Genomic DNA, 113,221 nt, shown 5'->3' on the forward strand with positions numbered 1-113,221 from the left:
TGATTGGGCTGCTGTTGGTTGGTCATGTCGATCTCCTGATGAACGTGCGGTGGATGGAGCAGCGTCTGCGCTGTTTCGCCCTATGGAGGGCTGGCGGACACTGCAAGTTCAGAGTACGCCTTGCCCGGACATGCAGCTGTAGTCCGCCGGGCCGCACCGACGTAGTGCCATCTGGTCAGAACAGCTGTTCGAAGTTGAAACAATTGATGCCTCTGAGCGCAGATAGGCGTACAGTGAATGGGTCATTTGCCCAAGCAGGGGAGTCCTGCAGCAAAGGGGGACAAAATGACAAATCCAGACAGAACAGGAATCAAAGTCTTCCAGTACCTGCAACGCTTGCAGGAAGAGTTCAGGCAATTGCAGGTCTTGGAGCCTTTGGTAGGATCTTTACAGCATGATCGGATGAAAATAGTTGAGCGAGAGCTCTCTGAGTTGAAAGCAGAGCAGCCAGTACCAGCGTTGTAAATCGAAATTGCGAACCAAGCCGCCCACATGGGCGGCTTTTTCAATGTCGGCGTGCAGCTCGCAGCGTTCTGCATTGAGTGCGGGCGGATTCCTTCACCTATCCTTCAGTGGGCTTCTTGCTGCCCAATGGGCGTCCATCCGTGCCCCTGGCGTCGGTGTTTTCGAGCCCACGCTTGACATCCTTGAATGCCTGCTGGACTTCCGGATGCGGATCCTTGCGGGTCGCGCCGATCGATTGGTCGCGCTCATGGGGAAGTTTTGCAGACGAACCGGGGTTGGATGGTGTCTGCTGCGAGGTTGTATCGACTTCAACTTCTGGCGTGGTTGTGCCTTTGACTGGTTTTCGAGTCATGGAGCCTCCTCAAAAGAACCATTAGGCCGGGGCCCGAGCGCAGGGGGCGTAGGTCTATCGCTCAGTTGCTTGGCTGGATATCTCGATGAATCGCTACTCCACACGCCATCCTGCATGGGGGCTCCTACAGTGCAGCGAACCTGATGAGGAAAAAAATTCGCTGGTACCGGCTTGTTTTCTGGAGCACCAGGCAGGCTTGCACAGAGATCTTCTGGAGGATTTCCTACCTGAAACCGCCTCTGGAGCACCTATAAACAAGGTTTCGAAAGGGAGTTCCATGGAAAGAAAGCTGCCTTCTTCGCGTCGCTCCACGTCTTGCGCTGCAACATGCATTCTCACGGGAGGCGTCGCTATCGTCGCCGGATGGTACTTTGCGCAGCGTGTTTCGGTACCGGACGATGTGCTTCCGGTCGAGGATTTTGACCTTGAGCGCTATCTGGGACACTGGTATGAGATAGCCCGGATCGACTACTTCTTTGAACAAGGGCTCACATCATGCACTGCAGACTACCGTCTTGGCGCTGATGGCTCGCTGCGTGTGTTTAACCAGGGGTTTGATCCCGAGAAGGGCGTCTGGAAGTCTGCAAAGGCCGTAGCCCAATTCATCGGGGCACCAACGGATGGTTCGTTGAAGGTCTCGTTCTTTCGTCCGTTCTACTCCGGATACTACGTGGTGCATGTGGACGACGACTATCAGCACGCGGTTGTCGTCGGAGATGGATGCAGGTACTGCTGGGTGTTGTCACGCACACCGGAAATGGACGACAAGCTCTATACAGGCCTGCTTTCAGTGGCTGCGGCCAATGGAGTGGACATCAGCCGCATGCACCGGGTTCCCCATGGTGCCTTGCTTGACGATGGCCGCTGAACAGGCCGGCCATTCAGTCTGAGAGCCAGACACACCCAGGTATTCCCCTGACGCCGAAAGGCGCGGTTTGTTTCAAGAGCCCAGCTCTCTGAGTGAGAGGTGCAGTGCCGGTAGGAGGTGTTTGCCGCTTGCGCATCGTCAAGGTGCAGGGCTGCCCATACGCAGCGCGCTCGGCGACATTGACTGGGATCAAGAGGCAGCAGGTTCAAGCCTCATGGCTGATGGGGCCTGGAGGGCCTTTTCTTGAATCGCTATTCCAAAATATAATAGCGATTGCCGAATGGTTCGCTGCCGGCCTCATGCAAAGACGGATTCTGTTGCAGGGGGCGGCGGGATCTCGGCCTTCCGCTGAGGTTTCGTCGTTGAACCCTACAAGCAACTTCCCATGCCGGAGATGCCATGCCCATGCGCGCAGAATCGCTGCCCACAGATTTCCACCTGGTGGATATTGCGCCCCAGTTGCTGGCCTTGCAGCGCACGCTCGACTGGGGCGGTGCGGCACGCGCTTGCGCGCTCTCCCGCGTGGGGCTGCAGGAGTCGATTGCGCGCGCAGAGGCGGAATATGGGCAGAAACTGGTGGTTTGGGGAGACCCATTTGCAGGGTTCACCGAGCCGGGTCTCCAGGTGCTGGAATGGGCCCGCAGCCTGACCGATTCCGTCGAAGAGCTCAAGCAGGTTTTTGCGGCATCCAGAAAAAGAGCGGCGCTGGCCGCGCTGATGGGGCGCAGATCCATTTCGCCCAAGCGCCTGGGTGAACCTGGGCCTTCGCAGGAGGACATGGATCTGATGATTGAAGCGGCGCTCTGCGCCCCCGACCATGGCAGCCTGCATCCATGGCGCGTGCTCACGTTCGAGCCGAATCAGCGCCAGGCATTGGCCAGTCTGTTCATGGAGGAGAAGCTGCGCCGCGACCCGCTCGCCTCCCGGGCCGACCTTGACCGCGCCATGGAGCACGCAACGCGCAGCCCCGTTCTGCTCGCCTTCGTCGTGTCGCTGCACGAGCGCAGGAATGTTCCCTTTCGTGAGCAATGGCTTGCCGCCGGCGCCGCAATCGGCAACTTTCTCAACGCGGCGCACCAGTTGGGCTTTGGCGGCATTTTGCTCAGTGGTGATCGCTGCTTTGACCCCACGCTCAAGGCGGCCCTGGGTGTCGGGCCCCATGAGTTTCTTGCTGGATTCATCAGCCTGGGGAGCATCGCTGCAGCGCCTCCGGCTCGCCGCAAGCCGCAGGCGCAGAGCATGCGCAGCCAGTGGGCGCCTGTTTTTCCCGGTCCGTCCTGCGCTTCGGCCTAGGTGGGCTGCACGCCCGCGTCCTGCAGCAGTTGTTTCCAGATCGGTAGCTCCCGCTTCCAGTCGGCTTGGTATTTCTGCGGGCTGTCGTCGGTCAGTGGCACAAAGCCAGCCATCAGCACACGGGCGTTGACCTCGCGGGTCTGCAATGTCTTTCGAATCTGTGCGCCCAACTGGTCTACCACGGCCGCCGGTGTGCCGCCAGTGGCCGCCACCCCCAGCCAGCCCGAGACGGTGAACGCATCCTGCTGGTGGCCCAGCTCGGCAAAGGTGGGAACGTCGGGCAGGGCAGGCACACGGGTGCGGCCGGTGAAGGCGATGGCACGCAGCTTGCCGCTGTCGATATGCTGCTTGAGCGAGAGGATGCTGCCGATGCCGATCATCAACTGGCCGCCCACGAGGTCCTGCACCATGGGGGCCTCGCCCTTGTAGGCGATGTGGGTCATGTCCGAATCCGTGACCTTGCTCAAGGTGGCCAGCGCCAGATGGCCTTGCGAGCCGATGCCGTAGCTGCCGTAGGTGAGCTGGCCCTTGTTGGCCTTGGCGTGGGCCATCAGTTCCGGCAGGCTGCGTGCGGCCAGCTTGCTGTTGACCACGAGCACGATCGGTGCCCAGCAGATGCGTACCACCGGCACCAGGTCCTTTTGCGGGTCATAGGACAGTTTCTTGAACATGAACTGGTTGGACAGCATGGTGCTGGTGGTGCCCAGGGTCAAGGTATGGCCGTCGGGCGCCGCCTTGGCGACGGCGTCGCATGCGAGCAGGCCTGCGGCGCCCGGGCGGTTGTCCACGATGGATGGCTGGCCTATCTGCTGTCCCAGCTTGTCGCAGACGGCGCGGGCGAGGACATCGGTGGCGCCCCCTGCGGCAAAAGGCACGATGACACGCACAGGCTTGGTGGGGAACGCTGGTTTGTCACCCGAGGCCAGGGTCCAGCTGGTGGCGCCTGCAGCGGAGGCAGCCGTTGCCAGGCGAAGCAGTTGGCGGCGGCTCAGGGAGGGGAATGGTTGGCCGGATTCAGTCTTCAAAATGTCTCCTCATTGCACGGTAACAGGTCAGGGGAGGCGCTGGAGAGTGAATGCCAGCCGCTGCTTCGGCCAGTGCAGCTCGCCCAGGATCCTGAGACCAGTGTAGAGGCTGGTCCGGCAGGCTGCTTTTGGGGTAAACCTGAGGGCACGGTGTTGTGGAACGAGCGGCCCTGACGAAACACAATGGCATTGATTGCTATCAAAATAATAGCTATATGCGTATGCTGCATTGGCGCATGCGTCAGGAAATGGTTGAAATGCCGTTGAAATGCCTTGCGGGCACCGCACGGGTGTCGACAGGGGCAGGGCATGGGCGCGATGAGAGCGGCAAGAACGGGCTGCGGCCACTGCAGTGCAAAACAGAAAAGGGCTCCTGCAGGAGCCCTTGTTGTGGTGGCGATACCAATTTTGCTTACTTGGCAGCCTGGTCGGTGATGAAGCCGATTTTCTTGATGTTGCTGCGCTGGGCAGCGGCCATGGCCTGCGCCACCTTTTCGTAGAGCACATCGCGCGCACCACGGATGTGCAGCTCGGGCTGCGGTTCCTTGGTGGCTTCTGCCTGCAGCTTCTGCTCCAGCTCGGCGTCGGTGACGGCCTGGCCATTCCAGTTGTAGCTGCCGTCCGAGAGGATGGCCAGCTGGATGGTTTCGGGCTTGGTCTCCTCCTGCACATTCTCGGCGCGCGGCAGGTCCACGTTCACCGAGTGCTTCATCACCGGCACGGTGATGATGAAGATGATCAGCAGCACCAGCATGACGTCGACCAGCGGCGTCATGTTGATCTCGTTCATTACCTCATCGGATTCGTCTTGGGTTCCGAAGGCCATGTTCAGGCCCCTTTCTTCAGCGGCGTCACCACGGCACGGGCGCTGCCACCTTCCACATTGAGGCGTGCACCGGTCACAAAGAAGGCGTGCAGGTCATGGGCAAAGCTGTTCAAGCGGTTGAGCACCGACTTGTTGCCGCGCACCAGCGCGTTGTAGCCCAGCACGGCGGGGATGGCGACTGCCAGGCCCAGGGCCGTCATGATCAGTGCTTCACCGATGGGGCCGGCCACCTTGTCGATCGACGCCTGTCCCGACAGACCGATGGCGACCAGCGCGTGGTAAATGCCCCAGACGGTACCAAACAGGCCGATGAAGGGAGCGGTGGAGCCGACGGAGGCCAGCACGGCCAGGCCCGATTGCGCACGGGCGGTGAACTCGTCGATGCCGTTGCGCAGGCAGCGCGTCACCCAGTCGCTGATGTCGAGCGAGTCATGCAGGTGCTCGGCCGTCTTGCGGTGGTGGGAGGTGGCTTCACGGCCTTCCAGGGCCAGTTGGCGGAAGGGGTTGTCGGTTTGGGCGCCCAGCTTGTCCAGGCCAGCGGCGAAGTCGGCGCTGTGCCAGAAGTCCTGGGCGCTGCGGGCGTACTTCTTGAAGCGCACGATGTCCAGCGCCTTGATGATGATCACGATCCAAGAGGCGAGCGACATGCTGACCAGAATCAAGGCGACTGCCTTGGTCACGAAATCTCCCTGGGCCCAGACGTGGGCGATGCCGAATTGCGAGTCCATAGCTTTTCCTGTTTCCGAAATATTTAATTGAGTTCCCACTTCATGGGCACATTGACCCACATGGGTTGAGGGGTTCCGTTGGACGTGCCGGGCTTGAAGCGCCACTTGCGGATGCCATCGAGTGCAGCCTGGTCCAGGCGGTCATAGCCGCTGGATTTCTTCAGCTGAATGTCGAGCACCCTGCCTTCTTCGTCGATGTGGACGCGCACGATGGTCGTCCCCGTCTCGCCCATGCGCTTGCTGATGCTCGGGTAAGGCGGCAGCGGATTGCTCAGGTAGGCGGCATTGACATCGGGCAGGCGGATCACCGGCTGGGCAGGCGGCGCGGGAGGCGCCGGCGGCGGAGACGGTGGGGTCGGCGGCGCGGGCGGCGTCGGCGCTTCGATGGGCGGCGCTGGCGGCTGCGGCTCTGCACTGCCCTTGACGGCGTTGGGCGCTGGCGTCGGGTCCTTGATCGCCTGCGGCTTGGGCATGGGCTTGGGCGCTGGCGTGGGTTTGGGCTGTGGTTTGGGTGCTGGTGCGGGAGGAGGCGGCTTGGGCGCAGGCGGTGGAGGCGGGGCCACCACGGGCATGGGCTCAGGCGCGATCAGCTGCACCACCACGGGTTCAGGCTTGGGCAGTTCGACGGCAGCGCTTTTGAGTAAGCCCGCCTGCAAGGCCCACAGGCCGGCAACGTGTGCTGCCAGCACCGATCCCGCGACCACGATGTTACGCCCCGTATTCTTGGGGGGGCTGGTAGGGTCTGAAGGATGCATAAGGCGATAAAAAGTGCTGCGGGCAGAGTGCCGCAGCACGGCAAATCAATGGCGGTTTACTTCTGAAAGACCCACCAGATGGAGGCAGCGACCAGGATCAGGCTGCCTGTGACAGCGGCGAGGAGTTCCATGCTTTGCTTTCCGTAATGGCTTTGGCAAGCTGGACCGGCTGTGTCATCGCTTCGTTACGCAAAGCGGCAACCGGGCGCGACGCGCTGCACTGTTCGACCACATCGCGGGCGCAGCCTTCGCAGCAACCGCATTGCAGTCCAACACCCAGTTCGAACTGGATTTCATCAAACGACATGCCTGCATGCGCGTGGCGTGCAATCTCTCGATCCGAGACCCGACGGCAAACACAAACGATCATGGTGTGATGAACAGCGTGGTGGCTGGCTAGTGATAAATGTTGGGTGAATTATAAATAAGAATTTGTCGCATTCGCAATAATCACATGAAAGCGATAGGGATGCTGTGTTGCGATAATGCGCATTGGCTATGACCTTTTCTGGATGAAATTGATGTCAATCCCAATCAGGATATGCGCTATTTGCTCCTTATTTTGAAGTGAAAAAGTCCTGCTTTGCTAGCTGCGCCAGTCCCCAGCCAGCAGGGCAGGGCCGATATCGGCGATGCTGCGGCAGCCGGTGAGCGCCATGACGGCCTCCAGCTCATCGCGCAGCAACCGGATGACATGGGCTACACCGGCTGCACCGGCGGTGGCCAGCCCATACACCAGGGGGCGGCCCACCAGCACGGCCGATGCGCCCAGCGCGAGGGCCTTGAAGACATCGGTACCGCGCCGGATGCCGCCATCCACCAGCACGGGAACAGCGCCGCCCACGGCAGCCACCACGCCGGGCAGCAAGCGGGCGGTGGCAGGCATGGTGTCCAGGGTGCGACCGCCATGGTTGCTGCAGATGATGCCGTTGGCCCCCAGTTCCACGGCTTGCTGCGCATCCAGCGGATGGGTGATGCCTTTGAGCAGAATCGGCAAAGTCGTCTGATTGCGAAGCCAGGCAATGTCATCCCAGGTGGGGGCATGGCGCAGCAGGTCGTCAAACAAGGGGCTGTCGGCAGGGGTGAGCTGTACCGACTCGGCAGCAGGCAGACCCTCCATGTTGACGGGGCCAATGCCTGCGGGCAGCCTGAACTGGGCACGCCGCTCGCGGTCGCGCACGCCGCTGGTCGGGGCATCTACCGTCACCACCAGGGCCTGGTAGCCCGCCGCTTCTGCGCGGCGCAGCAGGTCGATGTTGAAAGCGCGGTCATGCTGCAGGTAGAGCTGAAACCACAGCGGGCCATGGGCCGCGTCCTGCAGGTAGCTGTCGGCAATGGCATCCAGCGGCTGGCTGGCCTGGGTGCTGACGACCATCCCCGCACCCATGGCGGCGCAGGCATAGGCCATGCCGATTTCACCCGATTCCTGCGCCAGACACTGAAAGGCCATGGGAGCTGCCAGCAAGGGGTGTGCCAGGCGCTGGCCTAGCAGTTGCATCTGTGTATTGCCGTGGGCCAGCGGGCGCAGCACGCGGGGCGCGAGCTCGATCTGCTGCCAGGCGCTGGCATTGGCGCGCAGGGTGATTTCATCGCCTGCACCGCCGCTGAAGTAGGCCCAGGCATTGGCATCCATGCGCGCCTGTGCATGGCGTTCGTAATCGGCCAGGTTGATGGTGCCCGGTGGAATGGGAAGCAGGGTGGGCGTGGGGGCGGTCATGTCCTGAAAGCTTCAGTTTGCTATGAATAAAGTAGCTAATCGCGCTTTATACATCTGCCCAAAGGCGCAAAAGATTGTGGTAGGTGCCTGTGAGGCCGATGATGGACGGGTTCTGTTCACCCACTTGCTGGCGCAGGCGCAAAAGCTGCATGTCCATGTCAAACAGCATTTGGCGCTGCTCGGTGGAGCGCACCATGCTTTCCACCCAGAAGAAACTCGCCAGACGTGTGCCGCGCGTCACCGGCATGACCTGGTGCACGGTGCTGCCGGGGTAGAGGATCATGTCGCCAGCGGCCAGCTTGATCTTTTTTTCACCAAAATGCTCGCGCATCACCAGCTCGCCGCCTTCGTATTCGGTGGGTTCGCTGAAAAACAGGGTGCACGAGATGTCGCTGCGCACCCACTGCTGCGTGGCCCTGGAATGCAGCACCGCGCCATCGACGTGCTCGCCATAGAAGTTGCTGGCGCCGCTGTAGCGGTTGAACAGCGGGTTGAAGATGCGCTTGGGCAGGGCCGCAGAGAAGAACAACGGGTCTCGCTTGAGCGCTGCAAGCACCAGATCCTGCAGCTCGCGCGAGGCATCGCTGTCCTGCGCAAGCTGCTGGTTGTGCTTTTGGTGCACGGCCTGCGCTCCGGCGCTGGTGGCGCCATCGCTCCAGTGAGGGCTGTGGTCCAGCAGTGCGCGGGCGCGGTTCAATTCATCTGGGGTCAGCAGCTTGGGGACGTGAAGAAACATGGCAGAAATCGATGGGCAATCCGGCGATGAAAAAAGGGCGTGCGCTGGATGCGCACGCCCTCAGGCCTTGGAGACTGGCTGACTTTAGAAGCGGTGCTTCAGAGTCATCTGTACGGCGCGCGCAGCACCTGGCTGGTAGAAGCCACGGTACAGCGTATCAGCATACAGCTTGTCGGTCAGGTTGGTGACGTTGAGCTTGAGCGAAGTCTTCTGGTCGAAAGTGTATTCGGCCATGGCGTCGATCGTGGTGAAGCCCGATGCCTGCACCTGACGGGCGCCTTCCGGGCTTTGCGCGCTGCGATAGGTCAGGCCGGTACCAATGCGCAGCTTGGGCAGAACCTGGTAGGTGGTCCACACGCTGCCGCTGTGCTTGGGGGTCAGGCCTGGGCGGTCGCCTTCCACCTGGGCGCCGCCACCATTGGCAGCCAACACCACATTGCTCTTGTCGATCTTGGCACGGGGAATCCAGGTGTGGTTCCACATCACTTCCCACTGAGGTGTGATGCGGCCGGCGAAGTTGAATTCCACGCCTGCAGCGTGGCGCTTGCCAGACAGCAGCTCTTGCGTGGCGGTGGTGTCCGGGTCGGTGTTGCGCTCGTTGTACTTCTCGCTGTAGAACAGGGCAACGCCGGCCAGTGCCTTGCGATCGAACAGCTCCCACTTGCCGCCGATTTCGAAGTTGCGGCTCTTTTCCGGGTCGGTGTTGGCGGTACGGCTGGTTCCGTTGCTGATGTTGACGGCGTACTGGTAGGTATCGCCCGAGGTGTTGTACGAGGTGCCGTACGACATGTAGTAGCTGCTCAGCTCATCGGGCTGGAAGATCAGGCCGATGCGGGGGCTCCACAGGCCGTCGCTACGCTCGCTCGACAGGCTGCCGTCCGCATTGCGGTACGAAGCCTTGAAGTGGTCATAGCGCAGGCCACCGACCAGCTTGACGGTGTTGGTCAGCGACATGGTGTCCTGGGCATACAGCCCCAGGTTGCGGGCCTTGAAGGTGTTGAAGGGAATCGGGCCACGGTTGTCGGGTACCCAGTCGCCATTGTTGGGCGTGCCCACGCTGGTGTTGGGGCGCGTGCCAGGGTTTGACGCGTTGCTGTTGCGGTCGGCATCGTCGTTGTAGAAGTCGAAGCCGGTGATGATGTCGTGCTTCATGCCACCGAGCTTGATGCTGTTGGTGTAGTCGCTCTGCAGCTGGGTCATCGTGCTTTCGCCGATGCGGCCCTTCGAGCCACGGGTCAGCTGGGTGCTGTCGGTGATATCGCTCACCACGGTAGGACGCGGGTTGGCAAAGCCGATGGTCGAGGCCAGCAGGTCACGCTCGTACTTGCCGTGACGCACGCGGGTCTTGAGCTCGCCGCCGTCGTCAAAACGGTGGATGTGGCCCAGGGTCAGGTACTTGGCCGAGGTGTTCAGGTGGTCACCGTTGAGGCCGTAGAAGTTCTTGGCAGGCAGGGTTGGAATGATCTTGCCATCAGCCGTCAGCCAGGGGTGGTTGTAGCTGGGACGGCCCTTGATGTCCAGATAGTAGGCGCCGATCGAGAATTCGTCGCGGGTGCCGATGCCCCACGAGAAGGTGGGCGCAATGCCGCGCTTCTTCTGGAAGGCACCATAGTTGTAATCGTTGTTGATCATGGCGTTCAAACGCAGGGCTGCGTTCTCGCCAGTCACAAAGTTGAAGTCGCCGGTCGCGCGATGGAACTGGCCGGTGCCGAAGGTGTAGCTGACTTCCTTCTGGTCGATCAGCAGGGGCGACTTGTTGACCTGGTTGACCACGCCGCCGGTCGAGCCCTTGCCAAACAGCATCGAGGCAGAGCCCTTGAGCACTTCCACGCGGTCGAGGTTGAAGGTGTCGCGCTCGTAGAGAGGGGCATCCTTCATGCCGTCCACATAGATGTCGCCAGCCTGACCCAGCGAGAAGCCGCGCAGGCGCACATCTTCTTCACCGGTTTCGCCCGCCTGGAAGGTCACGCCGGCGGTGGTACGCAGCACGTCGCGGAAGTCATCCTGGTTGCGGTCGGTCATCAGCTTTTCGGTGAACACCGTTACCGATTGCGGAATGTCCTTGATGTCCTGGTTGCCTTTGCCGACCGTGGTCTTCTTGACCATGATCGTGTCCTTGCTCTGCACTTCGGCTGCATCCTTGACCGTCACCGTGCCCAGCGTGGTCTCCGGGGTTGCGGCTGGGGCTGCAGGGGCGGGCTGCGTCTGGGCCCAGCTGCTGACGGAGGCGGCCAGCATCAGTGCGCCCAGAGGCAGTATGGCTTTGTCAGCCACGTTGGACACTGGTGCTGCAGAGGCACACACAGCGAGGCTCGCCTGGTGTGCGCGCTGGCGGTTTTGGCGTTTCTTGGACAAGTTTTTCTCCTAAGGCAGGATGTTATGAAGCTCTCAAACGGGAATGCCAGCGTCCCAAAAAGACGCTGGCATGACAGATGTTGGCTGGCAGAGGGAAAAGGCGAAGGCGGCGCCATCAGTACGCAGCGCAGACCCTCGCGCTCTTCTTCACTCGCTCGGATCGTAATGCTACGCCAAATGAGTCTGATTCTTATTTTGAATTTTGCACAAAAGCAACAAAAAACCTGAAAATCTTCACAATTGTGCGCTGCGGAATGGAGCTTTCGAGGGGAGTGTGCGCAAGTTGCGCTGCCCATATGTAACCGGAACCGGGTGGCCGCAGACCGAAACAGCAGCCGCGAAGCAGGGTGCAATGGTGGAGAAGGGCCAGGTGATGAGGTGAAGCGGGGTTGCATGGCCGGGGAACCGCTTTGCCGGAATCAGGAGATCCGCCCGAAAGAGAGCGTCTTTGTGCACGCATAAAAAAACCAGCACGCATGAAGCGGCTGGTTCTTTGGCAGTGCCTGCCTTGTGCGGCAGGCCTGCGGGGCCGGTAACTGGTACAGGACTTACTTGACGTGCTTGCCGATCAGGCCAGCCATTTCGAACATCGAAACCTGTGGCTTGCCAAATACCTTCTTGAGCTTGTCGTCGGCATTGATCATGCGCTTGTTGCTGGCATCTTGCAGGTTGTGCGCCTTGATGTAGACCCACAGCTTGCTGATGATTTCGGTGCGTGGCAGTGGAGCGGTGCCCACCACGGCGCCCAATTCAGCGCTGGGAGTCAGCGGCTTCATGAAAGCAGCATTAGGGGTGCGCTTCTTGGCAGGAGCAGCAGTCTTTGCAGCGGTCTTGGATGCAGTTGCCATGTGTTGGTTTCCTTGTATCAATATCTTTGTCTGCCAGACAGAGATTCCCTCCGCTGGTTACAGCCATGCTAACGGTAAAAAAAGGGCTTTCCAAGGGAGGGGAGCAATTTTTTGCCTCGAAATGTTGCTTCTTTCAGGCCCGCTGACCTTTGTTGATGGATTACAACTATCAATCAAAAACAGTTTTTATTTGATTTCAATAAAGAATTGCGTCTTTTTCGCATCTCTTCTGTAATACCGGCTGCTGGCGAGGAAAACCTTGCGAGGTAACAACACCTGCCGACTCGTGGGGTCATGCCTGGGGCATTTGGAGCCGCTAACACAACTACAACTCTTGATACGTCGTTGCTTTGCCGGGGGCGCTTCGTCTCAACCGCAAATCTACGATTTGCTTGGTTGTGTGAGTGGCGCTTGCTGCAAAATGCCCTGCCGAGGTCTGAACGCGGTCTGGCGCGGTCCATGCACATTCCATTTGCCGGGGTGTGTGCAAAGGAGGCTCAGGCCGGGCTGCGTTCGCGCCCGGGCAACGGAGCCGTGGCCAACACGAGGCTCGACACCGCTATCGCGAACGCCAGAAGCTGCAGGCCCGTGAGCGTTTCGCCGAGAAACACCACGCCTACCAGCGCCGTGGAGACCGGCAGCATGACGGTGAACACCGCGCTTTGCGACGCAGGCACCGCCTGCAGGCCCGTCATCCATAGCCACACGGTGAACACGCAGGCCGCCAGCGCATAGCCCAGCAGCAGCAGCCAAAGCGGTGCAGCCACGCTGCCGAAGTCGAAGTGCCAGGCCAGGTACAGGCCAAATGGCATGGTCAGTACAAAGCCCCACAGGTTGATGAGCGCGGCAATGCGCTTGGGGCTCAGGCTGGCCGTGAGTTTCTTGCCGATGACCGCGTAGCTGGCTTCACAGAACACGGCGGCAATCAGCAGCAACTGACCGATCCAGCTGTGCTGGGCGGCCTCACCCTGCGCGGGTGCGTGTGCAGGTTTGGCAAAGGCAAACAAGGCAATGCCCAGAACAGCCAGGCCGATGGCGCACAGCACGCGGCCGGTGATGTGCTCCTTGAGCAACAGCCAGCTGAAAAGCGCAATGGCCGCCGGAATGGCCGCCATGGTCACGCTCGCCGCCACGGCGCCTGTCATCGACACCCCGGTGATCATGCAGATGGTGAAGAGAAAGTTGCCGAAGAAGGATTCCAGGAACAGCAGGCCGCGCTCTCGGCCCGACAGCCGTGGCTCGCCCGCAGGGCGCCGCAGCCAGCCTGCCATGGCCACGACACCGATGCCAAACCGCAGCCAGGCCAGCAGCAGCACCGGCAGTACGGCTGCCAGTGGCTTGGAGAGCGCGACATAGGCGCCTACCAGCGACATGCTCAGTGCCAGGTAGGTATAGGCCAGCGGTTTGCTGATATTGCTCATAAATCAATAGCTGAAAGAAATAGTGCGACAGCCGCTGGAGGCTCGTTCTGCGGGTGTGCAGGGGTGGCTGTCACCGACCTGCCATGGGGCCGGGCGATCATCATGCCAGAGCCATCCGTGGCAGATGCGCCGCGCAGGCGACCAGCGCGGCGTGCGTGGCAATGAAGAGGCGATGCGCTGCGGATGGATGCCTGTCGTTGGCGCCCGGTTGCTATCGAAATTGCTGCGCAGCAGCATGATTTTTCAGCAATGAAAATGGCTTTTTGCATTATGAAATTTCAAAATGCTGCATTGCGCAAAAATTTCTCAATACGAGAAATTGAATTTCATAATGTGGTTTTAAATATGTAATTTTATGATTTTAAATGATTTAATTTTAGTCTTATATAAGACATAAGACAAAAAATAGTGGATGATCGGGCGTACAGTTAAAGCCACGGACAGCACAGCGGTCCTCCGGTTCTTCCCACAGTTTTCGACTACCACCTTTTTTTGATAGGAGTTCCCCATGTCTCAGAAACTGAACCAACAACTCAGCCGCGAACAGCAAATTGCCGCCCTGGAAAAGGACTGGGCACAAAATCCTCGCTGGAAGGGCGTCAAGCGTGGTTACAGCGCAGCCGACGTGGTGCGCCTGCGCGGCAGCCTGCAGCCAGAGTACACCCTGGCCCAGCGCGGCGCCGATGTGCTGTGGGAAAAGATCAATGGCGGCGCCAAGAAGGGCTACGTCAACGCCTTTGGTGCCATCTCTGCCGGCCAGGCCATGCAGCAGGCCAAGGCTGGGCTGGAAGCGGTGTACCTGTCGGGCTGGCAGGTGGCTGCCGACGGCAATAGTTCTGAAACCATGTACCCCGACCAGTCGCTGTATGCCTACGATTCGGTGCCGACGATGGTGCGCCGCATCAACAACACCTTCAAGCGCGCCGATGAAATCCAGTGGGGCAAGGGCGTCAATCCTGGCGACAAGGAATTCATCGACTACTTCCTGCCCATCGTGGCCGATGCGGAAGCTGGTTTTGGCGGCGTGCTCAACGCTTTCGAGCTGATGAAGAACATGATTGCCGCAGGTGCTGCAGGCGTTCACTTTGAAGACCAGCTGGCTGCCGTCAAGAAGTGCGGCCACATGGGTGGCAAGGTGCTGGTGCCGACCCGCGAAGCCTGCGAAAAGCTGATCGCCGCACGTTTTGCCGCCGATGTGATGGGCGTGCCTACCATCATCCTGGCACGCACCGATGCGGAAGCCGCCAACCTGATCACCAGCAACCACGATGCGAATGACCAGGCTTTCCTGACCGGCGAGCGTACGCAAGAGGGCTTCTACCGTGTCAAGAACGGCCTGGAGCAATCCATCAGCCGCGGTGTGGCTTACGCGCCATACGCCGATCTGGTGTGGTGCGAAACGGGTGTGCCTGATATCGGCTTTGCCCGCGAGTTTGCCCAGGCCGTGCATGCAGCTGCACCCGGCAAGCTGCTGTCGTACAACTGCTCGCCTTCGTTCAACTGGAAGAAGAACCTCAACGACAGCCAGATCGCATCCTTCCAGGAAGACCTGTCTGCGCTGGGCTACAAGTTTCAGTTCATCACGCTGGCCGGTATTCACAGCAACTGGTACAACACCTTCAAGTTTGCCCACGAGTACGCTCGCGGCGAAGGCATGAAGCACTACGTGGAAATGATCCAGGAACCCGAATTCGCCGCTCGCGACAAGGGCTACACCTTTGTGTCGCACCAGCAGGAAGTGGGCGCCGGTTACTTCGACGACGTGACCACCGTCATCCAGGGCGGCAGCTCCAGCGTGAAGGCGCTGACGGGCTCGACCGAGGAAGAGCAATTCCACTGATCTGCGGGTCTGCAAGACACACCGGGGATTGGTCTCCCCGGTGGGCAAAAGAGAGAAAGGCGGTCTGCGGACCGCCTTTTTCATGGGCCTTTAGGGTCTGCGCGGGCAATCACGCCCAGGCGCCAGCGAATGTGGACGCCAGGCGTCAACCTGTATAGCGCTTCAGAATGACTGTGGCATTGACGCCGCCAAAACCAAAGCCGTTGAGCATGGCGTGCTCAATGCGTTGCCGCCGAGCCTCGCCCCGGATCAGGTCCATGCCCTCTGTCAGCGGGTCCGGGTTTTCGAGGTTGAGCACGGGCGGTGCGACCTGGTCGCGCAGCGCCAGTACCGTGAAGATGGCCGCCGCGCCGCCCGCCGCGCCCAGCATGTGGCCCAGGGCAGATTTGGTGGCGGTGATGGAGGGGCCTGCCGCAGCGTCCGCGCTTGCACTTGAACCAGCTTCTGCACCGCCACCAAATACTTCGCGGATGGCCGCTAGCTCGCCCCTGTCGCCTACGGGCGTGGAGGTAGCGTGGGCGTTGAGATGCTGAATGTCACCGGGCTGCAGGCGCGCATTGCGCAAGGCGTTGCGCATGGAGCGCGCGGCGCCCGCGCCATCTTCCGGCCCGGAGGTGATGTGGTAGGCGTCTGCCGACGTGCCGTATCCCACGACTTCGGCCAGCGGCGTGGCTCCGCGCGCTAGTGCATGCTCCAGCGATTCCAGCACCAGAAGGCCCGCGCCTTCGGCCATGACAAAGCCGTCCCGTGCCTGATCGAAAGGACGCGATGCGCGCGCCGGGTCATCGTTGAAGTGGGTGGCCACCGCCTTGGCCGCAGCAAAGCTGCCCAGGGCCACGCGGTCAATGGTGGCTTCGCTGCCGCCGCACAGGGCCATGTCGGCTTCGTCGTTGCGAATGAGGCGTGCCGCGTCTCCAATCGCCTGGATGCTGGCCGCGCAGGCGGTGACCGGCGCGCCGAGCGGGCCCTTGAGCTGGTGCCGGATCGACACCTGGCCTGCTGCCAGATTGGCCAGAAAGGCAGGCACCGTGAAAGGCGAGAGGCGCTGCGGGCCCTTGGTGTCTGTGGTGCGCACTGCTTCTGCAATGGTGCCAAAGCCGCCCACGCCAGAGCCGATGATGGTTGCCGCGCGCTCCTGCTGGTCGGCACCGCCCTGCGTCCAGCGCGCATGCGCCAGCGCTTGGTCTGCCGCGCCCAGGGCAAAGGCGATGAAGCGGTCCATGCGGCGCAACTCCTTGGCGGAGATGACGGCCTCGGCATTCCAGCCGGCCTGGGGGTCTTCGTCCAGGCCGGGAACCCGTCCGGCAATGGCGACCCCCGTGCCTTCTCCCACCTCGCTGGCGAGGGCGCGCACGCCCGACTGGCCTGCCAGCAGCCGCTGCCATGCCATCTCCACATTGCACCCCAGAGGGGAGACCAGGCCCAGGCCTGTGATGACCACCCGTCGATTCATATCGCACCTTTCGTCTGCAGTGGCCAAGGCCTGTTTTGCAGTATTGATGATGATCGTCATCATACTGAGTTTTGATGATGGTTATCATCTAACGTATGAAAGTCAGCAAAGCCCAGGCCGCCGAAAATCGCGAAGGAATCGTGGACGCCGCAGCGCGCCTGTACCGACAGAAGGGTCTGGATGGCGTGGGCGTGGCCGAGATCACGCGCGACGCGGGGCTGACGCATGGCGGCCTGTACCGGCACTTCGAATCCAAGGACGCCCTGGCACGCGAGGCCTGCCTGCGCGCCTTTGACTGGACGATCACACCGCTCGATGGCCTGGCCGCGGCTGGTGCAGGGGATGCGGATGCGGCATCTACCGCCAGGCTGCACGCGCTGGTGCAGGGCTATCTTTCTGCAGACCACCGCGATCACCCCGGCGAGGGCTGTCCCGCTGCGGCGTTGGCTGCCGATGCCGCGCGCGCCGGGCCGGAAATGTCGGAAGTGTTTGCCCAGGGGGTGGAGCGCAATATCGCGCGCTTCATGGAAGTGTTGCCGGGCGAGGATACGGCCGCTCGCCGCACCCAGACCATTGTCACGCTCAGCAGCATGGTGGGCGCCCTGGTGCTGGCGCGCGCCACGGCAGCGGGCAACCCGCAACTGTCGGAAGAGATACTGGCCACCTTGCGCGGACACCTGACAGCGCCTACCGATGCGCCGGGATCAACTGCGGAGGGCGGATCTGGCTCGGGGCAGTCGGTACATGCAAAAAAAAGCTGATACGCATCAGCCAATTGCTGTAGATGCAATCGCTGTGGGGCATGCGCTGCCCCGTCGATAATCACTTCTTTTCCCTTTTTGAGTTTTCGCGAGCATGTCCGGCACCTCTGAAAAAACCGTCTCCATCGTTCACTGGCCCGCCAGGACCCTGGTCAACCCTGTCATCGGCAAACCCAGCCGCCCGATCAGCGGCGATACCGAGTACCAGACCATGCATGTGTTTGAAGGGCTGGGCGGCAAGGTGAGCTCCGGCACCTGGCAGTCGACCGCTGGCACCTTCCGCTCCAACATCGTCGGCTACATCGAGTTTTGCTACATCGTCGAAGGCGCATGCCGCCTGGTAGACCCGGACGGCACGGTGCATGCGTTTGGCGTGGGTGACCATTTCATCATGCCCGAAGGCTGGACGGGCCACTGGGAGGTGGATGAGTTTGTGAAGAAGGTCTACATGGTGGCCGAGACCTGACTCTGCAGACGCTTGATGAAAATGGCTTGCAGCGCTTGTTTAGAAAGCGCTATTTGCTATCGATTTTGTAGCTAAAGGCCATGCGAATGTCGCCGTGCCATTGCCGCAGGCGGCTCGGATCGCAGACCCATGCTTACTTCAGGCCCAGCCGGCCCAGCTTTTTGATCAGCCCCACGCGCGAGATGCCCAGGCGCCGCGCCGCTTCGGACTGGTTGCCGCCAGCCTGCGTCATGGCATCGCGCAGCATGCGGGTCTCCAACTCCAGCATGGCTGCATCGAGCGCGCCGTGACCATCGGAGGCAGTGCCCTGGGTGCCTGCTGCGTCGGCGCCGGGGGATTCGGGCAGGTGGGTGGTGTCGCCGTTGGCAAATTTCAGCAGCTCGGCATCTACGAGGGCGCTGCCCGGGGTGATCAGCGCGCCAGCGGATTCCACCACCGCGCGCAGCTGGCGCACATTGCCCGGCCAGTCACGCGACTGCAGCCACTGCATGGCGTCGGCGGACAGGCGCGCCTGCGGTGCCACATTCTTCAGAAAACGTGCTGCCAGAACGGGAACATCTGCCGCACGCTCGGCCAGAGATGGCGTACGCAGCACCATGCCTTTCAAGCGGTAGAACAGGTCTTCGCGGAAGGTGCCAGCCTGCACCATGGCTTCCAGATCGCGGTGGGTGGCAGCAATCACGCGCACTTCGGCGCGGCGTAGTTCGCGTCCGCCCACCGGCAGAAAGCTGCCTTCCTGCAAGAAGCGCAGCAGCTTGACCTGCATGGGGGCGGGCATTTCTCCCACTTCATCAAGAAACAGGGTGCCGCCGTGTGCAGTCTCCAGCAGGCCGGGCTGGTCGCGGTGGGCTCCCGTAAAGCTGCCCTTGAGGTGGCCAAAGAGTTCGCTCTCCAGCAGTTCGGCCGACAGCGCGCCGCAGTGGATCACGGCAAACGGCCCCTCGGCGCGCGGGCTGCATTGGTGCAGGGCGCGCGCCACCAGCTCCTTGCCGGTACCCGTGGGGCCCAGCACGATCAGGTTGACCGAGGTGGCACCCACGCGCTGCACCAGCGTGCGCAACTGCTGCATGGCTGCTGTCTGGCCGATCAGCCCCATCTCGCCCGGGTCCTGCCCCTGCTGGGCACTGCGCAGGGCGCGCACCTGCTCGTCGAGCCGGGCCTTGTGCATGGCGCGCGTCAGCACGAGGCGCAGCACATCGGGGTCGATGGGCTTGGTCAGGAAATCCCAGACGCCGCGCTCCACCGCCTGCAGTGCGATGTCGCGCTCGCCATGGCCGCTCAGCACCACAACGACCGATTGCGCAAAGTGCGGAATCAGCGACAGCCCGGCCTGCGGGTCCATGCTGGGCGGCATGGCCAGATCGAGCAGCACCACATGCGGCCGGTCGCCCGCAAAGGCCTGCAGCGCGCTGTCCACATCGCCCGCCACCGACACGCGGTAGCCCAGCTGGCGCAGAAAGCTCGCGCCCAGGCGCTGGTAGGCAGGCTCGTCGTCCACCAGCAGCACGTGGCCGGATAACGAGGGTGTGGATGGGGCGGCAGAAGTCATGGTGCAAGCAGGCCGGAGGCCGAAGAATCAGTGGGCGCAATCCGTGGAAAGCGCAGTGTGAAGCAGGTTCGCCATGGCGCGCGCTCGGTCACGGAGGCCGCGCCGCCATGCGCGGCCATGATGCGTGCCGCAATGGCCAGGCCCAGGCCGGTGCCACCGGGGCTGCGTGAGGCAAAGGGCTCGAAGAGGCGTTCGCGCAGATCGGCAGGAATGCCCGGGCCGTCGTCGCATACATGCACCAGCACCGCATCGGGCAGCAGTTCGGTATCCACCAGCACCCGCCGCTCGCCCGCCGCCGTGCAGGCGTTGGAGAGCAGGTTGCCCAGTGCCTGGTCGAACCGGGCAGGGTCGATGGTGGCCATGCGTGGCTCCTGCAGCGCGGCGCCCAGCTCTACCTCGGGGCGATGGCGCACCTGGGCCTGGATGCGGGCGTGCAAGTCGGTTGCCACCGGTGCAATCTGCCAGGGCTTGGCGTAGTCGAGCAGATCGCTGGTCAGGTGCGAGATGCGGGCAATCTGCTCGCCCACTTCCTGCCGGGTTTCGGCCGGGGCCATCGCCACGGCCATGGCGATGATGTTGAGCGGGTTGCGCACATCGTGGGCCACCGTGGCCGCCAGCGAGCCCAGTTCTGCCAGGCGCGCCTGCAACTGGCGCTCGCGCTCGCGCTGCTGGGCCAGTTCGGCCAGCTCGACCTGCGCTGCCGCATCGGCCAGAGCATCGCCAAACAGCGCAGCCAGATGGCGCTGGCCGGGCGGCGCTTCTTCAAAACCCAGCAAGTGCGTCTGCCAGTCGCCCTGAGGGCCCTTGTGGCACAGCAGGCCCGGCTGGCTGTGGTCGGTGGTGGCGGGCGGCGCGCCATCGGCCTGTACCTGCATCTGCAGCGGCGTGCCCATGCGGGTGGACAGCAGGGTGGCGGCAACCGCCTCCAGTGCTGCCATGGATTCGGCTTGCCCCATGGCACTGCGCCACTGGCGCAGATCGCCCGCAGAGGGTGTGCCGCCCGGGTACACCAGGCGCGAGGCGAACCGCCACACCGGACCGCTGAGGATGAAGCATGCGGTTGCCACGGCGGCGGCGTTGAGCCATTTCGATTCGACAGGCAGCAGCACCGTGAGCGACACCACCGCCAGCCCCAGCACGATGAAGATGGCAGACGCCAGCGCGCGCCGTGCCCAGACGTTGACGACAAACACCCGGTAGCGCAGCACGCCATACACCAGCAGCAGCGGAAACACCGGCATGGTCAGCACCGGCCAGGGATAGTGCTCGATACCGAGTGCCGCAAAGGCAAAGCCGGAAATGGCCAGAAGCCCCCAGGCACACGAGATGGCAATCGAGGCGAACTGCTTGCGGCGCAGCGGCGAGGGCGCATGCAGCCAGCCCCAGCCCAGCACCAGCAGGCCCGCAGTGGCGAGGATGCCCCAGGCCAGGCTGTGAACCCAGCCCACTGCATTGGGCACCACCACCCATTGAAAGCCGGTGAACGGCGGAAAGTGGACGAAGTCGCCCGGTGAACGCACAAGCGACAACAGCGCCACCAGCATCGCCATGGCATAACCCGCGCGCACCCAGTGCCGGTGCAATGGCGCGCCGCAGAAGATCACGCAGAAGTGAAAGAAGGCGGCAGAGGTGAAGGTGAGCGAAGACAGCAGCGCCATGGCGGCCGGCACGCTGCCCAGGCCTGCCCAGTTGGGCAATTCGTTGCCAACGATCCACGTCGCCACACCCAGGAGGAACACCACCAGCAACCGGGCACCTGCCACCTGTTTGGCCCACAGCAGCAGAACGCTGCCAAGGGCCAGGATTTCGAGCAGGGTGAGCAGCAGGGCAAGGTGGATGGCCATGGCAGGACTGTATACGGCGTTGACGCCTCCGGCAACGGTGTTGTATCTGGCGTTTACAGGTAAGAGAAAAATTTCAATAAAATCAACATTATTTTGAATGGCATGGATGCTGCATTGGTGTAGGTATGAGCACCTTGCATTCCCCCCATCCGAACATCCATCCGGCCCATGCCGATGCGTTGGATATCAGCGCGCTGGTCGGGCCCGCTGCCTGGCAGCAGCTCTCCCCCGCCATCCATCGCCGTTTTGCCAGCCAGCATGCGCCAGTGGCCTATGCCGGGCACATGGAGCTGCGCACATCGCGTATCGGCCGGTTGTTTGCGTGGGCTGCGCAACTGTTGGGCAGCCCGCTGGCTGGCAGCCGCGCTGGCCTGGTGCCGACGCAGGTGCAGGTGGCAAGCGACGGGCGGGGTGGCGTGGTGTGGTCGCGCCAGTTGGGCGAGTGCGGCAGTGCGGGCAGCCAAGCCGTGCGATCGACCAAGCGCCTGGGGCCCGGTGGCCAGCTCGAAGAGTGCACCGAAGGCGGCCTGTCGATGGCGCTGGAGGTGTGTGTGGAGCAGGGCGCTCTGGTGTTTTACAGCCGCCGCTACTTCTGGCTGCTGGGCCGGTGGCGGCTGCCGGTGCCAGCGCTGCTGACGCCCGGTGTGTGCCGTGTCGAGCACCGCGACGAAGGCCCAGGGTGCTTTCGCTTCACGCTTGAGATGACGCACCCGCTGTGGGGCCGCACCTTCTACCAAACCGGCGTTTTTTCCGATCCTCTGGAGTCCTGAGATGACTATCGTTTTTGTGTTGCTCACCGTGCAGTCGCTGCTGGGCGCGTTTGACAACTTCTGGCACCACGAGCGCGAAGCGCGCCTGCCGCAGCGCACATCGGCGCGCTACGAACTGCGCCTGCACGCCGCGCGTGAAGCCATCTACGGCCTGCTGTTTGCCAGCTTTGCATGGCTGCAGTGGCGCGGATGGTGGGTGCTGCTGCCTGCGGGCCTGCTGGTGGCCGAGATGTTCATCACCATTGCCGATTTTCTGGAAGAAGACCGGAGCCGCAAGCTGCCGCCGCTCGAGCGCGCGCTGCACACGGTGCTGGCGGTGAGCTATGGCCTGCTGGTGGGGCTGGTGGGGCCGCTGTTCTGGCAGGCGGCGCAACTGCCTGCGGGTGTTTCGGTGGTGACGCATGGCGGGTGGACAGCGATGTTCAGCGTGGCATCGGTCTGCGTGCTGGCCTGGAGCGTGCGCAATGCATTGGCTGTGCGCAAGCTGGGTGCGGCCGTGCAGCAGACCGGCCCGGTCCCTCGCGCCCAGGGCGCTGCCCTGCAAGGGCTTGGGCAGCAGACGGTGCTGGTGACCGGTGGTACCGGCTTTGTCGGCCAGGCGCTGGTGCAGCGCCTGCTGCGCGAAGGCCGCCGGGTGCTGGTGCTGAGCCGTGACCCCTTGCAGGCGCGCGCAGCGCTGGGTGAGGGCGTGTGGGTGGTGGACAGGCTGGACGACATTCCCTGCGAAACCCGCATCGACGCCGTGGTGCACCTGGCGGGAACAGGCATCCTGGGTGCGCCTTGGACGGCCGCCCGCCGCCGCCTGCTGCTGCAAAGCCGCCTGCAGGTGATGGCGCAATTGCAGAATCTGATGGCACGCCTGTCCCACAAGCCCGAGGTGCTGGTCTGTGCATCGGCCGTGGGTTACTACGGCGTGCCGCTGGATGCTGCGCCGCTGGACGAGGCTGCGCCACCGCAGCCGGGGCGCTTTCAATCCGATCTGTGCAGACTGGTCGAAGCCGCTGCCTTGCGCAGCAGCGCGCTGGGGGTACGCGTGGTCTGCCTGCGCCCCGGCATTGTTCTGGGCCAGGGCGATGGGGCCTTTCCTGCGCTGGCGTTTGCAGCCCGCTGCGGGCTGGGCGCCGTGCTGGGCGGCGGCCTGCAGCCCATGCCCTGGATCCACCTGGACGATGCCGTGGGTCTGGTCTGCCATGCTTTGGCGGAGCCCGCGCTGCATGGCCCGCTGAACGCTGTGGCCCCGCAGGCCGTCACGCAGGGGCAATTTGCCCGTCGCCTCTCGGCTGTGGTGGAGCGCCCCCTGTGGCTGCGGGTGCCCGGCTGGCCACTGCGCCTGCTGCTGGGCGAGATGTCGGAGTTGCTGCTTTGTGGCCAGAATGTGGTGCCAGCGCAGGCCCTGCGCAGTGGCTACCGCTTTCGGTATGCCAGCCTGGCCGCGGCGCTGGCCCAACTGATAGGCAGGCCATCGGCTTGAGGGCCCCCATCAGGCCATTGGGCCATCGGGCCTTTGGGGCGCGATGTGGCGTGGCGATCACGTGGACCCGTTTCTGGTTGCTGCCGTATCAGGCTGCGATGGATTCGGGGCTGGTCATGAAGCCGGTGGTGGCGTGGCGGCTACCGTCGTCAAGCACCAGTTCACGCTCGGGCCAGCGCATGGCAGCCAGTTTGAAGTCGTCTTCGGGCCGCGTGCCTGCGAGGCGCGCCGTCCAGCGTGCGCCGACGGAGAAATCAACGCAGAACACATTGTGGCGCAGGCCATGCCATGACGTGGGGGCGATGTCTGCAAACAGATCCTGGTCGCCCTTGCCCAGCACGGCACGGTCGACCGGCGTGATGCGGCGCCAGTAGTGGCCTATCAGCACGGGGGTGGCATCGGCATAGCGGTCCCACCATGCCACGCGCTCCACAAAGCGCCATTTGCCACCGGCAAAGAAGGGTTCGGTGCCACGGCGCTCCACGCCACAGGTCAGCACCTTGAGCGGGTTGTACTGCGATTTGTTCAGTTCGCTGTCGGCATGGGCGGGCATGAAAGGGGGCTGGTGCGCGCCATCTTCCAGGCTGTAAGGCCAGGCGGCACTTTCGGCAGCGGAGCGGGCCGGAATGCCCTGGGCGCGGGCATGGACGGCTGCGCCTTCCTCCAGCCGGTCGTAGTCGTCTGCCACCTCGCCGGTCGGCAACTGGCGGGCCTGGGTGATTTTCTCGTCCATCCACGCGGCATGCACGATGCGGATATCGTCGCGCTCCAGCGCCAGGGGGAGCTGGCGCAGGAACGGGAACATGGCCTGCGGAAAGTCACGGTCTGCGCGCTGGTAGGGGGCGTACTTGCGGTTGTCGGCCTCAATGCGCTCGTCAAAGAACCAGCCCGAGCCATCCTTGGCGTCGTCGCGCAGCAGGTTGATCTCGTGGTTGCCCAGCACGGCGTAGGCATGGCCTGCCTCGACCCAGCGGCGCACCAGGGCGAGTACTCCGGGGCTGTCCGGGCCGCGGTCGCAGAAATCCCCGACGAACACCAGCTTGCGGCCTGCCGGATGGCGGCCGTCGTCGTCATAGCCCAGATGCCTGACCAGCTGCTCCAGTGCCTGGCGCTCGCCATGCACATCACCGATCACATCCAACGGGCCGGGGGGCAGTGTATGTACCAGGCTCATCGTCGCTGTTCCATCAACAGTGCAGCGCGAATTCATGCATGTCATGCATGCGCTGCGGCGTATTACAAACGGATGACCCATTGTGCCCGATTATGTTGCGCTGCACCAGAGAGGGTGCACGCAAGCCGTTGCAGGACAAAAGCAGGCCTTGGCGCTTTACCTGTAAGCGCTATCAGCTATCAATTTTGATAGCCTTGTTTTGCCCGACACATCTAGGCGACAGTGCGCCGATAGCAAACAAAGCTGAACGGCAATCCGCTGGCGCTGGTGTGCGCTTCGCGCGAGGCTTGCTGCCACTCGGCGCCCAGGCTGGGCGCATAGGCGTCACCGGCAAAATCCTGGGCGATTTCGGTCACCCACACCTCGTCGGCCAGGGGCAGCGCCTGGGCATAGATCTGCGCGCCACCGATCACCCAGGCCGGTTTGCCGATGGCACGGGCTGCATCCAGCGCCTGGGCGACATCACCCGCGACGGTGACATGCGCGGATGCCGGGTCTGGCTGCCAGTCTGCCTGGCGCGTCACCACCACATTGTGGCGGCCGGGCAAGGGGCGAAAACGCGGTGGGAGCGAATCCCAGGTCTTGCGGCCCATGATGACGGTGCCGCCGGTGGTCTTCTGCTTGAAGAAGGCCATGTCCTCTGGCAGATGCCAGGGCAATTGGTTGTTGATGCCGATCACGCCATTGGCGGCACGGGCGTAGATGAGGTGGATATGCGGTGTGGTCATGCAGAAGGGCCCAGCCAGCGGGCGATCTGGCGCCGGCAGGCCTGGTAGAGAGGACGTTCGATGGAGTGATGGTACAGCGCGGCAAAGGCGACCAACAGCAGCAGCACGGCCACCGCTGCGCCTGCGCGGGGCAGGGCCTGCCAGCCCAGCGCCTGCAGCGCGCGGCTCGCCAGCAACAGCACCAGGGGATGCAGCAGGTAGATGGCAAAGGAGTAGTCGCCCAGGCGACCCAGCCCGTGCTGCAGCGATTGGAGGCGAGGGCTGTGAGGCACGGGGGCCAAGAGGGCTGCACCGACAAGTGCCACGGCGGCTGAACCTGCCCACAGGGCGCGTTCGGGCCAATGGAAGAAGCCGCTCATTCCGGGCGCGTGCGGGCTGTGGAACCAGGCCACATAGACGGCCATGCCGGCCAGCACAGCTGCCGCCAGCAACCACCAGTCCCAGTGCTGGCGCGGAAAGCGCCGCACCAGCAGGTAAAGAAAATACCCGGCAAAAAACTCCAGCACCAGCGGCGCTGCGTAAAACCACACGAGCAGCGTGGCACGATCAAACGCGCCGGGGGCATACCGGCCCGTGAACCAGAAATGGAGCACCAGAGTCGCGATGCCGCCTGCCAGGGCCGCCATGGCACGCTGGCGCCACGGCGGGGCCAGCAACAGGCTGGCAGCGACCAGCAGGTAGAAATACAGCTCGTATACCAGCGTCCAGATCACATTGCTGATATGTAGCGAGAAATTGCTGGGGTAGAGCAGGGCCGATGACAGCAGGTTGACATTGGCTGGCAGGCTGCCGATTGCGACAAGTGCCAGCAGGCTGATGCCCATTACCGGCCACCAGCCCGTGTAGATGCGGCCAAAGCGCGTCAGCGCAAACTGGCTGGCGGCACGGATGCCGGGCGCGCTGCGTGCCGTGCCCAGCGCCATGATCACGCCGCTGATGACAAAGAAGATATCCACCCCGGCATAGCCACCCGCTGCAATGGCCTGGAACCATGAGGGCGCATGGGGAAACCAGCCCCACAGCTGCGCATGGTAGACCGCAACCCACATGGCCGCCGCAAAGCGCAGCATTTGGATGGACTGGATCATGGTGGGGCGAGGGCAGTTCGGCGGGGGGAATGAAAGTGCACGATGATAGCGTTTTGATGGAGTTTTGATAGCGGCATGCGCGCTGTGGGTGTGCGCTGACAGCCTGAAACACATGAAAAAGGCCTGCAAGGCAGGCCGATTCATGGGGTGCGAGGCAGCATTGGCTGCGGCAACCGCTGTTAAGGCATTGCCGCCATCACTCCCATCATTTCTTCGCCGCCCAGCTTCTTGCCATTGGCCTTGACTTCGCCACCGGCGTACTCGATCAGTGCGCTCATCTGGTTATCCTTTTCCTGCAGCACGCCCGCTTGCATCAGGGTGTCGATGCGCAGCTTCACATCGTCCTGCACCAGCGTGGCCAGTTGCTGCACGTCGTAGTCCTCATCGCCTTCATTGTCGGCAATCAGGGCATCGCGCACCCTGCTGCTCATCAGCGACTCCAGCACGGGCTTGGGCATGTTCAGCTTGGCGTGGGCCTTGATGTCGGTGGCCGGGTTCAGCCCCTTGGTGGCGTCGCCCTGGTAGGACACGCCAGCCGACAGTTCGGCTGCGCCTTCATCCGAACGCCAGGCAAGGCGCTTGATTTCCAGCTCCGGCTTGCGCGCCAGCAACTGCTGCAGGCCGCCCATCATCAATGCCTGCAGCGCCTGCGGATTGCCCTGTGCTTGCTGCGATTGCTTGGTGAACTGGTTGAGCCAGGCAGCATCGAGGTTGCGCAAGGCCAAGTCCACAGCAATGTCGTTGATCTTCTTGCCCGGAATCGTCACCAGCTTGACGGCGGTATTGACGCCGGTGTTGACCACATCACCCTCTTGCCTGGTGTCGATGTCCATGGTCAGGCCATCGATCTGCACGGGTTCGCCGCCATTCTTGGGCTCGGTGTTCAGGCTGTCGAGCTTCCAGTTCACGCTGCCCACCATGAATTCCTGCCCCTGGGGCTGGAACAGGTCAAAGCGCATGCTGTTGCCCTTGAGCAGCATCTTGGCAGGGCCGCTGCTGTCGCCTTCTTCATCGTCCACCGGCGATGCGGTCGAGTCCAGTTGCAGGCTGGGCATGGTGGCCGTGCCCTTCATGCCCTTGAGGTCGGCAGACATTTCAAAATCTGCCGTCAGCCCTGCAAAGCTGACCTTGTCCTTGTCGAACTGGCCGGTCACGGCGGGCGAGCTCATCTGGTGCTTTGACGTGTGGGTCCAGCCGACCTGGGTGTTCCACTCCAGGGGCGACTTGTCCTTGTACAGGCTCAGCAGCTCGGGGGGCGCATCGTCATTCCAGGCAAAGCGCGAGGCGATCTCTGCGGCGTGGCCACGTGGCCAGGGGCCGTGCGAGATGTCGTGGCTGGCGGTGAAGCTCAGTTGTTCCTCGCCGGTATTTACCGTCCACAGGGTCTTGGCGGTAGAGGTGAACAGGCCGCGCTCATAGCTTTGCACCTGCACCGTCAGCGGCGGCTTGCTCCACTCCTTGGCGGTCGACTCAAACCCCTCCTGTACCTTGCCGCCCATCACGTAGCTGGTGGCAACGCTGCCCGCCAACAGCACAGCCACAGCGGCTGCAATCCCGATTCCAAGCTTTTTCATGTGTTTTCCACTGGTGTCGCACGCCTGCGTTGTTGTGTGAGTTCTATTGCGGCGCAGCAATTGATGAAGCGGGAATTGTATGCGGTGGAGGTCTGCGTGCGAGGTGTTTTTGTTTGACCTCGCGATACGACAACAAACGGGGGGATCGGGCAGTCAGGGAATGAAAAAGGGCTGCCATAGATGGCAGCCCTCCGAGGCAGACAAGGCGTGATTCCGAATCACTTGCCCCAGGAATCCTTCAGTCCGGTGATCTTGTTGAACACCGGCTTGCCGGCTGTGTGGTCCTTGCGGTCTGCCACAAAGTAGCCAAAGCGTTCGAACTGGTACTTGTCATCGGCCTGGGCCGACTTCAGCGACGGTTCGACATAGGCAGTGACTACCTTCAGGCTGTCGGGGTTGAGCAGGGCGAGGTAATCCTTGCCGCCGGCATCGGGTTGGGGATCGGTGAAGAGCCGGTCGTAGAGGCGCACTTCGGCCTCAATGCCGTCCTGCACGCCCACCCAGGTGATGGCCGCCTTGACCTTGACGCTGTCGGCGCCGGGCGTGCCGCTCTTGGTATCAGGCACCACGGTGGCCAGCACCTTGCTCACGTTGCCGTCGGCATCCTTCTCGCAGCCCGTGCACTCGATCACATAGCCGCCCTTGAGGCGAACCTTGTTGCCGGGGAACAGGCGCTTGTAGCCCTTGGGAGGCACTTCGGCGAAATCCTCGCGCTCGATCCAGACTTCGCGGCCCAGTGTGAAATGGCGCTCGGGCACGGTTTCACTTTCGGCGTGGTGGGGCAGGGCCGGCAGCGTGCATTGCTCCAGATGGTCTGCGCTGCCAAATACCTCGGCCCAGTTGGTCAGCTCCAGCTTGACGGGGTCCAGCACCACCATCGCGCGGTGGGCCTTGTTCTCCAGGTCTTCGCGCAGGCAACCATCCAGCGTGCCGTAGTCGATCCAGGCGTAATCCTTGGTCACGCCGATGCGCTCGCAGAAATTGCGGATGGATGCTGGCGTGTAACCCCTGCGGCGCAGGCCGACGACGGTAGGCATGCGGGGGTCGTCCCAGCCGGTCACGAAGTGGTTGTCCACCAGGTGCTTGAGCTTGCGCTTGCTGGTGATCACATAGGTGAGGTTCAGGCGCGAGAACTCATACTGGCGCGGCTGCGGCGCGTCGATCAGGCCGCCCGTGCGCAGGTTGTCGAGCAACCAGTCATAGAACGGGCGCTGGTCCTCGAACTCCAGCGTGCAGATGGAGTGGGTGATGTGCTCGTACGCATCCTCGATGGGGTGCGCGAAGGTGTACATCGGGTAGATGCACCATTGGTTGCCGGTGTTGTGGTGCTCGGCATGGCGCACGCGGTAGATGGCCGGGTCGCGCAGGTTGATGTTGGGCGCGGCCATGTCGATCTTGGCGCGCAGCACGGCGGCGCCGTCCGCCAGCTTGCCGTCCTTCATGTCGGCAAAACGCTGCAGGTTCTCGGCCACCGAACGGTCGCGGAACGGGCTGTTCACGCCGGGACGGGTGAAGTCGCCCCGATTGGCCTTCATCTCGTCGGCAGACTGCTCGTCCACATAGGCCAGGCCCTGCTCGATCAGGTAGACCGCGCAGCGGTGCATGAAGTCGAAGTAGTTGCTGGCGAAATACAGGTTCTCGTGGCCGTCCGGGTCCTTCCAGTCAAAGCCCAGCCATTTGACGGCGTCGATGATGCCGTCCACGTATTCCTGGTCTTCCTTTTCGGGATTGGTGTCGTCAAAGCGCAGGTGGCACACGCCGCCGAAGTCGCGCGCCAGACCGAAGTTCAGGCAGATGGACTTGGCATGGCCCACGTGCAGATAGCCGTTGGGCTCGGGCGGAAAGCGGGTGCGCAGCCTGGCCTCGTCCACCTGGCCCTGCTGGTGGTGCTGGGCGTCGCCGGGCGAACCACCCCAGTGGCGGCTGGCGTAGGTGCCTTTGTCCAGGTCGGACTCGATAATGTGTCGCAGAAAATTGGTGGGTTTGACCACTTCGTCACTACCACTGTGCGAAGCGCTCGAGACAGGTGCATTCATAAGGGGTTATTCTAAGGGACTACCCTGGTGTTTACGATTGGCAACACGATATCCTGTCTTGAAACCACAATTTGCAATCGCTTTGGTATCTTTTGAGGGTTGGCGTACGTTAAGGTTGTGATGACAATCTTTCAAGGTCACCCTCGCAAGGAGAAACAAATGACCAATTCAACGCTGAAACAGTGCTCTCGCTGGGCTGCCGCCGCAGCATTGGCGGGCTTGGGCCTGGTGTCCGGCGCCGCACATGCCAGCCGCGTTTCTTGGTCGGTGGGCATCAATGTGCCTGCGCCCGTGTATGTGGCGCCGGCCCCTGTGTACATGCCGCCACAACCTGTGTATGTGGCGCCGCAACCCGTCTATGTTGCACCGCCGCCACCGGCTGTGGTGTATCGCCCGGCACCGGTCTACCGTCCCGCACCCGTGTACTACGGTCCGCCTCCTGGCCACCGTCGCCACCACCACCGCCACTGGGATCGCGACCGCGATTACTACCGCTACTGATCCCGCCCCTATCCGCGCCTGTGCTGCGCGGGTATGCACCAGCCCCGGCCTGCCGGGGCTTTTTGTTGGCCCTCCTGTCGCCTCCAGCAATGAAGACGGCTGCTTTTGCTCTGATAATCGATAGCAAAGACTGCTTGTGGAGCCTTCATGAAAACCGTCTTCGTACTCAATGGACCCAACCTGAACCTGCTGGGGCTGCGCGAGCCTGCCATCTATGGCGCGCATACCCTGCAGGACGTGGAGCGGCTATGCGAGCAGGCGGCCACGCGCAACCATCTGGCCCTGCGCTTTCACCAGAGCAACCACGAGGGCGCGCTGATCGACTGGCTGCATGAAGCCGGTCAGATGAAGCGCGACGGCCAACTCGCCGGTGTGGTGCTCAATGCAGCCGCCTACACCCACACCAGCGTGGCGCTGATGGATGCGATCAAAGGGGCCGATCTGCCGGTGATCGAGCTTCACATCAGCAATGTGCATGCGCGTGAGGCTTTTCGCCACCATTCCTACATCGCCCCGGTGGCCAAGGCAGTGATCTGCGGCCTGGGCGTGCAGGGCTATAGCATTGCCATCGATGCCGTGGCGCAGGTGCTGCTGGCGCAGCCTGCCTGAAAGCGGCCCATGGTGGACCATGCGCCAACGTCGGCAGAGCCTATACCTGCTGCCATGCCCTCTGAGATGCCTGCGGATTACACAGCCTTGCTGGCGCGCGCAACCCGCCTGACCACGCCTTGTGGCGACGGCGAGATGGTGTGGCACACATGGGGCGCGCGCCAGCCGGGCGCCTTGCCGCTGGTGATGCTGCATGGCGGCAGCGGCAGCTGGATGCACTGGATTCGCAATATTGACGCGCTGGTGGCTGCGGGCCACCAGGTCTGGCTGCCCGATCTGCCGGGTTTTGGCGATTCTGCCGCGCCCCCTGCCGGTTTTGATGCGGATGCCATGGTCGAGCCCCTGTACCAAGGCATGCAGCAGCTGGGCCTGCTGCCCTGCAAGCTGATCGGGTTCAGCTTTGGCGGCATGACCGCCGGCATGCTGGCGGCGGCCCATCCCGATGCGGCCGAACGTCTGGTGGTGGTGGGCGCGCCCGCCATGGGCGTAGTGCCGCAGAAACAGTTTGTGCTGCGTGGCTGGCGCCATCTGCCCGATGCGACCGAGCAGCGCGAGGTGCACCGCTACAACCTGGGTGCCTTGATGCTGTGGGACGCCGCCCGTATTGACGAAGAGGCCCTGGCCCTGCACCAGAACAATGTGCAGCGCGACCGCCTGCCGCGCAGGCGCCTGGCCAATACCGATATCCTGGCGCAGTCGCTGCCGCAGATTGCGGCTCCGGTGGCTGCCATCTACGGCGCGCACGATGCGCTCTACAAAACCTATATGGGTGCGCTGGGCGACAAGTTTCGGGCGGTCACGCCACAGCTGCTGGATTTTGTGCTCGTGCCCGACAGCGGCCATTGGGTGCAATACGAGCAGCCCCGCGCATTCATGGCGGCCCTGCTGCCGCTGCTTTCCTCAACTATTGATGTAAATAATGCCTCTGGCGCTTGATAGTAAAGCGCTGGCAGCTATCAAAATATGAGTCCAACCAAGTTCACCCCCGTCATTGCCATCCATGGCGGCGCAGGCACCATCACCCGTGCGTCGATCACGCCCGTGCAGCAGCAGGCGTATCGCAATGCATTGCGCGATGTTCTGCTGGGCGCGCAGCGCAAACTGGCAGAAGGCGCGCCAGCAGAGGCTGTGGCGGTGGAAGCCGTGCGCCTGCTGGAGGAATGCCCGCTGTTCAATGCCGGGCGTGGAGCGGTGTTCACTGCGGACGCCACCCACGAGATGGATTCCTGCGTCATGCGTGGGCACGATCTGGCCTGCGGCTCCATCGCAGGGGTCAGCACCGTGCGCAACCCCGTCATTGCTGCCCAGGCGCTGATGGAGGCGGGCGGGCCGGTCTTCATGATCGGCGCGGCTGCCGAGCAGTTTGCCCAGCGGCAGGGCTGTGAAATGGTGGCCAGGGACTGGTTCTCCACCGAGCAGCGCCTCGCGCAACTGCGCACGGTGCAGGAGGTCGCCCGGGCATCGGGCAGCGACACCATGGCGCTGGACCACACTGCGCAGAGCCTGGCTGCGCCGCAAGGCAAGGGCGATGCCCCCCTGGATGAGCGCAAGAAGATGGGTACCGTGGGCGCCGTGGTGCTTGATGTACATGGCAATCTGGCAGCAGCCACATCGACTGGCGGCCTGACGAACAAGAAGCCCGGCCGTGTGGGCGACTCGCCCGTGGTGGGTGCTGGCACCTACGCCAAGAACGGCGTGGTGGCCGTATCGTGCACCGGCGTGGGCGAGGCTTTCATTCGCGGAACGGCAGCGCATGCCGTGGCTGCGCGCATCGAGCTGCTGGGCGCCGGTGTGGCCGATGCGGCAAGCGCGGTCATCCACCGCGTGCTGCCGCCACTGGGGGGCGACGGGGGCCTGATTGCCGTGGGCGCGAGCGGCGAGGTGTCGCTGTGCTTCAACTCCGAAGGCATGTACCGCGGCCAAGTGGGCGTTGCTGGCGAACCGCTGGTGGCAATTTACGAGAACGACGCATTGGCAATCGCCTAGGCCGCTGCGGCCAACCTGCGCAAAAAGGCTGCCCTGGGCAGCCTTTTTTTCATGCAATGACGGGTTTTACTTAGGTGAAAACACTAGGGTAATTTCATATGAAACCGCTTTCGGCGCTTTCTACAATGCGAGGACTGTCACCGAAGTGAGTGCGCAGATCCGTGCGATCTTGCCAAAGTGGAACCCAGTCTTCGGGGTGCCGCATCTGCTGCGGCTATTCCTTTTTTCATAGCACATTGCGCTTGCTGCTTGTGCGCTAAAGCCCAATTTTATGTCCACCCTTGCACACTCCTCCGCCGAGAATGCTGCGTTGCCCGCGGTGTTGCTGGTTCGTGACCTGTCGGTCAGCTTCAAAACCGAGCAGGGCCGGGTGCAGGTGGTCAAGAACCTGAGTTTTGACGTACATGCCGGCCAGACGCTGGCCGTGGTGGGCGAATCGGGTTCGGGCAAATCCGTCACCTCGCTGGCGCTGATGCGTCTGGTGGAGAACGGGGGCGGCCAGATCGACAGCGGCTCCATGCTGCTGCGCGGGCGCCACACGGGCCAGCTGGATCTGGCCAAGGCCAGCAACGCGCAGATGCGCCAGGTGCGCGGCGCGGACATGGCCATGGTGTTCCAGGAGCCGATGACATCGCTCAACCCCGTCTTCACCGTGGGCGAGCAGATTGCCGAATCCATTCGCCTGCACCAGGGAAAATCGCGCAGCGAGGCCATGGCCGAGGCGCTGCGCATGATGGAGCTGGTACGCATTCCCGAGGCGCGCAACGTGCTCACGCGCCACCCGCACCAGCTCTCGGGCGGCATGCGCCAGCGGGTGATGATCGCGATGGCGCTGTCGTGCAAGCCGTCGCTGCTGATTGCCGATGAACCGACGACGGCGCTGGATGTGACCATCCAGGCACAGATTCTGGCGCTGATCCAGGAGCTGCAGCGCGAGATGTCGATGGGCGTGATCTTCATCACCCACGACATGGGCGTGGTGGCGGAGGTGGCCGACCGTGTGTTGGTGATGTTCCGTGGCGACAAGGTGGAAGAGCAGGACTGCGTGCAGCTGTTTGCCCATCCGCAGCAGGCCTACACCCGCAACCTGCTCGCGGCGGTGCCGCAGCTGGGAGCCATGCGCGGCAAGGATCTGCCCGAGCGTTTTGCCTTGCTGGGGCAAGGGGCGGGTGGCGCTGCAGGAGAGGTCGCGCCGCAGGCCACCGTCAAGGCGGGCGCGCCGGTGCTGCAGGTGGACAAGCTGGTGACGCGCTTTCCGATCAAGGAAGGGCTGTTGGGCGGCGTCAAGCGGCAGGTGTATGCGGTGGAGCAGGTGAGCTTCAGCCTGCAGCCGGGCGAAACGCTGGCAGTGGTGGGCGAATCGGGCTGCGGTAAATCGACCACGGGCCGGGCGCTGGCGCGGCTCATCGATTTCCAGTCGGGCCAGGTGCAGGTGGCGGGGCGCGATATTGCGCGGCTCAAGGGCGGCGATCTGCAGGCCCTGCGCCGCGACATCCAGTTCATTTTTCAGGACCCGTTTGCTTCGCTCGACCCGCGCCTGACGGTCGGCTACAGCATTCTGGAGCCCATGCTCATCCACAAGCTCCTGCCGCGCGAGCAGGCAGAAAAGAAAGTGGAGTGGCTGCTGGAGAAGGTGGGCCTGCCTGCCGCAGCGGCCAACCGCTATCCGCACGAATTTTCGGGTGGCCAGCGCCAGCGCATTGCGATTGCGCGCGCGCTGGCGCTCAACCCTCAGGTGGTGATTGCCGACGAGGCAGTGTCGGCGCTCGATGTGTCGATCCGCGCGCAGATCATCAACCTGATGATGGATCTGCAGCAGGAGTTCGGCATTGCCTTCCTGTTCATCTCGCACGACATGGCCGTGGTCGAGCGCGTCAGCCACCGGGTGGCAGTGATGTACCTGGGCCAGATCGTCGAGATCGGCCCGCGCCGCGCCGTGTTCGAGAATCCGCAGCACAGCTACACCAAGCGGCTGATGGCGGCAGTGCCGATTGCCGATCCGACACGCCGGCGCGCGCACACCTTGAACGTGACCGAGATACCCAGCCCCGTGCGTGCGGTGAATGACCCACCCAAGGTGCTGCCCATGCGCGAAGTGGGGCCGGGCCACTGGGTGGCGACCGATGTATCTGCCGCAGCGGCGCAAAGCGCGGCTGCGGGCCGGGCGGTGGCCTGAAAAGCGCCACGAACGGATCATTTTTGAAGGGGTCTGGCGGCCACGGTGGCGTGCCAGAGTATGCAAAACCTGAAGAGGAGAGTTGATATGCAACGACGTTTGACTTCGATCGCCGCCGCCATGCTGCTGGCGGGTACTGCGTTTTCGGCCCATGCGGCCAAGGACGTGGTGGTGGCAGTGGCTTCCACCTTCACGACCACCGACCCCTACGACGCCAACGACACCTTGTCGCAGGCCGTGGCCAAGTCCTTCTATGAAGGCTTGTACGGCTTCGACAAGGACATGAAGATGATCCCCGTGCTGGCAACGGGCTTTGACGTGAGCAAGGACGGTCTCGTCTACACCTTCAAGCTGCGCAGCGGCGTCAAGTTCCACGACGGCACCGCCTTCAACGCCGAAGCGGTGAAGGCGACCTTCGACCGCGTGACCAACCCGGACAACAAGCTCAAGCGCTACAACCTGTACAAGAACATCGCCAAGACCGAGGTGGTGGACGATCTGACGGTGAAATTCACGCTCAAGGAGCCGTTTGCACCTTTCGTCAACTCGCTCGCCCATCCCTCGGGCGTGATCATCTCGCCCGCTGCGCTCAAACAGTACGGCAAGGAGATCGTGCAGCACCCCGTGGGTACCGGCCCGTTCAAGTTCGTCGAGTGGAAGCCTTCCGACTACATGAAGGTCGCCAAGTTTGACGGCTACTGGCAAAAGGGTCTGCCCAAGGTGGATACGATCACCTGGCGCCCGGTGGTGGACAACAACACCCGCGCATCGATGATGCAGACCAACGAGGCGCACTTCGCCTTCCCGGTGCCGCCAGAAGCCGTGGCCAACCTCGAGAAGAAGCCGAGCCTCGAAATCACCAAGGCGCCGTCGATCATCCATCGCTACATCTCGATGAATGTGACGCAGAAGCCTTTCGACAACCCCAAGGTGCGTGAGGCGCTGAACTACGCCATCAACAAGGAAGCGCTGTCCAAGGTGGCGTTTGCGGGCTCTGCCATCCCTGCAGAAGGCGTGCTGCCCAAGGGCGTGGAGTTTGCCACCAAGCTCGGCCCATGGCCCTACGACCCCGCCAAGGCCAAGGCCCTGCTGAAGGAAGCGGGCTACCCCAACGGTTTTGAGAGCACCCTGTGGTCGGCCTACAACCACTCCACCGCCCAGAAGGTGATCCAGTTTGCGCAGCAGCAGCTCGCCCAGGTCGGCGTGAAGGTGACCGTGCGCGCCCTGGAAGCAGGCCAGCGCGTGGCCGAAGTGGAATCGGTGCAGGACCCTGCCAAGGCGGGCGTGCGCATGTACTACGTGGGCTGGTCGTCGTCCACCGGCGAAGCCGACTGGGCCATGCGCCCGCTGCTGGCGGGTGAAAGCGCGCCACCCCGTGGCTTCAACACCGCCTACTACAACAACCCCGAAGTCAACGCCGACATCGCCAAGGCGCTGGTGACCACCGACACGGCTGCGCGCGGCAAGATCTACGCCGATGCCCAGCAGAAGATCTGGAAGGACGCACCCTGGATCTTCCTGAACACCGAGCAGCTGGTGTCCGTGCGCGCCAAGAACCTGTCCGGCTTCTACGTGATTCCTGACGGCAACTTCAACTTTGTTGACCTGGACCTGAAGTAATCCATGCATCGCTACCTGCTCAAACGCTTGCTGGGGCTGATACCGACGCTGCTCATCGTGGCAGTGCTGGTGTTCGGTTTTGTGCACATGCTGCCTGGCGACCCCGCGCGCCTGGCGGCAGGCCCCGAAGCCGGGCCCGAGACGATTGAACTCGTCCGCAAGGACCTGGGGCTCGATCTGCCCCTGCACCAGCAGTTCATCCGTTTCTTCGGCAATGCGTTGCAGGGCGATTTTGGCAAGTCTGTCCGCACCAAGCGCCCGGTCTCGCAGGAGATCGCAGAGCGCTTTGGCCCGACCTTCTGGCTCACCGTGGTGGCCATGGCCTGGTCGGTGGTGCTGGGCATGTTCCTGGGCATCGTCTCGGCGGTCTGGCGCAACAAGTGGCCCGATCGCCTGGGCATGACGCTGGCGGTGTCGGGCATCTCGTTCCCGTCATTCGCCCTGGGCATGCTGCTGATGCAGTATTTCTCGGTCAACCTGGGCTGGCTGCCCACGGTGGGGGCCGATACCTGGAAGCACTACGTGCTGCCATCGCTCACGCTGGGGGCTGCCGTGGCCGCCGTGATGGCGCGCTTCACGCGCAGCTCGTTCATCGACATCCTCAAGGAAGACTACGTGCGCACCGCACGCGCCAAGGGGCTGAAGGAGACCGTGGTCGTCATCAAGCACGGCCTGCGCAATGCCATGATTCCGGTCATCACGATGATGGGCCTGCAGTTCGGCTTTCTGCTGGGCGGCTCCATCGTGGTGGAGGTGGTCTTCAACTGGCCCGGCATGGGCCGCCTGCTGGTCGATGCGGTCGAAATGCGCGACTACCCGATCATCCAGGCCCTGGTGCTGCTGTTCTCGCTGGAATTCATTCTGATCAATCTGGTGGTTGACCTGCTGTACGCATGGATCAACCCCACCATTCGCTACAAGTAAGGAGCATGGGCATGACTACTCCAAATGCTCCCCAAACCCAGGCCAGCGCTCCGGCAGGCACCGCACCTGCCAACGCCGCCACTGCCACGCTGCCCGCCAACCTGGCCGCGTCGACACGCATGCGCACGCCCATGGCCGAGTTCTGGCGCAAGTTCAAGCGCCAGAAGCTGGCGCTGTGGGCCGGGGCCTTCATCATCGTGCTGGTGCTGGTGGCCATTCTGGCGCCGTGGCTTGCACCGTTCGACGCCGAGAATTTTTTCGACTATGACGCGCTCAACTCGCCGCCGACTGCCAAGCACTGGTTTGGCGTGGATTCGCTGGGCCGCGACATTTTCAGCCGCATTCTGGTGGGGGCCCGCATCTCGCTGGCAGCGGGCTTTGTGTCGGTGGCCATCGGTGCGGTGATTGGTGCCGTGCTGGGCCTGCTGGCGGGCTACTACGAAGGCTGGTGGGATCGCATCGTCATGCGTATGTCCGATGTGTTGTTCGCCTTTCCCGGTATTTTGCTGGCCATCGGCATCGTGGCCATTCTCGGCAACGGCATGATCAACGTCATCATGGCCGTGGCTGTGTTCAGCGTGCCGGCGTTTGCGCGCCTGGTGCGCGGCAATGTGCTGGCGCTCAAGCAGCAGACCTATATCGAGGCGGTGCGCTCCATCGGCGCGCCCGACTGGGTCATCATGCTGCGCCACCTGCTGCCCGGAACGGTGTCGTCGGTGGTGGTGTATCTGACCATGCGTATCGGCACATCGATCATCACGGCGGCCAGCCTGTCCTTTCTGGGCATGGGTGCCCAGCCGCCAACGCCCGAGTGGGGTGCCATGCTGAACGAGGCGCGCAGCGACATGCTCAACGCCCCGCACGTGGCGCTTTTCCCCAGCCTGGCCATTTTCGTGACCGTGCTGGCCTTCAACCTGCTGGGCGACGGCCTGCGCGACGCGCTCGACCCCAAGCTGGACAATTGACAATTGACAATCAACAACTGACCACCACGGGCTGATACGCAGTCTGCTATCAAAAACAAAGCTGCTCGCGCTTGATGCATAAGCGCCAGCAGCTTTTTTCATGGATATTTTATCAGCTCATCTCATTGCGCCGCATCCTTGTGCAGGCGCTTGAGGAAGACCGTGATCTCCTTGGCGGTCTGTGCGTCGCCATTGGCATCTGCCGCCTGCATGCCTTGCTGCCAGGCCGATTCCGCTTTTGCCCGCTCGCCCAGTGCGAGCCAGGCCTTGCCCAGCAGCTTCCAGGCGGCAGAGTATTGCGGGTTGTGTTCCACCGCCCGGCTCAGATGCTCTGCGGCTGCGGCATGGTTTTCTTCCCGCAGGAATGCGTTGCCCAGGCCAAAGCGCAGCAGGGCGTTGTCCTGGCCGCTGGCCAGCAGTTTTTCGAGACCTTCGCGCATCGCTCATCCTTTCGATGCCATGGAGGATAGCGGCGTGGGCTTGTCCGCAACGCGCGTGGGTGCTATGCATCAAAAACAAAGGCTATGTCTCCGTTGAGTGTGGAAAAACGCCGATAGCCGCGAGGAGCATGGCTTGCGGGGTTGACAGGCGATGGGCGTCCAGTGCGCGGCGCCAGCCCAGGTAGTTGGGCAGATAACGGGTGGCCACACCGTGGAATCTGTAGAGCCATTGGCGCAGGCGGCTGTGATACGCATTGACGTTCTGCACATGGAATGCGCCCCTGGTGCGAACCCCTGCGGACAGGTTGACCGCTTCATGCGTGATGCTGGCGTCTGCCGCGAAGTAGCGATACGCCGCATTGGAGTCGCTAACCAGCAGTGCGTCCTCATAGAGCACCGGCTGCAGATGTTCACGCAACTGTGCCTTGCTCACCGAGCCATTGCCAGTCACAAAATCCAGCGTTTGACCCATGCGATCACGTGCGATCAGCACGCACACGTGCTCCTTGGACAGCCCCCGCTTGCTCGCCGATCCACCGCGCCTGCGAGCGGCTCTCCTCAACGAGCGCTCCCCTTGTGGGATTCGAGCAGATACGTCTCATCGACCTCGGTAATACCGCTCAGGTGGGCGGGGCGGTCATCCTTGAGCCATTGCAGGAAGCGGTGACGCCAGCGAAAGCTGGTATTGCGATGCACACCGGTGGTGCGCGCCGCCTGCCGGATGGTCTGGGATTGGAGCATGCATTGCAGATAGTCCAGCCACTTGGATTTGAGTCTCAAGCGTGCCAAGGGCGTACCCGTCAGTGCATTGAAGGTCTTGCCGCAAGCCACACAACGGTAGCGCGGCAAGCCGTGCGCCTGACTATGGCGGTACAGTTCGGTGCCCGCGCAGTGCGGACATTGATGGGCGTCGCCCTCCAGACGAGACTGGATGATCTCGTGCGCTTGCTCAGGGCCGCACTGCTGATGCAGCGCGCGCTCAATCGCCATGCGTTGCTCGGGCGTGAGGTGCTGCAATCGAGTGAGCAGCCATCCGAAGGTGCGTGAGTCCATTGAAGTCTCCAAACGGTCCTACATGGATGTTAATTAGACCGGGCGCAAGCCTGCAGAGTTCAACACTTAACGGAGACATAGCCAAAACAAAAGCGCCCCGTGGGGCGCTTTGCGGCATGCCTGTCAAAGGCTCAGCGCTTTTTCTTTGCCGTGGCCGTGCTGCGCTTGGAGGGCGCCGCCTTGGTGGGCGTGTTGCGGGCCGTGCCCTTTTGTGCAGAGCTGCCCTTGCTCGATTTGCTGCTGCGGCTGGCTGCATGGTTGTTGCGGTTGCCCGCGTGGCGTTCTGCGCCCACGCGCACCGGCAGGTACAGCACCACTTGCTGGCCCGCCTTGAAGGCGGCTTTTACACCCACGTCGTTCCAGTCCGCCACCTGGGCGGCGGTGACCTTGTAGCGCTGCGCGATGCCGGTCACGCTGTCGTGCTTGCGGGCCTTGACGGTGGTGCGCCGCGTCACGATCTCGGGCGTGAGGGCAATGTGCGCGTTGTCGGCCAGGTGGCTGGAAACGTCCTGCTTGACGGCGGCCGATCGGGGCACCATCAGTGCCGAGCCGCCCTTGACCATCATGCGTGGCGGAATGTTGTTCACCGCGCGCAGGTCGCCTTCGCTCATGCCGACCATGCCTGCGGCGGTGGCCACGGTCATGGTGCTGGGCACGGTCCAGACCGTCCAGCTGGCGTACTGGCCTTTTTCATGGGCTTGCAGGTTGCGGCGGAAGACATTGGCGTTGTCCCAGGGCAGCAGCACCTGGGGCGTTCCGGCCTTGAAGATGACGGGCTTGTTGAACGAGGGGTTGAGCGATTTGAGCTCATCCATGGTCACGCCGGCGAGTTCGGCCACCTGCGCAGTGTCGATGTCGCGGTCCAGCGTGACGGCCTGGAAGTAGGGGTGGTTCTCGATCAGCGGCAGTTCGGTCTGGAAGCTCTCCGGCCGGGCGATGATGTTCTTGACCGCCTGCAGCTTGGGCACGTAGTTGCGCGTTTCATCGGGCATGTTCAGGTCGGTGTAGCCCATGCCCAGGCCCTGCTTCTGGTTGCGTGCCAGCGCGCGGCCCACGCTGCCTTCGCCCCAGTTGTAGGCGGCGAGGGCCAGGTGCCAGTCGCCAAACATGTTGTAGAGCTTTTGCAGATAATCGAGTGCGGCACGTGTCGAGGCGAGCACATCGCGCCGGTCGTCGCGGAACATGTTCTGCTTGAGCTCGAAATACGTGCCAGTGGAGGGCATGAACTGCCACATGCCGGCGGCCTTGGCGCTGGAGACCGCCTGCGGGTTGTACGCGCTCTCGATGTAAGGCAGCAGCGCCAGCTCGGTCGGCATGCCACGGCGCTCCAGCTCCTCGACGATGTGGAACATGTACTTGGAGGAGCGCTGCGTCATGCGCTGGATGTAATCGGGCCGGCTTGCATACCATTGCTCCTGGTTGCTCACCAGGTCGCTTTGCAGATCGGGCATGGCAAAGCCACGGCGGATGCGGTCCCACAGGTCATCGGGCACGGCCAGGTTGGCCACGCCATTGCGCTGCACGCTGGCGGAGTTGATGGGGCTGAGCGGCCCCCGGGGGTAGCTGGGGGTGTGGGAGGCGGTGCTTTGTGTTTGCGCCTCTGCTTCGCTCTTGTTGGCCTCAGTGGGGCTGGTGGTGGCGCAGCCGGTCAGAACGAGGAGCGCACTCAGGCTCCACAGGTGCAGGTAATTCTTCAAAATTGGTTCTTCCAGCGACGCAGCGATGCCAGTACCGATACGGAATCGCCGCTGGGGGTGGATGGATCAAATTGCTGAGCAGCATGTGCCACGGCGGGGACTGTGCTGCGCAAAAACGGGTTGATGCGCAGCTCGTTGCCAAGCTGGGCAGGCAAGGTGGGGGTGCCCTGGGCACGCAGCGCTTCACAGTGCGCCGTGTACCGGGCGATATCGGCATTGTCCGGCTCCACTGCCTGCGCAAAGCGCAGATTGGAGAGCGTGTATTCATGCGCGGCGCACACCAAGGTATGGGGAGGCAGGGCTGCCAGTGCGGACAGCGATGCATGCATCTGCGTCGGGGTGCCTTCGAAAAGGCGGCCGCAGCCTGCAGAAAACAAGGTATCGCCGCAGAAAAGAACGGGGGCGGGCAGGGGAGGCTCGCCCTCCACCAGAGGGCAGTAATAAGCAATGTGCCCGGCGGTATGGCCGGGCACATCGATCACCTGCCAGGTGTGGCCCAATAGCGGCAAGGTATCGCCGCCCCGCAACGGGTGGTAGGGGGCGGGAATGTCTTCGCGTGCCGGGCCGTACACCGCCGCTCCGGTGGCTTGGCGCAGCTCGGCAACGCCGCCCACATGGTCGCCATGGTGGTGGGTCACTACAATGGATTGCAGATGCAGCCCGAGCGCTTGCAACGCTTCCATCACGGGCGCGGCCTGCCCGGGGTCGACCACCAGCGCCTGTCTGCCGTCGTGCAGCAGCCAGATATAGTTATCGGTAAAGGCGGGCAAAGGGTGCAAGTGCATGAATGAACAAATTATAGGCACGCAAAACTGGTGGAACATGCCGTTGGGCCGCTACATGCTGGCCTGGGAGCAAACATGTTACGACGATGCGGTGGCCGACATCTTTGGCTTTCACAGCCTGCAGATCGGGCTTTTCCCATTGCAGGGGCTGCGGGCCAATCGCATGCCCCATCGGTGGCTGGCGCTCGACTCCGTGGAGCAGCAGGCGCAATGGCAGACGCTGGAAACTGTAAATGTAAACAGCTTTGCACAGGGTTTACAAAGCCCGCAGGCTGCGCCCCCTGATCCGGGGCCTGCGCCGGGGGCGTTCGAAGAAGGTGCCGGTGCGGTGCAGGCCGAGGGTTCCCAGGTGTCGCCGCAGACGGCTGTGCTGCTGTGCGCCGGGCAGGCGCTGCCCTTTCCCAACGACTCGCTCGACCTCGTGTTGCTGCCCCACACGCTGGAGCTGAGCGCCGATCCGCACGCCGTGCTGCGCGAGGTGGCTCGCGTGCTGGTGCCCGAGGGCAGGGTGCTCATCAGCGGCGTGAACCCCGCCAGCCTGTGGGGCATGCACACATGGAGCCGCCGCCTTCCCGGCTTGCAGAAGCTCCCTCCCATGCCTGATGACCGCAGCCTGATCGGCTATGGCCGCCTGCGCGACTGGCTCAAGCTGCTCGATCTAGAACTGCAGACCGCCAGCTTTGGCTGCTACCGCCCCGCCATGCGCACCGATGCCTGGCTGCGCCGCTGGGACTGGATGGACAGCGTGGGGGCCAGCGCATGGCCGATATTGGGCGGTGTGTACTTTGTGGAGGCGGTGAAGAAAGTCGCAGGTGTGCACATGCTGGCAGCGCCCTGGAAGGCGGCTGCACCCGCCGCCGTGGGCCGGCCCGTGGCGGCGCGCGATGGCGTGCTCGAGAAAAGGGATACAGGAGACGCCGGCCCGCCGAAGGGAGAGCGGCGGGAAAGGCCGATTTGAAGTGTTTTTCGTTCTGGCACTTGTCTGTCAAGCGCAGATAGCTATCAATTGTGAAGCGACTTCTGGCGCCATTCCTCCCTGAAAACCGCTTATAGTTGCCGCACTGACAGTGGCATGCGCCAAGGAGCTGGTTTGAACCAAGTTGTGATTTATACGGACGGTGCCTGCAAGGGCAACCCCGGGCCTGGCGGCTGGGGCGCATTGCTGCGCGCTGGCCAGGCGGAGAAAGAGCTGTATGGCGGCGAGTTGAACACCACCAACAACCGCATGGAATTGATGGCCGTCATCCAGGCGCTCGAAGCGCTGAAGCGCCCCTGTGACGTGGCGCTCTACCTGGACAGCCAGTACGTGCGCAAGGGCATCACCGAATGGATTGCCGGGTGGAAGGCCAAGGGCTGGCGTACCGCGAGCAAGGAACCGGTGAAAAATGTCGACCTGTGGCAGCGCCTCGATGCGCTCGTTCACGGCGGCGCGCACCGCATCAGTTGGCATTGGGTCAAAGGCCACGCCGGGGACCCGGGCAACGAGCGGGCCGACAGCCTGGCCAACAAGGGCGTGGATGTAGCGCTGGGCCGGGCTTGATTCAAGTCATATTTTACGAAGGAGCAGCCATGGGACGGGCAATGCAGATTCTGGCAGTGATCGGCGTGGTAGCTGCGCTGTACGTGGCCTACCGCTACGGTATCTTTTAAAGAGACGAGCGCTTATCCAACGTAACAAAGCCTGATGACGAAGGTCATCAGGCTTTGTTTTTGAGGGATGCGCCGCTTACTCGGCAGCGGCAATCCGGCGCAGCGCGTCCGTATCGCGCACGATCAGGCCGGAGGGCTCGATGCGGATCGACGATTCGCGCTCCATCGACTTGAGCTCCTGGTTCACGCGCTGGCGCGACGCGCCCAGCAACTGGGCCAGCTCTTCCTGCGCCAGTTGCAAGCCGATGCGGGTCTCGGTGCTTTCCTTGCCGGGCACGCCGTAGCTGCGCGAGAGGTGCAGCAACTGCTTGGCGAGGCGCGCGCGCAGCGGCAGCGTGTTGAGGTCTTCCACCATGCCGTACAGGCTGCGGATGCGGCGCGCATGCATGCGCGAGAGCGCCTGGTAAAACTCCACATGGGTCTGCAGAATGCGCTGGAAATCGGCCTTGCTCACGCATACCAGGGTGGTTTCACCGTGGGCGTACACATCGTGCGTGCGGCTGTCGTCGTCAAACAGGCCCACATCGCCAAACCAAGTGCCGGGCTCCACATAGGTGAGCGTGATCTGCTTGCCCGTGAGCGAGGCAGAACTCACACGGGCCGAGCCGCGCGCCACCGATACCCATTCCTCCGGCGTATCGCCGCGCGAGAAAATCAGCGCGCCGTCCTTGAAGCGCTTGACATACGCACAGCGCAGGATGTCGTGGCGCAGGGTGGGTGAAAGCGTCTGAAACCACCGACCGGTGTTGATGGCTTCGCGTTCTTCTTGCGTGAGGATGGGATCGTCCATGGCGTGTCGTCTCAGTGACTGAAGTTCTTTGTTTTGTCGCTTGCGCGACGGTCACGCTCGAATGTAAGGCATTGCCGTTGAATTGTTAATTGTCGTCTGACATCGTAGGAGGGCCGACAAAGGAAAATTTCCCCGTTTGGGGGCCGTTATTCAATCAGGAAATAGCGTAATTTGTATACCGGTAGTGCGCTTCCAGCTATTAGTTTTGAGAATGGGTTTTCCCTAGGTGCGCCAATGGTGAAGAGAGCCTTCTGCATCGGTGAAGGGTCGGTGATGGCGCAACAAATCAGTGGGGTTTTGCGGCAGGCCACCACGCAGCGGGCCATTTGCTGGCAGTGGCTGTCAGCGGCGTGTCAGTGCACGCTGCTACCGCAACCGCTCACATACATCAGGAGGCCGCGCCTGCGCGGCGGCGCCGCTGCTGCTGCCACAGCTCGATCAGCACCACCGCCAGGCCCGCTAGGCAGATGAGCGCCATGCCGGCCGCAGTGGTTGCCCCCGGCAATTGGCCAAACACCAGCCAGCCCAGGGTGGTGGCAGAGACGATCTGCAGGTAGTTGAAGGGCGCCAGCAAGGTGGCGCTGGTCTTGCTGTAGGCCGTGATCTGCAGCCAGTGGCCCACAAAGCCGGTGAGCCCCGTCGACAGCAGCAGCGCCCATTGCCAGGGGCTCAGGTCGAGCGTTCTCCAGAAAAACGGCAAAAGGGCCGTCAGCACGATGGCGCCCAGCAGGCCGCCGTAGAAATTGCTGGTCAGCGGGTCATCGCCCGCCACGCGGCGCGTGCTGATCTGAAAGAGCGCAAAAGTAGCGGCGGTGATGGCACCCCAGATCGCGCCTTCAGTCGACAACTGGCCACCCGGTCGCACCACGATCAGCATACCGATAAACCCCAGCAGCACGCCTGCCAGGCGGTGCCAGCGGGGCCGTTCGCCCAGCAGCCACGGCGCCAACACCATCACCAGCAGCGGCGCCATGAAGTTCATCGCCGTGCCCTCGGCCAGCGGCACCAGGCTCAGCACATGGAAAAACAGCAGGGTGGTGGCAATCATCAGTACCCCGCGCTGCAGCTGGCGCGGCAGCGACTGGGTTCTGAACAGGCTGCGACCGCGCCTGGGCAACACAAAAATCGCCATCAGCATCACGTGGCCGACATAGCGAAACCACGACACCATGAGCACCGGTACGCCCGCCATCACCAGCAGCTTGCCGCTGGCGTCCAGGCTGGAGAGAATCCACAAACCGCACACATGCAGGGCGATACCGACGATATTCATGGCTTTGCAAGGCCTTAGCGCAAGACGAGGGCGGCATTGTAGCTATGGATTTTGTAGTCGCCTGTCCGCTGCGTTTCGCGCAAAGGGCGCAATCAAAGTCAACTCCCGTCCTGACAGTGGCCTGGCAGCCCATCGCATAGCGCCCTAGCGGCGCAGCGTTGTCCGCAGCCTGCGCCAGCCCACCACCACGCCGGTGGCGCTGAGCAGCAGCCCGCCTAGGCTCAGCACGATCAGCAATACATCCCACAGCGGGCGGCGCTCCAGCAGCGGCAGCCAGTCCCAGCTGTGCAGCATGGCAAACAGCCAGCGGTTGGCGCGGCGGTGGCTGTCGAGGCTGCCCAGAACCGCTCCGGTGCGCGGATCGACATGTACCCAGGTGCGGTTGGCGTCGTCAAACACCACGCGCCAGATGGGCAGGGGCTTGTCGCTGCCGCCCGTCATGCTGTGTTCGGTGCGGGTGTAGTAGTACAGATCGTAGGCGCTCAGTGTGTCGATGCGCGCCACGGGCGCAGCCAGCAGGCGGGGCAGGGCAGCGCGCAGCGCGTCGGTGTCCACATGCCAGGGCTGCGCCGTGCGGGCATCGAGCAGTTGCGCGGTGGTGCTGGCGCCATAGGCCTGTACCACGGGCTGGCCCAGTACCATGGTCCAGCGCAACTCGCGCGTGCCGGGGCCTGCGGCCTGCAGCAGTTGCTCCGGGGTGGCGCTGGCGCCCAGGTCTGCCAATGCCTTGCCATGCAGCGCGGCTGCCTGCACGGGAGGCGCGCCGCTGCTCAGCACCTTCCAGGGGTTCATCGACATCAGGCCGCTGAAGATCCAGGTGAGGGTGACGGCGGCAAACAGCAGACCGCTGATGTGGTGCCAGCGCATCAGGCGGCCGGGGTAGGGCGTGCGGCGTCCATTGCGGTAGCGGGTGCCAAAGCGCCAGCGCATCACCCCCACCACGCTGCCGGTGATGGCGCCTGCGATGCCCAGGATGGAGAGCCACACGACCGTATCGTTCCAGTACCTGTCGAGCACGCCGCCGCGCAGCGGATAGAGCCAGTGCAGCCAGGCGCCCGCATAGTTCCAGGCGCGCTCGCTGCGGGTGGCATCGCGCACCACATCGCCCGAGCGGCCCGATACATAGAGCCAGGTGCCATCGGCCAGCGCCACCTTGTGCAGTGGCCGGTGGGCATCGAGCGCGCGCGAATGGGTGGCTGCGTCTTCCTCCAGGGTGCCCAGGTACGTGAGTTGGCCGCTGCCGCCCGCCCAGGCTGCAGCGCTGGCGAGGGCCGTGGCTTCGTCGGCGGCAGGCAGGATGCGGCCGGTGCGCGCATCCACCACCACAGTTCCCGCGCCTGCCTTCTGATGCACACCTTTTGCCGGGGTGAGCTGGTAGAGCGGCTGGCCTGCGCGGCTGGCAGACAGCCGCAGCTCCCCCAAGGGCTGCTGCCACCCGGCCAGGTGGAGCGCCTGCCGGGGTGGCAGAAGCCCCGCCTCGGCCTGGAGGGCAGGCAGGTGGGCGAGACGTTCGTGCGCGGTGAGCTTGGGGTAGCCCACGTACATCATCACCACGCCCGATACGAACCACATCGCAAACAGCAGGCACAGCGCAATGCCCAGCCAGCGGTGCGTCACATACCACCAGCGCTTGAGGGATCGTGCCATGGCCTCAGAACCTCACGCGCAGCGTTACATCGGCCGTGCGCGGCGCGCCCAGGTAGGCCATCGTGCCCACATTGGCGGCGTAGACCTTGTCGGTCACGTTGCGCACGCGGGCGACCACGGTGGTGTTGCGGCTCCATTGGTAGCTGGCGCCCAGGTCGAGCAGGGTGTAGGCGCTCCAGGTCTGGGTATTGGCGGCATCGGCATAGACCTTGCCCACATGGCGCAGGCCGGCGTTGAACTGCCACCGCGGGCCCGCGCGGTAGGAAGTCCACAGGTTGGCGACCACGCGCGGCGTATTGGTGGGCGTCTTGCCTGCGAGCGATATGCCGCTCTGCGTGAAGTCGTCGTACTGCGCATCCACCAGCGCCACATTGCCTTGCACCGACCAGGCCCGGGTGGGCTGCAGGCCCATGGCCAGTTCCACCCCGCGCGACGACTGCTGGCCTACCAGTAGCGTCTGGCTCGGCTGGTTCGGGTCCTGCGTGGCGATGTTGTTGCGCTGCAGGTGGTAGAGGGCCACCGTGGCCGTGCCCTTGCCCTGCCAGAAATCCAGCTTGCTGCCCAGCTCCACCTGGCGGCCGGTGGTGAGGGCGCTGTTGTTGCGCACGTCGGCAAACGACGCGGTGGTGAGCACGCCCGAGGGCGGATCGGCCGCTGTGGCGTACTGCGCGTACAGGTTGGCGCCCGGCGCCACATCCCATACCAGGGCGAGGCGGCCGGTGGTGGGCTGGTAGCTGCGCGAGAATTCGGCCGGGTTGGTGGCAGTCACTTCACGGCGGTTGGTCAGGTCCAGATCGATGCGCTCGTGCCGCAGTGCGCTCACCAGGTGCAGGGTGGGCGCGAGCTGGGTGCGGTTTTCGGCGTACAGCGCCACGGTGGTCACGCGGTTTTCGCGGTCCGGGCGAAAACCCGGTGCCATGCCCGGTATGTCGAAGAAGTGCTCGGTGCTGAAATCGTACGGATCGACAGTGCTGACGGTGGTGGACAGGCTATTGGGAAAGCGCGTCTGCCGGTTCACGCTTACATCCAGGCCAAAGGCCCAGTCGCTGCGCAGGCTTGCCAGCTCGCTTTGGTACTGGCCATCGACGCGGTTGCCTACCAGCCGCTGCTGGTGGCGCTGCAGCAGGGGGGACGAACGCAGCACGGCGGTGTTGTCCGGGTTGAAGCGGTAGACCTCCACATTGCGGTAATCGCGCAGTGCGTCGTAGGCGTAGAAGGTGTTTTTCAACTGCAGCCGGTCATTCACCCGCCAATCGGTCAGCGAGCGCAGCCACTGCACCCGCTGGGCGTACAGGCCGTCCTGGCTGTTGTAGTTCTTGAAGCGCGTGCCCGGGTCGATCCGCAGCGTGCCCACCATGGGGTTGAGCAGTGGCGTACCCCAGTAAGGCCGGTCCACCCGCTCGTGCTGGGCTTCGTAGGCGAGGGTGTGGGTGACGCCGCTGCCCAGGTCCGACAGCAGCGAGGCAGCCAGCTGCGTGGCCTCGGCCCGGGTGCCTTGCGTCCAGCCATGGGCGTTGCGGTGGTTCAGGTCCAGGCGCAGGTAGTGGTCGCCCGCTCCCGTACCGTCGCCTGCCACGCGCCGGTTGATGCCGACGGACGCTTCCTTGGCGGCGTGGCTGCCCAGGCGCAGCTGGCCTTCGCTGAAATCGCTGCGCTCGGCCAGCTTGGTGATGATGTTGATGGTGCCGCCCACGCCCCCTGCGCCATACAGAAAGCTGCTGGCGCCGCCGATGGCTTCGACGCGGTCGTAGATCCAGCTGTCCACCGGGCGCGCTGCAATGCCGTATTGCACATTGATGCCGTTGAAGAGTTGGTTGAGCGAGCTGCCGCCAAAGCCGCGCCAGCTCACCCCGACGTTTCCGGGCGCATCGTGCGCGGTCACGCCGGGAATGCTCTTGAGCATCTCCTGTGTATTGGTGGCGCCTCGCTCTTCGATGGTGGCGCGGTCCACCACCGTCACCGCAGCCGGTGTGTCGCGCACCGTCAGGCCCAGGCGGCTGCCGGTGGCTGCAGGGGCGCCCAGGTTCAGCGTGCCATTGGGGCGCTCGGCACTGCCTTGCACCGTGACGGTGGGCAGTTCTGCTTCATGGGCGGGTGTTTCAGGAGTGGAGGCTGATTGCGGTTGCGATGGAGATTGCGCGCTGGCTGCAAGGGGCAAGGCGCCCAGCGCCATCCAGGCCGCCAGGCCAAGGGCCGAAAAAGCAACGCCATGGGGCGCGCGCAAAGCGGTGCGGGCTGGCGCAGGCGGCGCAGCCACAGAGATCAGGGAAGACATGGTTCATCCGGGTAAAGCAGGGCGCAGCCACGCACAGCGGCAGGGCCCGGTTGGTTTCAGGCAGGGGAAACGGCTTTAGAACGTGTTTACGATCTCTACGCAGCCGCGTTGGAGTGCAATCGGGATGAGTCCGAAGCGCTGGGCCGCAGCTTGCACCGGGGTGCAAGCAAGGGACAGCGCGAAGAAATCGCCCGATTTCACTCCAACCCGGAGGGACAGTGGCTTTGCGGGCGGTCTGCGTTGTTGCAGCGCTTGCCAATAGCTGGCTATTGGCTGCGCACTGCGCCGCTAGGCGCGCCCCTCGCATCCCATCCCGCAAAGCCGCTGTCGCGGCGCGAGGAGATCGTAAACACGTTCTTACACGGACGGAGGCGGCCCGCGCGGGGGCAGCGGCGCCCCCACCACGGCTGCAAGACGCGCGGCAACAATGGGCTGCACGGCCCGGCCCAGCGGCTGGGCCTGGGGGAGCTGGGGCATGGTATCGACCCCGGGCAGTGCCAGCGTGGTCAAACACATCGGGCAATCGAGGTGGTGCGGCGCCTGCGCGCTGTCGTCGCCGCTGTCGCCCACCACCACCAGCTTCATGTCACCGCTGCTGGAGCAGACCACATCCCACTGCTGTGGCGCGACGATGGGCGAGGCCATGCCCACGCCCAGCGTCAGCGCAAACCACACCAGCACGAGGCGGGCGGTCAGGCGGAGTGAGCGAAGGGCTTGCATGGCGCCGCATTATGCAGGATGAGGGGGGCAGTGGCAAAAAAGCCGCCGGGCAATGCCGGGCGGCCAAAAAACTGCCGCAATGGGAGCGGCAGCGTGCGCGGGGGGGCGGAGGGGCTCGCCACCCCGGGCATTTCGTCAGCGTCAGGCGGCTTGTGCCTCCAGAACAGGCGTGGCCACGGCACGGGCGATCTCTGCCTGGCCATTGGCGATGCCGGCGGCACGGGCCTCGGGGCCCATGCCGAGGCCTTCGGCGCGCACAAACTGCACGTCGGTCACGCCGATGAAGCCGAAAATGGTCTGCAGATAGGTTTCCTGGTGCTCCATGGCGCGGCCCGCTTCGGTGGCCGAGTACTGGCCGCCGCGCGATTCCACCACGATCACCTTCTTGTCGCCAGCCAGGCCCTCGGGGCCGTTGGCGGTGTAGCGGAAGGTGCGGCCCGCCTGCAGCACGCGATCGATCCAGGCCTTGAGCTGGCTGGGAATGGTGAAGTTGTAGAAGGGCGCGCCCATCACCACCACGTCGGCAGCGAGGAACTGGCTCACCAGCTGTTCGCTGATGGCGTTCTGCGCGCGCTGCGCTTCGGTTGTGGCCTGCTGGCCAGTGCGAAAGCCCAGGGCATCTTCATTCAGGTGGGGGGGCGTGTTCACGGCCAGATCCAGGTACTCCACCTCGGTGTTGGGGTGAATGGCGACCCAGGCCTTCACGGTCTCCGCTGTCAGTTGGCGGGATACGGAGTTGGCGCTCAGGATGGACGAATCGATGTGCAGCAGTTTCATGGTCTCAAAAATGGAGTCAAAGATGGAAATAGGCGGGCTTGCCGTCGCGGCAGCATGCTGCGCCTTGACCTAGAAATTCTGTCAGGTTTGCCTCGCGCAATTGACCCGTAAAAAGGAAATAGATTGTTCTATTTTTAGAACCATGGTGGCAAAATCTAGCCAACTGTCTTGGCCACGCACCGCGTGGGTGCGATGTGGTGCAGTGCTTTGCATTGGTATCGATTTCGCTATTAAAAATGTAGCTTCTGGCGCTTTTCTGTATTGCGCTCCAAGGCATTCTTATTCATTGTTTCTGAGCCACCACCATGATGCACGACCTCAATGACATGTATTACTTTGCCGAAGTGGTGGAGCGCGGCGGCTTTGCTGCTGCGGGCCGCGCGCTGGGCATTCCCAAATCGCGCCTGTCGCGGCGCATTGCCGAGCTGGAAGGCAAGCTTGGCGTGCGCCTGCTGCAGCGCACCACGCGCCGCCTGTCGCTGACCGACGCGGGGGAAACCTTTCTGCGCCACTGCCAGTCGGTGCGGGAGGCTGCGCAGAACGCGCAGGCCGCCATCGAACAGACCCAGCGCGAGCCATCGGGCACCGTGCGTGTTTCGTGCCCGGTCACGCTCAGCCAGGGAATCGTTGGTGCGCTGCTGCCGGAGTTTCTGCGCCGCCACCCCAAGGTGCGCATCGAAATGATGGTGAGCAACCGCACCATCAATCTGCTGGAAGAGGGGATCGACGTGGCGCTGCGGGTGCGCGTGTCGCTCGACGACAGCGGCAGCCTCGTCGTCAAGCGCCTGGGCATGACGCGCCAGGTGCTCGTGGCCAGCCCCGAACTGCTGGCCATCCATGGTGAGCCCACCTCGCCGCAGGATCTGGGCACCAAGCTTCCCACACTGGCGCTCAACAGTGCCGATGGCCATTCCACGCTGCAACTGCAGACCAGCGCGGGCGAGCCCATGGTGCTGCACCACCAGGCGCGCTATGTGGCCGACGATCTGGTGACGCTGAAATACGCGGTGATGGACGGCATCGGCGTGTACTGGATGCCCGACTACATGGTGCGCGAGGAGTTGGAGCGCGGCGATCTGGTGGAGGTACTCAAGGACTGGCGCCTTCCGGAAGGCATCTTCCACGCAACCTTCGTGTCGCGCCGCAACATGGCACCGGCGCTGCGCGTGTTTCTCGATTACCTGGGCGAGAAACTGCCGCAGCAGCACCCGCGCCTCATCAACCGGCTGGCGTAGGTGCTTTCAAATATCAATTAGGTATAACAAAACAAAAAATAATTCGTTGTGGTTTGAAGGGCCGGGCCGGACAATGCGCCCATGTCTGTCTCCGCTGCCGCTGGCTCCACGGGCTTGAAAGCCGCCCGCACCGCACTGGAAGGTTCCGCCTTGCTGGCGCGCCCGCTGGTGCGCAGCGCCTCGGCTGAGAGTGCCAGAGGCGCTGAAGACAACGGTGCGGATGTGGGCGCTCAGCCTGTGACGGTCATCATCGTGCCGGGCTGGCGCAATTCCGGCCCTGGCCACTGGCAAAGCCTGTGGGCCGAGCGCATACCGGGAGCGATCCGGGTGCAGCAACTGGATTGGGCCAAACCCCACCGCGCCGCCTGGGCAGCCGCCGTGCAGCAGGCGATTCTGGGCGCGCCGCATCCCGTGGTGATTGCCGCGCATTCGCTGGGCTGCATTGCCAGCGTGCATGCGCTTGCCAGCCTGCCGCCCGAGGCCCTGGCACGTGTGGCGGGGGCCCTGTTCGTGGCGCCGGCCGATCCGGAGCGCCGTGCGCTGTTTGAGGATTTCAGCCCCGTGCCAGCGCAGCCGCTGCCGTTTGGCAGCATCGTGGCAGCTGGCAGCAACGACCCCTATTGCCCCATCCGCATGGCCAGCGCCTATGCCAAAAGCTGGGCCAGCACCTTTGTGCGGGTGCCCGATGGCGGGCACATCAACATCGAATCGGGCCACGGCGAATGGCCGCTGGGCTGGGCCCTGCTGGGCGCCCTGGTGGCGCAGGCACGGGTGCGGGCGCCCATACGGGCGGTGGCCTGAGTTGCTGGCTGGCCTGCAAAGCGGGCGCCTTGCCTGTCTCGCGCTTGCGACACAGGGGCAGCACGGGCGTGCATTCGCTGGCGTTGCGCCGACAATGCCGCCATGGCCATCAACACGCCCCAGATCATTGACACCGCCCGCCAGGTGCTGGAGATTGCGGCGACCATTGCGTTTGCGCTCTCGGGGGTGATCAAGGCCGCGCACAAGAAACTCGACGTGGTGGGTGTGTGCGTGGTGGCCTTCATTGCAGCGTTCGGTGGTGGCACCCTGCGCGATCTTCTGCTCGACCAGCGGCCCTTCTTCTGGGTGCGGCACGAAAACTTCGTCTGGGTCGTCATGCTGGTGAGCCTGCTGGCCGTGGGCTTCATGCGCCAGCGGCACTTTGCAGTCACCGAGCGCGCCATGCTCTGGCCCGACATGCTGGGCCTGGGCCTCTTCGCCGCCGTGGGCGTGGACATGGCGGCAGAGCAGGGCATGTCGCCACTGATGTGCGTGATGATGGGGGTGATCACCGGCGTATTTGGCGGCGTGCTGCGCGACGTGCTGTGCGGCGAGATTCCGCAGGCCTTCCGCGACCACCAGCCCTATGCCGTGTGTGCCTTCATCGGCGGCTGGGTGGACATCCTGCTGCGCAACTCCCCGGTGCCGGAGATGGCACCCATGCTGGCCTGCGTGTTCGTCACTGCCGGATTGCGTGCCATTGCCCTGTGGCGGCAGTGGCGCCTTCCGAGCTGGCGCGTGGAGTGAAGGGGCAATGGTTGTGTCGCGTTGAATAAAAAACCACCGCTGCACGGTGGTTGGTGAAGAGAGGATGCAGCGAGGCGCAATGCGTCAGGCCGCTTCTCCTTCTGGCGTCAGCACGAGGCGCCCGACGGCCTTGCCCTGTTCCAGCGCCACAAGCGCTGTGAACGCCTTGCTGAAATGCATGCAGGTGGTGGGCACCGGGCTCAGGTTCTTGTCCTTGACCAGCTGGATCAGCTCCTGCAGATCGCGCAGGTTGCCTACGTAGGTGCCCTGGTAGGTCAGCGCACGGATGGCGTGCGTGGGGGTTGGCAGGTCCACATGGCCGCCGAACAGACCAATCTGCACCAGATGGCCGCCCTTGGTGAGCAGGTCGATACCGGCCTGCACAGTCTGGCTGGAACCCACGCAGTCGATGATGGCCCAGACGGCGCCGCCAGCGGCTGCCTTCACATCGGCCAGGAAGGTGGGCGACTTGGGGTCGATCACCGTGTCGGCACCGGCTTTGAGCGCCGCTTCGTGCTTGCTCACGTCAGGCTCGATCACCACCACGCCTGCGCCGCCCATGGCTTTCATCAGCAGGATGGCCATGAGGCCCAGGCCCCCGGCGCCAAACAGTACGATCTTCTCGTCCTTGAACACCTGCGGGTCAATCTTCTTGATGGCACTGTAGGTGGTGAGGCCCGAGCAGGCATACGGCGCTGCGCGCTCGGGCGGCATGTCGCCGATATCGACCAGGTAGTAGGCGTGCGACACCAGCACATGGTCGGCATAGCCGCCGGGCTGGTACACGCCCATCGATTTGCCTGCAAGGCACAGGTTCTCATCACCACGCTTGCAGACCTTGCACTGGCCGCAGCCGTGCCAGGGGAAGACCACGTATTTCTTGCCCACTTCCACGCCCTTGGCGTCGGGGCCCACGGCGATGACTTCACCGGCAATTTCGTGGCCCATGGTGAGCGGCAGCTTCATGCCACGGTCGGCCATCGACAGCTTCTTGCCATTGCCCAGGTCGTACTCGCCATGCCAGATGTGCAGGTCCGAGTGGCACACCCCCGCTGCCTCGATGCGCACCAGCACCTGATCGCCGGTGGGCACTGGGGTTTCGCGCTCGGTGCGCACCAGGGGTTCACCAAAGGCGGTGACTTCGTAGCTGATCATGGACTGTCTCCTTCGTAGTCGAATCGGTAATGGTGCGACCCGCTTGCGGGCCTTGCAACAATTGATGGTAGTGCCAGCCGCCCTGCGGAGAAACTGCCCCGGTGCCGCACCAGTCACCTAGGGGATAAAGCGGTGCAGGCCGTTTTGGTCAAGAAGTGGTTGAAGAGCGCCCATGGCCGTTGCCTGGTGCCATGGACTGGGGCGGCCTAAGAACGTGTTTACGATCTCCTCGCGCCGCGACAGCGGCTTTGCGGGCACCCGGCTAGGGGCGCCCGGCTAGGGCCGCCCCTGACCGGACGAGCGCCCCTAACCGGGCGTCCCCAAACCCACTGTCCCTCCGGGTTGGAGTGAAATCGGGCGATTTCTGCGCGCTGGCCCTTGCTTGCACCCCGGTGCAAGCTGCGTCCCATCGCTTCGAACGCATCCCGATTGCACTCCAACGCGGCTGCGTAGAGATCGTAAACACGTTCTAAGGTGTTTTTGCAGGCGCAATGAAAAACGCCCCTTGCAAGGGGCGTTTGGTGTGCGTGCGATGGGTGTGTGGCTAGCGCGTTCTCGGCGCCAGATTGCATCAGCGCTTGGCTTTGAAGATGGCCAGCAGCAGTACGACGAAGAACACCGTGAAGGCCACGAACGACCAGTTGGCGATGGAGCCGCCCAGGAAGGTCCAGTCAATCGCCGTGCAGTCGCCCGAGCCACGGAAGATCATGGGCAACGAACGGCTGATGGGGTAGTTTTCGATCATGCCGTAGAAATCGCGGCCGCAGGTTGCAAACTCGGGTGGATACCACTGCAGCCAGCTTTGGCGGGCGGCGGTGAAGGCGCCAAAACCGGCAAACAGCACCGCCAGCCAGGCAAAGCTCTTCCACCAACCGGCGGTCGATGGCTTCAAGCTGCCGATCAGCGCAAACACGCCAACAGCAATGAGGCAGTAGCGCTGAACGATGCACATGGGGCAGGGCTCCAGGCCCACCACATGCTGCAGGTACATGCCAAAGCCCAGCATGGCCGCGCAGGCCACAAAAATCAGCGCCAGGGTGCGGCGCGGTGCGTTCCAGATCCAGTTCACGATGTTGTTGTCCTTGTTGCTGCCTTATCGGGGCGAGCCCGATATCCGGCCATCTTAAGCGAAGCGGTCAACTCCGCTCAACCCGTCACAGACAGGCAGTTGAGGCAAGGCAGGAAACCTTGTTGCAGCAATGCAGCAGCGGGGTTTCAGCAACAAAGCATCAAAAGGGCAGTGACCAGGCCAGATTAGATGTTGGCAGCGTAATCGACGAAAACCTTGGCTTGGCGCGGTGTCACCACCAGCGTTTCGCCTTCCTTGAGGCCCATGGCACGGTATTGCTGCGCAGGAATCTGCGCTTCAATCAACCGTTCTCCATCGGCACCCTGGGCTTGGTGTCCGTTCGTTGGAATAAGTTCCAGGCGCGCAATCGGCCCCACGACAATGGCACGGTCGAGCTGGGCGATGATGCCGCGCGGGCGGCCCTGGGCGTCCTTTTCCTGGCCGGGCGAGTAGCGCTCCACGTCCAGCTCGTGCGGGCGCACGTAGGCCAGGGTCTGGGCGCCGTTGGCTGCATTGGCGGCAGCCAGCTCGGGCGAATCGATCTGCACGCCGCCTTCGACCACGGTGTGGCCGTCCACGGCGCGGCCGTGGAACAGGTTGACATCGCCCAGAAAGCCGTAGACGAAGGGGCTGGCGGGGTGGTCCCACACCTCCTGCGGCGTGCCGCTCTGCTCGATTTGCCCCTTGTTGATGACGACCACGCGGTCGGCCACCTCCAGCGCCTCTTCCTGGTCGTGGGTGACGAAGATGCTGGTGACGTGCAGTTCGTCGTGCAGGCGGCGCAGCCAGCGGCGCAGCTCCTTGCGCACCTTGGCGTCCAACGCGCCAAAGGGCTCGTCGAGCAGCAGCACCTTGGGCTCCACGGCCAATGCACGGGCGAGCGCAATGCGCTGGCGCTGGCCGCCCGAGAGCTGCGAGGGGTAGCGGTCGGCAATCCAGTCGAGCTGCACCAGTTTGAGCAGGCTCATCACCTTTTCCTTGATCTGTGCTTCGCTGGGGCGTTCCTTGCGCGGCTTGACGCGCAGGCCGAAGGCGACGTTCTCGAACACCGTCATGTGGCGGAACAGGGCGTAGTGCTGGAACACGAAGCCCACGTTGCGGTCGCGCACATGCACGTCCGTCGTGTCTTCGCCGCTGAACTGGATGGTGCCGCTGTCTGCGGTTTCCAGCCCGGCAATGATGCGCAGCAAGGTGGTCTTGCCGCAGCCCGAGGGGCCGAGCAGCGCAATGAGCTCGCCCGACTGGATGTCGAGGCTCACGTTGTTCAGCGCCTGGAAGCTGCCAAACGACTTGGAGATGTTTTGGATTTCGATGCTCATATCCAAACTTTCAAAATTTTATGTATTCAGGCGGCCACGGCGCTGTCATCGCGCGGGCGCTCGGGTGGCAGACTGGCGGCGGCCTGGCGGTCTTTTTCGGCCCGCCACTCGGCAAAAGTCTTGAGCACCAGCGTGACCAGTGCCAGCAGTGCCAGGAGCGAGGCCACGGCAAATGCGGCTGACGATTGGAAGTCGGCATACAGGATTTCGACCTGCAGCGGAATGGTCACCGTCTGGCCCCGGATCGCGCCCGAAACCACCGACACCGCGCCAAACTCGCCCATTGCACGCGCGTTGCACAGGATCACGCCGTAGATCAGGCCCCACTTGATATTGGGCAAGGTCACTTTCCAGAAGGTCTGCCAGCCGGTGGCGCCCAGCACAATGGCGGCCTGCTCCTCATCGCTGCCCTGGGCCTGCATCAGCGGGATCAGCTCGCGGGCGATGAATGGGAAAGTCACAAAGATGGTGGCCAGCACGATGCCGGGCACGGCAAAGATGATCTTGGTGTTGTGCCCCTCCAGCCACGAGCCGAACCAGCCATTGGCGCCAAACAGCAGCACATAGGTGAGGCCCGCCACCACGGGCGATACCGAGAACGGCAGATCGACCAGCGAAGTGAGCAGCGCCTTGCCCTTGAACTCGAACTTGGCAATGGCCCAGGCTGCCGCCACGCCAAACACCAGGTTCAGCGGCACGGCGATCACCGCCGTCAGCAGGGTGAGCTTGATGGCCGACCACGCGTCGGGCTCGGTCAGCGCCGCCACGTAGGTGTCCCAGCCCTTGCGCAGGGCTTCCACAAACACGGCCAGCAGCGGCAGCACCAGAAAGATGAGCATGAAGACCAGCGCGGCACCAATCAGGCTCCAGCGTACCCAGCGCGGCTCGGTCACCGTGCTGGTGGGTTGCGGGCCCTCACGGTGCGATACATACAGGTAACTGGCGATCACCGCGCCCAGCACGGCAACCACACCGGCCAGCAGATACAGATACATGGATTGCATGGTTCAGATCCCCGCGCGTTTGCGTTGCCAGCTTTGCAGGCCGTTGATGAGCAGCAGCAGCACGAACGAGATCACCAGCATCACCATCGCAATGGCGGTGGCGCCTGCGTAATCGTGCAGCTCCAGCTTGGCCATGATGACGAAGGGCGTGATCTGCGACTCCATCGGTTTGTTGCTCGAGACGAAGATGACCGAGCCGTACTCGCCCACGGCGCGTGCAAAGGCCATGGCAAAGCCGGTCAGCAGGGCAGGGCCGATGGCGGGCAGGATCACCTTGTAGAAGGTCTGCCAGCGCGAGGCGCCCAGGCTGCCTGCGGCTTCTTCCAGCTCTTTCTCGAAATCTTCCAGCACGGGCTGCACGGTGCGCACCACAAAAGGCAGGCCGATGAAGATCAGCGCAATCACGATGCCCACGTTGTTGAACACGAGCTGGATGCCCAGCGGCGCAAAGTACTGGCCGATCCAGCCGTTGTCGGCCAGCAGGGCGGTGAGCGAGATGCCGGCCACAGCCGTTGGCAGCGCAAAGGGCAGATCGACCAGCGCATCGATGATCTTCTTGCCCGGAAAGCTGTAGCGCACCAGCACCCAGGCGATCAGCATGCCAAACACCAGGTTGACCACCGCGGCAATGGCCGAGGCGCCAAACGTGACTTGGTAGGCCGACACGGCGATCGGGTCGGAGATGACTTTCCAGAACTGCGCCCAGGTCAGCTCAAAGGTCTTGACGAGCAGGGTGGCCAGCGGAATCAGCACGATGATGCTGAGGTAGAAAATGGTGTAGCCCAGTGTGAGGCCAAAGCCCGGTAGCACGCGCCGGGCAGCACCCCGGCGGGAGGCTGGCGCGGCGGTGGCCGGGGCAGTGAGTGCAGCAGACATGAATCGCAGTCCGGTATTTACTATGAATGCAGGAGCGCATAGCGCCCGACTGGCGGGCGCTATAGACAAAATTGACTCTTACTTCTTGTCGCCGGTGAACAGCTTGTCAAACTGCCCGCCATCGCCAAAGTGGGTCTTCTGCGCTTCGCCCAGGCTGCCAAAGTACTTGGCGACCGTGAACTGCTTGATCGGCTTGAACACATCGGCATGCTTTTTCAGCACGGCTTCGCTGCGGGGGCGGATGGCGTGCTTGGCCGCAATTTCCTGGCCCTCGTCGGAGTACAGGTAGTCCAGATAATCCTTGGCCAGGGCGCTGGTGCCCTTTTTCTCGACGGTGCGTTCAACCACCGCCACAGGGTTCTCAGCCGTCACGCTGACCGATGGATACACCGCATCGACCTTGCCCTTGCCGAATTCGCGCTCGATGGAGACGACTTCCGACTCGAAGGTGATCAGCACGTCGCCCACATTGCGCTGCAGGAAGGCGGCGGTTGCGTCGCGCCCGCCCTTGGCCAGCACGGGCACGTTCTTGTAGAGCTTGCTGACGTAGGCTTGCGCATCGGCGTCCGAGCCGCCCTTCTCACGCACCTGGCCCCAGGCGGCCAGGTAGGCGTAACGGCCGTTGCCGCCCAGCTTGGGGTTGACCACGACGACCTGCACGCCGGGCTTGACGAGGTCATCCCAGTCCTTGATGCCCTTGGGGTTGCCGTTGCGCACCAGGAACAGCATGGTCGATGTGGTGGGCGATGCATCGTTGGGGAACTTCTTGGTCCAGTCCTTGGCCACCACGCCCTTTTCGGCGAGATACTCCACGTCGGTCGTGGTGTTGAAGGTGACCACATCGGCGGCCAGCCCTTCGGCCACGGCGCGAGATTGCGCGCTCGATCCGCCGTGCGACTGGTCTACCTTCACATCGATGCCCTTGGTCTTTTTGTAGTGGGCGATGAAGGCGGCGTTGTAGTCCTTGTAAAACTCGCGCGCCACGTCGTACGACACGTTGAGCAACTGGTTCTGGGCCAGGGCCGAACCACTGGCCACCACGGCAGCCGCTACCAACAAAGACTTGATTCCACCGAATTTCATGTTCTGCTACCCGCTTGTATGGATTGATGTAGCAAATTGTGGACTTCTGTTTTTAAAACTCAAACGAATATATTCTTTTTTATTTATGGTGTTTTTGGAATATAGAGCGGGTGAGGCGTGGATGCGCCCCTTGGGGTGCCACCAATCGTGAGGACCGAGCGGGAGGGCTCTGACCCCGTTTTTGGTGCTGGTTTCGGGTTCAAACGGATATCAAATGGCATAAAAAATAGCTGCGAGCGCCCAACCATCAAGCGCCAGCAGCTATTTATTTTGTAGTGTGAACGCCGCTGATTCAGGCGGATGCCTGGCCTTCCAGCGTATCGGCGTCTGCGGGAAACAGCACACCTGCTTCGTCCGGGTGCCAGGCGGGGTACTTGTTCATCACCTGTTCAAACAGGGCAGAGTCGGTCAGGCGCGTCACCCATGCTTGCAGATGCGGCCAGGGCTGGGCCTGCCAGGCGGCTTCGTCGATACCGGCGAACTGGCGCACAAAAGGGCGGATCGCCATGTCGGCCAGGCTCGGGTCGCGGCCAAACAGGTAGCCGGTAGCAGCAAGCTGCTCGTTCAGCCCCGAGAGGAAGGCTCGGGCGGCGTCTTGTGCAGCAGCGGCGTCCGCTTCGGGGTGGCGGTTGGGGTATTTGCAACGGTCCAGTGCCTGCTTGAACTCACCATCATTGCGGGCAATCAGGGCGCGCATGTCGTCCATGCTGCCTGCCGTGGGGGCGAGCCAGCCGTCCGGGTCGTTCTGGCCAAGCGCCCACAGCATGATGTCCAGGCTCTCGTCGATGACCGTGCCATCGGCCAACACCAGCACCGGCACGGTCGCCTTGGGCGAGGCGGCCAGCAGGGCCGCAGGCTTGTCCTTGAGCACCACCTCGCGCAATTGGCACTCTACGCCCGCCTGGGCCAGGGCAAGGCGCGCGCGCATGGCATAGGGGCAGCGGCGGAAGGAGTAGAGCACCGGCAGGCCCTGCAAGGCGGTGAGCTGCTCGGCCATCTTCTGCTGGCGCGGCTGCTGCGAGCTGGCCTGCGTATGGCCCAGGTGCGATTCGCCACGCGCGGCGGCCAGATCCATCTGGCGCTGGCGCTCGGCCAGGGCGGCTTGCTGCTCGGGTGTGCGTGTGCCATGGCAGTAGGGGCAACTGACGCCGCGCACATAGTGGGGGTGCTGCATGTCCGCCTCGCCCAGGGGCATGCGGCAACTGCGGCACAGCTGGTGCGGGCCGCGCTGCAGGCCGTGGCCCACCGAGACGCGCTCGTCAAACACAAAGCAGTCGCCCCACCACATCGATGCGTCCTGCGGAATCTCTTCGAGGTACTTGAGGACGCCGCCCTGCAGGTGGTAGACGTTGTCAAAGCCCTGCGACTTCATGTAGGCGGTGGATTTTTCACAGCGGATGCCGCCGGTGCAGAACATGGCAATCTTGTCCTTGCCATGCAGCACGCCGCCCGGCTGCGATTGCTCGGCCACCCATTGCGGAAACTCGGTAAAGCTCTTGGTGTGCGGGTTGACCGCGCCTTCAAAGCTGCCAATGCCCACTTCGTAATCGTTGCGTGTGTCCACCAGTACCACATCGGGCTGGCTGATGAGGGCATTCCAGTCTTCGGGTTTGACATATTGGCCAGCATTCAGCGCGGGGTTGAGCTCTGGCACGCCCAGCGTGACGATTTCGCGCTTGAGGCGCACGCGCATGCGGTAGAAAGGGTTGGCGGCCGCAAAGGCCTCCTTGTGCACCAGATCGGACAGGCGCGCATCGCGCTTGAGCCAGTCCAGCACCGCGTGCACGTCATCGGGCAGGCCAGCAATGGTGCCGTTGATGCCTTCGTGGGCGAGCAGCAGCAGGCCTTTGACCTGGCGGGCGTCGCACAGGTCTTGCAGGGGCTGCTGCCAGTCCGCGAACTCTGGCAAATCGATGAACTGGTAAAGCGCGGCGGTAAGGTATTGCTGAGGCATGGGGCCAAGATGATAGCGCCCGGGCCGTGCTGGGGTGGTCTGCATGGTTTAAAAGCCGCCCAGCCTGCCGCGCTATCTGCCACTGGTTTGCGCTGCATCGAACGGGCTTTGATTGCCAGTTGACGGCAACGAAAAAGCCCGGCAAGGCCGGGCCTGGGTGCGCGTGCGTACGGGCAGCTTACTTGGCCTGCAGCCCGGTGATGTCGTAGAAGTTGATCTTGTTGCCATCCGGGAACATGCGGTCGCCGGGCTTCATGCCAGCCGGGCAGGCACCCATGTATTCGCCCTTGATGTTGCGCGTGGTCTCGACGATCTGGCCGTCGGGCATCTGCTGTTTGGTGACCGAGAGCACATGGAAGTTGGTCTGGAAATCGCCGGTGATCTTGCGGCTGGTTTCGATGCGCTGTTCGGTCTGGCCGACCTTGCAGTTGGAGGTGAACTGCCAGCCATTGCTGTCCTTGTTGCTGCCGGTCTGGCACTGCTGGACGTCGTGCTTGGCCTTTTGCAGCTCACGGGTCTTGTAGAAGGTGTCCTTGTCCATGCAGTCCTGGAACGTCACGGTCTCACCAGTCTGGTCGGTCGAGCTGACCTGCCAGTGGCCGGACTTGGGACGGGGCAGGTCTTCGATACCGCCGGTGGAGGCGCAGCCTGCAGCCAGCAAGGCAGCGGCAATGACCGACAGGGAAGTGGTGTAACGGATGGGTAGCATGTGATCCTCTCAAGGTGAGCCATCCCGCAGGGGATGTTTTTGCTAGGGTGTTATGTCTTGATCCTAGGAGACCCGCTGGCAGCACTCTGTCTGACGAGTGCCGCCTCTCGTGTAGGAGAGGGGAGCGGGCTGAACTGACTGTAACTGAATTTGCGGCGCTTTCCGGGAAGGTTTTAAGCGCTGTGCAATTCATGGCCTTGGGTGCATTGCTGCTGCAGCCAGGTCTCGAAAGTCTGCAGGGCGAGCGACGGCGCGCGAGCCTTGGGCTGGGTCAGCCAGTAGCTGCCAGTGTCCAGCGTCTGGGGAAAAGGGGCGATCAGGCGGCCTGCCTGCACGTCACGGGAGAACAGGCGCATGGGCAGCAGGGCCACGCCCAGCCCTTGGGCAGCGGCCTCGGCCAGGGTCAGCGACGAATCAAACACCGTGCCGCGCAGTGCAGGGCATTCCATGTCGGCATGGCGGAACCAGTCGTTCCATTCGCCCGCGCGGTAGGAGCGCAGCAGGGTTTCGCGGGCCAGATCGGCGGGTTGGGAGAGGCGCGCGGCGATGGCAGGGGCGCACATGGGCGTGAGCGGGGCATGCAGCAGCAAGGTGGCAGCGGTGCCATGCCAGGCGCCATCGCCAAAGCGGATGGCGCAATCGAGCCCTTCACCAGCCAGATCCACCCGGTTGTTGTGGGTGAAGATGCGCAGGTCGATGAAGGCGTGGGCTTCCTGCAGAGCGCGCAGCCGGGGCAGGAGCCAACCGACGGCAAAGGTGCCGACCACGCCGACCGACAGCACCTCGCGTGGGCGCCTGTCGTGTACCTGCTCCAGTGCGCGGGCAAGGCTGCCGAATGCGCCGCTGACCACGGGCACCAGGGCCAGGCCTTCGTCGGTCAGCGCAAGGCCGCGCGGCAGACGGCGGAACAAGGGCTTGCCCAGCTGTTCTTCCAACTGGCGGATGTGCTGGCTCACCGCTGCCTGGGTGACGTGCAGCTCCAAGGCTGCCCGGGTGAGGTTGAGGTGGCGGGCGGCAGCTTCGAAGGCGCGCAATGCGTTCAGCGGTAAATGCATTTGGTATAAGTTTTTCTATGGGTTCTTCTTGGTTTTCATCGTTGGTCAAAGCGGCCTATTCCTTATAAATTCACGCCATCCTCAACGAATGACTGATTTTAAGGATTGAAGATCATGAAAAGAAGAAAGTTTTTCTTGGCTATCGGCAGTGCCGGCATGGTGGCTGCAGCGCATGGGAAATCTCCTGCGCCCAAGGCGGCGGTCAGCGAGACCCAGCGCACCTTCACCAGCGCCATGCAGGCGATCGAGCAGCGCGTGGGTGGGCGCCTGGGCGTGGCGGTGCTGGACACGGGCTCAGGTCTATCCCTGGGCTGGCGGCAGGGTGAGCGGTTCCCGATGTGCAGCACCTTCAAGATGCTGCTGGCCGGACAGGTGCTGTCCGAGGTCGATGTGCGGCGCGAGCGGCTCGACGCCGAAGTGCGGTTTGACCGCTCCATCCTGGTCGAGCATTCGCCGGTGACGGAAAAGCACGCCGGCATATCGCCGATGACGGTGGCGCAGCTGTGCGATGCGGTGATGACCATCAGCGACAACGGGGCGGCCAACCTGCTGCTGGACCGTGTAGGCGGGCCAGCGGGTTTTACCCGCTATATGCGCAGCTTAGGCGATACGGTGACGAGGCTCGACCGGATCGAACCCGCCATGAGCGAGTCGCGCCCGGGCGATGTGCGTGACACCACCAGCCCCGAGGCCATGCTGACCAGCATGCGCGCGCTCACCCTGGGCCGTGCCCTGAGCGTGACCGGGCGCAAGCAATTGGTGGACTGGATGCTGGCCAACAAGACTGGGGACAACTGCCTGCGTGCAGGCGCCAAGAGCTGGACGGTGGCCGACAAGACCGGCTCCGGCCCGGGCACCCGCAATGACGTGGGCCTGCTCTGGCCGCCCGGTGGTGGCGCGCCGATTCTGGTCACCAGCTTTCTGACAGCCACCAAGGCAGAACCCCCGGCCCGCGATGCAGTGTTGGCCAGCGTTGCGGCGCAGATCGTCCAGCAATGGGGCTGACGCTGCGGAGCGTTGGCAGGTCTACAGGTACTTGACCAGCACCTGGCTCTTGCGGCTCCAGTTGTACTTGGCCTTGCGCTGCTCGGGCAGCCAGTCGGGGTCGACCGGCTGGAAGCCGCGCTTGATGAACCAGTGCATGGTGCGGGTGGTGAGCACGAAAATGCTCTTGAGGCCGATGGCGCGGGCGCGCTGCTCGATGCGCTTGAGCAGCTTTTCCCCATCACCCGTGCCCTGGCTTTGCGGCGAAACGGTCACGGCTGCCATTTCGCCCGTCTGTGCCTCGGGGTAGGGGTAGAGCGCCGCGCAGCCGAAGATCACGCCATCGTGCTCGATGATGGTGTAGGCGGAAATGTCGCGCTCGATCTCGGTGCGGCTGCGCTTGACCAGCGTGCCATCCTTTTCAAAAGGCTCGATCAGCTGCAGGATGCCGCCCACGTCGTCGGGCTTGGCTTCGCGCAGCTCTTCGAGGCGCTCGTCAATGATCATGGTGCCGATGCCATCGTGCACATACACTTCCAGCAGCAGCGCGCCATCGGTGGAAAACGGCAGGATGTGGCTGCGCTCCACGCCATCCTTGCAGGCCTTGACGCAGTGCTGCAGGTAAAAGCCCACATCGGTGGGCAGGGTGGCAGGCGGCAGCTCGGCCAGCAGCTTTTGCGCAACGTCCAGCGGCAGCTCGGTATCGATCGGGTTGTCTTCGCCCTCGGGCTCCAGCGGCTTGAGGCGGATGCCCGGCACCTCGGTCAGGAACATCAATTTGTCGGCCTTGAGCTCGATGGCAATGCGCGTGGCGACTTCTTCCATGCTCAGGTTGAACGCCTCGCCCGTGGGTGAAAAGCCAAAGGGCGACACCAGCACCATGGCACCCATGTCGAGCGTACGGTGGATGCCGCCGACATCGACCTTGCGCACCAGGCCCGAATGCATGAAATCCACGCCATCCACAATGCCGACCGGGCGCGCGGTAACAAAATTGCCGGAGATGACGCGCACCGTGGCCCCGGCCATGGGCGTATTGGGCAAGCCCTGGCTGAAAGCGGCCTCGATCTCGAATCGCAGCTGGCCCGCGGCTTCCTGGGCGCAGTCCAGCGCAACGGAATCGGTCACGCGGATGCCGTGCGAATAGCGGGGCGCGTGGCCTTTGGCAGCCAGTTGCTCGTTCACCTGCGGGCGAAAACCATGCACGAGCACGATCTTGACCCCCAGGGCCTGGATCAGCGCCAGATCCTGCGCAATCGATTGCAGCTTGCCTGCCGCGATGGCTTCACCGGTGATCCCCACCACAAAGGTCTGGTTGCGGAACTTGTGGATATAGGGTGCCACTGAGCGGAACCAGGGCACGAAGGTGAAATTGAATACAGCGGACATTGGGTGGCGTGGAGTATCTCGGTGGCAAGTGACCTGGCCTGCGTGGGGAACTGCAGGAATTCGTCAACACATTCGTTGGCCGCTATTGTTATACAAACCCAGGCCCCGCGTGCACAAGCGCCGCGCTTTGTGCCACTGAAAAGGCGGAAAAACTGTAGCCTATGCGATACGCCGTTTTCGCCCTGCGGAAGTGGAGGTTTGGCAAACGCAAACCGCACGGTGCACACAAAGCGCGGGCCTGCCCCGATGATGGCGGTTTTGAAAAACCAGAACCGGAGACAAACCATGGCCATCCTCAATCGCCGCCAAATGCTGGCCCTCGGCGCCTCGCCCCTTGCTGCCGCGCTTCCCTGGCAGGCGGCGCACGCGGCAGACTACCCCAGCAAGCAGGTGAAATTCATCGTGCCGTTCCCGCCTGGCGGGCCGGTGGATACCACGGCGCGGGCTTTTGCCGTGCCGTTGGGGCAGTTGTGGGGCCAGGCCACCTTTGTTGACAACCGCGCAGGCGGCGGCGGGATTGTGGGTGCCGAAGTGGCCGCCAAGCAGGCGCCCGACGGTTACGGCCTGTTTGTGGGCGCCATACACCATTCGGTCAATCCTTCGCTGCATGCCAAGCTGGGCTACGACATTCAGAAGGACTTTGCGCCTATCAGCTTTGCCGCCATGTTCCCGGTGTTCCTGGTCGTCAACCCCAGCGTGCCGGCCAAGAATGTGAAAGAGCTGATAGCCCTGGCCAAAAAGCCGGACAGCAACCTCAGCTTTGCCTCGTCCGGCAATGGTGGTGGCACGCACCTCGCGGGCGAGCTTTTCAACATGCACGCGGGCACCAAGCTTTTGCATGTTCCATACAAGGGCAGCGCGCCTGCCATGACCGATGTTCTGGGTGGCCAGGTGGCCATGATGTTCAGCGACGCGCCCTCGGCCATTCCCCACATCAAGACTGGCAAGGTGCGGGTGCTGGGCGTGGCCAGTCCCCAGCGATCGGCGCTGCTGCCCGATGTGCCCACCATTGCAGAGCAGGGCCTGCCCGGTTACGACGCATACTCGTGGGCCGCCCTGTTTGCACCGGCAGGTACGCCCAAGGATGTGATCGCCAAAATCAACACTGATTTCAACAAGGTGATGCGAGACCCGGAGGTCAAGCAGCGCCTGTATGTGGCAGGCGCCGAGGCCGACCCCGGCACACCCGAGGACATGGCCAGGCGCCTGAAGTCCGAGATGGACAAATGGGCCAAGGTGGTCAAGGCGGCAGATATCAAGATCTGAACCTGGGCGCCCCATGCCGGGTGAGGCCGGGTGGGGGCCAGAGGGTATCTGCGCTGCACAATAGGACGATCTGAAAGCAGTGTAAAACTATGAATTCAATAGCAGGTACCGCACAACAGCTGGGCGCTGAGACCTATTTTCAATCCGTTCCGCTGGAGAAGGCCTACCGGGTCCTCAACCATGGGCCGACGGTTCTGGTGTCTGCCCAGCACGCGGGCGAGTGCAATGTGATGGCGGCCGCCTGGGCGTGCGCGCTGGATTTCAGCCCGCCCAAGGTGACCGTGGTGCTGGACAAGGCCACCAGAACCCGGGCGCTGGTGGAAGGCAGCGGGCGCTTTGCGCTGCAATTGCCCACGGTGCCGCAGGCTGCCATGACGGTGGAGCTGGGTACGGTGAGCGCCCTGCAGCAACCGGACAAGCTGGCGCAATCGGGCGTGCAACTGTTCTCTGCGCCTGGGCATGACACGCCCCTGGTTGCCGGTTGCGCAGCCTGGCTGGAGTGCCGCCTGATCCCCGAGCTACACAACCAGCAGGCCTATGACCTGTTCATTGGCGAGGTGATGGGCGCCTGGGCCGACAGCCGTGTGTTTGCCAACGGCCACTGGATGTTCGAGACCGCTCCGCCCGAGCTGCGCACCCTGCATTACGTGGCAGGTGGGCACTTCTACGCGACGGGCGCAGCGGTGGTGGTGCCGTCGCAGCCGTGATGGGCCTTGAGCCCGGCCAAGGCGCGGCGGCGGTGTTGTTCAGCCAGAACGGACCGTTGCGATAGCGACGTTCTGGCCAAGGCCCAGGGTTACTTGCTCATGCCATCCTTGGACATGGCGTCTTTGCCCATGGCGTCCTTCTTCATGGCGTCCTTACCCATGCTGTCCTTGGACATTGCGTCTTTGTCCATGGCATCCTTACCCATAGCATCCTTCTTCATGGCGTCTTTGCCCATGGCATCCTTCTTCATGGCGTCCATGCCCATGGCCGATGGTTTGTCCATGCCCATGGCGTCCTTGGCCATCGGATCGGCTGCGAATGCGGAAGCGGTGCCCAGAGCCAGACACAGGGTGAGCGCGGTGGTGGTGAATGCGTTTTTCATGATGGAACTTTCAAAGTTGAGGTTGCAGGAAACGGCAGAAGCCGTGGGGAGAAAACGGCATGTGCCGTGGGGAAACGGAAACGCTGGCAGTCATCAGCTGCCGCCGAACCAGTTGTAGCCCTGGTCTTCCCAGTAGCCACGGTTGTAGGTGTTGCTCACGAAAATGGCTGTGATGTGCTTGGGGTTCTTGTAGCCCAGCTTGGTCGGCATGCGCAGCTTCATCGGAAAGCCATAGCGGGGCGGCAGCGGCTGCCCGTCCCAATCAAGAGCCAGCAGCGTCTGCGGATGCAGGGCCGTGGCCATGTCGATGCTGGTGTAGTAACTGTCGACGCATTGAAAGCCGACGTAGCGAGCGCTCAGATCGGCGCCCACGGCGCGCAGGAAGTCGCCAAAACGCGGGCCGCCCCACTTGCCGATGGCGCTCCAGCCTTCCACACAGATGTGGCGCGTGACCTGGCTGTGCTGGGGCAGGGCGCGCAGCTCGTGCAACTGCCAGCGGCGCTTGTCGGCGACGAGGCCGGAGACTTCCAGCCGGTAGCTGCTCGCATCCACGCGCGGTACCTCGCTTTCGGCATAGAAGGCATTGAATGGGAAGGGGCGCGCGATCATCGAGTCGGGGTAGGTCGGCGCAAGGCGCGAGCCGTCGAACAGCCAGCCCTGCACGGCATCGTTGACGCGGGAGATGCGTGTGAGCGCGGCTTCGGCAGTGGCGCTGTCGTCGATGCGGCAGCCGCTGAGCAAGGCAAGGCCGCCCAGCGTGAGTCCGCGCCTGAGGAATTGTCTGCGCGCATCCTGCGGCAGCTGTTTTGTGATCAGCTTGCGTGCCTCGGACACGATTGCGTCCGCGTTATTACGTTGCCAGATGAATGGGTTCATGCTGCGCTCTCCGGTTGTGTTTTGCGTTGCAATGTGGAGCGGCCCAGCAGCATGGTGAGCAGTGAGCGCGGAACCAGCACGACCATGGCGATGTGCACCGCGATGAAGCCGACCAGCAAGGCCATGGCTATGAAGTGAATGCGCCGCGCCATCTCGTAGCCGCCCAGCAGCTCGCGCAGCAGCGGAAACTGCACTGACTTCCAGATCACCAGGCCGCTCACCACCAACAGCACCAGGTCTGCCACGGCAAACAGATAGGCCGCGCGCTGCACCTGGTTGTAGTGGCCCAGGTCTGCATGGGACAGCCGCGCGGTCAGTGCAAGCCATGCATCGCGCAGCACGCCGCGCGGCGAGACGGGAAACATGCGCCGTGCCCAGCGGCCGGTAAGCAAGTTGAGCAGCAGGTAGGCGAGGCCATTGAGAGCCAGCAGCCACATGCCGGCAAAATGCCATTGCAGCGCGCCGCCCAGCCAGCCGCCCAGGGTGATGCCGGCGGGAAAGCGGAAATCGCCAAAAATGGGCGAGGCGTTGTAGATGCGCCATCCGCTCATCACCATGACCACGACGGCCACGGCATTGAGCCAGTGGGTGATGCGCAGCCACAGTGGCTGCAGAGGTCTGTGCTGGTGCGGAGAGGCGGAGGTGATTTGCTTTGGCATGGGGTGCATTGTTCGATGCGGCTGTTCCCCAAGTCCTCACCAAAAGTTCAATAAATCGTGATACTTGATCGTGCGCTTCTGCGGGAGAATGCACTGATGGACTCCCCAAAACGCATCCTGATCGTCGAAGATGACGAACACATCGCCGAGCTGCTGCGCATGCACCTGAGCGACGAGGGCTTCGAGGTCGAGCATGTGGCAGATGGCCACCTGGGCCTGGCCGCCGTCGAGCGTGGCGGCTGGCATGCGCTGGTGCTGGACCTGATGCTGCCCGGTGTGGATGGCCTCGAGATCTGCCGACGCGCGCGGGCCATGGCCCATTACGTGCCGATCATCATCACGAGCGCACGCTCCAGCGAGGTGCACCGCATCCTGGGGCTGGAACTGGGCGCCGACGACTATCTGGCCAAGCCGTTCTCCGTCATGGAACTGGTGGCCCGCGTGCGGGCGCTGTTGCGGCGCAGCGAGGCGCTGGCCCGCAACGCTCGGCTGGAAGCTGGCGTGCTGGCGCTGGGCGGTCTCAGCATCGACCCGATTGCGCGCGAGGCGCGGGTGGATGGGCAGGCGGTCGAGCTCACGCCGCGCGAGTTTGATCTGCTGTACTTCTTTGCACGCCAGCCTGGCAAGGTGTTTTCACGGCTCGATCTGCTCAACCAGGTCTGGGGTTACCAGCACGATGGTTACGAGCACACCGTGAACACGCATATCAATCGGCTGCGCACCAAGATCGAGAAGAACCCGGCCGATCCCCGACGCATTCTCACCGTCTGGGGCCGTGGCTACAAACTCGTGGAGGAAGCCCTGTGATTGCAAGCCTGTCGCGCCGTCTGCAGCGCCTTTCGCTGTCGCAGCGCCTGTCTTTCGTATTCGTGGCGCTGCTGCTGGCCTGCTGCGCGGCGTCGGTTGCCCTGCAGATGCGCGGCAGCGAGCGCCATGAGCAGGAGGTCATCCAGCGCCTGTCGCTGGACCTTGCGCCGCAGATTGCGCTGTATCCGGAGCTGATGGAGCCGCAGGGCTTCAACCCCACCGCAGTAAGCGGCCTGTTCGACAAGCTCATGGCGGTGAATCCGAGTGTTGAGGTGTATTTGCTGGATGCTGCAGGCCGCATCCGTTCGTATTCGGCACCCGAAGGTGCCGTCAAGCGCGAGCAGATCGATCTTGCCCCTGTACACCGCCTGCTGGGTGGCAGTGCATTGCCGGTGTTTGGTGATGACCCGCGCAGTCCCCTGGGCCACAAGGTGTTCAGCGCTGCGCCGCTGCAACTGGCGGGCCGCGACGCGGGCTATGTGTATGTGATTCTGCAGGGTGAGAACCGCGAGACATTGGCCTCGCGTGTGAATGCGGGCAGCGCGGCAAACGCCATGCTGTGGTCGATGGCGCTGGTCGCCTTGCTCGGTACGGTCGCGGGGCTGGCAGCGTTCCGCCTCATCACGCGCCCACTGCGTGCACTGACCGATGGTGTGCGCGGGCTGGAAGTCAGGGGCCTGTCGTGGCTGCCGCAGGCCAGGCCCTTGCTGCACCGCGCGGCGCGTGGCGGCGGCGAGATGGCCTTGCTGAGCCAGAGTTTCGAGCGGCTCGCAGAGCGCACCGAAGAGCAATGGCAGGCGCTGAGGCAGCAGGACGAGCAGCGCCGCGAGCTCTTTGCCAATTTGTCGCACGATCTGCGCACGCCGCTGACGTCGCTGCACGGCTATCTGGAGACGCTGCGCATGAAATCCGAGGTGCTGGCGCCGCACGAGCAGGGCCGCTACCTTGACATTGCACTGGAGCAAAGTCGCAAGGTGGGGCGCCTTGCGCAGGAGATGTTCGAGCTCGCGCGGCTGGAGTACGGCGTGGCCAAGCCGGACATGGAGCAGTTCTTTCTCACCGATCTGCTGCAGGATGTGTTCCAGAAGTTCGAGTTGACCGTGCAGGCCAAGCAGCAGCGCCTGATGGCCGACATCGCACCCGATCTGCCCCCGGTGACAGCCGATCTTGCGATGATGGAGCGCGTACTGGTGAACCTGATCGACAACGCGGTGCGTGCCACGCCAACCGGCGGCGAGATCACGGTGGGGCTGCAGCCGCATGCGGCCGGAGGCATTGAAGTGACAGTGCGCGATACCGGCCCGGGGGTATCGTCCGCCTTGAAGAAGCATTTGTTCGAGCGCCCGGTTGCAATGGATGCCGCATCACCGGGCGCGCGCGCAGGAGGTTTCGGGCTGTTGATCGTGCACCGCATCCTGCAGCTGCATGCCAGTAAGATACGGCTGGTGCCGGAGGCTGGTAGCGGAGCGGTCTTTCACTTCGTGCTTCGATGATTGCAGCCTGTACAGGAGCAATGGCGATGGTTGAAGGCACCGCGTAAGGGCTTCAACAGGCTAAGAACCTGTTCAAAGAGGTGTTCTGGATGTATCTGGTTTGGCTGGCAGGTGCGGTGGCACTGGTCGTTGGGGTGTGGTGGCGCAGGCGTATGGGGCGCTCTCGCTTGCGGCAGCAGCGTCTGCGCTATGTGCAGGCCTATGCATTTCAGCCACGCTACCACGATGCGCTGCGCGTCGCCTATCCGAGGCTGGACGCGGAGGGCTACAAGCACGCAGAGCATGCGCTGCGCCAGTTTTTCGTCATGCATCTGCTGGCACCTGGCGAGCGCTTGCTGATGCCTTCCAACCTGGCAGATGCGCTCTGGCATACCTTCATTCTGGATACGCGGCGCTACCAGCTGTTCTGCCAGCAGGCGTTCGGGCAGATGTTCCACCATATTCCATCGCATGACATGCCCCCTTCGGCAGGTGCCGCAGGCGAGGCGGGCCGAGAGCGCATGCAGGCCACCTGGAATGCGGCAATGGCGTCGAAGCGCTGGCTGCCACTGGCCATGCTGGGAGGCATACCGCTTCTGTTTGCACTGGACGCCCACAGCGGCATTGAAGGAGGGCAGCGCTTTGCCGAGGCCGATCTGCGCTATTGGGCGGTGCAGTATGCAAGGATGGCATCTGCCGCCAATGCAGACGCATCAGGCGGCAGTGGGGGCTCGGGCTCCGGTCAGTCAGACAGTCAGAGCAGTGGGAACTCGGATTGGAGCACCAGCGATCAGTCGTGTGCCAGCACGCGCAGCACGGGCGGCGATGATGGCGGCAGTAGTGGCTCCAGCGCTGGCTCCTGTGACAGCAACAGCTCCAGCTGCAGTGGCAGCAGCTGTGGTGGAAGCAGTTGCGGCGGTGGCGGCAGTGACTGATGTGGGCCTTCAGCGTGCAGCGCCAGCAGGCAGCCGCGCGGCTGCGAGGGCTGCTTGCAGCACCTCGTTGTCGCGTACATGCTGGGCCAGCAGCAGGATGAGGCGGGCGTTGAAGGCGTGGCTGTCTTCTTCGGTCAGTCCCTGGTGGGCTTCCAGCAGGGATTGGTAGAAGTCATCGCTGCCCGGCCAGGGCGTCTGGGTATCAAACATGGGCTTTTCCTTCATGCCGCGCAGGCCTGCGCTGCGGCTGTTGGCGTATCGCAGAGACCGTGGCCCAGCGCCCGGGCCATGGCGGCGGTGATGGCTTGGGCATCGGCACTGCGCCAGCGGGCGCAGATGTGCTGGTCGGGTCGCAGCAGGTACAGGGTGCCGGTCTGGGCACCCAGGCGCTGCGCCAGCAGGCCCTGGGTGTCGTGCAGCGCATGGCTTGCCTGGTGTGTCTGGGTGCTCAGTTGGTCGCCGATGCTGATGGTTTGCAGGCCGGCAATACCTGCAGCCCAGGCGGGTGGCGGGCCAAAGCACAGCAGGTTGAAATCCGGCCCCAGCTCGCGCAGGATGAAGCTGTGGCGTCCGGTGCGTGCGCACTGTACGGGAGCGTCCGGCAGCACGGCGCCCAGTAGTGCGGCGCTGGCAAAGCCGGGCGTTGCATTGCCCGGCTGGTGCAGCGGGCTGTGCTGCAGCACTGCGGGCACGGACAGCCGCCCGCTATTGACCATGCGGCGCGCAAAGCCATGGTGCTGGGCCAGTTGCAGCACGGCCTTGCGAAAGAGGTGACTGATGGCGCTCTTGGGAGTGATGAAATCGGTCGACCGGGTCGAGTTCAGAATGTTCTCGTCGGCCGCGTATTCGCGCTCGCTGCCATAGGTGTCGATCAGGCGGGCAGGTGCGTGGCCGCGCAATACGGCGTCGAGCTTCCAGCCCAGGTTGTCGGCATCCTGCACTCCGCTGTTGGCGCCGCGTGCGCCAAAGGGTGACACGCCATGGGCGCTGTCGCCGGCAAACACCACGCGGCCATGCACGAAGCGATCCATGCGCTGGCAGGCAAAGGTGTAGACGCTGGCCCAGACCAGTTCCACATCCACATCGGGCCCGAGCATGGCCTCGATGCGAGGAATGATGCGCGCGGGCTGCTTTTCCACCTCGGGGTCGGCATCCCAGCCCAGCTGGAAGTCGATACGCCACACGCCATCGGGCTGCATGTGCAGCAGCACGCTCTGGCCCGGGTGGAAGGGCGGGTTGAACCAGAACCAGCGCTCGCAGGGGAAGGGTGCGCTCAGGCGCACATCGGCGATCAGAAAGCGGTCCTTGAAGACCTGGCCGTGCGTCTCCAGCCCCAGCGCGCGCCGCACGGTGGAGCGCGATCCGTCGCAGGCCACCAGCCACTGCGCCTGCAGGTGGTAGCTGCCCTCGGGTGTCGATACGCCAATGGCCGCGCCACCCGCCGTGTTCTGCACATGTTCCACCTTGTGCTGCCAACGGATGTCGATCAACGGCAACTGCAGCGCACGCTCCACCAGAAAGGCCTCGGCATAGTACTGCTGCAGGTTGATGAAGGCCGGGCGCTCGTGGCCGGTTTCGGGCAGCAGGTCAAACTGGTAGACGGGATCGGTGGCAGCGCCTTCAAAGACCTTGCCCACCTTCCAGGCCACGCCTTTTTGTACGGCCCGCTCTCCTACGCCCAGGCGGTCCCAGATTTCCAGTGTGCGCTTGGCAAAGCACAGCGCGCGCGATCCGGTGGAGAGGTGCCTGTCATTGTCCAGCACCACCACAGGCTGGCCGCGCTGGGCCAGATCAATCGCAAGGCTCAGGCCAACGGGGCCTGCCCCTACGATGACGACCGGGTGCTGGGTGGGGGTTGCTGCATCCTGATCAGGGCTGCGCAGGTACGGAAACTCCATCGCCTGCAGGGCATCGCCGTCGGCGTGCTGCAGTTGATCGAGCAGGGATTGGCGGACAGCGGCATCTGGCATGGCGGCTCCTGGCGGTAGATGGGGAATCAGCCTTCCAGTGCCTGCCACATGGCTTGATCGCGCTCGGCTGTCCAGATGCGAGGGTCCGGGTACTGGGTGGCCTCGTCGTAGGCACGGGTTACGTCAAACGGCATGCAATGGTCAAAGATCACCCATTGGCCGTACTTGGGCTGCAGCGCGGCATAGGCTTCCTTGTAGGCCAGCTTCAGGTCCTTGCCGGCCTGGGCGCTGGCGGCAATGCTCTGGTACAGGTCCTGGATGAAGCTGCGCGTGCCCGCTAGACCGGCTGCGACCTGTTCGGGGGTCTTGAGTGCCGCCCCGCGGCCAGGTACCAGGTTGGCGGGCTGCAGCGCGGCAATGGCGTCCAGCGTGTGCGGCCAGTCCTTGAAGTAGGCATCGCCCGCGTATGGCGTGGCGTCAAACTCCACCAGATCGCCGCTGAACAGGGTGCGCTCACCCGGCAGCCAGACGACGGTGTCGCCCTTGGTGTGGCCTCGGCCGAGTTGCAGGATCTGTACTTCCAGCTTGCCCAGCCACAGGGTCATCTTGCCGGTGAAGGTGATGGTGGGCCAGGTCATGCCTGCGGGCACGCTCTCGACGTTCTGGAACAAGCGCGGAAAGCGGCCGATCTCGCTGGCCTTGTCCTGCTCGCCACGTTCCACGATGAGGTCGTAGGTGTCCTGGCTGGCAATGATGTGCTCGGCGCCATAGGCCGAAGCCCCCAGCACGCGCACCGCATGGTAGTGGCTCAGTGTCACGTAGCGGATGGGCTTGTCGGTCACTTCGCGGATGCGGCGAATCACGTCCTGCGCCATCACGGGTGTGGCCTGGGTGTCGATCACCATCACCGCGTCATCGCCGATGACGATACCGGTGTTCGGATCGCCTTCGGCGGTGTAGGCCCAGGCATGCTCGGACAGTTGCTCGAACGTCACCTTCTTCACTTCGGTGTCGGCATGGGAGGCAAAGGTTTTGGTGTTCATGGCAGGTGGTGAATTTGCTTTTGACAAATCAATTTGGTTTAGTTGAATTGATTGTCGATCAAATATTTGTTTTTGTGTAATGCATTTGATAATGGTTAATACCTAGTGCGTGGTCGGTGTTGCCTTGGCACGCTCTGGCACAGGTAGCTGGCTTGGGCGTTGGTGCAATGCATTGCTGCACAATCTGCGCTGCTGCCCATCCTTATTCTTCTCTTCCATCTTCTTGACGACTGCGATGTCCCTTCAAAATCCGTCCACACACTCCGCGCCCCTGCCTGCCAGTCGGCAACGGGGCATTCAGAGCGTCGAAGTGGGCGGTCAGCTGCTGCTGGCGCTGGTGCGTGCGGGGAGCAGTCTGGCGCTCAAGGATCTGGCGGCGCAGGCCGGCATGACGCCTGCCAAGGCGCATCCTTACCTCGTCAGCTTTGGCCAGCTGGGCCTCGTGGTGCAGGATGCTGCGGGTCTGTACGGCCTGGGGCCGCTCGCATTGCAGATGGGGGCGATTGCACTGCAGCAGGCCGATCCGGTGCAGGTGGCCAGCAGCGCGTTGCCCGAGATTGCGCAGCAGTTTGGTTGCTCGGCATCGGTGGCGGTATGGAGCAGCCAGGGGCCCATCATCGTGCACAGCGTGCAGGGGCCGCAGCAGGTGAATGTGACCATGCGGCTGGGCATGACTGCGGCGCTGTTCGAGACGGCCACGGGCCAGGTGTTTTCGGCCCTGTTGCCTGCGGCGGAGGTGGAAGCCGTGGTCAGAAACCAGGGCCTGCTGCGGCCGTGGCGCAGCGCGGCATTGGCGCAAACTCTGCAGGCCGTGCGAAAAGAGGGCATTGCCGAGGTGCGCGATGTACTGATTGAAGGGGTGACAGCGCTCGGTGTGCCGGTGTACAACGGCCTGGGCCAGCCAGTGGTGTGCATTGCGGTGATCGGCCCGCATGCGCGCTGGCAGGCGTATGCCCAGCGCGCGGGCAGCGCTCCGGCTGCTGACTGGCTGCGCGAGCGCGCAGCGCGCCTGTCGGCGCAGCTGGGGTTTTATCCGCGCTAGTTCTGCAGAAAATCGGCCTGCAGCGTACGCCCTGTGCGCGCATTAATATCAAATTTCATAGCAACCACTGCTTGACGAGTCGGTGCTCCGGGCGCAAGACGCCTGCCCGCCGCAGGGCGTTGGCTGCACGCGCCTGCGGGCTGGGCCGCGGGCGCGGATAATACGCCGCTTATGTCTTTGCAGATCACGTTTCCCGAATCGCTCCCCGTCTCCGCCCGCCGTGAAGAAATCATGGAGGCCATGGAGCGCCACCAGGTCATCATCGTTTGCGGCGAAACGGGGTCGGGCAAAACCACGCAGCTGCCCAAGATTGCGCTGGCGCTGGGGCGGGGAAAGCTCAATGCAACGCCCAGTGATAAATGGCCCCCACGCTCCTCCGCTGCGCGTGATTCGCTGCCCCCCGAGGGGGCGCCTTCCATCCTGGGGCGGCCCGGCGATGGAAAAGGTGAAGTGCGCGGCCACCTGATCGGCCACACCCAGCCGCGCCGCATTGCAGCCAGCAGCGTGGCCAAGCGCATTGCCGAAGAGCTGAACACGCCGCTGGGCGAAGTGGTGGGCTACAAGGTGCGCTTTCAGGACCGTCTGTCCAAGGACGCCTCCGTCAAGCTGATGACCGACGGTATCCTGCTGGCCGAGACGCAGACCGATCCGCTGCTCAGGCAGTACGACACCCTGATCATCGACGAGGCGCATGAGCGCAGCCTGAACATCGATTTTCTGCTGGGCTACATCCGCCAGATCCTGCCCAAGCGCCCGGATCTGAAAGTGGTGGTGACTTCGGCCACCATCGATGCGGACCGCTTTGCCAAGCACTTCGAGTCCAAGAGCGGGCCCGCGCCGGTCATCATGGTGTCTGGCCGCACCTACCCGGTGGAGATGCGCTACCGCCCGTTTGAAGATGCCAAGGACTACGACCTGAACGACGCGATTGCCGATGGCGTGGATGAGCTGTGGCAGGGTGGCAGTGGGGGCGACATCCTGATCTTTCTGCCCGGCGAGCGTGAAATCCGCGAGGCGGCCGATCACCTGCGCAAGCACCTGCAGCACTCGCCGGTATTGCGCAACGCCGAGGTGTTGCCGCTGTTCTCGCGCCTGTCGCAGGCCGAGCAGGACCGCATTTTTGAAGGCCACACCGGCCGGCGCATCGTGCTGGCCACCAATGTGGCCGAAACCTCGCTCACAGTGCCGGGCATCCGTTATGTGATTGATGCAGGAACCGCGCGTGTCAAACGCTATTCATTCCGTAGCAAGGTGGAGCAGCTGCTGGTTGAGCCCATCAGCCAGGCGGCGGCCAACCAGCGGGCGGGGCGTTGTGGCCGCGTAGCCAACGGCATCTGCATCCGCCTGTATGACGAGGCAGATTTCAACAGCCGCGCGCGCTTTACCGATCCGGAAATCCTGCGCTCGTCGCTCGCCGGCGTCATTTTGCGCATGAAGGCGCTGCGCCTGGGCGATGTGGTGCATTTTCCGTTTCTGGAGGCACCCTCGGGCCGCGCGATTGCCGATGGCTACCAGCTGCTGCAGGAGCTGGGCGCGGTAGACGACCAGGGCGAGCTGCTGCCCATGGGCAAGGAGCTGTCGCGCCTGCCGCTGGACCCGCGCGTGGCGCGCATGATTGTGGAGGCGCGCGAGCGCGGTGCGCTGGCCGAGGTGCTGGTGATTGCAGCTGCATTGAGCGTGCAGGACGTGCGTGATCGCCCGCTGGAGGCCCAGCAGCAGGCCGACCAGCAGCATGCCAAGTTCGACGACGAGAAAAGCGAATTCAGCGGCTACCTGCGGCTTTGGAAATGGCTGGCGGATGCGCGCGGCGGCAAGGTGGTGGCCAAAACCCGCAAGGAAATGGCCGCGCAGGCTGCGCCCGTCAAGGGCCTGGCCAACCTGCGCAATGCCGCTTTTTTGCCGGTGGCCCAGCGCAGCTCGGGTGCAACTGCCGTAGCTCAAACCCAGCAGGCGCCGCTGGCAGCCTTCACCCCGCAGGACGCCGTGGCCGACGAAGCCACGCACAAGCTCAGCAACCGCCAGTGGGAGCAGTTGCTGCGCCAGAATTGCATCAACATCCGCCGTGTGCGCGAGTGGCGCGATATCCATTCGCAGCTGCTCACGGTGGTGAACGAGCAGCGCTGGCCGGTGAACCAGGACGCAGCGGGGTACGAGGCCGTGCACCTGTCCATGCTCTCGGGCCTGCTCGGCAACATCGGCTTCAAGACCGACGAGGGCGATGGCTATCTGGGCGCGCGCGGCATCCGCTTCCACCCGCATCCGGGGGCGCATCTGTCGAAAAAGCCAGGGCGCTGGATCGTGGCGGCCGAGCTGGTAGAGACCTCGCGCCTGTACGGCCGTGGCATTGCCACCATCGAGCCGCAATGGCTGGAGCAGGTAGGCGCACACCTGCTGCGAAAGCAATTGCTCGATCCGCATTGGGAGAAGAAGCAGGGCGAGGTGGCTGCCTACGAGCGCGCAACACTGTATGGCTTGGTGGTGTACAGCCAGCGCCGCATCAGCTATGGCAAGATTGATCCGCAGGGCGCGCGCGACATCTTCATCCGCCAGGCCCTGGTGGAAGGCGATTGGGAAACGCGCCTGCCGTTCCTCGCCGCGAACCAGAAGATGATCGCCAAGGTCGAAGAGCTGGAGCACAAGAGCCGCCGCCAGGACGTGCTGGTGGACGACCAGTTGATCTACGCCTTTTACGACCAGCAGATTCCGCAGGACGTGTGCACCGGCCGCGCGCTGGAGCGCTGGTTCAAGGACGCGAGCGCGCAGAACCCGGATCTGCTGCGGCTCTCGCGCGATGAGTTGATGCGCCACGAGGCTGCGGGTATCACCACGGCATCCTTTCCCAAGACCATCAAGTTGGGTGGCGTGGATTGCACGGCCAGCTACCTGCACCAGCCGGGCGATCCACGCGATGGCGTGACGGTGACCGTACCGCTTTTTGTGCTGAACCAGGTGAGCGAAGAGCGTGCCGAGTGGCTGGTGCCGGGCATGCTCAAGGACAAGATCCAGGCCCTGCTCAAGAGCCTGCCGCAACGGCCGCGCAGCCGTTTTGTGCCGCTGGCCGAAAACGCACAGCGCCTGGCCGAGTTGCTGGGCGCGGGCGAGCGCTTTGGCGATGGAAGCTTGACGGAGGTGCTGCTCAAGCAGGCGCGCGATGAGACCTCGCTCGACATCAAGCGCGCGGATTTCAAGCTCGACATGCTCAGCCCGCATCTGTTCATGAACTTCCGCATCACCGACGAGCACGGCCGCCAGTTGGGCCAGGGCCGCAACCTGGGTGCATTGAAGGCCCAGTGGGGCGCCAAGGCGCGTGGCGCCTTCCAGGCGCTGGCTTCATTAAAGATAGCGGGCAGCGCCGGTGAGTTGGCGGGTTCCGATGAAAAACCAGCTGAAGCGAGCGTAAAGAAAGCGCAGCCTGCTCCTGAAAAGGAAGCCGCCCAATCACGCAAGGCGCAGCAGGCCCCCAGCATGCCTGCGGAGGCGCGCCACACGGACTGGAGTTTTGGTGAGCTGCCTGAGTTGATGGAGATCAAGAAGGGCAGCCAGACCCTGATTGGTTTTCCTGCGCTGATCGACCATGGCAGCGCCGTCGGCATCGAGGTGTTCGACGAGCCTGAGGTGGCCGCGAGCCGCCACGCGCTGGGCCTGCGGCGCCTGTTTGCACTGCAGATCAAGGATGCGCTCAAGTACCTGGAAAAGAACATTCCCGATCTGCAGAAGATGGCCGTGGCCTACATGCCGCTGGGTACGCAGGAAGAGCTGCGCGAGCAGATCATCAATGTGGCCATTGACCGCGCTTTTCTACAAGAGCCGCTGCCGATGAATGCCGAGCAGTTCAAGCAGCGCGTGCAGGACGGCCGGGGGCGCCTGACCCTGATCGCCAACGAGGTGGCGCGCATGGCCGCCGGCATTCTGCAGGAATACATGGCGGCGGTGCGCAAGATCAAGGACACCAAGAATGCGCCGGACGCCACGCAGGACGCGCAGCAGCAGTTGCAGAAACTGATGCCCAAGAACTTCATCGCCGTGGCGCCCTGGGCGCAGCTGGGCCACTATGCGCGCTACCTCAAGGCGATCACCGCGCGCCTGGACAAGTACCGCGCAGACCCAGCCCGCGACGCCACCAGGCAAAAAGAGTTGCAGCCGCTGGAGCAGCGATACTGGCGCCTGGTTGCCGAGCGCAAGGGGCAGGTGGATGCCCGCATGCAGGAATACCGCTGGATGCTGGAGGAGCTGCGCGTGAGCTTCTTCGCGCAGGAGCTGCGCACGCCATACCCGGTCAGCACCAAGCGGCTGGACAAGGTGTGGGCCCAGTTGCAGCAGTGATGGTGCAGCGCCGTGCCATCTGTGGCGCGGCGGGCTCCAGTTGCAGCCGCAGCCCAGGATTGTTGGCAAATACGTTCTAAACGCTGCTCTGGCCCTGCAGCAGCGGGTTTCTTGCGAACAGATCGACCACCCAGTCCACAAAGGCGCGCACCTTGGCGCTGAGGTGGGAGTTGGGCGGGTAGACCACGTAGACTGGCAAGAGCGGGTGCTTCCAGTCTTCCAGCACCTGCTGCAGCTGGCCGTTTTTCAGGTGCTCGTTGATCTGGAAACGGCTCGCCTGGCCAATGCCCTGGCCTGCCAGCAGCGAGAAGATATAGGCATTGCTTTCGTTGACGCACAAGTGCGCGGGACCTGCGATCTCGATCACTTCGCCGTTCTTGTGAAACTCCAGCGGATAGCGCCGCGCAGACACTGGCGAGAAATAGATCACGTTGCGATGGCCGGTTTCCAGGTCACGGGGGTGCTGGGGAATGCCGTGGCGCTCCAGGTATTGGGGAGCTGCAACGGTAATGAAGTCCAGGTTGCCGATGCGGCGCGCCACAAGCGATTGGTCGGCCAACTCTCCGCCGCGGATCACGCAGTCCACACTGTCGCTGATGAGATCCACCGTGCGGTCGCTCACGCCCAGGTCCATCTGGATTTCGGGATAGCGGGACTGGAACTCGGCCAGGTGCGGAATGATGAGCAGGCGCGCTACCGACGTTCCCACGTCCACGCGCAGGCGGCCGCGCGGCGTGGTGCGAGCCTGGCTCACGCTGGCCTCCAGGTCGTCGAAATCAGCCAGCAGGCGCACCGCGCGGTCATAGTAAGCCGCGCCATCGGCCGTGACCGTGACGCGGCGCGTGGTACGGTTGAGCAGTTTCACGCGCAGGCGCTCTTCCAGCGCCTGCACGTTCTTGGTCACACTGGCTTTGGGCACCTGCAGCGAATCGGCTGCCCGCGTGAAAGTGCCGGCTTCCACAACCCGCGCGAAAATACGCATGGCCTGAATCTGATCCATGGGATCTCCTTGTCCTCGCGAAATCTCGGGCTCGCCGAGGATTCGGGATTCTCACACACAGCTTGGCCTGTCATTATTCAAGAATTGGAAACAGTGTGGCCGCGTTTGCGGGGTTTATGCCGCCAATGCGTAACGCTACATTCTCATCTCATCGGCCGGACCCGTCCGGAAACCCCATGTTGAACACCAAAAAACCTGCACCAACCACCAACTCCCATACCGACACCACCATTGAGGTGGCAGGCGGCATGCAGGCCAGCGTGCGCATGTATGGCAGCAAGAAGCGGGGAGAGATCTCTCCGCTGGTGGTGCATTTTCATGGTGGCGCTTTTGTGACGGGTGACCTGGACAACGGCTGCACCGTGGGCAATGCCCTGGCAGCTGCCGGGGCCTGCGTGGTGTCGGTGGCCTACCCGCTGGCGCCGGAGCATCCGTTTCCCCGCCCGCTGGAGCTGGGGTACGCGGTGCTTCAGTGGGCCCACAAACAGCGTGTCAGGCTGGCCGGCAAGGGTGCGCCGCTCTATCTGGCGGGCGAGGAGGCCGGTGCCAACCTGGCCGCCGGCGTCTGCATGATGGCGCGTGACCAGTTGCACCCGCCGCTGGCGGGCCAGATTCTCATCTCGCCCATGCTCGACCCCTGCGCTGCCACGCCTTCGCAGCGCGCTGCGCAGGGCGATTCCGTCAAATGCAAGTGGGCCTCGGGGTGGTGCCAGTACCTGGGCGGCTCGCACGATGCCGAGCATCCCTATGCCGTGCCCGCCAGGGCGCATCGGCTGGCGGGGCTGCCACCCTCACTGATTCTGGTGGGGGGGGACGACCCGATGCGCGATGAGGCCCTGGGGTATGCCCAGCGCCTGGAAGCTGCCGGATTGACCGTCTTCCAGCATGTGTTCGAGGGCGCCGGTCAATGGCCCGATGCCCTGGTGGAGCCACCGCCCGAACCGTGCCCTTGTGCCGTGCAGATGCAGGAGCAGCTGCACAAGTTCTTCGAGACAACGCGATGTCGGCTGTGAGCTGACCGTGCCTTGCTGAGACCGCTGCCTTGATCTGGCCCCTGTATCCATAGGCCGGAGCAAGCAAAAGCGCGCTTTTTTCGTTTTTTGATCCTCATTCGATTCCTGGCCCGAGCGCTGGAAGGGGTGAGCTTTGCCTGCCGCAGGAAGGTTTTTTCCTGCATCCACTCATAGAACCTGAAGACACTGCCATGAACGACAACACCCAACCCTCCCTCCGCCGCCGCTGGTGGGCCGCTGCTGGCGTTGCCGCAGCCATTACCGCAACGGCCGGAGCCGTCCTGGGCCTGCAGCCATCGCACGCCGAGGCACCCGCGCAACAGGCAGCGCCGCCAGCCGTGCCGGTTTCGGTGGCGCAGGTTCTGCAGCAGGATGTGACGCTGTGGAATGAATTTTCCGGCCGCCTTGAAGCGGTGCAGCGCGTCGATGTGCGCCCGCGCGTCTCCGGCGCTGTGCAGGCCGTGCACTTCAAGGAAGGCGCGCTGGTAAAGACGGGCGATCTGCTCTTCACCGTGGACCCCGCACCCTATGCGGCCGAAGTTGACCGCGCCGAGGCGCAGGTCGTTGCCGCCAGGGCGCGCATGGCCTATACACAAAGCGAATCCGAGCGGGCCACGCGCCTGTGGGATGAGCGCGCCATCGCGCAGAAGGAATACGACGAACGCGTGAATGCCCAGCGCGAAGCCGATGCGAACCTGCGTGCTGCCCAGGCAGCGCTGCAGACGGCCAGGCTGAACCTGGGCTACACGCAGGTGAAGGCGCCGGTGAGCGGACGGGTGGGGCGCATCGAGATCACCGTCGGCAACCTCGTGAGCTCCGGCGCCGGAGCCCCAGTGCTGACCACCCTGGTGTCGGTGGATCCGATGTACGCCAGCTTCGATGTGGATGAGCAGATCGTGGCCAATGCCCTGCAGGGTCTGGAAGACACCCGCAAGGGCCGCAGCGCCCGCGCGATGATCGAGACCATCCCCGTGCAGATGGGCGTGGGCGTGAACGGCGCAACGCCCTATACCGGCCACCTGCAACTGATCGACAACCAGGTCGATGCGAAAAGCGGCACGGTACGCGTGCGTGCGGTGTTCGGCAATGCCGATGGCATCTTGATGGCGGGGCAGTTTGCCCGCATCCGCATGGGCCAGCCGCAAAGCACCCAGGCCGTGCTCATCAACGAGCGCGCCGTGGGCACAGACCAGAGCAAGAAGTTCGTGCTGGTGATCGGCGACGGCAACAAGGCCGAGTACCGCGAAGTGCAGCTGGGCGCGCCGGTCGATGGCCTGCGCGTGGTCACCACCGGCCTCAAGGCGGGTGAGCGCATCGTCGTCAACGGCCTGCAGCGCGTGCGCCCGGGCGTCGTCGTCGCGCCGCAGGACGTGCCCATGGACGCCAAGGCCGAACTGGCTGACAGCCGCCCTGCAAAGCAGCCCGCGGCCTGAGAACCCTTACATCCTCCGACATCATGAACCTCTCCCGATTTTTCATCGACCGCCCGATCTTTGCGGGCGTGCTGTCGGTGCTCATCTTTCTCGCAGGCCTCATCGCCATGCGAACACTGCCGATCTCGGAGTACCCCGAAGTCGCGCCGCCTTCGGTGGTGGTGCGCGCGCAGTACCCGGGTGCCAGCCCCAAGGTGATTGCCGAAACCGTGGCCACGCCACTGGAAGAGTCCATCAACGGCGTGGAAGGCATGCTCTACATGGGCAGCCAGGCCACGACCGACGGTGTGATGACGCTCACCGTTACTTTCAAGCTCGGCACCGATCCTGACAAGGCCCAGCAGTTGGTGCAGAACCGCGTCTCGCAGGCCGAGCCGCGCCTGCCCGAGGAAGTGCGCCGCCTGGGCGTAACTACGGTCAAGAGCGCACCCGACCTCACCATGGTGGTGCACATGGTCTCGCCCAATGGCCGCTACGACATTGATTACCTGCGCAATTACGCCGTGCTCAACGTGAAGGACCGGCTGGCCCGCATTCCTGGCGTGGGGCAGGTGCAGATCTTTGGCGGCGGCGATTACTCGATGCGCGCCTGGCTCGACCCGCAGAAGGTGGCGCAGCGCGGCCTGTCCGCCAGCGACGTGGTGGCGGCCATCCGCAAGCAGAACGTGCAGGCGGCCGCTGGCGTGGTGGGCGCATCGCCCGGCCTGCCGGGCGTGGACACGCAGATGTCGATCAACGCGCAGGGGCGCCTCTCCAGCCCCGAGGAGTTTGGCGACATCATCGTCAAGACCGGTGCGGACGGCGCTGTGACGCGGCTGCGCGATATCGCCCGGCTGGAGTTGGGGGCGGCCGATTACTCACTGCGCTCGCTGCTCAACAACGACCCGGCTGTGGGTATGGGCGTCTTCCAGGCACCCGGATCGAATGCGCTGGAAATCTCGGACAACGTGCGCAAGACCATGGCCGAGCTGGCCCAACTCATGCCCGAGGGCGTGGAGTACCGCATTGCGTATGACCCGACGCAATTCGTGCGGGCATCCATCGAGTCGGTGATCCATACACTGCTCGAAGCCATTGCGCTCGTGGTGATCGTGGTGATCCTGTTCCTGCAAACCTGGCGCGCTTCCATCATTCCTTTGCTGGCAGTGCCGGTGTCGGTGGTGGGCACCTTTGCCGTGCTGCACCTGCTGGGTTTCTCGATCAATGCGCTCTCGCTGTTCGGCCTCGTGCTGGCCATTGGCATCGTGGTGGACGACGCCATCGTGGTGGTGGAAAACGTGGAACGCAACATTGAAGCGGGGCTCACGCCGCGTGAGGCCACCTACCGCGCCATGCGTGAGGTGTCGGGCCCCATCATCGCCATTGCGCTGGTGCTGGTGGCGGTGTTTGTGCCGCTTGCTTTCATCAGCGGCCTCACGGGGCAGTTCTACCGCCAGTTTGCGGTCACCATTGCCATCTCCACGGTGATCTCCGCCATCAACTCGCTGACGCTGTCGCCTGCGCTGAGTGCGTTGCTGCTCAAGGGCCACCATGAGCCCAAGGATGCACTCACGCGCGGCATGGACCGTGTGCTGGGCGGCTTCTTCAAGCGCTTCAACGCGGTGTTCCACCGGGGCTCCGAAGCCTACAGCGGTGGCGTGCGCCGCGTGATCGGGCACAAGGCCGGCATGCTGGTGGTGTACCTGGCGCTGGTGGGCGCGACCTGGGGCCTGTTCCATCTGGTGCCCGGCGGCTTCGTGCCAATGCAGGACAAGCAGTACCTCGTCGGCTTTGCGCAACTGCCCGATGGCGCGACGCTGGACCGCACCGACAACGTGATCCGCCGCATGGGTGAGATCGTCAAGAAAAACCCGAACGTGGAGGATGCGATTGCCTTCCCGGGCCTGTCGATCAACGGCTTCACCAACAGCTCCAACGCGGGCATCGTGTTCGTGACGCTCAAGCCCTTTGCCGAGCGCACACGCGCTGACCAGAGCGGCGGCGCAGTCGCCGGGCAGCTCAACCAGGCCTTTGGCGAGATTCAGGACGCCTTCATTGCCATGTTCCCGCCGCCGCCAGTCGCGGGCCTGGGCACCACGGGGGGCTTCAAGCTGCAGATCGAAGACCGGGGCTCGCTGGGCTACGCAGGCATGGATGCCGCCGTGAAGGCCTTCATGGCCAAGGCATACCAGACGCCGGAGCTGGCGGGCCTCTTCACCAGCTGGCAGGTCAATGTGCCGCAGCTCTATGCCGATATCGACCGCACCAAGGCGCGCCAGCTGGGCGTGCCGGTGACGGATATTTTCGAGACGCTGCAGATCTACCTGGGCAGCCTGTATACGAACGATTTCAACGAGTTTGGCCGCACCTACAGCGTGCGCGTGCAGGCCGATGCGGCATTCCGCGCGCGTCCTGAGGACGTGGGCCAGCTCAAGGTGCGTTCGATGACGGGCGAGATGGTGCCACTGTCGGCGCTGATGAAGCTGGACGCCAGCTTTGGCCCCGAGCGCACCATGCGCTACAACGGGTTTCTGGCCGCCGATGTGAATGGCGGGCCTGCGCCGGGCTTCTCGTCGGGGCAGGCGCGTGCGGCGGTCGAGCGGGTGGCGGCCGAGACGCTGCCGCCAGGCATCGGCTTTGAGTGGACGGAGCTGACCTACCAGGAAATCCTGGCAGGCAATTCGGCGGTGCTGGTGTTCCCGATTGCCATTTTGCTGGTGTTCCTGGTGCTGGCTGCGCAATACGAAAGCCTGACGCTGCCGATTGCCATCATTCTCATCGTGCCCATGGGCCTGCTGGCGGCGATGACTGGCGTATGGCTCTCGCATGGTGACAACAACGTGTTCACGCAGATCGGGCTCATCGTGCTGGTGGGGCTGTCTGCCAAGAACGCGATCCTGATCGTCGAGTTCGCCCGGGAGCTGGAGTTTTCAGGGCGCACGCCGGTGCAGGCCGCCATTGAGGCGAGCCGCCTGCGCCTGCGGCCGATTCTGATGACTTCGATGGCTTTCATCATGGGCGTGTTGCCTCTGGTGCTGTCCACGGGGGCCGGTTCTGAAATGCGCAGCGCCATGGGCATTGCCGTGTTCAGCGGAATGATCGGTGTGACCGCGTTCGGCCTGTTTCTGACTCCCGTGTTCTACGTGGTGCTGCGTCGCCTGGCGGGCAACCGGCCGTTGCAGCAGCACGGCAGCCATGTGGCGCCGATCAGCGAGCCCGGCCACGGTGGATCGGCGATGCCCGTGCTTGCCGCAGCGCGTGGTCATGACGAATGAACGCAATTGACGAATGGATAACGATATGAAATCAATGCAACGCATCCGATTCCTGGCTGCGCCCCTGAGCGCGTTGATGGCGGCCCTGGTGCTGGCGGGTTGCGCAAGCGCACCACCCACCGTGGCAGAGCACGCAGGCGTGGCTGTGCCCGCCAGTTTCAGTGAGCAGAAAAGCGCTGCAGCAGCAGGCTGGACGACGGCGGCACCGGCAGAAGCACAGCCGCGCGGCGCATGGTGGCTGGCGTTTGCCGACCCCGCACTCAGCGCCCTGGTGGAGCGCGCAGGCGAGGCCAACACCGATGTGCAGACTGCTGCAGCGCGTCTTGCGGAGGCCCGTGCACTGCTGCGCTCGGCTGATGCGCAGCGCCAGCCCCAGGTGGGCGCGTCGGGTGGCGCAGTGCGCCAGGCGGGTGCCACCACCGCTAACGGCATGCAGCCTGCCACACTGGTCACTGCCGGGTTGAACTTCTCGTATGAGGCGGATCTGTTTGGCCGCCTCTCGGGGGCGAGCGATGCTGCGCGTGCAGATGCCACCGCGCGCGAGGCGCTGCTGCAGAGCACCCGCCTCATGGTGCAGGCCGATGTGGCGCAGACCTATCTGCAACTGCGTTCGCTGCAGACCGAGCGTCAACTGGTCGAACAGAGCCTGACGGCCTACCGTGAGACGCTGAACCTGATCGAGCGACGCTTTCGGGCAGGCGATGCGGCCGAGCTGGATGTGGCGCGCATGAAGACCGAAGTTTCTGCCACCGAGGCTGAAACGTTGGCCCTGGAGCGCCAGCAGGCCACGCTTACGCATGCGCTGGCAGTGCTGGTAGGTGATGTGGCCACGGGCTTCACGCTGGCATCGCAGCAGGGTGAAGCGACGCTTCCGGTGATTCCGGCGGGTGTGCCCGCCACGGTGCTGGCACGCCGCCCTGACGTATCGGCTGCCCAGGCCTCGGTGCTGGCGGCACAGGCGCGGGTGGGGGTGGCGCAGGCGGCATGGTTCCCGGCCATCACGCTCACGGGCAACGGCGGTTATGCATCGCCAGAACTGGGCGATCTGTTCAAGTGGTCGGCACGGTCATGGGGTATTGGCGCTTTGCTTTCGCTGCCCATTTTTGATGGTGGCCAGCGCGCCGCGCAGGAAGAGGGCGCCCGTGCGCGGCTGGAGGCTGCGGTGGCTGCCCAGCGTGGACAGGTGCTTGCCGCTTTCCGGGAGGTGGAGGACCAGCTCAGTGCGTTGCGCCTGCTCGCTGGCCAGTCGCAGGTGCTGGGGCAGGCCGTGCAGTCGTCCGAGCGGGCCACGCATCTGTCGGATGTGCGCTACCGCAATGGCTTGGTGAGCCAGCTGGAGCTGCTGGATGCGCGCCGCAACGAGTTGCGCAACCGGCGCCAGGCGCTGCAGGTGCGCACCGCCCAGTACACCGCCACGGTGGCACTCATCCGCGCGCTGGGTGGGGGCTGGGAGAGCGGCGCGCAGCTTGCTGCCCGCAGCTGACCGCCCGTAGCTAACCGCCCATAGTTCGCCGCCAATTGCTGGCCGCCGAATGTAAAAGCCTGGGAGCGCTCCGCTTCCAGGCTTTGTTTTTTCTTTCTCCAGGCCGGTCGTTAGAGCGCAGTCACGGCAGCCCGCTCGCGCATCACCCGAAACTGGGGTGCGGCTACCGGTGCCGTCCATCGCAGGGGCAGGGCATGCGGGCGCCACAGCCCCTCCAACACCTTGAAGCGGAGCACCCGCAGGGCGCCAGGCCAGGGCGCACAGGCGGTAGCATCCCACAGCAGCTCTGTCTCGGCCGCCACATGCAGCAGGCCACCGCTGTCATAGTCTACAAACAGCAGGCCCGCCAGCGGGTGTTGTGCGAGGTTGCCCAGGGTGTTGAAGAACTGGTTGCCGGGGTAGTCCGGCATGCTGAGTGTGATGCCCTGTTCGGTTTGCGCTACCTGCACAAAGCCGGGCTCGCCCCCGCGGTGCGAGATGTCTACGCCGTCGGAGCGCGCGAGGCCGGGCCGGGCGGCAGAGGCGCTGGCGATGAACAAGGTGTCGCTGCGTGCCAGCAGTGCCAGAGTGGCAGCGTCAAGCGCGGGGCCCAGAGGCTGTGGTGCGGAAGGGTGCGGTGGCAGTGCTTGCGATGGCGCAAGCGCAAGCGGCTCGCGGGCCTGGATGTACTTGGGGCAGTTGCCAAAGCTCTGCACCACGTCGATGGCGATCCCTTCGTTGTTGAACGCCGCAACCCGGCCATTCATCCGATTGCGTCTGCGTGTGTGCGGCTCCAGTCCCAGCACGCCCACCGGGCTGCCCGAGGCCAGACGGGCGAGCACCGGATCGGCAGCGCCTGGCTGGACGTTTATCTGCATGCGGCGCATGTCAGGGGTGTGCACAAAGCCGGGCGCACCGGCCACCATCGTGGCCCAGGGCTGGCCTGCAGCGTCGAGCGCAGCCAGCAGCAGCGTGGGCAATTTCTCGAACAGCTCGCGGTGCTGGTCGGGCATGTGGTCGCGCAGCAGCATGGGGCCAGCAGCCGCCATGCGCTCGCGCACACCCACACGGGCCTGCAAGGCCTGCTCGCCCGCGTGAAAGGCATCCGGGGCCATGTCCAGGGGCTGGGTGGCTGCAGTCATGCGGCCTCCACAAGCTGGTCGGACAGCGGCACATAGCCGCGCAAGGCCTGCACGCGCGCCACCCAGGCGGTAATGCGCGGATAGGTGGTGAGCGGCAGCCCGCCGATCCCGGCCTGCGAGGTGTAACCCACCAGGGCCAGGTCTGCAAGGCTGGGCTCGGCGCCGCCCAGCAGCCAGTCGCGGCCCTGCAATTCGCCTTCCATGAAATCCAGCAGCCGCCGTCCGGTGGTCTGCGCTGCTTCGCTCACCGGCTTGCCGGTGATGGCCGCAAAGCGTGGCCCGGCAATGCCCGGGCCGAGCATGCCCGCTGCCAGACTGAACCAGCGCTGCAACCTGGCCTGGCCTACAGGGTCTTGCGGCATCCAGTGGCTGCCGGGGGCATAGCGCTGCGCCAGGTAAACCAGGATGGCATTGCTGTCGGACAGCACAAGCTCGGCATCCGCCAGCACGGGCACCTGTCCGAGTGGATTGAGTGCCAGAAAACCGGCGCTCCGGTTCTCGCGCTGGAGCAGATTCACATCCAGCGTTTCATAGGGCAGGTCCAGCATGGACAGCAGCAGCTCCACGCGGTGGCAATGGCCCGACAGGGCGAGGCGATAGAGTTTGAGGGGCTGTGTGGGTGCCATGGCGAAGCTTCTTTCCTAGGGGATGGACAAGGCCTTCACCTTAGCTATTGCATGAATTGGCGTAAATGGAGATATTGAGAACTTCAAAATTGCAAATAGCGAAATAATGGATCACCTCGATACCCTGCGTTGCTTCGTGGCCGTTGCCGAGGCCGGGGGCTTTGCGCCTGCTGCGCGCAGCCTGGGGCGCTCGCCTGCGGCTATCACGCGGGCCATTGCCGCGCTGGAGGCCCGGCTGGGCGTATTGCTGCTGCAGCGCAGCACGCGGGTGGTACGGCTGACCGAGGCGGGTGAGCGCTTCCTGGGCGATTGCCGCCCGGTTCTGGCCGATCTGCACGAAGCCGAACAGGCAGCGCGCGGTGCGCAGGCCCAGGTGCAGGGGCAACTGTCCATCACCGCGCCGCAGATGTTTGGTATCTGCCATGTGGCACCCATCGTGCAGGATTTTCTGGCAGCGCATCCGCGTATTCAGGCGCGCACGCTGTTCGTCAACTGGCTGGTGAATCTGCTTGATGAAGGCATGGATGTGGCCGTGCGCATTGCCCATCTGCCCGATTCGGGGCTCACGGCGTTACCCGTCGGGGCGCTGCGCAAGCTGGTGGTGGCGTCGCCCGCCTATCTGGCGCGATACGGGGAGCCACGCGATCCGGGTGAGCTGTCCAGCCACCGGGCCATCGGCATTTCGCGCGATGCGCGGGCCGTGGCGCCGTGGGCGTTCAAGGATGGCGTGAGCGCCCAGCCGCAGATCTGCTGGATCAGCAACAACAACGAGGTGGACATTGCAGCGGCCGAGGCGGGGCTGGGCCTCACGCGCTGCCTGGCCTACCAGGCGGCGGCCGGTCTGCAGGCGGGCCGCCTGCGCATTGTGCTGGCTGCGCATGAGCCACCGCCGGTGCCGGTACACATCGTCTACCCCGCCGGGCGCCGCGCGCCGGCCAAGGTGCGGGCCTTCGTGGAGTTTGCGCGCGAGCGGCTGGCCCAGGTGCCCGTGTTGCAGGGCAGGGGGCTGGAGCCGGAATCGGAAGGCCGGAAAACGGACTGATTTTGGTCGCCCGGGGTCATACCACCATGGATCAGCGCAGGCGCTCTGCCACTTCGTCCACGGTGAGCACATCGCCAAAGAAAAGCATCCAGTTGTTGAGCGAGTGCTCGTGCTCATACGGGGTGACGGCGGCCAGCGCATCGTCGACCATGATGGTGGCGTAGTCGAGCATCATGGCATCGCGGGCGGTGGATTCGCAGCACACGTTGGTGACGGTGCCGCCGATTAGCACGGTGCGGATGCCATGGGCCTTGAGCACCGCGTCCAGCTCAGAGGCCCCCGGTGCCAGTGCACTGTAGCAGCGCTTGACGACCGTGAGGTCGTTTTCCTGCACATCCAGCGTGTCCGGCATCTCGAAGCCTTCGTGGCTGGCACTCAGCTCCAGCAGGCGGCGGGCACTGCGCTCGGGGGTGAGCATGTGCCTGTGGTGGTGCGACCAGAACTGGTCGGCGCCATCTGCATTGGTCTTGATCCATACCACCTTGCCGCCGCGTGCGCGCATGGCGGCGGCCAGTTTGTTGACGTTGTCAAAAATACCGCGTGCCGGCGCGCATTCGCCCTGAAAGCCGGGCTGTGTGTAGTATTTCTGCAGATCGACCACGACAAAGGCGGTGGTGGCGGCATCGAGCGTGTCGTAGGGGTGGAGTACGCCCTGGCGTGCCTTTACGCGCTCCACGATCCATGGTTCAAATTGCATAGGTCCTCGCGGTTTCTGTTTCTTTATGCGTAGCGGTGCTGCACGGCCTTTTCCAGGCGGGTGACGGCCAGGTACATGACGGCGGACAGCATGGCCAGCACCACGATGGCGGCCATCACGATGTTGAGCTTGAAGACCTGGCTGCCGTTGACGATGAGAAAGCCAAGGCCGGCGCTGGAGGACTGGAACTCGCCCACGATCACACCGATCAGCGACAGGCCGATGTTCATCTTGATCGCCGCAATCACGGCAGGCACGCTGCCGGGGAAGACGACATAGCGCATCACCTGCATCTTGCTGGCGCCCAGGGTGGTGGCCAGTTTGATCTTGTTGGGGTCGATGGCCTGAAAGCCTTCGTACACCACCATGATGGTGATGAAGAGCGAGATGGCGACGGCCATGCCGTACACCGAATACTCGGAGCCCAGCCAGATGTAGAAGATGGGCACGAAGGCGATCTTGGGCATGGCATTGGCAATTACAAGGAAGGGGTCGAGCACCTTTTTCAGAAAGCCGCTCCACCACAGCAGGGCCGCGATCAGCACGCCCAGCACCATGCTGACGGCAAAGCCGATGATGGTGGCCTTGAAGGTGATCCAGGTGTGTCCTGTCAGATCGCCGGTCTTGAACAGTTCGAGCAGTGTGGGAAGCACGGCCGAGGGGTAGCTGGTCAACATGGGGTTGATGACCTGGGTGCGCGCCAGAATCTCCCAGACAGCCAGAAAGACAGCCAGTACACCAATGCGGCTGGCCGTGATCAGCAGCTTGCGGCGCTGGATCTGTGCGAGCCATTGCACATATTCGGGGCTGCGGGCATCGGGTGGGCTGGTGGCCTGTGTGTTGGTGGTGTTCATCACGGTGCTCATGTTCAGCCTTCCACGTGGGTGTCGATTTCATCCCACAGTACGTTGAAATAGTCGTTGAACTCGGGGCAGCCGCGTGCCTCGAATGGGGTCGGCCGCTTGCCGCCAGTCGATGGAAAATCCATGTGGTGCACCGATTTGATGCGGCCGGGGCGGCGCGAGAGCACGATGACGCGGTCGGTCATCGCAATGGCCTCGCCAATGTCGTGGGTGACCAGAATCACGGACTTGCCCTCGTCGCGCAGCACATCCACCACCTCGTCGGCAATCGACAGGCGGGTCTGCGAGTCGAGTGCGGAAAACGGCTCGTCCAGCAGCACCACATCCGGGTTGGTGACCAGGGTGCGCGCCAGGGCCACGCGCTGGCGCATGCCGCCCGAGAGCTGGCGCGGATAGTGGTGCAGGTAGTCGCCCATGCCGCACTTTTGCAGCAGGCCGATGGCGCGTTTTTCTGCAGCAGCCATGTCCTTGTTCTGGATCTGCGCGCCCAGCAAGGTGTTTTCCAGGATGGTGCGCCATTCGAACAGGTAATCCTGCTGCAGCATGTAGCCGATGCGCGGGTTGGGGCCGACGATGGCGCTGCCATCGACGAACACGTTGCCGCTGGATGGGGGCAGAATTCCCGCCAGAATGGACAGCAGCGTGCTCTTGCCGCAGCCCGATTGGCCGATCAGGCTGATGAATTCCCCCGGTTTGACCGAGAGGTTGATGTTCTGCAGCGCCTGCGTCTCGCCCTGTTGGGTGAAGTAGCGCAGCGACACATTGTCGACATGGATGCGGTAGGGGCTGTTCATGGCACCGTCCTCACTTCTGCACCAGGCTCATGTCTACGAACCGGGCGTAATCGACTTTCTTCGAAGCCTCCAGCACGCCGCCCTGCACCAGCATGTCCTGCAGCTTGTCCATGGCTTCCTTTTCAACGAGAGGCGTCTTCTTCCAGAGGTTCAGCGTCTGGTAACGCTCGATGGCGCTGGTCAGCTCGGGCTTGCTCACGCCGGTGAAGTACTCGCCCACCAGGTCGGCCAGTTCAGCTGCGGGTGCGGCGGCGGTAAATTTTTGCGCCTTGGCCACGGCCTGGGTCCAGGCCTGAACGGCGGCGCGGTTCTTCTTCAGGTAGGCATCGGTGGTGGTGAAGACCGTGTAGTCGACCATGCCGGCTTCCTTGCCGACCGAGCCAAGCGGGAAGGCCTTGCCTTCTTTCTCCAGCGTACTGGCCTCGGGCTCCAGGAAGGTCGCGTAGTCGTTCTGCCCAGCGAGCCAGGCGCCGGTGCGGGCAGCGGGGCCGATGTTGTTGACGAGCTTCACGTCCTTTTTCGGATCGAGCCCTTTCTTGCGCAGCGCGGCTTCCAGGAATATGTCGGGGTTGGAGCCGGGGCGGAAGGACATGATCTTGCTGCCCTTGAGCTTGTTCCAGTCAAAGGCCGGATCGGGCTTGCGGCCCATCAGCAGGAAGCCGTCGGTGGCCGTGAGCCCCGCAAACACGACGGGCTTGACCGGCGATTCGCTGTTGGCGACATAGATGGAGGCCTCGGGCCCGATCAGCACGATATCGGCGCTGCCCGAGAGCAGGGCCGCCATGCCCTTGTCCGTGCCCTGCGAGGTTTTCATTGTCAGCTCGATCCCCTCGTCCTTGAACATGCCTTTTTTCAGACCGGCATACATGGGTACATATAGAACGGATCGCACCACTTCCTCATAGCGCACCTTGTGCACGGTTTGGGCCTGTGCCGCGCTCAGTGGGAGCAGGCTGCAGGCGGCCAGCGTGGCAGCAAGCAGGGTTTGGTGAAAGCGGCGGCGTGGGGATCTCAAGCTCATGTCACACTCCTTGTATACAAATATCGTGATGCGGAAGGGATAACTGGCCAGTACTACGCAAATATCGTGCCTGAATCGCTGATATGTAAATATATGTTTTGTTATTAATGTATTCAGTATCCAATTTATTGGTGCAAAGAGAATCGGTGTTAACCAGCAAGTGGCCATGCACCAAACGGGGCAGAAAGTGCGGCAATGCACCCTAAGAACGTGTTTACGATCTCTACGCAGCCGCGTTGGAGTGCAATCGGGATGAGTTCGAAGTGCTGGGCCGCAGCTTGCACCGGGGTGCAAACAAGGGCCAGCGCGCAGAAATCGCCCGATTTCACTCCAACCTGGAGGGACCGTGGGTTTGGGGACGCCCGGTCAGGGGCGGTCTGCGTTGTTGCAGCGCTTGCCAATAACTGGCTATTGGCTGCGCACTGCTCCGCTAGGCGCGCCCCTCGCATCCCATCCCTAGCCGGGCGCCCCGCAAAGCCACTGTCGCGGCGCGAGGAGATCGTAAACACGTTCTAAGGTGGCGCGATGGTGGGCACGGCCATGTCCACGCGCATCCGGTAGGGGGGTGCGTCGGCACATATGCAGAATGTGTCTGTGCTAGGGCGTTGCGGAACTGCGGGCGATGCCACAATCACCGGCGTGAAGATGGAATCTCTCGTGTCAGGTTGCCGCCGGGCGCTTTTCTGGTCGCGCCCCTTGTGCGCGGCGGAATGGGCTTTGCTCGCGCAATATTTTGGCGAGCCCGCCGATCCCCGCTGGCGCCGCATGCGTGTGCATTTGCGGAGGCTGGGCGATACGCGGCGCGCCTTGTCCTTCAATGGCGGCTTTCTGTCGTTTCCTCGGTATTGTTTTGAAGGTGGCAATCCACACGAGGCCTTGCGGCTGGACCAGCCAATGATCACCGGCTGGCTGATGCACGAGGCCTTTCACCACTGGCAGCGGCTGCAGGGCAGGGCGGTGACGCGCGATGCGTTGCGGCTGCAATGGCGCTTTTGGCGCCATGGAAGCAACCCTTACCACTACACCCTGTGCGAATCACCCGGTAGTTTGCTGGTGCAGTTTCAGCAAGCACAGGTAGAGCAGCAGGCGCAGATGTGGCAGGACGCGGTGATGGCAGACCGGGCATACCGCGAGGCGGGCGACAGCCATCCACAATTTGCTGCACTGCAATGTGCGGCGCAGCAATGGCAGGCCGTGCTGCACTGGGTGCGCGCGCAGGCAGGGGCTATTGGGCTCTAGCCCGCTAAAGGCGGCACTCAGTCGTCCCGCACGTGACCCCTGCCGGGCAGGGCGGTTGGCGATACTGGCGCAGATATTGATTGCACCGGATCGCGCCATGACTGTTTCCTTCGCTGCCCTGTCCCCTGCGCATGCTTCGCCGCCGCCCGCGCCTACGCGCTACTGGCCGGGGCGCGTGCCCACGCGGCTGACGGTGCCGCAGACTTCGGTATGGGACAACCTGGCGGTCAACGCGCGGCGCTACCCCGATCATGCGGCCCTGGTGTTCTTCGAGCAGGTCATTACCTACCGGCAGATGGAGCAGATCACCGAGCGGCTGGCGGCGCACCTGCATACACAGGGCGTGCAGCGGGGCGACCGCGTGATCCTGCTGATGCAGAACTGCCCGCAACTGGTGCTGGCGCACTATGCCATTCTGCGTGCCAATGCGGTGGTGGTGCCCGTCAACCCCATGAACACGGCCGATGAGCTGGCGCACTACATCACCGATGCGGATGCGCGTGTGGCCATCACCACCACCGATCTGGCTGGCGCACTGGCACAGGCCAATCACCAAGTAAGCCAGATGCCCGGCGCGGAGCCGCTGCGCCACCTGCTCATCACCCGCTTTGCGGATGCCATGCCGCCCCAGGTGCAGCAGCAGGCCGATTTTCCGCAGGCCTGGGCGGCCTGGCTGCTGGGCGAGCATGCATTGCCGGATGCCAGCTTGCTGCCCGGAGCCTCGGTGGCATCGTGGCAGCAGGCGCTGCAGTGCACCAATGCCCCGCCGCTCCTCAGCGTGGGCGCCGCCGACATGGCGATCCTGCCCTATACCAGCGGCACCACGGGCAAGCCCAAGGGGTGCATCCATGCGCACAGCCACATCCAGCACGCGGTGCAGGCGGGCCTGCTGTGGGGACGCCAAAGCACTGAAAGCGTCAATCTGGTGGTGGCGCCCATGTTCCACATCACCGGCATGGTCTCGATCATGCATGTGCTGATTGGCGCGGGGGCAACCCTGGTCATCATGCCGCGCTGGGACCGCAATCTGGCGGCGTGCCTGATGCTGCGCTGGCGTGTGACGCACTGGGCCAATATTCCGACCATGGTGGTGGATCTGCTGGCCAGCCCCCAGTTGGCGCAGGTGGATATGCGCAGCCTTGTCTACATCGGCGGCGGAGGCGCTGCCATGCCGCAGCCCGTGGCCCAGCGCATCAAGGATCTGTGGGGGCTCGATTACATCGAAGGCTATGGCATGACCGAGACCTGCGGAGCCTCGCACGCCAATCCATATGAGCATCCCAAGCAGCAATGCCTGGGTGTGCCGCACATCGGCATGCAGTCCAAGGTGATCGACCCTGACAGCCTGCAGGAGCTGCCCCCCGGCGAGGTGGGCGAGATTGTGGTGCGTGGCCCGCAGGTGCTGCAAGGCTACTGGAAGCAGCCCGGCGCGACGGAGACCAGCTTTGTGCAGGTGGGCGGTGAGCGCTTTTTTCGCACCGGAGACCTGGGGTACCGCGATGAGGACGGCTACTTCTTCCTGACCGACCGCTTGAAGCGCATGATCAACGCCAGCGGCTATAAGGTATGGCCTGCCGAGGTGGAGAGCCTGATGTACCGCCACCCCGCCATTCTGGAGGCCTGTGTGATCTCTGCCAGAGACCCCTACCGGGGCGAGACGGTGAAGGCCGTGGTGGTGCTGCGCCCTTCTCACCAGGGGCAGGTGAGCGAGCAGGACATCATCGCCTGGTGCCACGAGCATATGGCGGTGTACAAGGCGCCGCGCATCGTGCAACTGGTTGATCACCTGCCCAAGAGTGGCAGCGGCAAGGTGATGTGGCGTTTGCTGCAGGAAAAGGAGCTATAGGTGTAGGCAGGGCGCGCGCTCGCACCTGTTTTTGCCTGGGAGGTATTGCGGGCTTAGACGCTGCCTGCTTTCTCAATTACCAGAATTCGCGCCGCGCCCTGCGGATGCGCCACATGCTCGCAGCCGATGCCGGCATGGAAGATGTCGCCACCGTGCAAGGTGGTGCGTTTTTCAACACCAGCCTCGCGGTAGTGCATGACAACCGTGCCGTCCATGACCGCGAAGACTTCCTCGCCATCGTTGACGTGCCAGATGTAGGGCTGGTCCGTCCAGTGCAGGCGTACGCTGGTGCCGCCCAGGTGGGCGATGTCCAGCGCTCCCCAGGCGCGCTCGGCGGTGAATTCCTTGCTGCGAATCGTGCGTTGCATGCGGTGATCCTGGGGGCGGGTTGGCGCTTTGGGCGGTAGCGCTGGAAATCAGGCCGTCGCGCCCAGCTCCTGGGCAATCGCTTCGATCTGCTCGGACAGCTCCAGCCAGCGCTCTTCCAGTTGCTCGATGCTGTTGTTGACTGTGGCGAGCTGCTTGCCGGCTTCCACCACGTCGGGGCCGGACAGGCCGGGCGTGGCCAGCTTTTCTTCCAGCGCGCTGCGCTCAGTGGCAAGCTGCGGGAGCTTTTTGTCGATCTGTTCCAGCTCTTTCTTGAAGGGCTTGGTCTTGTCGGCCAGTTGCTGGCGCGCGGCTGCGGCCTGGCGACGGGCTTCCTTGGGATCGAATGTTGCTTCTGTTTTAGGCGCGGTAGGTTTGGGTGCTACTGATTTTAGAGCGTCCGGCGCTTGCTGGGTGGATGCAGAAGGCTGATTTTTCTCCGTATTCTCGCCGCGAGCGTCCTGCTCCGCCTGCCGGGCTTCTTCGCGCAGGCGCTTGGATTCGTCGAGCAGGTAACGCTGGTAGTCGTCCAGGTCGCCATCAAACGGGCCGACCTTGCCGCGGCCCACCAGCCAGAAGTCTTCGCAGACGGCGCGCAGCAGGTGCCGGTCGTGCGAGACGAGCATGACGGTGCCGTCGAAATCGTTGATGGCCATGGCCAGGGCTTCGCGGGTTGCCAGATCCAGGTGGTTGGTCGGCTCGTCGAGCAGCAGCAGGTTGGGGCGTTGCCACACGATCATGGCCAGCACGAGGCGAGCCTTTTCTCCGCCGCTCATGCTGCCCACAGCCTGCTTGACCATGTCGCCGCTGAAATTGAAGGTGCCCAGATAGCTGCGCAGATCCTGCTCGCGCGCACTGTTGCCTTCTGCGCCGATTTCCTTGGCCAGGCGGATCATGTGCTCCAGCGGATTTTCCTCGGGGCGCAGCACGTCCAGCTCCTGCTGGGCAAAGTAGCCGATGTTCAGGCCCTTGCCCTCGGTCACCTTGCCGGCGAGCGCCTTCATTTCGCGGGCGATGGTCTTGACCAGTGTGGATTTACCCTGGCCGTTCGCGCCCAGGATGCCAATGCGCTGGCCTGCAAGCACGGAGCGGCTCACGTCCCGCAGGATCACGGTTTCCTGATCCTGCTCGTCGGTATAGCCGAAAGCAGCATCGGTGATGGCCAGCATGGGGTTGGGCAGGTTCGCGGGCTCCTTGAATTCGAAGGTGAACTCTGCGGCGGCCAGCACCGGAGCCACTTTTTCCATGCGCTCGATCTGCTTCATGCGGCTTTGCGCCTGCTTGGCCTTGCTGGCCTTGGCCTTGAAGCGGTCGATGAACTTCTGCAGGTGGGCAATCTTGTCCTGCTGGCGCTCGAACGATGATTGCTGCAGCTCCAGTTGCTGGGCCTGCAGTTCTTCAAACTTGCTGTAGTTGCCGCCGTAACGGGTCAGCCGCGCATTTTCGATATGCAGGGTGACATTGGTGATGGCGTCGAGGAACTCGCGGTCATGGCTGATGGTGATCAGCGTGCCGGGATAGCGCTTGAGCCAGGCTTCCAGCCAGACCAGGGCGTCCAGGTCCAGGTGGTTGGTGGGCTCGTCGAGCAGCAGCAGGTCGCTGGGACACATCAGCGCGCGGGCCAGCTGCAGGCGCATGCGCCATCCGCCCGAGAAGCTGTTGACGGGCTGGTCCAGCTCCGACACCTTGAAGCCCAGGCCCAGGATCAGGGCCTGTGCGCGCGCTGTGGCGTCATGCGCACCGGCATCGTGCAGATCGGCATGGGCCTGGGCGATGGCCATGCCGTCGCCGGTCTCTTCAGCAGCCAGCAGCTGCGCGTTCACCTCTGCCAGGCGCGTATCACCGTCCAGCACGAACTGCGTGGCCGATTCGGTGGTCTCGGGCATGTGCTGGGCCACCTGGGCCATGCGCCATTGCGCAGGAATGTAGAAATCGCCTCCGTCTTCGGACAGCGAGCCGTTCAGCAGCGCAAACAGGGTGGATTTGCCCGCTCCGTTGCGACCCACAAGGCCAACGGACTCTCCGGGGTTGATGGTGGCGTTCACCTGGTCGAGCAGAACCTTGGTGCCGCGGCGCAGCGTAATGTTTTTCAGCGTAATCATGACTGGGGTGAATTATCGCCGCGCGGCCCCTCTCTAGCAGTTTGCGGGGCCTCTATGCGGGCGGCGCCCCATTTGTGGCAAATCGCTACGGCTGCAAGTGCATGTTTGGCAGTCGAGAGCCCGCGAACGACGTTCAGGCTCCAAATTTGTAGGCCATTGTCGCCATCCGTCAGTTGATGGATTGTTGCGTGGAGATGCAATCGTTAAGATGATTCACAGCATTGCCGTCATTCAATGGACACGCACTGGTCATACTGCAGTCACACACGGGCTGTGGCTTGACAGACAGGGACTGCAGCCCTGGGTCAAGACAAGGAAAGCGCCATGACAGCGACAACATCGCAAAACCGGGTTCCGCAAGGCAACACCGGGGACGACACTGCGCAGCCGCGCGGCCACTGGAAGATCGACGACATTCCCTATCACCGCATAGACCGCGCCGCCATCGAAGGCGACGAGGATCTGTTCTATCTGCTGATGAGTGCCTCATTCGTGGAGACGGGCTCGGACACCTATGCCGCCAACCTGGGTGAGCACTACGCACAGTATCCGCAGATCAGCGACTGGCTGGTGCAGGAGTGGGAGCATGAAGAGCTGCAGCATGGCGCATCGCTGCGCCGCTATGTGGAAACCGTGTGGCCCGGCTTTCCGTGGCAGCAGGCCTACGACAGCTTTTTTGCCGAGTATTCGCAGTTGTGCACCGTGGAGGAGCTGTTCAGCGACCGGCGGCTGGAGATGGTGGCGCGCTGCGTGGTGGAAACGGGTACCACGGCCTACTACCATACCCTGCGCGAGCTCAGCCACGAGCCGGTGCTGACGCAACTGCTGGGCCACATCCGCAACGACGAGGTGGGGCATTTCAAGCACTTTCTGGCGTATTTCAAGACCTTGCAGAAGGAAGCGCCGATTGGCCGCACGCGCATTGCGGGGGCCCTGTACAGCCGCTTGAAGGAATTGCGCGAGAGTGACTCGGATGTGGCGCTGCGCCATGTGTTTGCGCACAAGGGGTCGCTTTTCTGCACGCCGGAACGCAAGTTCGAGGACGTGGCCCAGCGCATCTACCACCTGGTGAGCACCGGCCTGCCAGCCGACATGGCGGTACGCATGCTGCTCAAGCCCCTGCTGCTGCCCCCCAGGCTGGAAGGCTATCTGCACGGACCCATCAGCAAGCTGGCCTGCAAGGTGATGGCGTACTAGCCGCCCATCTGTTGCGCTGGAAGTGCTGGTGGAATTGAATAAAAAGGACCGCTGGCGCTTGGTGGGTAAGCGCCATTAGCTATTTAATATATAGCAAATTGGCGGGATGGCGTCTTCAGAACTGTGTTGGCTGCTCATGCATCCAGTGCACCAGCGCATCGCGCGTCAGCAGCAGCACCTGGTCGTCGCCTGCGCTGGTGTTCATCCAGAACACGGGCAGGCCGCGAAAGGCGGCTTCAAAGTGCTCGCGTTCGTTGCCGATCTCCAGCACCAGCACGCCGTCTTCGGTCAGGCGCTGGGGCAGGTCGCGCACCAGCAGGCGCACAAAATCCATGCCGTCCTTGCCGCCAGCCAACGCCATCGCGGGCTCGGCGCGGTATTCCAGGGGCAGGCGCGCCATGCTGTCGGCGTTCACGTAGGGCGGGTTGCACAGAATCAGGTCCCAGGGGCCGCGCGCCTGTGCCATGCCGTTGGACTGCACGAGCGTGACACGGTCCTGCAGGCCGTGCTTTTCTACATTGATGCGGGCAACCGCCAAGGCATCGGGCGAGAGGTCGGCGCCGGTCACTGCCACATCGGGGTAGGCCATGGCCGCCAGGCAGGCCAGGCTGCCATTGCCGGTGCACAGATCGAGCACCTGGTGGGTGGTGGTGCTCAGCCATTCGTCGATACTGCCGTCGGCCAGCAGCTCGGCAATCAGGCTGCGCGGCACGATGGAGCGCTCGTCAATATAGAAGGGCACGCCTTGCAGCCATGCCTGCTGCGTCAGGTAGGCGGCGGGTTTGCGCGTCGTAATGCGCTGTTCCACCAGGGCTTGCACCTTGGCGCGGTCGGCATCGCTGACGGGCCGTGCGCCCACGGCATCTTCGCCTTCGGTACTGCTGTCCACATCCATCGGCAGGCCCAGGGCCCACAGCACCAGCCAGGCCGCTTCATCCTGCGCATTGGTGGTGCCATGGCCAAAGTGCACCACGGCGGCGGTGAGTGCAGCTGCGCTGTCGTCGATCAGGGAGCGGATGGTGGTCATGGCAGAAACGGGGTGAACAAATGTAAAGGCGATTGTAGGCGCGGCAAGGCCCGCCGACGGCAAGCTGCAGCTATCGGCCGCGACCTGTTCATGCGGCAAAACGATTTACTTGCCCAGATTTTCCAGAATGCGGCGGTAGATGCTCTTGAGCGGCTCGATGTCGGCCAAGGCAACGTGCTCATCGATCTTGTGGATGGATGCATTGGGCGGGCCGATCTCAATAATTTCAGGGCAGATTTCGGCAATGAATCGGCCATCGCTGGTGCCGCCGGTGGTCGAGAGTTCGGTCTCAATGCCTACTTCGTCACGCACTGCCTGCTGCACGGCTGCCACCAAGGGGCCGGGAGTGGTCAGGAAAGGTTTGCCACCCAGCGTCCACTTCAGGTCGTATTCGAGGGCATGGCGCTCCAGGGTGGATTTGACACGGGCCTTGAGGCTCTCAGCCGTGGATTCGGTGCAGAAGCGGAAATTGAAATCCACCACCATCTGGCCAGGAATGACGTTGCCCGCGCCGGTGCCGGCGTGGATATTGCTCATCTGAAAGCTTGTGGGCGGGAAGAAGGTATTGCCCTCGTCCCATACCGTTTTGGCCAGCTCGTCGAGCGCGGCCAGTGCCTGGTGGATGGGGTTGCGTGCCAGTTGCGGATAGGCGATATGGCCCTGAACGCCATGCACGGTGAGCTTGCCGGTCAGGCTGCCGCGGCGGCCGTTCTTGATCATGTCGCCCAGCCTGCTGACTGCCGTGGGCTCGCCCACCACGCAGTAGTCGAGCTTTTGGCCACGTTTCTTGAGTGCTTCCACCACGATGGCGGTGCCGTCCACGCTGGGGCCTTCTTCATCGCTGGTGAGCAAAATGGCAATGTTCAGCGGGGCATCAGGGTATTGTGCGACGAACTCCTCGGCAGCCACCACGAAGGCGGCAACGGAGGTTTTCATGTCGCTGGCGCCTCGGCCATACAGCTTGCCGTCGCGGTGTGAGGGGGTGAAGGGGTGAGAGTTCCACTGCTCCATCGGGCCTGTTGGCACCACATCGGTGTGTCCCACCAATACCACGGTCTTGGCTCCGGCCACGCTGCTGTTGCGCAAGGCCCAGAGGTTGCTCACGCGGAAGTCGGCAGGGCCGCTGTCCAGACGCTCGCACACAAAGCCAAGCGGCGAGAGCAGGTCGGCGATCATTTCCAGGCAACCTTCGTCTTGGGGCGTCACCGAGGGGCGGGCGATCAGTTGCTCGGTCAATTGCAGGGTACGGGACATATCGGAAAGTGCAATGCAGCAGGGCAGAGAAGGATAAAACAATGCGGCCCGCAGGCCGCATGGTCAGAGATGGGGAGCGGCGCCGGCACGCCCAGGGCTGCCAGCGGTCGCTATCTTACTCTTGGTTCACATCCAGCACGATTTCGGTGAACGAGGCAGAGTCATCCAGCTCCTGCTGCGCCGCTACCTGTGCCTTGGCTGCATTGGCGGCCATCTGGAAGTCGTTTTGCAGGCGCCACATCAGGTTGGTGGGCGAGTCGGAGTTGGCCAGGCCCTCTTCGCGGCTGATCTTGCCGCTGTTGATGAGGGCTGCCAGTGCGCCTTCGAATGTGACCGAGCCTTCGGCCATCGATTTCTCCATGGCTTCGCGCACGCCGGAGAAATCACCTTGCTCGATCATCTCGCTCACCAGCTTGGTGTTGAGCATCACCTCGATGGCTGCAGTGCGCTTGCCAGAGACAGTCTTGACGAGGCGCTGCGAAATGACGGCGCGCAGGGCCGAAGCCAGATCGCCCAGCATGGTGGGGCGCACTTCCACAGGGTAGAAGCTCAGAATCCGGTTGAGCGCATGGTAGCTGTTGTTGCCGTGCAGGGTGGCCAGGCACAGGTGGCCCGACTGTGCGTAGGCAATGGCGGCCGACATGGTTTCACGGTCACGGATTTCGCCGATCATGATCACATCGGGTGCCTGGCGCAGCGCATTCTTGAGTGCGGTCTGCAGCGACGCGGTGTCGCTGCCGACTTCACGCTGGTTGATGATGGAGCGCTGGTTGGTGAACAGGTATTCGACCGGGTCTTCCACGGTCAGGATATGGCCGGTCTGCTTGGCATTGCGATGGTCGATCATGGATGCGAGCGACGTGCTCTTGCCTGAGCCCGTGGCACCTACGAACAGCACCAGGCCGCGCTTGGCCATGATCAGGTCCTGAAAGATGTCCGGCAGCTCCAGCTCTTCGAGCGTGGGAATGTCCTTGGGCACATAGCGGATCACGACGGCACAGGTGCCGCGCTGGTGCATGGCGCTGATACGGAAGCGCCCCACGTCTTCGAGCGGCACACCCATGTTCAGCTCGCCCGTCTCGTCCAGTTCCTCGATGCGCTCGGGCGGCACGATCTCGGCCAGCAGGGTGCGCGGCGCATCAGGCGTGAGGATCTGGTTGTTGAGGGGAATGCAGTCACCCTGGATCTTGACCAGCGCTGGCGCATTGGCAGACAGGTAGACGTCCGATGCTTTGTTTTCGGCCATCAGACGCAAGATTCGCTCCATGGTTCCCATATCTGTTCCCTCCGGTGTTTATCGGCCCGATTGTAGGCGTTGCAGCGGTAACGGCTTGTTCCAAGATGACGCAATGTGGCGCGCATGCCGCATCCCGCTCCTGACTGCGTCTGCGGGGCGGCCCGCGCGCTGGCTGCCGCCATGAAAAAAGCCCTGCAGGGCAGGGCTTTGGATACGGGGGCAGGGAGCGGTCAGTCGCGCAGCAGGTCGTTGATGCTGGTCTTGGCGCGGGTCTCGGCCGTCACCTGCTTGACGATCACTGCGCAGTACAGGCTGTGGCTGCCGTCCTTCGATGGCATGGAGCCGCTCACCACCACCGAGCCCGAAGGGATGCGGCCGTAGGTGACTTCGCCAGTCATGCGGTTGTAGATCTTGGTGGATTGGCTGATGTACACGCCCATCGACACCACGGAGTTCTCCTCGACGATCACGCCTTCCACGATTTCGGAGCGGGCACCGATGAAGCAGTTGTCTTCAATGATCGTGGGGTTGGCTTGCAGGGGTTCGAGCACGCCGCCCAGGCCTACGCCGCCGGAGAGGTGAACGTTCTTGCCCACTTGTGCGCAGGAGCCCACGGTCGCCCAGGTGTCCACCATGGTGCCTTCGCCCACGTAGGCGCCAATGTTCACATACGAAGGCATCAGGATGGCGCCCTTGGCCACGAAGCTGCCGCGACGCGCCACTGCTGGAGGCACCACGCGCACGCCGGTGGCGGCGATGTCCATGTCGTTCATGTTGGCGAACTTGGTGGGCACCTTGTCGTAGAAGTTCAGGGCGCCAGCCTGCATCAGCACGTTGTCGTTCAGGCGGAAGGACAGCAGCACGGCCTTCTTGATCCACTGGTGCACGGTCCACTGGCCCACGCCTTCGCGGGTGGCCACGCGCAACTCACCCTTGTCGAGGGCGTTGATGACGTACTCGACGGCGTCCACAATTTCCTTGGGGGCCGAGGCGGACGACAAGGTGGTACGGTTTTCCCAGGCGGATTCGATGATGGTTTGCAGTTGTTGCGTCATGGTTTAACGTTGTTTCCAGGATTGAATGAATTGCACGATGCGCTGGGCTGCCTGCAGGCATTCGGCGGTTTCTGCCACCAATGCCATGCGCACACGCCCTGCACCAGGGTTGGTACCGTTGAAGTCGCGGGCCAGATAGCTGCCCGGCAGAACCGTCACATTGTATTGAGCATACAGCTCGCGGGCGAACTCGGTATCCGACAGGCCCATGTGCGCGGGCACGCCAGCCCACAGGTAAAAGCTGGCGTCGGGCAACTGCACATCCATCACGCTGGACAGGAGCGGCGTCACCTCGGCAAACTTTTTGCGGTATTGCTCGCGGTTGTCTCGTACATGGGATTCATCGCCCCAGGCCGCAATGCTGGCTGTCTGCACCGAAGGGCACATGGCGCCGCCCTGGTAGGTGCGGTACAGCGCAAAGGACTTGATCAGATCAGCGTCGCCTGCGACAAAGCCGCTGCGCAGGCCAGGCACATTGCTGCGCTTGGAGAGGCTGGTGAACGACATCAGCCGCTTGAAATCCGTGCGGCCCAGCTTGCCTGCCGCCTCCATGCCGCCCAGCGGTGGCTCGTCACGGAAGTAGATTTCGCTGTAGCACTCATCCGACGCAATCACGAAACCGTAGCGGTCTGACAGCGCGAACAGCTTCTTCCATTCCTCCAGTGGCATCACCGCACCGGTGGGGTTGCCCGGAGAGCAGACAAAGATCAGCTGCGTGCGCTGCCAGACGGCCTCGGGCACGCTGTCCCAATCCACCGCAAAGTTCCTGGCGGCAATGCTGGGCACATAGTAGGGCGTGGCACCTGCAAGCAGGGTGGCGCCCTCATAGATCTGGTAGAACGGATTGGGGCACAGCACGATGGGGTTGGGCTGGCTTGCGTCCACCACCGTCTGCGTGAACGCAAACAGGGCCTCGCGGCTGCCATTGACCGGCAGGGTGTGCTTCTGGCCATCCACTTGCAGGCCATAGCGGGTGTTCAGCCAGGCCGCGAATGCGTCGCGCAGCGCAGGGGTGCCAGCGGTGGCGGGGTAGCTTGCCAGCCCGGCCAGATTGTCGGCCAGGGCCTGCTTGATAAAGGCTGGCGTGGGATGGCGCGGCTCGCCGATACCCAGGCTGATGGGGGGAATGTCAGCCGGCGGAGTGACACTGGCAAACAGCTGACGCAGCCGCTCAAACGGGTAGGGCTGCAGTTTCTGGAGCAAGGGGTTCATAAGCGAACCATTATCACGCAGCTGCAACGGCTTTGGCGCAGGACGCGGGCAAGCCAGTATCGCTTTGTGTGCCGCCTGTGCGACGTTCGGCCGGTATGCCTAGTTCGGGCTGCCGCGCTGTTGTCTGGCCTTGGCCAGAATGGCGGCAATCATCGCCTTTTTGTCGGAAGGTGCAGCCGGCGTTGCTGGTGTTGTGTCGCCATTCGTAACCTTGCTCGGCATAGGGGTTGGAGCGGATGGGCTGCCTGCCGCACGGATGTTGTTCAAGGCTGCGGACGGACTGCTGACGGCCAAGCGGTCTTCGTCTCCAGCAGGTGTGGCTTGAAGGCCTTTTGCGGGTTTGCGCATGCCGGATGTGCGTCGATTACTATGTTTTTGATAGCGATTGCGTGCTTGTTCAGCCTGTTCCCGACTCCATGCCTCCCAGCCGGTGGCCTCTCCGCTGGCATTGTCCAGTTCGATGCAGTCCACCGGGCACACGGGCAGGCACAACTCGCAGCCCGTACAGGCCTCGGCAATGATGGTGTGCATGCGCTTGTTGGCACCCAGAATGGCATCCGTGGGGCAGACCTTGATGCAGAGGGTGCAGCCGATGCACCAGTTTTCATCGATGCGCGCGAGCACGCGTGGAGCTTCTACGCCATGGTCCGGATTCAATGGCAGCGTGGCGCGGCCTGTGATGGCCGCCAGGCGCGCAATGCCTTCCTCGCCGCCGGGAGGGCATTGGTTGATGGCCGCTGCGCCCGTGGCCACGGCTTCGGCGTAACCTCGGCAGTCAGGGTAGCCGCAGCGCGTGCACTGGGTCTGAGGCAGGGCCTCATCAATGGCATCAATGAAAACAGCCAGCGCTGAGGCTGGCTGCTGGTCGGAGGGAAGGGGATGGGTCACACCGTTTGCAAGTTGCTCTGCTTGGAAACCGTGGATTTTACCGTGCTGGCCTTGGCGGGGAGCTCGCTGTGGGCCAGGATGAAGTCCTTGAGCACGGGGTAGACCATGTTGCGCCAACGCTTGCCGCTGAAGATGCCATAGTGCCCGGCACCCTTGACTTCGAAGTGGCGGTTTCCCGATCCCTTGAGGCCGGTACACAGATCGTGCGCAGCCTGGGTCTGGCCGGAGCCGGAGATATCGTCCAGCTCACCTTCCACCGTCAGCAAGGCGGTGTGCTGGATATCCTGGGGGCGCACCAGTTCTGCTACGCCTTCGGGCGAGCGCACCTGCCAGGTGCCCTTGACGAGGGCAAAGTCCTGGAACACCGTCTTGAGCGTCTCCAGGTAGTAGGCGGCGTCCATGTCCAGCACGGCGTTGTACTCGTCATAGAACTGGCGGTGGTGTTCTGCGCTTTCCTCATCGCCCTTGAGCAGGTCCTTGAAGTAGTCGTAGTGGCTCGTCGCGTGGCGGTCCGGGTTCATGCTGACAAAACCCATGTGCTGCAGAAAGCCCGGGTAGACCTTGCGGCCGGCACCAGGGAAGTTGGCCGGCACCGGGTAGATCACATTGTTTTCGAACCACTGGATATCGTGCGTGGTCGCCAGATTGTTGACTGCGGTGGGCGAGCGGCGTGCATCGATCGGGCCGCCCATCATCGTCATCGACAGCGGCGTCTGCTCTCCACGGCTGGCCATCAGAGATACGGCAGCCAGCACCGGCACGGTGGGCTGGCAGACGCTCACCACGTGGCAGGCACCATAGATTTCCTGAATATGGCGGATGAAATCCTGCACATAGTTCACATAGTCATCCAGATGGAAATCTCCGGACGACTGGGGCACCAAGCGGGCATTGGTCCAGTCGGTGATGTAGACCTTGTGGCCTTCGAGCATGGTGCGCACGGTCTCGCGCAGCAGGGTGGCGTAGTGGCCGGACAGCGGTGCCACGATCAGCACGGCGGGTTGCCCCTTCATGGCAGTGAGGGTGGCTGGATCGTCTGAAAAGCGCTTGAAACGGCGCAGCTCGCAAAATGGCTTGGTCAACTCCACACGCTCGTGCACGGCAATGTCATGGTCGCCAGCGGTGATGGTGTTGATGTTGAATGCGGGTTTCTCGTAATCCTTGCCCAGGCGGTAGAGCAGGTCAAAGCCGGCCGAAGCACGCTGGACAGCGGTGGTCTGACTGACAGGCCACAGGGGATTGCTCAACATCTTGGATGTGGCGTGCGCGTATTCGGCAAACGGCTCCATCAGGGCGCGCTGGGTTTCGTAGAGTTGGTACAGCATCAAAACTCCGTTAATGTTGCATTGCAATATAACAGCACCGTGTTACGCCGAGAATCAAAATTTCTCAGCGTAAACACGGGTGGGGTGGCGCTTCTTGTGTAAACAAATGTTGTTGCCAGCTATGGATCGGCACGAGAGTAGGTGCCAACCCTGGGTGCGAGGGAGGCGTTCGATCCCGTGCTTTCAGGCGGCAGTGCGCCGCGTGGGCTGGTGGTTCTCAAGCCATTCCTCAAACGCTTCCCGGGCGGAGTTGCGCAGGCTGCGGCGGAAGCGCTGCCTGTCCTCCAGGTAGAGGCAATGGCGCATCACCGTGAATGGATTGAAGCTGCTGCTGGGGTAGCGGTGCTGAAAATCGGCCTTGTAGTGGCGCGCCGTGGAAATGTGCTTCTGCACCACGGCAAACAGCCAGGACGCCTGGCGCACGCCAAAATCGTTGACCAGTTCGTCAATGAAGAACTCCACCTTTTGCGGATCGAAATCGTAGCCAGGGAAGTGGCGTTGCCCAAAGGCCACAAATCCAAAGGCGTCCAGTGGCTCGCTGTCATCCGCATAGGGCTGAGGGGCGGCATCTGCCTCATCGTCCGTGTCGACGCGCGACAGGGCCAGCGCCTGGTTGGTCTCGTTGCGGATCTGCAAAAACTCACGATCGGCCAGCTCGAACAGGGCCGACAGGATGTTGATGCGCCGCTTGAGGTTGGTGGGGATCGACTTCTTGTATTTGATCTTGTGGTCCAGCTCGCTCCATGAATCCTGGATGATGGTGCGAATCTGCAACTCGAATGCCTGCTGGGCATACGCCATGTGCTCTGAGAGCTGCGCCTGCTCGTTGTTGAAGCGCAGATCCATGTGGATGCCCTTGTAGCCGAAGTCGGATTCGGAATCCTCCATGGGGGCCGTCTTGTCGGTGATCTCGATCACATCGAAATACTCGCGCACCTTGGCCATGATGGCCGGTGGCTCGTCCTCGTACAGGCACACCACGCGCACACCGATCAGGTCGGTGATGTAGTCGCCGATGGCATAGCTTTCGGTGCGGTCTTCCAGCGCATTGCGGTATTTGCGCTTGAACTTGCGCACCGCTTCTTCAGGGTTCTTGACGCGGCACTCGATCTTGGCGATGTTGACACCGGGCAGGCCCTGAAGAATCGCCTCGATCAGGGCGTTGAAGGAGGCGGCTGCGGCCTTGAGGGTGGGCAGGCGCTGGGCGTATTCCGCCAGGAACTCTTGTTTGCGAAGTTCAAAATCGTGGAATGGCATGCCAGGCTTTCAGGCGGCGTATCAGTTCTGGTTGT

At 63.4% G+C, this 113,221-nt stretch carries 101 protein-coding genes and 2 pseudogenes (2 of these 103 running past the window's edge); 38 read left to right on the top strand and 65 right to left on the bottom strand.

Annotated features, from left to right (window positions below):
* Window positions 1-26, bottom strand: the start of a protein-coding gene (locus tag LAD35_RS07160; protein WP_224152014.1) for a transcription initiation factor TFIID subunit D10. It extends 106 nt beyond the left edge of the window; only the first 26 of its 132 coding nucleotides appear in the window; it begins with the start codon at window positions 24-26; its stop codon lies beyond the left edge, outside the window.
* Window positions 27-285: 259 nt separating this feature from the next.
* On the opposite strand from LAD35_RS07160, the gene LAD35_RS07165 reads away from it, so the two are divergent.
* Window positions 286-465, top strand: a complete 180-nt coding sequence (locus tag LAD35_RS07165; protein WP_224152015.1) for a hypothetical protein — start codon at window positions 286-288, stop codon at window positions 463-465.
* Window positions 466-562: 97 nt separating this feature from the next.
* On the opposite strand, the gene LAD35_RS07170 is transcribed toward LAD35_RS07165, so the two are convergent.
* Window positions 563-817, bottom strand: coding sequence for a hypothetical protein (locus tag LAD35_RS07170; protein WP_224152016.1), 255 nt, complete (start codon window positions 815-817; stop codon window positions 563-565).
* An 85-nt stretch (window positions 818-902) separates the two neighbouring features.
* Between LAD35_RS07170 and LAD35_RS07175 the strand changes: the two genes are divergently transcribed.
* Entirely contained in the window at window positions 903-1,685 is a 783-nt protein-coding gene (locus tag LAD35_RS07175) for a lipocalin family protein (RefSeq protein ID WP_224152017.1), read from the top strand.
* Window positions 1,686-2,084: 399 nt separating this feature from the next.
* Entirely contained in the window at window positions 2,085-2,978 is an 894-nt protein-coding gene (locus LAD35_RS07180; protein ID WP_224152018.1) for a nitroreductase family protein, read from the top strand.
* Here the strand turns inward: LAD35_RS07180 and LAD35_RS07185 are convergent.
* From LAD35_RS07185 to LAD35_RS07230, 10 genes are all read right to left on the bottom strand, one after another.
* Entirely contained in the window at window positions 2,975-4,003 is a 1,029-nt protein-coding gene (locus LAD35_RS07185; protein ID WP_224152019.1) for a Bug family tripartite tricarboxylate transporter substrate binding protein, read from the bottom strand. The two genes, LAD35_RS07180 and LAD35_RS07185, sit on opposite strands and share 4 nt — an antisense overlap.
* Before the next feature lie 412 nt (window positions 4,004-4,415).
* The gene (locus LAD35_RS07190) at window positions 4,416-4,829 is read right to left on the bottom strand and encodes an ExbD/TolR family protein (RefSeq protein ID WP_224152020.1); all 414 of its coding nucleotides are present in this window, start codon (window positions 4,827-4,829) and stop codon (window positions 4,416-4,418) included.
* Window positions 4,830-4,831: 2 nt separating this feature from the next.
* Window positions 4,832-5,557 carry a MotA/TolQ/ExbB proton channel family protein gene (locus tag LAD35_RS07195; RefSeq protein ID WP_224152021.1) on the bottom strand — a complete coding sequence of 242 codons (726 nt, stop codon included), beginning with the start codon at window positions 5,555-5,557 and terminating at the stop codon, window positions 4,832-4,834.
* Window positions 5,558-5,580: 23 nt separating this feature from the next.
* Entirely contained in the window at window positions 5,581-6,312 is a 732-nt protein-coding gene (locus LAD35_RS07200) for an energy transducer TonB (protein ID WP_224152022.1), read from the bottom strand.
* A 97-nt stretch (window positions 6,313-6,409) separates the two neighbouring features.
* The gene (locus LAD35_RS07205) at window positions 6,410-6,682 is read right to left on the bottom strand and encodes a (2Fe-2S)-binding protein (RefSeq protein ID WP_184707353.1); all 273 of its coding nucleotides are present in this window, start codon (window positions 6,680-6,682) and stop codon (window positions 6,410-6,412) included.
* A 216-nt stretch (window positions 6,683-6,898) separates the two neighbouring features.
* Window positions 6,899-8,029, bottom strand: coding sequence for an alpha-hydroxy acid oxidase (locus LAD35_RS07210; protein WP_224152023.1), 1,131 nt, complete (start codon window positions 8,027-8,029; stop codon window positions 6,899-6,901).
* A gap of 46 nt (window positions 8,030-8,075) precedes the next feature.
* Window positions 8,076-8,765: a Fe2+-dependent dioxygenase gene (locus LAD35_RS07215; protein WP_224152024.1), complete on the bottom strand. Its 690-nt coding sequence runs from the start codon at window positions 8,763-8,765 to the stop codon at window positions 8,076-8,078.
* 84 nt (window positions 8,766-8,849) lie between these two features.
* Window positions 8,850-11,003, bottom strand: a complete 2,154-nt coding sequence (locus tag LAD35_RS07220; protein ID WP_224152608.1) for a TonB-dependent receptor — start codon at window positions 11,001-11,003, stop codon at window positions 8,850-8,852.
* Between the two features lie 665 nt (window positions 11,004-11,668).
* Window positions 11,669-11,968, bottom strand: coding sequence for an SWIB/MDM2 domain-containing protein (locus tag LAD35_RS07225; RefSeq protein ID WP_184707359.1), 300 nt, complete (start codon window positions 11,966-11,968; stop codon window positions 11,669-11,671).
* Window positions 11,969-12,465: 497 nt separating this feature from the next.
* Window positions 12,466-13,389, bottom strand: a complete 924-nt coding sequence (locus LAD35_RS07230) for a DMT family transporter (RefSeq protein WP_224152025.1) — start codon at window positions 13,387-13,389, stop codon at window positions 12,466-12,468.
* A gap of 183 nt (window positions 13,390-13,572) precedes the next feature.
* Between LAD35_RS07230 and LAD35_RS07235 the strand changes: the two genes are divergently transcribed.
* Together LAD35_RS07235 and aceA are read left to right on the top strand one after the other, a co-directional pair.
* Entirely contained in the window at window positions 13,573-13,740 is a 168-nt protein-coding gene (locus LAD35_RS07235; protein ID WP_224152026.1) for a hypothetical protein, read from the top strand.
* A gap of 157 nt (window positions 13,741-13,897) precedes the next feature.
* Complete coding sequence (gene aceA / locus LAD35_RS07240) at window positions 13,898-15,229, top strand: isocitrate lyase (RefSeq protein WP_224152027.1); 1,332 nt, start codon at window positions 13,898-13,900, stop codon at window positions 15,227-15,229.
* Window positions 15,230-15,374: 145 nt separating this feature from the next.
* Here the strand turns inward: aceA and fabF are convergent, their stop codons facing one another.
* The gene (fabF, locus tag LAD35_RS07245; RefSeq protein WP_224152028.1) at window positions 15,375-16,682 is read right to left on the bottom strand and encodes a beta-ketoacyl-ACP synthase II; all 1,308 of its coding nucleotides are present in this window, start codon (window positions 16,680-16,682) and stop codon (window positions 15,375-15,377) included.
* A gap of 95 nt (window positions 16,683-16,777) precedes the next feature.
* Between fabF and LAD35_RS07250 the strand changes: the two genes are divergently transcribed.
* A complete protein-coding gene (locus LAD35_RS07250; RefSeq protein WP_224152029.1) occupies window positions 16,778-17,443 on the top strand; it encodes a TetR/AcrR family transcriptional regulator in 666 nt (221 codons plus the stop codon).
* Window positions 17,444-17,537: 94 nt separating this feature from the next.
* Window positions 17,538-17,909: a cupin domain-containing protein gene (locus LAD35_RS07255; RefSeq protein ID WP_224152030.1), complete on the top strand. Its 372-nt coding sequence runs from the start codon at window positions 17,538-17,540 to the stop codon at window positions 17,907-17,909.
* Window positions 17,910-18,042: 133 nt separating this feature from the next.
* On the opposite strand, the gene LAD35_RS07260 is transcribed toward LAD35_RS07255, so the two are convergent.
* Window positions 18,043-19,458, bottom strand: a complete 1,416-nt coding sequence (locus LAD35_RS07260; RefSeq protein WP_224152031.1) for a sigma-54-dependent transcriptional regulator — start codon at window positions 19,456-19,458, stop codon at window positions 18,043-18,045.
* Window positions 19,455-21,302, bottom strand: coding sequence for a sensor histidine kinase (locus tag LAD35_RS07265; protein ID WP_224152032.1), 1,848 nt, complete (start codon window positions 21,300-21,302; stop codon window positions 19,455-19,457). Before LAD35_RS07265 ends, LAD35_RS07260 begins: the two co-directional genes overlap by 4 nt.
* Before the next feature lie 125 nt (window positions 21,303-21,427).
* On the opposite strand from LAD35_RS07265, the gene LAD35_RS07270 reads away from it, so the two are divergent.
* A complete protein-coding gene (locus LAD35_RS07270; RefSeq protein ID WP_224152033.1) occupies window positions 21,428-22,072 on the top strand; it encodes a DUF4166 domain-containing protein in 645 nt (214 codons plus the stop codon).
* Window position 22,073: 1 nt separating this feature from the next.
* Window positions 22,074-23,543, top strand: coding sequence for a TIGR01777 family oxidoreductase (locus LAD35_RS07275; protein ID WP_224152034.1), 1,470 nt, complete (start codon window positions 22,074-22,076; stop codon window positions 23,541-23,543).
* Window positions 23,544-23,631: 88 nt separating this feature from the next.
* Here the strand turns inward: LAD35_RS07275 and LAD35_RS07280 are convergent, their stop codons facing one another.
* From LAD35_RS07280 to LAD35_RS07300, 5 genes are all read right to left on the bottom strand, one after another.
* Complete coding sequence (locus LAD35_RS07280; protein ID WP_224152035.1) at window positions 23,632-24,717, bottom strand: metallophosphoesterase; 1,086 nt, start codon at window positions 24,715-24,717, stop codon at window positions 23,632-23,634.
* Between the two features lie 212 nt (window positions 24,718-24,929).
* The gene (locus tag LAD35_RS07285; protein WP_224152036.1) at window positions 24,930-25,445 is read right to left on the bottom strand and encodes a dihydrofolate reductase; all 516 of its coding nucleotides are present in this window, start codon (window positions 25,443-25,445) and stop codon (window positions 24,930-24,932) included.
* Window positions 25,442-26,533: an acyltransferase family protein gene (locus LAD35_RS07290; RefSeq protein ID WP_224152037.1), complete on the bottom strand. Its 1,092-nt coding sequence runs from the start codon at window positions 26,531-26,533 to the stop codon at window positions 25,442-25,444. The genes LAD35_RS07285 and LAD35_RS07290 overlap by 4 nt, the downstream gene beginning before the upstream one ends.
* 179 nt (window positions 26,534-26,712) lie before the next feature.
* Window positions 26,713-28,107 (bottom strand): YdgA family protein, encoded by a 1,395-nt coding sequence (locus tag LAD35_RS07295; protein WP_224152038.1) that lies wholly within the window; start codon window positions 28,105-28,107, stop codon window positions 26,713-26,715.
* 218 nt (window positions 28,108-28,325) lie between these two features.
* A complete protein-coding gene (locus LAD35_RS07300) occupies window positions 28,326-30,143 on the bottom strand; it encodes a glutamine--tRNA ligase/YqeY domain fusion protein (RefSeq protein ID WP_224152039.1) in 1,818 nt (605 codons plus the stop codon).
* A 159-nt stretch (window positions 30,144-30,302) separates the two neighbouring features.
* Here LAD35_RS07300 and LAD35_RS07305 point away from each other — a divergent pair, with 159 nt between their 5' ends.
* From LAD35_RS07305 to gsiD, 8 genes are all read left to right on the top strand, one after another.
* Window positions 30,303-30,644 (top strand): hypothetical protein, encoded by a 342-nt coding sequence (locus LAD35_RS07305; protein WP_224152040.1) that lies wholly within the window; start codon window positions 30,303-30,305, stop codon window positions 30,642-30,644.
* A gap of 147 nt (window positions 30,645-30,791) precedes the next feature.
* Window positions 30,792-31,253 (top strand): type II 3-dehydroquinate dehydratase, encoded by a 462-nt coding sequence (gene aroQ, locus LAD35_RS07310; RefSeq protein WP_224152041.1) that lies wholly within the window; start codon window positions 30,792-30,794, stop codon window positions 31,251-31,253.
* Between the two features lie 54 nt (window positions 31,254-31,307).
* Entirely contained in the window at window positions 31,308-32,189 is an 882-nt protein-coding gene (locus LAD35_RS07315; protein ID WP_224152042.1) for an alpha/beta fold hydrolase, read from the top strand.
* A 27-nt stretch (window positions 32,190-32,216) separates the two neighbouring features.
* Window positions 32,217-33,239: an isoaspartyl peptidase/L-asparaginase family protein gene (locus LAD35_RS07320; RefSeq protein WP_224152043.1), complete on the top strand. Its 1,023-nt coding sequence runs from the start codon at window positions 32,217-32,219 to the stop codon at window positions 33,237-33,239.
* 271 nt (window positions 33,240-33,510) lie between these two features.
* Entirely contained in the window at window positions 33,511-35,415 is a 1,905-nt protein-coding gene (locus LAD35_RS07325; RefSeq protein WP_224152044.1) for a dipeptide ABC transporter ATP-binding protein, read from the top strand.
* Between the two features lie 87 nt (window positions 35,416-35,502).
* Window positions 35,503-37,035, top strand: coding sequence for a glutathione ABC transporter substrate-binding protein GsiB (gene gsiB, locus LAD35_RS07330; RefSeq protein WP_224152045.1), 1,533 nt, complete (start codon window positions 35,503-35,505; stop codon window positions 37,033-37,035).
* A gap of 3 nt (window positions 37,036-37,038) precedes the next feature.
* Window positions 37,039-37,959: a glutathione ABC transporter permease GsiC gene (gene gsiC / locus LAD35_RS07335; RefSeq protein ID WP_184707402.1), complete on the top strand. Its 921-nt coding sequence runs from the start codon at window positions 37,039-37,041 to the stop codon at window positions 37,957-37,959.
* Window positions 37,960-37,970: 11 nt separating this feature from the next.
* Window positions 37,971-38,924, top strand: a complete 954-nt coding sequence (gene gsiD / locus LAD35_RS07340) for a glutathione ABC transporter permease GsiD (protein ID WP_224152046.1) — start codon at window positions 37,971-37,973, stop codon at window positions 38,922-38,924.
* 122 nt (window positions 38,925-39,046) lie between these two features.
* Here gsiD and LAD35_RS07345 read toward each other — a convergent pair whose 3' ends face one another.
* From LAD35_RS07345 to gloB, 4 genes and pseudogenes are all read right to left on the bottom strand, one after another.
* Entirely contained in the window at window positions 39,047-39,364 is a 318-nt protein-coding gene (locus tag LAD35_RS07345) for a tetratricopeptide repeat protein (protein ID WP_224152047.1), read from the bottom strand.
* Between the two features lie 82 nt (window positions 39,365-39,446).
* A pseudogene (locus tag LAD35_RS07350) lies at window positions 39,447-40,417 on the bottom strand (IS1595 family transposase).
* Between the two features lie 131 nt (window positions 40,418-40,548).
* Window positions 40,549-42,114 carry a transglycosylase SLT domain-containing protein gene (locus LAD35_RS07355; protein WP_224152048.1) on the bottom strand — a complete coding sequence of 522 codons (1,566 nt, stop codon included), beginning with the start codon at window positions 42,112-42,114 and terminating at the stop codon, window positions 40,549-40,551.
* Window positions 42,111-42,899: a hydroxyacylglutathione hydrolase gene (gene gloB / locus LAD35_RS07360; protein ID WP_224152049.1), complete on the bottom strand. Its 789-nt coding sequence runs from the start codon at window positions 42,897-42,899 to the stop codon at window positions 42,111-42,113. Before gloB ends, LAD35_RS07355 begins: the two co-directional genes overlap by 4 nt.
* Between gloB and LAD35_RS07365 the strand changes: the two genes are divergently transcribed.
* Together LAD35_RS07365 and rnhA are read left to right on the top strand one after the other, a co-directional pair.
* Window positions 42,898-43,857 (top strand): class I SAM-dependent methyltransferase, encoded by a 960-nt coding sequence (locus LAD35_RS07365; protein WP_224152050.1) that lies wholly within the window; start codon window positions 42,898-42,900, stop codon window positions 43,855-43,857. The genes gloB and LAD35_RS07365 overlap by 2 nt on opposite strands.
* Before the next feature lie 132 nt (window positions 43,858-43,989).
* The gene (gene rnhA, locus LAD35_RS07370; RefSeq protein WP_224152051.1) at window positions 43,990-44,439 is read left to right on the top strand and encodes a ribonuclease HI; all 450 of its coding nucleotides are present in this window, start codon (window positions 43,990-43,992) and stop codon (window positions 44,437-44,439) included.
* Window positions 44,440-44,625: 186 nt separating this feature from the next.
* Here rnhA and LAD35_RS07375 read toward each other — a convergent pair whose 3' ends face one another.
* The 6 genes from LAD35_RS07375 to LAD35_RS07400 all read right to left on the bottom strand — a co-directional run bounded on the left by LAD35_RS07375 (window position 44,626) and on the right by LAD35_RS07400 (window position 52,031).
* Complete coding sequence (locus tag LAD35_RS07375) at window positions 44,626-45,339, bottom strand: Crp/Fnr family transcriptional regulator (RefSeq protein ID WP_224152052.1); 714 nt, start codon at window positions 45,337-45,339, stop codon at window positions 44,626-44,628.
* Window positions 45,340-45,727: 388 nt separating this feature from the next.
* A complete protein-coding gene (locus tag LAD35_RS07380; RefSeq protein WP_224152053.1) occupies window positions 45,728-46,612 on the bottom strand; it encodes a DMT family transporter in 885 nt (294 codons plus the stop codon).
* A gap of 144 nt (window positions 46,613-46,756) precedes the next feature.
* Window positions 46,757-48,259, bottom strand: coding sequence for a PepSY domain-containing protein (locus LAD35_RS07385; RefSeq protein ID WP_224152054.1), 1,503 nt, complete (start codon window positions 48,257-48,259; stop codon window positions 46,757-46,759).
* Between the two features lie 4 nt (window positions 48,260-48,263).
* Complete coding sequence (locus LAD35_RS07390; RefSeq protein ID WP_396022786.1) at window positions 48,264-50,432, bottom strand: TonB-dependent receptor; 2,169 nt, start codon at window positions 50,430-50,432, stop codon at window positions 48,264-48,266.
* 459 nt (window positions 50,433-50,891) lie between these two features.
* Window positions 50,892-51,254: a DUF2946 family protein gene (locus tag LAD35_RS07395; protein WP_224152056.1), complete on the bottom strand. Its 363-nt coding sequence runs from the start codon at window positions 51,252-51,254 to the stop codon at window positions 50,892-50,894.
* Between the two features lie 141 nt (window positions 51,255-51,395).
* The gene (locus LAD35_RS07400; protein WP_224152057.1) at window positions 51,396-52,031 is read right to left on the bottom strand and encodes an FMN-dependent NADH-azoreductase; all 636 of its coding nucleotides are present in this window, start codon (window positions 52,029-52,031) and stop codon (window positions 51,396-51,398) included.
* A gap of 308 nt (window positions 52,032-52,339) precedes the next feature.
* Between LAD35_RS07400 and LAD35_RS07405 the strand changes: the two genes are divergently transcribed.
* From LAD35_RS07405 to LAD35_RS07415, 3 genes are all read left to right on the top strand, one after another.
* Complete coding sequence (locus tag LAD35_RS07405) at window positions 52,340-53,266, top strand: LysR family transcriptional regulator (protein WP_224152609.1); 927 nt, start codon at window positions 52,340-52,342, stop codon at window positions 53,264-53,266.
* 81 nt (window positions 53,267-53,347) lie between these two features.
* The gene (locus LAD35_RS07410; RefSeq protein ID WP_224152058.1) at window positions 53,348-54,067 is read left to right on the top strand and encodes an RBBP9/YdeN family alpha/beta hydrolase; all 720 of its coding nucleotides are present in this window, start codon (window positions 53,348-53,350) and stop codon (window positions 54,065-54,067) included.
* A 102-nt stretch (window positions 54,068-54,169) separates the two neighbouring features.
* Window positions 54,170-54,814 carry a trimeric intracellular cation channel family protein gene (locus LAD35_RS07415; protein WP_224152059.1) on the top strand — a complete coding sequence of 215 codons (645 nt, stop codon included), beginning with the start codon at window positions 54,170-54,172 and terminating at the stop codon, window positions 54,812-54,814.
* An 84-nt stretch (window positions 54,815-54,898) separates the two neighbouring features.
* Here the strand turns inward: LAD35_RS07415 and LAD35_RS07420 are convergent, their stop codons facing one another.
* From LAD35_RS07420 to LAD35_RS07465, 10 genes and pseudogenes are all read right to left on the bottom strand, one after another.
* Entirely contained in the window at window positions 54,899-55,969 is a 1,071-nt protein-coding gene (locus LAD35_RS07420) for an alcohol dehydrogenase (RefSeq protein ID WP_224152060.1), read from the bottom strand.
* Window positions 55,970-56,540: 571 nt separating this feature from the next.
* Window positions 56,541-57,041, bottom strand: coding sequence for a disulfide bond formation protein B (locus LAD35_RS07425; RefSeq protein ID WP_224152610.1), 501 nt, complete (start codon window positions 57,039-57,041; stop codon window positions 56,541-56,543).
* 182 nt (window positions 57,042-57,223) lie between these two features.
* Window positions 57,224-58,357: a sulfate/molybdate ABC transporter ATP-binding protein gene (locus tag LAD35_RS07430; RefSeq protein WP_184707437.1), complete on the bottom strand. Its 1,134-nt coding sequence runs from the start codon at window positions 58,355-58,357 to the stop codon at window positions 57,224-57,226.
* A 26-nt stretch (window positions 58,358-58,383) separates the two neighbouring features.
* A complete protein-coding gene (cysW, locus tag LAD35_RS07435; RefSeq protein WP_184707439.1) occupies window positions 58,384-59,361 on the bottom strand; it encodes a sulfate ABC transporter permease subunit CysW in 978 nt (325 codons plus the stop codon).
* Between the two features lie 3 nt (window positions 59,362-59,364).
* A complete protein-coding gene (gene cysT / locus LAD35_RS07440) occupies window positions 59,365-60,237 on the bottom strand; it encodes a sulfate ABC transporter permease subunit CysT (protein WP_224152061.1) in 873 nt (290 codons plus the stop codon).
* Between the two features lie 78 nt (window positions 60,238-60,315).
* Window positions 60,316-61,320 carry a sulfate ABC transporter substrate-binding protein gene (locus tag LAD35_RS07445; protein WP_224152062.1) on the bottom strand — a complete coding sequence of 335 codons (1,005 nt, stop codon included), beginning with the start codon at window positions 61,318-61,320 and terminating at the stop codon, window positions 60,316-60,318.
* Between the two features lie 292 nt (window positions 61,321-61,612).
* Window positions 61,613-62,317 (bottom strand): glutathione S-transferase, encoded by a 705-nt coding sequence (locus LAD35_RS07450; RefSeq protein ID WP_224152611.1) that lies wholly within the window; start codon window positions 62,315-62,317, stop codon window positions 61,613-61,615.
* Between the two features lie 300 nt (window positions 62,318-62,617).
* Window positions 62,618-63,319, bottom strand: a pseudogene (gene trhO / locus LAD35_RS07455) (oxygen-dependent tRNA uridine(34) hydroxylase TrhO); the annotation flags it as partial.
* A gap of 133 nt (window positions 63,320-63,452) precedes the next feature.
* The gene (locus tag LAD35_RS07460; RefSeq protein ID WP_224152063.1) at window positions 63,453-63,983 is read right to left on the bottom strand and encodes a DUF3617 domain-containing protein; all 531 of its coding nucleotides are present in this window, start codon (window positions 63,981-63,983) and stop codon (window positions 63,453-63,455) included.
* Between the two features lie 173 nt (window positions 63,984-64,156).
* Window positions 64,157-65,038, bottom strand: a complete 882-nt coding sequence (locus LAD35_RS07465; protein WP_224152064.1) for a LysR family transcriptional regulator — start codon at window positions 65,036-65,038, stop codon at window positions 64,157-64,159.
* Window positions 65,039-65,152: 114 nt separating this feature from the next.
* On the opposite strand from LAD35_RS07465, the gene bla reads away from it, so the two are divergent.
* Window positions 65,153-66,043 (top strand): class A beta-lactamase, encoded by an 891-nt coding sequence (bla, locus tag LAD35_RS07470; RefSeq protein ID WP_224152065.1) that lies wholly within the window; start codon window positions 65,153-65,155, stop codon window positions 66,041-66,043.
* 21 nt (window positions 66,044-66,064) lie between these two features.
* On the opposite strand, the gene argA is transcribed toward bla, so the two are convergent.
* Window positions 66,065-67,411: an amino-acid N-acetyltransferase gene (gene argA, locus LAD35_RS07475; RefSeq protein WP_224152066.1), complete on the bottom strand. Its 1,347-nt coding sequence runs from the start codon at window positions 67,409-67,411 to the stop codon at window positions 66,065-66,067.
* 285 nt (window positions 67,412-67,696) lie between these two features.
* On the opposite strand from argA, the gene LAD35_RS07480 reads away from it, so the two are divergent.
* Window positions 67,697-68,677, top strand: coding sequence for a Bug family tripartite tricarboxylate transporter substrate binding protein (locus LAD35_RS07480; protein ID WP_224152067.1), 981 nt, complete (start codon window positions 67,697-67,699; stop codon window positions 68,675-68,677).
* 89 nt (window positions 68,678-68,766) lie between these two features.
* On the top strand, window positions 68,767-69,384 hold the full coding sequence (locus LAD35_RS07485) for a flavin reductase family protein (protein WP_224152068.1): 618 nt from the start codon (window positions 68,767-68,769) through the stop codon (window positions 69,382-69,384).
* A gap of 89 nt (window positions 69,385-69,473) precedes the next feature.
* On the opposite strand, the gene LAD35_RS07490 is transcribed toward LAD35_RS07485, so the two are convergent.
* The 3 genes from LAD35_RS07490 to LAD35_RS07500 form a co-directional block, all read right to left on the bottom strand.
* Entirely contained in the window at window positions 69,474-69,767 is a 294-nt protein-coding gene (locus LAD35_RS07490; protein WP_224152069.1) for a pentapeptide MXKDX repeat protein, read from the bottom strand.
* Between the two features lie 93 nt (window positions 69,768-69,860).
* Window positions 69,861-70,643 carry a molybdopterin-dependent oxidoreductase gene (locus tag LAD35_RS07495; protein ID WP_224152070.1) on the bottom strand — a complete coding sequence of 261 codons (783 nt, stop codon included), beginning with the start codon at window positions 70,641-70,643 and terminating at the stop codon, window positions 69,861-69,863.
* On the bottom strand, window positions 70,640-71,311 hold the full coding sequence (locus LAD35_RS07500) for a cytochrome b/b6 domain-containing protein (RefSeq protein ID WP_396022776.1): 672 nt from the start codon (window positions 71,309-71,311) through the stop codon (window positions 70,640-70,642). The genes LAD35_RS07495 and LAD35_RS07500 overlap by 4 nt, the downstream gene beginning before the upstream one ends.
* A gap of 87 nt (window positions 71,312-71,398) precedes the next feature.
* Between LAD35_RS07500 and LAD35_RS07505 the strand changes: the two genes are divergently transcribed.
* The 3 genes from LAD35_RS07505 (at window position 71,399) to LAD35_RS07515 (ending at window position 74,516) form a co-directional block, all read left to right on the top strand.
* Window positions 71,399-72,109: a response regulator transcription factor gene (locus LAD35_RS07505; protein ID WP_224152072.1), complete on the top strand. Its 711-nt coding sequence runs from the start codon at window positions 71,399-71,401 to the stop codon at window positions 72,107-72,109.
* Complete coding sequence (locus tag LAD35_RS07510) at window positions 72,106-73,602, top strand: sensor histidine kinase (RefSeq protein WP_377779400.1); 1,497 nt, start codon at window positions 72,106-72,108, stop codon at window positions 73,600-73,602. The genes LAD35_RS07505 and LAD35_RS07510 overlap by 4 nt, the downstream gene beginning before the upstream one ends.
* 89 nt (window positions 73,603-73,691) lie before the next feature.
* Window positions 73,692-74,516, top strand: coding sequence for a glycine-rich domain-containing protein (locus LAD35_RS07515; protein ID WP_224152073.1), 825 nt, complete (start codon window positions 73,692-73,694; stop codon window positions 74,514-74,516).
* A gap of 9 nt (window positions 74,517-74,525) precedes the next feature.
* Here LAD35_RS07515 and LAD35_RS07520 read toward each other — a convergent pair whose 3' ends face one another.
* Genes LAD35_RS07520 through LAD35_RS07530 form a run of 3 tightly spaced genes read right to left on the bottom strand, consistent with a single transcriptional unit; the run spans window position 74,526 to window position 77,469 of the window.
* On the bottom strand, window positions 74,526-74,726 hold the full coding sequence (locus tag LAD35_RS07520) for a DUF2783 domain-containing protein (RefSeq protein WP_224152074.1): 201 nt from the start codon (window positions 74,724-74,726) through the stop codon (window positions 74,526-74,528).
* An 11-nt stretch (window positions 74,727-74,737) separates the two neighbouring features.
* The gene (locus LAD35_RS07525; RefSeq protein WP_377779399.1) at window positions 74,738-76,486 is read right to left on the bottom strand and encodes an FAD-dependent oxidoreductase; all 1,749 of its coding nucleotides are present in this window, start codon (window positions 76,484-76,486) and stop codon (window positions 74,738-74,740) included.
* A 26-nt stretch (window positions 76,487-76,512) separates the two neighbouring features.
* Window positions 76,513-77,469 carry an MBL fold metallo-hydrolase gene (locus LAD35_RS07530; RefSeq protein WP_224152075.1) on the bottom strand — a complete coding sequence of 319 codons (957 nt, stop codon included), beginning with the start codon at window positions 77,467-77,469 and terminating at the stop codon, window positions 76,513-76,515.
* 235 nt (window positions 77,470-77,704) lie between these two features.
* On the opposite strand from LAD35_RS07530, the gene LAD35_RS07535 reads away from it, so the two are divergent.
* Window positions 77,705-78,511: an IclR family transcriptional regulator gene (locus LAD35_RS07535; protein ID WP_224152076.1), complete on the top strand. Its 807-nt coding sequence runs from the start codon at window positions 77,705-77,707 to the stop codon at window positions 78,509-78,511.
* Between the two features lie 171 nt (window positions 78,512-78,682).
* A complete protein-coding gene (hrpA, locus tag LAD35_RS07540) occupies window positions 78,683-82,834 on the top strand; it encodes an ATP-dependent RNA helicase HrpA (protein ID WP_224152077.1) in 4,152 nt (1,383 codons plus the stop codon).
* A 76-nt stretch (window positions 82,835-82,910) separates the two neighbouring features.
* Here hrpA and LAD35_RS07545 read toward each other — a convergent pair whose 3' ends face one another.
* The gene (locus LAD35_RS07545; protein WP_224152078.1) at window positions 82,911-83,834 is read right to left on the bottom strand and encodes a LysR family transcriptional regulator; all 924 of its coding nucleotides are present in this window, start codon (window positions 83,832-83,834) and stop codon (window positions 82,911-82,913) included.
* A 176-nt stretch (window positions 83,835-84,010) separates the two neighbouring features.
* Between LAD35_RS07545 and LAD35_RS07550 the strand changes: the two genes are divergently transcribed.
* The 4 genes from LAD35_RS07550 to LAD35_RS07565 all read left to right on the top strand — a co-directional run bounded on the left by LAD35_RS07550 (window position 84,011) and on the right by LAD35_RS07565 (window position 91,017).
* The gene (locus LAD35_RS07550; protein WP_224152079.1) at window positions 84,011-84,847 is read left to right on the top strand and encodes an alpha/beta hydrolase; all 837 of its coding nucleotides are present in this window, start codon (window positions 84,011-84,013) and stop codon (window positions 84,845-84,847) included.
* A gap of 191 nt (window positions 84,848-85,038) precedes the next feature.
* Complete coding sequence (locus LAD35_RS07555; RefSeq protein WP_224152080.1) at window positions 85,039-86,280, top strand: efflux RND transporter periplasmic adaptor subunit; 1,242 nt, start codon at window positions 85,039-85,041, stop codon at window positions 86,278-86,280.
* A 23-nt stretch (window positions 86,281-86,303) separates the two neighbouring features.
* A complete protein-coding gene (locus tag LAD35_RS07560; RefSeq protein ID WP_224152081.1) occupies window positions 86,304-89,534 on the top strand; it encodes an efflux RND transporter permease subunit in 3,231 nt (1,076 codons plus the stop codon).
* Between the two features lie 13 nt (window positions 89,535-89,547).
* Complete coding sequence (locus LAD35_RS07565; RefSeq protein WP_224152082.1) at window positions 89,548-91,017, top strand: efflux transporter outer membrane subunit; 1,470 nt, start codon at window positions 89,548-89,550, stop codon at window positions 91,015-91,017.
* 110 nt (window positions 91,018-91,127) lie between these two features.
* Here the strand turns inward: LAD35_RS07565 and LAD35_RS07570 are convergent, their stop codons facing one another.
* Together LAD35_RS07570 and LAD35_RS07575 are read right to left on the bottom strand one after the other, a co-directional pair.
* Complete coding sequence (locus LAD35_RS07570) at window positions 91,128-92,138, bottom strand: pyridoxamine 5'-phosphate oxidase family protein (RefSeq protein WP_224152083.1); 1,011 nt, start codon at window positions 92,136-92,138, stop codon at window positions 91,128-91,130.
* Complete coding sequence (locus LAD35_RS07575) at window positions 92,135-92,764, bottom strand: glutathione S-transferase family protein (protein WP_224152084.1); 630 nt, start codon at window positions 92,762-92,764, stop codon at window positions 92,135-92,137. Before LAD35_RS07575 ends, LAD35_RS07570 begins: the two co-directional genes overlap by 4 nt.
* Window positions 92,765-92,870: 106 nt before the next feature.
* On the opposite strand from LAD35_RS07575, the gene LAD35_RS07580 reads away from it, so the two are divergent.
* Window positions 92,871-93,806, top strand: coding sequence for a LysR family transcriptional regulator (locus tag LAD35_RS07580; protein ID WP_224152085.1), 936 nt, complete (start codon window positions 92,871-92,873; stop codon window positions 93,804-93,806).
* Between the two features lie 31 nt (window positions 93,807-93,837).
* Here the strand turns inward: LAD35_RS07580 and LAD35_RS07585 are convergent, their stop codons facing one another.
* Genes LAD35_RS07585 through LAD35_RS07600 form a run of 4 tightly spaced genes read right to left on the bottom strand, consistent with a single transcriptional unit; the run spans window position 93,838 to window position 97,181 of the window.
* Window positions 93,838-94,503, bottom strand: coding sequence for an isochorismatase family cysteine hydrolase (locus LAD35_RS07585; RefSeq protein WP_224152086.1), 666 nt, complete (start codon window positions 94,501-94,503; stop codon window positions 93,838-93,840).
* 23 nt (window positions 94,504-94,526) lie between these two features.
* Window positions 94,527-95,357 carry an ABC transporter permease gene (locus tag LAD35_RS07590; protein ID WP_224152087.1) on the bottom strand — a complete coding sequence of 277 codons (831 nt, stop codon included), beginning with the start codon at window positions 95,355-95,357 and terminating at the stop codon, window positions 94,527-94,529.
* Between the two features lie 14 nt (window positions 95,358-95,371).
* Entirely contained in the window at window positions 95,372-96,160 is a 789-nt protein-coding gene (locus LAD35_RS07595) for an ABC transporter ATP-binding protein (protein WP_224152088.1), read from the bottom strand.
* Window positions 96,161-96,170: 10 nt separating this feature from the next.
* Window positions 96,171-97,181, bottom strand: a complete 1,011-nt coding sequence (locus LAD35_RS07600) for an ABC transporter substrate-binding protein (RefSeq protein ID WP_377779394.1) — start codon at window positions 97,179-97,181, stop codon at window positions 96,171-96,173.
* A gap of 645 nt (window positions 97,182-97,826) precedes the next feature.
* On the opposite strand from LAD35_RS07600, the gene LAD35_RS07605 reads away from it, so the two are divergent.
* Together LAD35_RS07605 and LAD35_RS07610 are read left to right on the top strand one after the other, a co-directional pair.
* Complete coding sequence (locus LAD35_RS07605) at window positions 97,827-98,420, top strand: hypothetical protein (RefSeq protein ID WP_224152089.1); 594 nt, start codon at window positions 97,827-97,829, stop codon at window positions 98,418-98,420.
* Window positions 98,421-98,517: 97 nt separating this feature from the next.
* Window positions 98,518-100,266 (top strand): long-chain fatty acid--CoA ligase, encoded by a 1,749-nt coding sequence (locus LAD35_RS07610; RefSeq protein WP_224152090.1) that lies wholly within the window; start codon window positions 98,518-98,520, stop codon window positions 100,264-100,266.
* Between the two features lie 53 nt (window positions 100,267-100,319).
* Here the strand turns inward: LAD35_RS07610 and LAD35_RS07615 are convergent, their stop codons facing one another.
* Both LAD35_RS07615 and LAD35_RS07620 read right to left on the bottom strand, forming a co-directional pair.
* Window positions 100,320-100,634 carry a cupin domain-containing protein gene (locus LAD35_RS07615; protein ID WP_224152091.1) on the bottom strand — a complete coding sequence of 105 codons (315 nt, stop codon included), beginning with the start codon at window positions 100,632-100,634 and terminating at the stop codon, window positions 100,320-100,322.
* A 48-nt stretch (window positions 100,635-100,682) separates the two neighbouring features.
* Window positions 100,683-102,734: an ABC-F family ATP-binding cassette domain-containing protein gene (locus LAD35_RS07620; RefSeq protein WP_224152092.1), complete on the bottom strand. Its 2,052-nt coding sequence runs from the start codon at window positions 102,732-102,734 to the stop codon at window positions 100,683-100,685.
* A gap of 324 nt (window positions 102,735-103,058) precedes the next feature.
* On the opposite strand from LAD35_RS07620, the gene LAD35_RS07625 reads away from it, so the two are divergent.
* Window positions 103,059-103,931, top strand: a complete 873-nt coding sequence (locus LAD35_RS07625) for a ferritin-like domain-containing protein (RefSeq protein ID WP_224152093.1) — start codon at window positions 103,059-103,061, stop codon at window positions 103,929-103,931.
* 115 nt (window positions 103,932-104,046) lie between these two features.
* Here LAD35_RS07625 and prmB read toward each other — a convergent pair whose 3' ends face one another.
* The 9 genes from prmB to LAD35_RS07670 form a co-directional block, all read right to left on the bottom strand.
* A complete protein-coding gene (gene prmB / locus LAD35_RS07630; protein WP_224152094.1) occupies window positions 104,047-104,958 on the bottom strand; it encodes a 50S ribosomal protein L3 N(5)-glutamine methyltransferase in 912 nt (303 codons plus the stop codon).
* Between the two features lie 105 nt (window positions 104,959-105,063).
* On the bottom strand, window positions 105,064-106,212 hold the full coding sequence (gene dapE, locus LAD35_RS07635; protein WP_224152095.1) for a succinyl-diaminopimelate desuccinylase: 1,149 nt from the start codon (window positions 106,210-106,212) through the stop codon (window positions 105,064-105,066).
* Between the two features lie 115 nt (window positions 106,213-106,327).
* Window positions 106,328-107,488 carry a PilT/PilU family type 4a pilus ATPase gene (locus LAD35_RS07640; RefSeq protein ID WP_224152096.1) on the bottom strand — a complete coding sequence of 387 codons (1,161 nt, stop codon included), beginning with the start codon at window positions 107,486-107,488 and terminating at the stop codon, window positions 106,328-106,330.
* 191 nt (window positions 107,489-107,679) lie between these two features.
* Complete coding sequence (gene dapD, locus LAD35_RS07645; protein ID WP_224152097.1) at window positions 107,680-108,504, bottom strand: 2,3,4,5-tetrahydropyridine-2,6-dicarboxylate N-succinyltransferase; 825 nt, start codon at window positions 108,502-108,504, stop codon at window positions 107,680-107,682.
* Between the two features lie 3 nt (window positions 108,505-108,507).
* A complete protein-coding gene (dapC, locus tag LAD35_RS07650; protein WP_224152098.1) occupies window positions 108,508-109,716 on the bottom strand; it encodes a succinyldiaminopimelate transaminase in 1,209 nt (402 codons plus the stop codon).
* A 99-nt stretch (window positions 109,717-109,815) separates the two neighbouring features.
* Window positions 109,816-110,604, bottom strand: a complete 789-nt coding sequence (gene rsxB, locus LAD35_RS07655; RefSeq protein WP_449720089.1) for an electron transport complex subunit RsxB — start codon at window positions 110,602-110,604, stop codon at window positions 109,816-109,818.
* Complete coding sequence (locus tag LAD35_RS07660) at window positions 110,601-111,929, bottom strand: polyhydroxyalkanoate depolymerase (RefSeq protein WP_224152099.1); 1,329 nt, start codon at window positions 111,927-111,929, stop codon at window positions 110,601-110,603. Before LAD35_RS07660 ends, rsxB begins: the two co-directional genes overlap by 4 nt.
* A 183-nt stretch (window positions 111,930-112,112) precedes the next feature.
* Window positions 112,113-113,186 carry a GTP pyrophosphokinase gene (locus LAD35_RS07665; protein WP_224152100.1) on the bottom strand — a complete coding sequence of 358 codons (1,074 nt, stop codon included), beginning with the start codon at window positions 113,184-113,186 and terminating at the stop codon, window positions 112,113-112,115.
* Between the two features lie 21 nt (window positions 113,187-113,207).
* On the bottom strand, window positions 113,208-113,221 hold the 3' portion of the coding sequence (locus LAD35_RS07670) for an AI-2E family transporter (protein ID WP_224152101.1). Its footprint extends 1,078 nt past the window's final position; 14 of the gene's 1,092 nt are visible here — the last part of the coding sequence; its start codon lies beyond the right edge, outside the window; it ends in the stop codon at window positions 113,208-113,210.

The sequence above is a fragment of the Comamonas odontotermitis genome, assembly GCF_020080045.1.
GTDB classification, from domain to species: Bacteria; Pseudomonadota; Gammaproteobacteria; order Burkholderiales; family Burkholderiaceae_C; genus Comamonas; species Comamonas odontotermitis.

Bases quoted from the DNA above. Each gene is read 5' to 3' on its own strand.
- LAD35_RS07165 (WP_224152015.1), top strand. From the start codon at position 286: ATGACAAATCCAGACAGAACAGGAATCAAAGTCTTCCAGTACCTGCAA.
- LAD35_RS07170 (WP_224152016.1), bottom strand. From the start codon at position 817: ATGACTCGAAAACCAGTCAAAGGCACAACCACGCCAGAAGTTGAAGTC.
- LAD35_RS07175 (WP_224152017.1), top strand. From the start codon at position 903: ATGAATCGCTACTCCACACGCCATCCTGCATGGGGGCTCCTACAGTGC.
- LAD35_RS07180 (WP_224152018.1), top strand. From the start codon at position 2,085: ATGCCCATGCGCGCAGAATCGCTGCCCACAGATTTCCACCTGGTGGAT.
- LAD35_RS07190 (WP_224152020.1), bottom strand. From the start codon at position 4,829: ATGGCCTTCGGAACCCAAGACGAATCCGATGAGGTAATGAACGAGATC.
- LAD35_RS07195 (WP_224152021.1), bottom strand. From the start codon at position 5,557: ATGGACTCGCAATTCGGCATCGCCCACGTCTGGGCCCAGGGAGATTTC.
- LAD35_RS07200 (WP_224152022.1), bottom strand. From the start codon at position 6,312: ATGCATCCTTCAGACCCTACCAGCCCCCCCAAGAATACGGGGCGTAAC.
- LAD35_RS07205 (WP_184707353.1), bottom strand. From the start codon at position 6,682: ATGATCGTTTGTGTTTGCCGTCGGGTCTCGGATCGAGAGATTGCACGC.
- LAD35_RS07210 (WP_224152023.1), bottom strand. From the start codon at position 8,029: ATGACCGCCCCCACGCCCACCCTGCTTCCCATTCCACCGGGCACCATC.
- LAD35_RS07215 (WP_224152024.1), bottom strand. From the start codon at position 8,765: ATGTTTCTTCACGTCCCCAAGCTGCTGACCCCAGATGAATTGAACCGC.
- LAD35_RS07220 (WP_224152608.1), bottom strand. From the start codon at position 11,003: ATGCTGGCCGCCTCCGTCAGCAGCTGGGCCCAGACGCAGCCCGCCCCT.
- LAD35_RS07225 (WP_184707359.1), bottom strand. From the start codon at position 11,968: ATGGCAACTGCATCCAAGACCGCTGCAAAGACTGCTGCTCCTGCCAAG.
- LAD35_RS07230 (WP_224152025.1), bottom strand. From the start codon at position 13,389: ATGAGCAATATCAGCAAACCGCTGGCCTATACCTACCTGGCACTGAGC.
- LAD35_RS07235 (WP_224152026.1), top strand. From the start codon at position 13,573: ATGGATGCCTGTCGTTGGCGCCCGGTTGCTATCGAAATTGCTGCGCAG.
- aceA (WP_224152027.1), top strand. From the start codon at position 13,898: ATGTCTCAGAAACTGAACCAACAACTCAGCCGCGAACAGCAAATTGCC.
- fabF (WP_224152028.1), bottom strand. From the start codon at position 16,682: ATGAATCGACGGGTGGTCATCACAGGCCTGGGCCTGGTCTCCCCTCTG.
- LAD35_RS07250 (WP_224152029.1), top strand. From the start codon at position 16,778: ATGAAAGTCAGCAAAGCCCAGGCCGCCGAAAATCGCGAAGGAATCGTG.
- LAD35_RS07255 (WP_224152030.1), top strand. From the start codon at position 17,538: ATGTCCGGCACCTCTGAAAAAACCGTCTCCATCGTTCACTGGCCCGCC.
- LAD35_RS07260 (WP_224152031.1), bottom strand. From the start codon at position 19,458: ATGACTTCTGCCGCCCCATCCACACCCTCGTTATCCGGCCACGTGCTG.
- LAD35_RS07265 (WP_224152032.1), bottom strand. From the start codon at position 21,302: ATGGCCATCCACCTTGCCCTGCTGCTCACCCTGCTCGAAATCCTGGCC.
- LAD35_RS07270 (WP_224152033.1), top strand. From the start codon at position 21,428: ATGAGCACCTTGCATTCCCCCCATCCGAACATCCATCCGGCCCATGCC.
- LAD35_RS07275 (WP_224152034.1), top strand. From the start codon at position 22,074: ATGACTATCGTTTTTGTGTTGCTCACCGTGCAGTCGCTGCTGGGCGCG.
- LAD35_RS07280 (WP_224152035.1), bottom strand. From the start codon at position 24,717: ATGAGCCTGGTACATACACTGCCCCCCGGCCCGTTGGATGTGATCGGT.
- LAD35_RS07285 (WP_224152036.1), bottom strand. From the start codon at position 25,445: ATGACCACACCGCATATCCACCTCATCTACGCCCGTGCCGCCAATGGC.
- LAD35_RS07290 (WP_224152037.1), bottom strand. From the start codon at position 26,533: ATGATCCAGTCCATCCAAATGCTGCGCTTTGCGGCGGCCATGTGGGTT.
- LAD35_RS07295 (WP_224152038.1), bottom strand. From the start codon at position 28,107: ATGAAAAAGCTTGGAATCGGGATTGCAGCCGCTGTGGCTGTGCTGTTG.
- LAD35_RS07300 (WP_224152039.1), bottom strand. From the start codon at position 30,143: ATGAATGCACCTGTCTCGAGCGCTTCGCACAGTGGTAGTGACGAAGTG.
- LAD35_RS07305 (WP_224152040.1), top strand. From the start codon at position 30,303: ATGACCAATTCAACGCTGAAACAGTGCTCTCGCTGGGCTGCCGCCGCA.
- aroQ (WP_224152041.1), top strand. From the start codon at position 30,792: ATGAAAACCGTCTTCGTACTCAATGGACCCAACCTGAACCTGCTGGGG.
- LAD35_RS07315 (WP_224152042.1), top strand. From the start codon at position 31,308: ATGCCCTCTGAGATGCCTGCGGATTACACAGCCTTGCTGGCGCGCGCA.
- LAD35_RS07320 (WP_224152043.1), top strand. From the start codon at position 32,217: ATGAGTCCAACCAAGTTCACCCCCGTCATTGCCATCCATGGCGGCGCA.
- LAD35_RS07325 (WP_224152044.1), top strand. From the start codon at position 33,511: ATGTCCACCCTTGCACACTCCTCCGCCGAGAATGCTGCGTTGCCCGCG.
- gsiB (WP_224152045.1), top strand. From the start codon at position 35,503: ATGCAACGACGTTTGACTTCGATCGCCGCCGCCATGCTGCTGGCGGGT.
- gsiC (WP_184707402.1), top strand. From the start codon at position 37,039: ATGCATCGCTACCTGCTCAAACGCTTGCTGGGGCTGATACCGACGCTG.
- gsiD (WP_224152046.1), top strand. From the start codon at position 37,971: ATGACTACTCCAAATGCTCCCCAAACCCAGGCCAGCGCTCCGGCAGGC.
- LAD35_RS07345 (WP_224152047.1), bottom strand. From the start codon at position 39,364: ATGCGCGAAGGTCTCGAAAAACTGCTGGCCAGCGGCCAGGACAACGCC.
- LAD35_RS07365 (WP_224152050.1), top strand. From the start codon at position 42,898: ATGAATGAACAAATTATAGGCACGCAAAACTGGTGGAACATGCCGTTG.
- gloB (WP_224152049.1), bottom strand. From the start codon at position 42,899: ATGCACTTGCACCCTTTGCCCGCCTTTACCGATAACTATATCTGGCTG.
- LAD35_RS07375 (WP_224152052.1), bottom strand. From the start codon at position 45,339: ATGGACGATCCCATCCTCACGCAAGAAGAACGCGAAGCCATCAACACC.
- LAD35_RS07380 (WP_224152053.1), bottom strand. From the start codon at position 46,612: ATGAATATCGTCGGTATCGCCCTGCATGTGTGCGGTTTGTGGATTCTC.
- LAD35_RS07385 (WP_224152054.1), bottom strand. From the start codon at position 48,259: ATGGCACGATCCCTCAAGCGCTGGTGGTATGTGACGCACCGCTGGCTG.
- LAD35_RS07390 (WP_396022786.1), bottom strand. From the start codon at position 50,432: ATGGCGCTGGGCGCCTTGCCCCTTGCAGCCAGCGCGCAATCTCCATCG.
- LAD35_RS07395 (WP_224152056.1), bottom strand. From the start codon at position 51,254: ATGCAAGCCCTTCGCTCACTCCGCCTGACCGCCCGCCTCGTGCTGGTG.
- LAD35_RS07400 (WP_224152057.1), bottom strand. From the start codon at position 52,031: ATGAAACTGCTGCACATCGATTCGTCCATCCTGAGCGCCAACTCCGTA.
- LAD35_RS07405 (WP_224152609.1), top strand. From the start codon at position 52,340: ATGCACGACCTCAATGACATGTATTACTTTGCCGAAGTGGTGGAGCGC.
- LAD35_RS07410 (WP_224152058.1), top strand. From the start codon at position 53,348: ATGTCTGTCTCCGCTGCCGCTGGCTCCACGGGCTTGAAAGCCGCCCGC.
- LAD35_RS07415 (WP_224152059.1), top strand. From the start codon at position 54,170: ATGGCCATCAACACGCCCCAGATCATTGACACCGCCCGCCAGGTGCTG.
- LAD35_RS07420 (WP_224152060.1), bottom strand. From the start codon at position 55,969: ATGATCAGCTACGAAGTCACCGCCTTTGGTGAACCCCTGGTGCGCACC.
- LAD35_RS07430 (WP_184707437.1), bottom strand. From the start codon at position 58,357: ATGAGCATCGAAATCCAAAACATCTCCAAGTCGTTTGGCAGCTTCCAG.
- cysW (WP_184707439.1), bottom strand. From the start codon at position 59,361: ATGCAATCCATGTATCTGTATCTGCTGGCCGGTGTGGTTGCCGTGCTG.
- cysT (WP_224152061.1), bottom strand. From the start codon at position 60,237: ATGTCTGCTGCACTCACTGCCCCGGCCACCGCCGCGCCAGCCTCCCGC.
- LAD35_RS07445 (WP_224152062.1), bottom strand. From the start codon at position 61,320: ATGAAATTCGGTGGAATCAAGTCTTTGTTGGTAGCGGCTGCCGTGGTG.
- LAD35_RS07450 (WP_224152611.1), bottom strand. From the start codon at position 62,317: ATGGCCGAGCAGCTCACCGCCTTGCAGGGCCTGCCGGTGCTCTACTCC.
- LAD35_RS07460 (WP_224152063.1), bottom strand. From the start codon at position 63,983: ATGCTACCCATCCGTTACACCACTTCCCTGTCGGTCATTGCCGCTGCC.
- LAD35_RS07465 (WP_224152064.1), bottom strand. From the start codon at position 65,038: ATGCATTTACCGCTGAACGCATTGCGCGCCTTCGAAGCTGCCGCCCGC.
- bla (WP_224152065.1), top strand. From the start codon at position 65,153: ATGAAAAGAAGAAAGTTTTTCTTGGCTATCGGCAGTGCCGGCATGGTG.
- argA (WP_224152066.1), bottom strand. From the start codon at position 67,411: ATGTCCGCTGTATTCAATTTCACCTTCGTGCCCTGGTTCCGCTCAGTG.
- LAD35_RS07480 (WP_224152067.1), top strand. From the start codon at position 67,697: ATGGCCATCCTCAATCGCCGCCAAATGCTGGCCCTCGGCGCCTCGCCC.
- LAD35_RS07485 (WP_224152068.1), top strand. From the start codon at position 68,767: ATGAATTCAATAGCAGGTACCGCACAACAGCTGGGCGCTGAGACCTAT.
- LAD35_RS07490 (WP_224152069.1), bottom strand. From the start codon at position 69,767: ATGAAAAACGCATTCACCACCACCGCGCTCACCCTGTGTCTGGCTCTG.
- LAD35_RS07495 (WP_224152070.1), bottom strand. From the start codon at position 70,643: ATGAACCCATTCATCTGGCAACGTAATAACGCGGACGCAATCGTGTCC.
- LAD35_RS07500 (WP_396022776.1), bottom strand. From the start codon at position 71,311: ATGCACCCCATGCCAAAGCAAATCACCTCCGCCTCTCCGCACCAGCAC.
- LAD35_RS07505 (WP_224152072.1), top strand. From the start codon at position 71,399: ATGGACTCCCCAAAACGCATCCTGATCGTCGAAGATGACGAACACATC.
- LAD35_RS07515 (WP_224152073.1), top strand. From the start codon at position 73,692: ATGTATCTGGTTTGGCTGGCAGGTGCGGTGGCACTGGTCGTTGGGGTG.
- LAD35_RS07520 (WP_224152074.1), bottom strand. From the start codon at position 74,726: ATGTTTGATACCCAGACGCCCTGGCCGGGCAGCGATGACTTCTACCAA.
- LAD35_RS07525 (WP_377779399.1), bottom strand. From the start codon at position 76,486: ATGCCAGATGCCGCTGTCCGCCAATCCCTGCTCGATCAACTGCAGCAC.
- LAD35_RS07530 (WP_224152075.1), bottom strand. From the start codon at position 77,469: ATGAACACCAAAACCTTTGCCTCCCATGCCGACACCGAAGTGAAGAAG.
- LAD35_RS07535 (WP_224152076.1), top strand. From the start codon at position 77,705: ATGTCCCTTCAAAATCCGTCCACACACTCCGCGCCCCTGCCTGCCAGT.
- hrpA (WP_224152077.1), top strand. From the start codon at position 78,683: ATGTCTTTGCAGATCACGTTTCCCGAATCGCTCCCCGTCTCCGCCCGC.
- LAD35_RS07545 (WP_224152078.1), bottom strand. From the start codon at position 83,834: ATGGATCAGATTCAGGCCATGCGTATTTTCGCGCGGGTTGTGGAAGCC.
- LAD35_RS07550 (WP_224152079.1), top strand. From the start codon at position 84,011: ATGTTGAACACCAAAAAACCTGCACCAACCACCAACTCCCATACCGAC.
- LAD35_RS07555 (WP_224152080.1), top strand. From the start codon at position 85,039: ATGAACGACAACACCCAACCCTCCCTCCGCCGCCGCTGGTGGGCCGCT.
- LAD35_RS07560 (WP_224152081.1), top strand. From the start codon at position 86,304: ATGAACCTCTCCCGATTTTTCATCGACCGCCCGATCTTTGCGGGCGTG.
- LAD35_RS07565 (WP_224152082.1), top strand. From the start codon at position 89,548: ATGGATAACGATATGAAATCAATGCAACGCATCCGATTCCTGGCTGCG.
- LAD35_RS07570 (WP_224152083.1), bottom strand. From the start codon at position 92,138: ATGACTGCAGCCACCCAGCCCCTGGACATGGCCCCGGATGCCTTTCAC.
- LAD35_RS07575 (WP_224152084.1), bottom strand. From the start codon at position 92,764: ATGGCACCCACACAGCCCCTCAAACTCTATCGCCTCGCCCTGTCGGGC.
- LAD35_RS07580 (WP_224152085.1), top strand. From the start codon at position 92,871: ATGGATCACCTCGATACCCTGCGTTGCTTCGTGGCCGTTGCCGAGGCC.
- LAD35_RS07585 (WP_224152086.1), bottom strand. From the start codon at position 94,503: ATGCAATTTGAACCATGGATCGTGGAGCGCGTAAAGGCACGCCAGGGC.
- LAD35_RS07590 (WP_224152087.1), bottom strand. From the start codon at position 95,357: ATGAACACCACCAACACACAGGCCACCAGCCCACCCGATGCCCGCAGC.
- LAD35_RS07595 (WP_224152088.1), bottom strand. From the start codon at position 96,160: ATGAACAGCCCCTACCGCATCCATGTCGACAATGTGTCGCTGCGCTAC.
- LAD35_RS07600 (WP_377779394.1), bottom strand. From the start codon at position 97,181: ATGAGCTTGAGATCCCCACGCCGCCGCTTTCACCAAACCCTGCTTGCT.
- LAD35_RS07605 (WP_224152089.1), top strand. From the start codon at position 97,827: ATGGAATCTCTCGTGTCAGGTTGCCGCCGGGCGCTTTTCTGGTCGCGC.
- LAD35_RS07610 (WP_224152090.1), top strand. From the start codon at position 98,518: ATGACTGTTTCCTTCGCTGCCCTGTCCCCTGCGCATGCTTCGCCGCCG.
- LAD35_RS07615 (WP_224152091.1), bottom strand. From the start codon at position 100,634: ATGCAACGCACGATTCGCAGCAAGGAATTCACCGCCGAGCGCGCCTGG.
- LAD35_RS07620 (WP_224152092.1), bottom strand. From the start codon at position 102,734: ATGATTACGCTGAAAAACATTACGCTGCGCCGCGGCACCAAGGTTCTG.
- LAD35_RS07625 (WP_224152093.1), top strand. From the start codon at position 103,059: ATGACAGCGACAACATCGCAAAACCGGGTTCCGCAAGGCAACACCGGG.
- prmB (WP_224152094.1), bottom strand. From the start codon at position 104,958: ATGACCACCATCCGCTCCCTGATCGACGACAGCGCAGCTGCACTCACC.
- dapE (WP_224152095.1), bottom strand. From the start codon at position 106,212: ATGTCCCGTACCCTGCAATTGACCGAGCAACTGATCGCCCGCCCCTCG.
- LAD35_RS07640 (WP_224152096.1), bottom strand. From the start codon at position 107,488: ATGGGAACCATGGAGCGAATCTTGCGTCTGATGGCCGAAAACAAAGCA.
- dapD (WP_224152097.1), bottom strand. From the start codon at position 108,504: ATGACGCAACAACTGCAAACCATCATCGAATCCGCCTGGGAAAACCGT.
- dapC (WP_224152098.1), bottom strand. From the start codon at position 109,716: ATGAACCCCTTGCTCCAGAAACTGCAGCCCTACCCGTTTGAGCGGCTG.
- LAD35_RS07660 (WP_224152099.1), bottom strand. From the start codon at position 111,929: ATGCTGTACCAACTCTACGAAACCCAGCGCGCCCTGATGGAGCCGTTT.
- LAD35_RS07665 (WP_224152100.1), bottom strand. From the start codon at position 113,186: ATGCCATTCCACGATTTTGAACTTCGCAAACAAGAGTTCCTGGCGGAA.